The sequence below is a fragment of the Parabacteroides bouchesdurhonensis genome (genome assembly GCF_900186615.1).
Classification (GTDB): Bacteria; Bacteroidota; Bacteroidia; order Bacteroidales; family Tannerellaceae; genus Parabacteroides; species Parabacteroides bouchesdurhonensis.
Genome location: NZ_LT896588.1, coordinates 281361 through 396703 on the forward strand (window position 1 = coordinate 281361; position 115343 = coordinate 396703).

The window sequence follows — 115343 nt, forward strand, 5'->3', positions numbered from 1 at the left end:
TATCGCAAACTCCTAGTAATCATCGTTTACTGCGTGGACTACCAGGGTATCTAATCCTGTTTGATACCCACGCTTTCGTGCTTCAGTGTCAGTGATGGTTTAGTATGCTGCCTTCGCAATCGGAGTTCTGCGTGATATCTATGCATTTCACCGCTACACCACGCATTCCGCATACCTCAAACATACTCAAGATAAACAGTTTCAACGGCAATTTTATGGTTGAGCCACAAACTTTCACCGCTGACTTATCTATCCACCTACGCACCCTTTAAACCCAATAAATCCGGATAACGCTCGCATCCTCCGTATTACCGCGGCTGCTGGCACGGAGTTAGCCGATGCTTATTCGTAGGGTACATACAAAACAGGACACGTCCCGCACTTTATTCCCCTATAAAAGAAGTTTACAATCCATAGAACCTTCATCCTTCACGCGACTTGGCTGGTTCAGGCTTTCGCCCATTGACCAATATTCCTCACTGCTGCCTCCCGTAGGAGTTTGGTCCGTGTCTCAGTACCAATGTGGGGGACCTTCCTCTCAGAACCCCTATCCATCGTCGGTTTGGTGGGCCGTTACCCCGCCAACTGCCTAATGGAACGCATGCCTATCTATCAGCGATGAATCTTTAACAAATATCTCCATGCGGAGCCCCTGTTTTATGCAGTATTAATCCGACTTTCGCCGGGCTATCCTACTCTGATAGGTAAGTTGCATACGCGTTACTCACCCGTGCGCCGGTCGCCGACAGTGTATTGCTACACCTCGCTGCCCCTCGACTTGCATGTGTTAAGCCTGTCGCTAGCGTTCATCCTGAGCCAGGATCAAACTCTTCGTTGTTAAATTGTTTTTTTATCTCTGCCCAGAATCTCGTAATTTATTTCAAGTTTTTGACGGTATTAATCTTTAATACTTGTACTACTTGTTGATAATGTAATGTTTTCAAAGAACTCTTCTTTCTCGCACCCGCTTTTTTTAGCGAACGTGGCTGCAAAGGTAAGGACTTTTTTCTTTCACGCAAATTTTATGAACAAAATTTCATAGAAAGTTTTTATCCCTGTTTCCCACCGCACAAACCGACTTATTGCTTAGATGCTTCTAACCTCAGTGGCCCGACACCCGGAAAACTATTCCTTCCAATACGTAAATCAAATGCCCTCTCGCTTGAATGCGGGGACAAAAGTAGTGTTCTTAAACATATACTCCAAATATTTTGACTGTTATTTTTACGGTTTTTGAAACTTGAGAATAAGAGTAACTAGTTTTGTGAAGGTTAAAATATATTTCTAAAGTAATAAATAAAAAGAAGAAATTCTTAGCTATATACAAACAATGATATATATTTGTAATCATATCATAAACAACGTACGATTCATGAAGAATATATTACAAGAATTTAAGCAGTTCGCTATGCGCGGCAACGTCGTAGACATGGCAGTAGGTATCATTATCGGTAGTGCTTTCGGGAAAATCGTTTCTTCTGTTGTAGGAGATCTTATCATGCCTACCGTAGGATTATTGGTAGGTGGTGTAAACTTCACCGATTTGAAAATAGTGTTGAAACATGCGGTGATGGAAGGAGATAAAGTGATTACTCCTGCCGTGACAATCAACTACGGTAACTTCTTACAGGTGACACTGGACTTTATCATTATTGCATTTGCAATCTTCTTAATGGTCAAAGGGATGAATGCGCTGAACAAAAAGAAAGAAGAAGTTCCGGCTGCCCCGGCTGCACCTCCCTCAGATGTGCAGTTACTGACAGAGATACGCGATTTACTGAAAGAGAAAAAATAAATTATATTCTGATTGAAAATAGGAAACGCAGACTTCTGCGTTCCCTATTTTTACGTACCTACCGACTCTGCGGCATCAGGCTTTGAAAACAGCCGGGTGCTTAATGCCTGTAAAGCACGCGTCTTATCTTCAACCTTCATGACCAGAGAGACATTACTACTGCTTCCTCCGTAAGAGATCATACGCACAGGGATATCTTTCAAGGCATCCACAATCCTGGCTTCAAAACCTACGTTTTGCCATTCAAGATCTCCGACTACGCAGACAATCACCATATTCCTTTCTACATATATGGTTGCATATTTCTCCAGGCTGCTTACTATTTCCTGTAAATGTTCGGGATTGTCTATCGTAACGGATACCCCTATGTCGGAAGTCGTAACCATATCGACAGCCGTTTTGTAAACGGCGAACGTATCGAACACCAGGCTCAGGAATTTATGGGATGGCAATATATTCAGCGACTTCATTTTAACAAAGACAATATTATCTTTGGCTGCCACTGCCTTGATCCTCCCTTTTTCAGCCGTATTGGAAATTAGCGTTCCCGGCACCTCCGGTTGCAGGGAGTTCAGCAGACGAACCGGGATATTATTCTCTTTGGCCGGACGGATGCAATAAGGATGGAGTATTTTTGCCCCGAAGTAGGCCAGCTTGGCCGCTTCTTCAAAATTCAATTGCCGGACAGGAGCTGTGTGGTGGACGACGCGGGGATCATTATTATGCATTCCGTCGATATCAGTCCAGATCTGTATTTCTTCGGCATGAATGGCAGCGCCGATCAATGAAGCACTGTAATCGCTTCCGCCACGCTGCAGGTTATCGACCTCTCCGTAGGCATTCCGGCAAATAAATCCCTGGGTAACAAATATCTCTGTATCGGAATATCCAGCCAACTGACCGTTCAAATGCCTTTCAATATAAGTCATATCCGGTTCGCCTTCTGCATTAATCCGCATAAAATCAAGAGCGGGAAGCAAAGCGGAACGGATGCCCTGCTCCTGCAAATACAAATGCATCATTCCGGTAGAAATCAATTCGCCTTGTGCCAGGACAACTTTTTCGTCAAACGCAGTAAAAGGTTTATTGGCAAACGTCCAGATCATGTTAAAGCGTTCCATAACCAACTCCAATGCTTTTTCCCGATAAGCTTCAGAAGCATATAATTCTTCTATATGACAGGCATACGTTTGTTCCAGTCGACTGATGATTTTATTTGCTTCATCAATATTTTTCCGGTAGAAGCAACCGGCTATATCTACCAGGGAATTTGTTGTACCCGACATTGCTGACAATACGACGATTTTAGGCTCGCCGTTATGGATTATAGATACGACATTCTTCATCCGTTGGGCTGAGCCAACGGATGTACCGCCAAATTTTAAGACTTTCATGATTATTTTACAGTGTTTCTTTAATTGTTTTCAGACATTGAATTTTATAACAAACGTACTTCCTTTTCCGATCTCGCTCTCCACGTGAATCGTTCCGCCATGCGCCTCGATGAAGTCTTTGCTGATGGCCAGTCCCAGGCCGCTTCCCTGCACTTTCGTGCCGGGGACGCGGAAGTAGCGGTCGAAGATACTCTGGTGGTAACGGGGATCGATCCCTTTCCCGAAGTCCTTTACAAATATTTCCACTGTTTTATCCTCCTGGCGGGCACCGATGATGATGCGGCCGTTTTCCGGTGTGTAATGGATGGCGTTCGACAAGAGGTTTGTCAATACCCAGGCGATCTTTTCGCTGTCGACAAAGAGTTTGGATATTTTCTCCGGATATTCCACTTCGATATGGCAGCCGAAACGTTCTGCCTGCACGCGGTTCGCCTTGATCGCATAGTCGATCAGTTCGATCGGCTTGGTGATCTTCGGGTTCAACTGGAGTTTTCCGGTTTCGACCTGTGTCATCTTAAGGAGTTCGCCGGTTATTTCGAGCAGACGGTCGCTGCTTTCCTTGATGCTTTCGGCTAATGCTTTCTGTTCGTTGTTCATATCCCCCACCCGCTTGTCTTCAAGCAGTTTAAGACTCATCATGATGGCAGAGATAGGTGTTTTCAACTCATGTGAGATGGTGGAGATAAAAGTTGTTTTGGCAGAATCCAGTTCCTTGAACTCGGTGATGTTCTTCAAAAGGATTACATCGCCTACGTATTGGCTTTGATCCATTTGCTCGTCCGTTACATGGATCGGGATATACCTGACCTGGAAATAGCTTTCTTTATTGTCGGCATAAATCTTCAAAGGTTCCTTCTTTTCATCCGGCTGAACCAATTCCCGGACAAGGCGGCGCAATAGATCGTTCTTCAACGCCAGTTCGGCTGCCGACTTGCCGATTACATTTTCTCTTTTCACGTTCAGGATAGTCAGCGCCACGTCGTTGGCAAAAAGGATTTTACGGTTGCCGTCCAGACCGATGATCGGTTCGGTAATGCTGTTCACAATCGCTTCGATGTATTTCTTTCCCTGGATAATATCAGAAAGGGTACTTTTACGATATTCGGTCAGGCGCTCGGCCATCCGGTTGAACGAGTTTGCAACCGCGGCAAATTCATTATATTTCCCCAGGTCGAGACGTTTCTCATAATTGTGGTTGGCTATTTCCATGATACCGTCGGTCAGCTTCCTGATCGGGGTGTTGATGGAACGCGGGAAGCGAACCAGAAAAGCGAAAGCGATGATACAGCAAACGGCGCCAATGATACAAATCCACAATAACGCTTCATGTGCCGTATGTTCGGCCAGCTGGCTTTTCCGGTAAATGGAAGCCATATTCAGACTCATCACCTCGTTCAGCGCGATGCGGACACGCTGGATGGATGTGTCGTTCATCTCTTTCTTCATGGCTTCATATTGCGTAGCCAGGTGAGTGGTCGCCACGTTCTCGTCGATCTCGGTTATATTTACTTTTTGCAGGTCGAGGTTCTTTTCGAACTCAGTGCGGGCTACCGGATCGGTTTGGATCCGTTCAAGGGCATCCAACATACGGTTGGAATACAATAAGGTATTGTAGTTATCTGCCAGTATGTTTTGCGTATCTGCGGACATACGGTAGATGTTCTTTACCGACAAACCGCCCAGCAGGACGATCATTGCAAACAGCAGGCCTATACCATAGGTGAGCTTCGTTTTAATCTTTAAACTAATGGACTGTAACATATTATGCCAATATTATCAGGTCGATATTCATTTGTGACAAATTATTCAGCAATTTCCGGTATTGGAAACAGGCAAGGAGAACCGATGTGAATGTAAAGGCAGGCTTCCCGATGCAAACGGTCGTGATCTGCTTCTCATGGCAGACTTCGACAATGCTGTCGGGAATGCTTTTCGACTGCATCTGGATGATCTCACCTCCCAGTTCCGTTGCCAGTTTGAAGTGGTTCGACAGATAACGCTGGTTGGCCAGCGGGATGCGTTCGATACTTTCGCGGGGCGTCTGCACATACAGGACAAAGAACTTCGTGTTATAGCGGGTAGCCAGCCGGGCAGCCTTGCGGATCACTTTCCGGGGCGTCTTCTCGTGACTGCTGATGCAAGCCAGGAATTTCTCATGCCGGACACCGGTATTGACGGGAACGGCACTCTCCACCTTTTTCTCTACACGTAAAGCGACCTCTTTCAGAGCCAACTCACGTAATTGGAGAATGTTTTCGGACTTGAAAAAGTTGCTCAGTGCCGTCTGAATCTTTTCCGGCTTGTATATTTTGCCGGCTGTCAGGCGGTTCACCAGTTCATCGGCTGTCAGGTCGATATTCACGACCTCGTCCGCCTGTTCCAGGACACTGTCGGGGATGCGTTCCTTTATCTCGATGCCGGTGATATCCTGCACATCTTCGTTCAGCCCCTCCAGATGTTGGATGTTAACGGCAGTGATCACGCTGATGCCTGCCTCTAAAATATCCATCACGTCCTGCCAACGCTTTTCGTTCTTGCTCCCTTCTATATTCGTATGAGCCAGTTCGTCAACAATCACGACCTCCGGACGGATATTCAGAATAGCCTGCAAATCCATCTCCTCCACCTCTTTTCCTTTATAAAACGACTTGCGGCGCGGAATCAAAGGTAAACCTTCGACCAGCGCCTCCGTTTCAACCCTGCCGTGTGTTTCGATATATCCGATCTGCACGTCGATGCCGCTACGAAGCAATTCGTGCGCCTCCTGGAGCATGCGATACGATTTGCCTACACCGGCAATCATGCCGATGTAGATCTTGAAATTACCGCGACGGGATTTTTTCAGCAAATCTAAAAAGTGTTGTACGCTTTGTTCTCTATCCATGAGCTTGAATCATTCTGTTGCAGTCTTCCTGTTTTAGGGTCTCAATGTAAAGCCAAAGACCAGATGCGCATTCTCCAATCGGGGATTCCATATTGCCTGGGCAAATATAGGCAAAGAAAATGAATCGGTGACCTTTATCGCCGTCGTTCCTTTTAAAGCCACATTCGTTACGGCAAAACCGTTCGTACAATATTGCGGAGCTTCATAGGGAACGATGCCGCATGTCACGTTCAGATCGACCTTCTGCACGCTGAACGGATAGTTGAGTTCTATATAAGAAGAATAGTTCTGATCTCCTTTTTCATCTTTATCCTGTCCGGCAAACATCGTATACCAGGCGATCGAGAGCGGGAACTTTTCTACCGGAAGTATATACGCCAGTCCGGCTTCAAAATGATGTGCCGTTTCATGGCTCTTGAAATTGAAATACTTATTATTGTTCGTTCCGTTTTCTCCGGCCCACCACAAATCGGCAATGGAAAGCGTCAGACCGGAGTTTCCGAACGCATAGGCTGCCGTCAGGTCTATTTCTTTATTTGCTTTGCCTTCCGCAGAGCTATTCCCGTCGAAATCGGTAGATCCCCAGGCAGTCAAGGAGAACCCGCCGACGCTCAAGCCGAAAGTCGGCGGGAAACTGGCGCCGGTCTGGTACATGCCGCGCCAGATATAAGAGCTGACCAGGTCACCCTGCACGGCAAATTTTATTTTGTTTTCATCCTCCTGTGCCTGTGTGACCGGGAAAGATTCCGCATGCATTACCGGGAAGGAGAAGGAGCCTATTACCGCTCCCCATATTATTTTCTTTACGATAGATTTCATAGCTGATAATTTTTTTTTGTCCGTTATTTATATTCACTTTATTCCGTCCTCGTGATTTTTGGCAACTGCTTTTTCGAGGGCTACGTTTAATTTAAGTACATTTACCTTTTGCGGACCGAAAAGACCTAACAGCGGTCCTTCGATATGGGCGTTTACCAAGGCCATCACTTTATCGACTGCGATTCCCCGTGCTTCGGCGACCCGCTTAGCCTGTGCATAAGCTGCTTTCGGAGAAATATCGGGATCCAGGCCCGAACCGCTGGCTGTGACCATTTCGGCAGGCACCTCTTCGCGTTTCAGATAAGGGTGATGCCAAAGGAAAGTATCGATGCGGGCCTCTACGTCGGCGAGATATGCCTCGTTGGAAGGACCTTTGTTGCTACCGCCGGAAGAGGAAGCGTCGTAACCGTCGCCGGCATGTGACGGACGTCCCCAGAAATAGATATCCTGCGTGAAAGGCTGTCCGACATGGGTAGCTCCGACTACTTTGCCGTTCAATTCGATAACTGCGGCATTTCCTTTATTCGGGCCCGCTACCTGTGCAAAAAGCCACAAGATGAAGATATAGCACACACTGAGCAAGATGCAGAATGCAACTGTCAGTTTCAATGATTTGAAAAGAGTTGATATCATGATTTTATTTTCTTTATTCTATTACTAATGAATGATTACATAAACAGACTTACGATCAAGTCGATGATTTTAATACCGATGAACGGAGCGATTATACCACCGACACCGTAGATCAACAGGTTGCGGCGCAGTAAGGCGGACGCTCCGATCGGCTTGTAAGCGACTCCGCGCAATGCCAACGGAATCAGGATCGGGATGATCAGCGCATTGAAGACAACCGCACTCAGAATAGCGCTTTCCGGACTATGCAGATGCATGATATTCAGGGCAGCCAACTGCGGGATGGCGATCATGAACAAAGCCGGTACGATAGCAAAATATTTAGCGACATCGTTCGCGATACTGAACGTAGTCAATGTACCACGTGTCATCAGCAACTGTTTACCGATCTCGACGATCTCGATCAGCTTGGTCGGGTCGTTGTCGAGGTCTACCATGTTGCCGGCCTCCTTGGCGGCCTGTGTACCGCTGTTCATGGCCACGCCGACGTTTGCCTGGGCCAGAGCAGGCGCATCGTTCGTACCGTCGCCCATCATGGCGACCAGTTTGCCGGCTTCCTGTTCTTTCTTGATATAGTTCATTTTATCTTCCGGCTTAGCCTCGGCGATGTAATCGTCTACACCGGCTTTTTCGGCGATGTATTTTGCCGTCAGCGGGTTATCGCCCGTTACCATGACGGTTTTCACCCCCATTTTGCGCAGGCGTTCGAAACGTTCCTGGATCCCCGGCTTGATAATATCCTGTAACTCGATCACACCGATAATAAAGTCATCCTGCGAAACGACCAGCGGAGTGCCTCCGTTGCTTGTAATTTTCTCCACCAGGTCAGCCACTTCCTGCGGATATTTGTTTCCGGCAGCTTCGCTCATCCGGCGGATGGCGTCGAAAGCTCCTTTGCGGATACGCGTACCGTCTTTCAGGTCGACACCGGAACATTTGGTTTCCGCCGTAAATTTAATCATGCGGGAACCGGAAGTACTCAGGTCGCGGATACGGACTCCCTTTTCGCGTCCCAACTCTACGATAGATTTGCCCTCGGGCGTTTCGTCGGATAAAGAGGCCATCAGGCAGGCTTGTACAAATGCCGGTTCATCTATCCATTTTACCGGATAGAACTGGGTTGCCTTGCGGTTACCGATCGTGATCGTTCCCGTTTTATCGAGCAACAGCGTATCGATATCGCCCGCTGTCTCTACCGCTTTACCGGATTTGGTAATCACATTGGCACGCAAGGCACGATCCATACCGGCAATGCCGACGGCTGAAAGCAAGCCGCCAATCGTTGTCGGGATCAAACAAACGAACAGAGATATAAAGGCTGCAATCGTAATCGCCGTATTCGAATAATCGGCCAGCGGTTTCAATGTACCGCAAACAACCACGAATACCAATGTAAAACCTGCCAACAGGATCGTCAAAGCGATTTCATTCGGTGTCTTCTGACGGGAAGCGCCTTCTACAAGGGCAATCATTTTGTCTAGGAAACTTTCGCCCGGTTGGGTAGTTACCTGCACACGAATCTGGTCAGACAATACTTTCGTGCCACCCGTTACGGAACTTTTATCACCGCCTGCTTCGCGGATTACCGGAGCAGACTCACCCGTAATGGCACTCTCGTCGATAGAAGCCAAGCCCTCGATAATCTCCCCGTCGGACGGGATCGTATCGCCGGCCTCACAAATAAATACATCGCCCTTTTTCAATTGCGAACTGCTAACTGTCGTAATGCTACCGTTGGCAGCCACCATCTTGGCCGGTGTTTCCTCACGGGTTTTACGCAGGCTGTCCGCCTGGGCTTTGCCACGTGCCTCAGCGATCGCTTCGGCAAAATTGGCAAAGAGCAAGGTAAAAAACAACACAGTGAAAACCAACAAATTGTATCCGAACGAGCCCTGTGTCTGATCGCCTGCTACGGCCGCCCAGACAGTAACGATCAACATCACGAACGTTACGATCTCTACAATAAACATAATCGGATTCCGGAACATCGTTTGCGGATTCAGCTTCGCAAACGATTGTTTCAAACTTTCTATAACAAGCTCCTTAGGAAATAAGGAAGCAGCTTTCTTATCTTTCATAATTACTTATTCTTCTTTATAACTGTCAATTTTTTTCTATTGACTGTCACTTAATTAGTAGATGCTAAAATATTCCGCAATCGGCCCCAGAGTCAGTGCAGGGAAGAAAGACAATGCAGCGACGATAAAGATTACACTGAACGTCATTACGGCAAATGTGGCTGTATCTGTCTTTAATGTCCCTGCACTTTCCGGTATAAATTTCTTTTGCGCCAGCAATCCTGCAATGGCCACCTGCCCGACGATCGGAAGATAACGGCTGATGATCAGTGCCAGACCGGTCGTAAAATTCCAGAACCAGGTATTATCGCCCAGTCCTTCAAAACCGGAACCATTGTTGGCCGACGCCGATGTATATTCGTAAAGCATCTCACTCAACCCATGAAAACCGGGATTGTTCAGCCAACCGCCTTCCGCCTCCACAAAGGCCGGATTATAGACCCAATAATAGCAGGCAACCGCCGTACCGATCAGGATAACGAACGGGTGAGCCAACGCCACGATCGTTGCAATCTTCATCTCCCGAGCTTCCACTTTCTTTCCGAGGAACTCGGGCGTACGACCTACCATCAGACCACTGATAAAGACGGCGATAATCAGAAAAGCATAATAGTTCATAAATCCTACACCGACACCGCCGAACCAGGTATTAATCTGCATGTTCAGCATCTCCATCATACCCGAAAGAGGCATCGTACTGTCGTGCATACCGTTTACAGAACCGTTGGAAGTGACAGTCGTCGTGCAACTCCACAACGCTGTGGCAGCCGCCCCCAACCGGGTTTCTTTTCCTTCCATCGCGCCGGCATCCTGATCGATTCCCATTGCCGAGATCATCGGGTTACCGTTCATTTCATAGTAAGTATTGATCCCGATGCTGGCCAGATAGGCAAATAGCATGACACCGAAAATCGAAAAAGCCAGCTTCTTCCGTTTCAGATAGAATCCCAAAGCAAACACCATTGCCATCGGCAATACCAGGATCGCCCAGCATTCCACCATATTAGTCAGATAAGTAGGGTTTTCCAGCGGATGCGACGAGTTAACACCGAAGTACCCCCCACCGTTCGTTCCCAACTGTTTGATCGGAATGATTGCAGCAGCCGGCCCTTGCGAAACCATCTGTTCCTGTCCTTCCAATGTCGTCACTTTCATTTTCCCGTCGAATCCCATCGGAGTACCCTGCATAATAAGGATAAAACCGACTATCAGTGCCAACGGCAACAGGATGCGGGTCGTGCTTTTCATCAACAGGTTCCAGAAGTTACCGATCGTTTGGGTCGTCTTGGCTGCCATTGCTTTATAGATACCGGCTAGGGCCGCCATACCGGTTGCCGCCGTAATAAACTGGAACAGCATAATGACGAACAACTGAGTAAAATAAGTCAACCCGCTCTCGCCACTGTAATGCTGCAAGTTACAGTTCACCATAAAACTGATACAAGTATTAAACGACAGATGCGACGACTGCCCCGCATTGCCATCGGGATTCAACGGCAGATACTGCTGGAAATACAACAGAAACATACCCCAGAAAAACCAAAATAAATTAACGGTCAAAAGCGCTTTCAGGAAGCCCTTCCAACTCATTTCCACATTCGGATCGATTCCACACAGTTTGAAAATCCATCTTTCGACAGGGGCCAGAAAGTCCAGACAGGTCTTCTCCCCTTTATAAACCTTAGCTATGTATCTTCCCAGCGGATAAGCCAGAACGATCATCATTACTATTTGCGCGATGCTACCTACTAATTCCGTATTCATCTTTTCACCTTACATTATTTGTTTAAAACTTTTCGGGTTTGATCAACACATACATCAGATACCCGAAGATAACCAAGCAGAGTATAAACAGTGCAACAAACATACTCATCCTCCTTTCTTTAAATCTTTTCGAACCAATCTACACACTTGAAGAAAAACCAGTAGCAGAGGCCACCCACTGCACACAAAAAAACAAATGATACAATTTCATTCTCTAACATACTTCAATCTTTTATTTGATTATTAATACACCTCCTTATACTAAGTACGTGCCAAAAAAGGAAGGGAAGATTCTCTGTTCTGATTAGCAACCAGTTATAATTTCACAATAAATTCAAGGCACAAAAAAACCCTTCCAAAATGGAAGGGTTGGCTTATCAAAATGAAATAATCGGGTTATAATCCGTATTCTTCTATCTTACGATATAAAGTTGTCAGTCCGATTCCCAGCAAACGGGAAGTTTCTGTTTTATTACCGTTTGTATATTTCAGCACTTTCTGAATATGCATCTTTTCCATACCACTGAGGTCGAAACCCGAATATGATTCCTGGCTATTGGCATCCGGTTGTTGGAAATTCAAAGGGAGAGAATCCGAACCTAATGTGTTTCCATCGGCAATAATCAGGCTACGCTCTATTACATTACGCAATTCACGAACGTTTCCTTTCCAGGAATACTGTTTCAAAAGATTGACGTAATCGGGAGAGATTGTCTGAATCTCTTTTCCCATTTTAACAGATAAAGTGGAAACAAAAGCTTTTATATGTAAGGGAATATCTTCTATTCTTTCCCGCAAAGGCGGAAGATGAATCTGAAAGACAGAAAGCCGGTAAAATAAATCTTCACGAAAATGCCCTTCGGCTATTTCCTTGGAAAGATCACGATTTGTTGCAGCAATAATACGAACATTTACTTTAATAGGACGTGTATCTCCTATCTTCAAAAACTCACCGGTTTCGAGGATACGAAGCAACTTGGCTTGCAAGTCGAAGGCCATCTCTCCTATCTCATCCAAAAAGATCGTACCGTTATCAGCTTCTTCGAAAAGGCCTTTTGTTTCTTTCATAGCACCGGTGAAAGCACCCGCTTTGTGTCCAAACATCTCACTCTCCAGCAAATCGCGACTGAATGAGGAACAGTTGATTGCTACAAAAGCTTTTCCGCTACGTGAACTGCCCTGATGAATGGATTGGGCAAAAACCTCCTTACCCGTCCCCGTTTCGCCGGTCAGCAACACCGGTACATTGGTTTGGGCAACTTTTCGGGCTAGAGATATGGCTTCTTGTATAGCTGGAGATTTACCAATAATGGCCTCAAAAGAATATTGCTTGCCAACCGGAGAAGAAATGACTTCGTTTCGCCGATAGGCGGCAGATGCTTTATCCATCGCCTTAGCAATTAAAGGTAAAATCTTTTGATTATCGTCTCCTTTTGTGATATAATCGAAAGCTCCGTTTTTAATAGCCTGCACACCATCCGGGATGTTGCCGTGGGCCGTCAACAGAATTATTTCAGAGAGAGGACGTAGCTTTTTTAGTTCGCATACCAGTTCAACCCCGCTTCCATCAGGCAAACAGACATCACATAAAATAACTTCAGGATTATTTTGTTCCAGTTGTTTCAAACCAGTTTTACAGGTCGCTGCCTGGAAAACATCATATCCTTCCAATTCGATAATTCGCGACAATAAACTCAATATTTGCTTTTCGTCATCAATAATCAGAACTTTTGCCATACTCATTAACTCTTCTTACAGAGGGTAAATGTACAACGAAAGCACAAATGTAGTAAATTGCGCCATAAATTTTTCGTCATCATGAAAAAAACATTTTGTATCGTAGCTTCCATGCTACTTGTTTGCACATCATGTGTAACAAAAAAAAAGTATATACTGGCTGAAAACGGACGTTTGGAAGCTATAGGACGTGCCGAAGAATTAAAAGAACAACTTGGTAAATGTGGAGACGATAATAATCAATTGTCAGTCCGACTTGATGCGCTCTTGAGGGATACTGCTAATATGGGACGTAATATACGTAATTACCAAACAATGCTGAACACCAACATGAGCGAACAAGACAAGTTAAATTCTTTGCTTAACCAGAAAATGAATGAACTTGATGAACGTGAGCGTACTATTAATGAATTACAAGATTTGATCAATGCCCAAAATGAAAAAGTACAAAACCTTTTAAATAGTGTAAAAGACGCTCTGTTAGGATTCAGTAGTGATGAATTAAGTGTAACCGAAAAAAACGGTAAAGTTTATCTTTCTATGTCCGATAAACTTCTGTTTGAATCAGGCAGTGCACGAGTAGACAAACGCGGAAAAGAAGCTCTGGCTAAATTGGCAGAAGTATTAAATAAACAAACGGATATAGATGTATATATTGAAGGACATACAGATACCAAACCTATTAATACCGTCCAATTTAAAGATAACTGGGATTTGAGTGTAATTCGTGCAACGTCTGTTGTTCGTATTCTCACCAAAGATTATGGAGTAAACCCTCTACAAATACAACCTTGTGGAAGAGGAGAATTCATGCCTATTGCAGATAATGAAACAGCAGAAGGGCGCAGTAAAAACCGACGAACAGAAATTATTATGGCTCCAAAACTGGATAAACTATTAGACATATTAAAATAAAGGATGCCTTAATCGGAGCATCCTTTTACATATCCAACTTGTTCTTTTCAATCCAATTTCAACACGGCTAAAAATGCTTTCTGTGGAACCTCGACCGTTCCAATCTGCTTCATTCGTTTCTTCCCTTCTTTCTGCTTTTCAAGAAGTTTACGCTTACGGGAAATATCTCCACCGTAACATTTAGCCGTTACATCCTTACGAACAGCTTTTATTGTTTCGCGAGCTATAATCTTTGCACCAATAGCAGCCTGAATAGCAATATCAAATTGCTGTCGCGGGATAAGTTCTTTCAGCTTTTCACACATCCTACGACCAAAAGAGACACTATTATCAACATGCGTCAAAGTAGAAAGAGCATCTACCGGTTCTCCATTCAATAAAATATCTAGTTTCACCAATCGGCTTGGTCGGAAATCGTGAATGTGATAATCAAAAGAAGCATAACCTTTTGAAATACTTTTCAGTTTATCATAGAAATCAATTACTATTTCACCTAAAGGTAAATCATAATGAATCTCCACTCGGTCACCGGAAATATACTCCTGTTTGATAAGGATGCCACGTTTTCCCAGACAAAGTGTCATTATCGGACCTATATAAGTGGTGTTGGTTATAACAGAAGCACGGATGAAAGGTTCTTCTATATGATCTATCAATGTTGCATCAGGTAAGCCGCCCGGATTATGTACCTCTATACATTCACCTTTCTTAGTATACACATTATAAGAGACGTTCGGAACCGTAGTAATTACATCCATATTAAACTCACGATCCAAACGCTCCTGAACAATCTCCATATGTAATAAGCCTAAAAAACCGCATCGAAAGCCAAATCCTAATGCTGCAGAACTTTCCGGTTGGAAAGTAAGAGAAGCATCGTTCAATTGTAACTTTTCCAAAGATGCACGCAGGTTCTCAAAATCTTCACTATCGATGGGATAAACCCCGGCAAACACCATTGGCTTTACTTCCTCAAAACCAGCAATCGCTTCCTTCGCCGGATCATTCACATGAGTAATAGTATCACCAACCCGCACTTCTTTCGAGGTCTTAATGCCGGAGATAATGTAACCAACATCACCGGTACGAATCTCATCACGTGGAGACATCTCCAACTTCAAGACTCCCACTTCGTCTGCGTCATATTCTTTACCAGTAGCAATGAACTTCACATGGTCTCCTTTACGAAGTACTCCATTTACCACCTTAAAATAAGCGATAATACCACGAAATGAATTAAACACCGAATCAAAGATAAGACATTGCAGCGGAGCATCCGGATCACCTTTCGGAGCTGGAACTTTCTCTATAATCGCATCTAATATCTGATAAACCCCTTCACCTGTTTTACCACTTGCCCGCAAAATATCTTCACGTGGACAACCCAACAGTTCTACAATCTGATCTTCCACTTCTTCCGGCATAGCACTTGGAAGATCTATTTTATTCATTACGGGAATGATCTCCAAATCATTTTCTATTGCCATATACAAGTTAGAAATAGTCTGGGCCTGAATACCTTGTGCCGCATCTACTATAAGTAAAGCACCTTCACAAGCAGCTATCGAACGAGACACTTCATACGAAAAATCAACATGCCCCGGAGTATCAATAAGATTCAGAATATATTCTTCACCTTTATAATTATACTTCATTTGAATAGCATGACTTTTAATCGTAATACCACGTTCACGTTCCAAATCCATATCATCCAACACCTGAGCCTGTAGATCTTTACCTTCTACAGTCTTAGTATATTCAAGCAAACGGTCTGCCAAGGTACTTTTACCATGGTCAATATGAGCAATAATGCAGAAATTGCGGATATTCTTCATCAGCTAAACTTATTTGTGTGCAAAGATAGGAATTTTAGGGCAAAAAATATACCTTTGGCATACCATTTGTTGTTAATAGGATATGACGATACAAGAAATAAATAAAGCATATAACCGTATTATTGGTTCTTTAGATAACAGAGAGTTAAAAAATGCCTTCGATTTTCTGCAAGGACTTATTGCAGGAAGCCGAGAATACGCATCTCAAGAAAAATTGGATGAACTGCAAGAAACATATAAATATATGTTACGTTATCGAGGAGAAGGAGCTAAAGATCCTATGCAAGAAAAAATATACAACAATATGGTTGCATCTACCTACGAATTGGCAGACTTAGTAAAACACAAAGCCTTAGCTACAGATTCACCGATCAGCTATTATAGCTTCCGGCGTACATTACAAACCCAATCTCAAACAAATTATCAAGAGTTACACAATATACTGTCTGCTTCTATAGATTTGATAAAAGATGACATAAAAAAAGAAGCTGCACTTATCACACTTTTCAGTAAAATATGGGTATCAAATCTACTCTCAACTGAAGATGTTGTAGAAATTAAAAAGATTCTTAATGACACTACATTACCTTATATTGCAGGCTGCCAAGTCGTATCCGCATTAATGTTAGGATTACAGACTTCCTTCGATAAAGAAAAGCTTCTGCTGCTATTTGATGCAGCATCCGTTGAGAATGATGAAATCCGTATTCGTGCACTTATCAGTATCTTACTGACTTTATGTAAATACAGGAAACGTACATCTTTATATCCCCAAATTGAAAACAGATTAGCTGCATTAGCCGAAGAATATCCCAATTTCACAAAAGCTATCAGAACAATCATCTTACGATTTATTCTTGCTCGTGAGACTGAAAAGATTACCAGAAAGCTTCAAGACGAGATTATACCGGAGATGATGAAACTAAGCCCTAAAATCAGTAAGAAAATTAATTTATCAAATTTCACTCCTGAACATTTGGGAGAAGAAATGAATCCGGAATGGCAGGATATGTTATCACAAAGTTCTATCGGCAAAAAGATGGAAGAATTCAGCGAATTACAACAAGAAGGTGCAGACGTAATGCACTCAACATTCGTTCATCTCAAGAATTTTCCCTTTTTCCGTGAAATAAGCAACTGGTTTCTGCCTTTTACAACAGAACATTCTGCATTTGGTAATAACTTTAATAATGACAATGCAGAAAAAGCAATGCTAGACACCATGACTACAGCAGGATTTATGTGCAACTCCGACAAATATTCATTTTACTTCAGTATGCAACAACTGCCCGAAACGCATCGCAAAGCAATGATGGCCCAGTTTGACAGTCAAGCTAGTGAATTGATCCAACAAAACAAAGAAGAATTAATCAGTAAAAGAGGTAAACTTGAAATAATAACAGGACAATATATCCAGGATTTATATCGTTTTTTCAAGCTATACCCAAGTCATCTTGACTTTGATGACATATTTATGTCACCAATTGATTTTCACAATCTTCCTATATTGGAACCATATATTTCAGATGAAGAGAGCTTAACTACAATAGCCGAATATTATCTTCGCAAAAACTATTTTGCCGATGCTCTGGTAATCTATAACCGCCTGTCTCTAACAATACAGGACAGTGAGATATTATACCAGAAAATAGGTTATTGTAAGCAAATGATTGATGATCTGGAAGGAGCTCTTGAAGCTTATCTTCACGCGGATTTATTAAATGCTGAGAGTAAATGGGTCATCCGAAGAATTGCCGGCTGTTACCGTACATTAAAACAACCGGAAGAAGCGTTGAAATATTATCACCGTTATGAAAAACTAAGTCCGGATAACTTATCAGTCCAGATTTGCATAGGACATTGCCATTTGGAGTTAAAGAACTACAATGAAGCACTCAAGTGTTACTTCAAAGTAGATTATCTTGATAATAAAAGCCACAAAGCATGGCAACCTATCGCTTGGTGTTCTTTCTTAACAGGAAAGTATGACCAAGCCCGTAATTATTATAAGAAAATCATAGAAAACCAACCAAATGCACAAGACTATCTGAATGCAGGTCATACAGAATGGGCTTTACAAAATATTAAAGGCGCACTAGCCTATTACAAAAAGGCTGTAGAAAGCGAAGAAAATGATTTCAACAAATTTCAAGAACAGTTCAATCAAGATATACCGGACCTGGTAGTTGCAGGCATCGAAGAAAATGAGATTCCGCTCATGTTAGACCAGCTTCGATATACATTAGATGGAACTTTGTAACATAAAAACCAATAAGAATATGGAAGCCTCAAAAGTTTACTTCACTAATTTACGTACAACTCCATCAAGCAACCTGCTTGACAAAATGGAACGTCTGGTTAAACGTGCCGGAATTACAAACATTGATTTCAAAGACCAATTTGTAGCCATTAAAATCCACTTTGGAGAACCCGGCAATCTTGCTTACATTCGTCCTAATTATGCCGCACGGATGGCAAATATACTTCGTAGTCTGGGAGCAAGACCATTTCTTACAGATTGCAACACACTGTATTCCGGACGCCGTTCCAATGCTGTAGATCATTTGCAAAGCGCAATGGAAAATGGATTCAATCCCATCTCCGCCAATTGTAATGTAATCATTGCCGACGGGGTAAAAGGTACTGACTGCCGCGAAATAGAAATAAATGGAAAATATTGCAAAGCTCCAAAAATCGGTGCAGCCATTGTTGATGCAGATATTGTTCTTTCCATGAATCACTTTAAAGGACACGAGCAAAGTGGCTTTGGTGGCGCATTAAAAAACTTAGGAATGGGCTGTGCCAGCGTAGCCGGTAAGCTAGAACTACACGGGACTTCACAACCTAAAATAGAAACAGACAATTGTAAAGGATGTAATATTTGCGTAAAACATTGTGCTCATGATGCTATCCATCTGAATGACAATCATAAAGCAGTGATTGATTACGACAAATGTGTAGGTTGCGGACAATGCGTAGCTCTTTGCCAATATGAAGCAGCAGTATTGGCTTCATGGGACACATCCGAACGACTGAATTATAAAATTGCAGAATACACAAAAGCCGTATTACTCGATAAGCCCAATTTTCATATCAGTTTCATAATGAATGTTTCACCGGAATGTGACTGCTGGAATCATAACGATGCCGCAATTGTTCCCGATTTGGGTATTGCCGCATCTTTCGATCCTGTTGCATTAGATAAAGCTTGCGCAGATATGGTAACCAACGCCCCTGTATTAGGAGGCAATAAATTATCGGAAGCCCATCCTCATCAACATTTGGTAGGTGAAGACAAATTTCATATGATTCATCCGGACACAAATTGGCAGGCAGGCTTAGAACATGCAGAAAAGCTAGGAATAGGAACTCAAAACTATGAACTTATAACTGTATAATAATTTATGAATCAAGACACAATCTGTGCCGTATCAACAGCACCCGGAACCGGAGGTATTGCAGTAATCCGAATCTCCGGTCCTGAGGCTGTAGCTATCTGTGACTCTATTTTTATTCCGAAAAAAGAAGGAAAAAGTCTTTCAGTTCAAAAAGGCTATACACTCAGTTACGGAAGCATCCAACGGAATGGAGAGCCATTGGATGACGTAATGCTCTCATTATTCCGTAATCCACATTCGTTTACAGGTGAAGATACAGTAGAGATTACCTGTCATGGTTCTATTTATATACAACAGCAAATATTACAATTACTCATAGAAAAAGGTTGCCGTTCCGCTTTGCCGGGAGAATATACCCAAAGAGCATTTCTTAACGGGAAAATGGATCTCAGTCAAGCAGAAGCGGTAGCCGATCTCATAGCCTCCACATCTGCAGGACAGCATAAATTGGCTTTAAGTCAAATGCGTGGAGGGTTTAGCAATGAATTGAAAGGATTAAGGGCACAGCTCTTGCATATTACATCATTAATGGAGCTGGAATTAGATTTCAGTGACCATGAAGAACTGGAATTTGCAGACCGTAGCGAGCTTCGCTCTTTAGCAGACCACATAGAGCAAGTCATTAGTAATCTAGCCCAATCATTCAGCATTGGCAATGCTATTAAAAACGGTATTCCTGTTGCTATCATAGGAGAAACAAATGCCGGTAAATCCACCTTACTGAATGCCTTACTAAACGAAGAAAAAGCAATAGTAAGTGACATACATGGAACAACTCGCGATGTAATAGAAGATACTATAAACATTAACGGTCAGTTATTCCGTTTTATTGATACGGCAGGTATCCGGGAAACGAATGATACAATCGAAGTATTAGGAATTCAGCGTAGTTTTAAAGCATTAGACCAAGCACAAATCATAATTCTGATGTATGATCTGAGTCGTGATTGCAAAACATTCGAAGCATTTTACCAAGAAATAGCATCTCGATTGGTAAATAAAACGGTCATTTTAGCAATGAATAAATGTGATGTTTCCAATACATTTACCCCAACACATCCATTCCCTGATGAATGGCATAAAATAGCAATTTCAGCAAAAAAGAGACTTCATATTCCCGAACTGCAAAAGCTACTTATTGAAATATCCGCTATTTCTTCTATCCAAGAAAATGATATTATTGTAACAAATGTCCGCCATTATGAAGCTCTCACCCATGCGCTTGAAGCAATTCACCGGGTACAAGAAGGTCTAAACACAAACCTTTCCGGAGACTTCGTTTCTCAAGATTTGCGGGAATGTATTTTCCATTTATCAGATATCGCAGGAGAGGTTACAACAGATCAGGTTCTCCAAAATATTTTCCAACATTTTTGCATCGGCAAGTGATTAAGAGTATAGATGTAGCTTATTTAAAATAATATAGTATATGACCAAAGAAATTCTATTTGTATTGCTCAATGATTTTGCCGACTGGGAAGGAGCTTATATTGCTCCGAGCCTGAGTTGTGGTGTTGAGCCCGGAAGCGAACGTAAATATGTGGTTAAAACGGTGGCGGTAACAAAAGACCCCGTTATATCGTGCGGAGGCTTCAAGGTGTTGCCGGATTACTGCATCGACGATATTCCTGTAGATTATGCCGGAGTGATTTTAATTGGCGGAACAAGATGGTTTACACCGGAAGCCGAGCAAATCGTCCCGCTGGTGAAAGATGCTATACAGAATGAAAAGTTGGTTGCAGGAATATGCAATGCCTCTGTGTTTCTTGGAATGCACGGATTTCTTAATGAAGTAAAACATACCAGCAACGCATTGGAGTATCTAAAAGCGTTTGCAGGGATGAATTACAAGGGCGAATCGCTCTACATCGACAAACCTGCTGTTAGGGATGGCAACATGGTAACGGCCAACGGACTTTTCCCCCTGGAGTTTACCCGTGAAATACTCTATGCTTTGGAAGCAGACACTTCCAAAAAGATAGAGAAGAGTTATCGTATGTATAAAACAGGCGTTTGGGAAGCACCTGAAGCAGAATAGATTGAGAAAAACATCCATAATTGAAAAATCATGACAGACAAACTCGACTTATTATCCAAAGAAGAACTTAAGAACTTAATAAGAATATACGCCAAAAACATCTATGCTCTTGACGGAGTGTGGTTTCAATCTGTAGAAGAAGAAAGTGGCATGGATAAAGCAATGTTGCATGATAAAAATGCCTGGATAAAATTTACTCGCATAGAAGCCAAAAGGATTAAGACATTTCTGAACCTTCCGGACAATGCCGGGCTCGAAGGATTAGAGAAAGCTTTAGCTATAAGGTTCTCTGCATTGTCGAATCCATCAGTAAGTATTTTCAGGGAAGGAGATTCTCTTATATACCGTATAAATGAATGCAGGGTACAGTCTGCCCGAAAGGCAAAAGGTATGCCATTTCATCCTTGTGCGCCGGTTGGCTTTATCGAACATGATGGGTTTGCACAAGTTATAGATAAAAGAATCGTTACCGAAATGATAAGTTGTTATCCGCATGTTACCGATCAAGAATGTGCCTGTTGTTGGAGATTTACCATAAAATAGTCCTATACCTTACTGATTAAGCCCACATAAAATCCTTTATAATTGGAAAACAACAAAAGCATAAGACATAAGACCTATACTAATTATCATTCTCCGCTCAATAATAGACCATGCACACAATGATTACTCCTTGTGGAGTGAATTATGGACAATCTCATTTCTAACAACAAAAAATTACTATCTTTACATGTAATTATACAACCGATATAAACTGAATATAAATGAAACCAAATTTTGATTACAAATCAGTACCTTACAATTTTTCCTACTGTTTCAATGACAAATGCAAGCGCTCTGCCGAATGTCTGCGCCACGAGATAAGTATTCATATTCCTTCCGAATATGGAGTGATCAGCACAATCAGTCCCATGTACAAAACGCCCGAAGGGAAAGACTGCCCTTATTTCAAACCAGACAAGCAGGAACGTTTTGCGTTGGGCATCACGCACTTGTTGGATGAAATTCCTCATAGCGATGCCGTTGTCATCAGGCGTCAAATGATTGATCATTTCCAACGAAGCACCTATTACAGATGTCAGCGCAAAGAACGCCTTATCAGTCCCGATGAACAAGAATATATTCGCCAACTATTTGTCAGACATGGAATTAAAAACGAGCCCGTATACGATAAGTATGTGGAACAATATAATTGGTAACTTCTTTCTTTTCACCTATGATTTGTTTCATGCTGAAGAAACAAGGGTTTCATGCCGGTGGAACGAATGTTTCATGCTGATGGAACAAGTGTTTCACCCCGATGGAACAAAAGTTTCACCGGCATGAAACAAAATGGAACACTTGAGTGAAGAATAAGAAAAAAAGAAATACAGTATAAAGAAGATAGAGCATCATGGCAGACAACTACCTGGAAAAGAAAATGGAAGCTTATCAGTCCCGGAAACCATCCGGTATGAAAAAGGCAAACATGCCACCCAAAACCCGGAGAGTATTCGTGACCGGTGGCGCCGCAGGGATAGGCAAAGCCATTGTGAAAGCATTCCGTTCGGCCGGACATCGCGTAGCTTTTTGCGACAAGGATGAGACTGCAGGCAAAGAAACAGCTCTCCGGACGGGAACGGACTTCTATCATGTAGACGTAAGTGACAAAGAGGCTTTGGAAAATTGCATGCAGCAAATATTTGCCGATTGGGGAGATATTGATATCATCATAAACAATGCAGGTATCAGCCAATTCTCACCTATTACGGAAACCAGTGTAGAAGATTTCGACCGGATTCTGTCAGTTAATCTGCGTCCGGCATATATCACATCGAGGCAACTTGCTATCCACCGTCAATCACAGGAAACTCCTAACCGGTTCGGTAGGATTGTGAATATTTGTTCCACCCGTTATCTGATGAGCGAACCGGGCAGTGAAGGATATGCAGCCTCCAAAGGCGGCATTTATTCATTGACACATGCGCTCGCACTGTCGCTGACTAAATGGCAGATCACAGTCAACTCCATCGCTCCCGGCTGGATACAAACACATGACTACGACCGGCTTTTACCGGAAGATCATGCCATGCATCCGTCCGGACGGGTGGGAAAGCCGGAGGATATAGCCCGGACCTGCCTCTTCATCTGTCAGGAAGAAAACGATTTCATCAATGGTGAAAATATTACTGTAGATGGAGGCATGACGAAAAAAATGATTTATTAATCCTCTCATTTTCAAAGAAGAACTTTATGATAGAATTACCCGAAGCAATCACCATTGGCCGTCAGGTAGAACAAAAACTTGCAGGACGTACGGTAACAGATGTATATGGAGCAACGCATCTGCACAAGTTTACCTTCTTTAATGACACGCCCGAAGCATACAAGAAGCTACTTGTTGGCAGACGTGTAGAATCGGCAGAAGGGAAAGGGATATTCGTCGATATCAGATTCGACGACAATGTCTTTCTAAGTATTTTCGATGGTATAAAAATGCGTTATAACGAAAGTACAACTGCTATCCCAAAGAAATACCAGATGTTGATTACTTTCGATGATGATTCATTCATCAGCTTTAATACCACCATGTATGGCGGTATCTATGTTTTCAAGGGATCATTGGAGAATAAATATCGAACCCTCAGCATGGATAGTATCTCACCTTTAAGTAGCAAATTCAATGAATCTTATTTTGAAAAACTGATTTCTTCGGAAAAGAAGAATATAACGGCAAAGGCCTTATTAGCTACAGAACAGCGCATTCCGGGGGTAGGAAACGGAGTTTTACAAGATATCCTGTTCAATGCCTCCATACATCCTAAACGTAAGATTCTATCTTTTACAGAAGAAGAGAAGCAACGTTTGCTTCGTTCGCTCAAAACGACATTACAGCAAATGACTGACAATGGCGGACGCGATACGGAAACCGATTTCTTCGGAAACAAAGGAGGTTATAAGTCTATACTATCGAAAAACACATATGACTTACCTTGTCCGAAATGCGGTAGCACAATCGTGAAAGAGGCCTACATGGGAGGATCGGTTTACTATTGTCCGGAATGTCAGAAACTATAAAACCGACCGGGATGTTTCATTTGCTTCATACATCAAGCTCCTCCCCCGTCCTTCCCCTACGGTTCACATACCCATTCCACTATACACCTCATCCGTTATGTGTAACAGCCGCCCAGGAAGTACAGGAATATCTTGCCGGACAAACAGAATGGAAAGAAGAACTGGATCAGGGAAAAATGTTCGGTGTTTTGATTGTAAAGAATAATTTAGGAGAACTCGGTTTCCTGTCCGCCTTTTCGGGGACATTAGCAGGGAAGAACTTACATCCCTATTTTGTCCCTCCCATATACGATCTACTTGAACCGGACGGATTCTTCAAGCCCGAAGAAGACCGCATATCTGCTATCAATGTACAGATACGCACAATTACGGAAAGCAAAGAATATCAGACCTGCAAGCAACGTCTGGATCAAGAAACAGCCGATGCTGAATCTTCTTTGAAGGCAGCCAAAGCCCAACTGACCATATCGAAAGAGAAGCGCGATTTATACCGTCTTAGCAATCCGGGAGAAGAGGAACAAGCCATTATGATACGGGAAAGCCAACACGAGAAAGCAGAGTTTAAACGTTTAAAAGAGAAATGGAAAAACCGGATCAACATCCTGCAGGCCGATAAAGATAAGTTTGACCAAGAGATAAACAAACTAAAGACTGAGCGCAAAGCCCGTTCGGCCGCTTTACAACAAAAACTATTTGAGCAATTCAAGATACGCAATGCACGCGGTGAAGTCCGAAGCCTGTTATCTATCTTTAAAGAAGCAAAGCAGCAGCTACCTCCTGCCGGTGCCGGAGAATGTGCCGCTCCCCGACTGTTACAATATGCCTATCTGAATAATCTGAAACCTATAGCTATGGCAGAGTTTTGGTGGGGAAAGTCACCAAAGACAGAGTTACGCCGGCATGGTTATTACTATCCGGCTTGCAAAGGGAAATGCGAGCCTATTCTCAACCATATGCTCCAAGGGCTGGATGTAGACCCGAATCCGCTGGCTAATGCAGCGCATCAAGATACCAAACTTAGTATTCTTTGGGAAGACGAATGGTTGTTGGTATTGGATAAGCCGGCAGGAATGCCCTCCGTTCCGGGCAAATTGCCTGTTAAATCGGTTTACAGCGAAATGCGAACCCGCTATCCGGAAGCAACAGGCCCTTTAGTTGTTCACCGGCTAGATATGGGAACTTCCGGATTATTACTGGTAGCCAAAACGCTAAAAGTTTATCAGGAATTACAAACCCAATTTAGTAACCGGACAGTCAGTAAACGTTATATTGCTTTACTTGACGGCACAGTTACCCCGTCAAAAGGCATCATCGATTTGCCTCTTTGTCTGAATCCGATGGACCGACCCAGGCAAATGGTCAGCAATGAATACGGGAAAAGAGCTATCACGGAATATCAGGTCTTGAGCTACAACAAAGGAGTCACCCGTATTGAATTTCGCCCTCTTACCGGACGCACACACCAACTGCGCGTTCACGCAGCGCATATACTTGGGCTAAATGCTCCTATCATAGGCGATGAATTATACGGAAGAAAAGCGGAACGACTTTATCTAGACGCTATAGCTATTACGTTCCGCCATCCAATAACCGGAGAAACTATCAGTATCGAAAAAGAAGAAATGTTTTAGAAGAATCAATGTTTGAACTTTAGAAACGGCAAAACAAAGAAGACTGGAAGGCAACAAATCATCACCCAAATGAAGAAGTGTTGATAACCGATCTGCTCTTGTATCCAGCCGGAAATCATTCCGGGTAGCATCATTCCCAAGGCCATAAATCCGGTACTGATTGCATAATGGGATGTTTTATACTCGCCTTCGGCAAACAACATCAGATACATTGTATAGGCAGTAAAGCCAAAACCGTAACCAAACTGTTCGATAGCAACACAGCCGTTAATGATGAAGATATTTTCCGACATGGCATAGGCCATATACAAATAAACCAAGTTTGGCAACGATATGGCCAGCGCCATTGGCCAAAGCCAGTGCTTCAATCCATTGCGGGCAATTGCCATGCCTCCAAGAATACCGCCCAAAAGCAAAGCTATTACTCCTACTGTTCCGTAAGCAAAGCCAACCTGTCCGGTACTAAGCGCCAAACCTCCTACTTCGCGCCCATCCAATAAAAACGGAGAAGCCAGCTTCACCAACTGGGACTCACCCAACCGGAAGGTCAACATAAACAGAAGTGCAGGAATAACACCTTTCTTTTGAAAGAAACTGGCAAATGTCTTAAAAAACTCAACCAATATAACAGAAGGTGTAACGTTGAGGCGTGGCGCATCTTCTACAGGTCGGGGCAGAATGTATTTATGCCACATGGAAAGTCCTACAAACGTTCCTGCCAGTATGAAGAACACGATACTCCAGGCAAAAGGAATCTTTCCTGTCGACTTTTCCAAAAAGCCTGCCAACATAACAAGCAAGCCTTGTCCGGTAATCATTGCGATACGATAAAAGGTATTACGAATACCTATGAAAAAAGCCTGCTGGTCTTCTGTCAGTCCCAACATATAGAAACCATCGGCGGCAATATCGTGTGTGGCAGAGCTAAAAGCCATCAACCAGAAGAAAGCCAATGTTGCTTGCAGGAAAAAATCACCCGGAAGCACAAAGGCAATACCGGCCATTCCGCCGCCAATAAGCAACTGCATTACATAAATCCACCAACGTTTTGTTTTTATCAAATCGACAAAAGGGCTCCATAAAGGTTTGATAACCCAAGGAAAATACAACCAACTGGTTAATAAAGCAATGTCTGTATTTGACACTTCCAGCCGTTTATACATAATGACAGAGAGTGTCATAACGGCTATATAAGGCAAACCTTCCGCAAAATACAGGGAAGGAATCCAAGTCCAGGAAGAATGTGGTTTCATAATAATTGAAATGAATCTTCGTCTTTCCAAACAGGGAATTTAGTCCGCAAATCGTCCAATTCGTCTTTTTGAAGTGTGCATGTACGTGTAATCTCTTCCCGTTTGCCGGCATCTGCCAGTTTCTTTCCTTTGGGAGAGAACACCATCGAATCTCCATGATATACGAATCCTTTGCCGTCTATACCAACACGATTCACACCGCAGACATAGGCCATATTCTCAATTGCACGTGCTTGCAGAAGAGCTTTCCAGACTTTCTTACGAGGTTCCGGCCAATTGGCTACGTAAACCAACAGGTCATATTCATTCTTCACATTACGGCTCCACACCGGGAAACGGAGGTCGTAACATACTTGCAAGCAAATGTTCCAATTTTTATAATTCACAATAACACGCTTATCACCGGCAGAGAAATGTTTGTCTTCTCCTGCCATACGGAATAAATGACGCTTGTCGTAATAGTATTCTTCCCCTTCGGGTGTGATAAAGAAAGCACGGTTATAGTATGCACCATTCTCTTCGGCAATAAAGCTGCCAATGATCGCCATGTCATACGTCTTCGCCCAGTTTTTAATGGTAGGAATTGTTTCGCCATTCATTGTATCTGCCAGCTTTTCCACTTCCATAGAGAAACCGGTAGTAAATGTCTCCGGCAACACGGCTATATCGGTTTTTCCACTCACTCTACGAAGTAATTCACCATAATACCCCAGGTTTTCACTTCTGTCTTCCCATATAATATGGGATTGTATCATACTAATACGCAAACTATCGGCCATAATATTAGATTATTAAACAAATAAAGGAAAGAAGCCTGTGTGAAACTTCTTTCCTTATATAATTATACATCTATAAAGTTCTCAGGATGGCATGCCGTAACACCACGGTAATGTGTACGGATTTCATGTATATCTTTCTCCATCTCTCCTGTAGGATAGAATATACCTTTTGTCCCTGCTTCCTTTTTCCCATAATCAAAGTACGCCATAAGAATAGGCACATTTGCTTTCACGGCGATATAATAAAACCCTTTCTTCCATTCTTTAGCGGGTTTTCGTGTACCTTCGGGAGTAACAGCCAGCTGAAACCTTTCACGTGTTTTAAACACCTCTACCATCTGATCGGTCACAGAAGTCTTTTTACCACGGTTTACCGGTACACCGCCCATCCAGTTGAATAAAATGTTAAAAGGAAAAAAGAACCATTCCTTTTTAATAAGGAATCCGGCATTACAACCGATTGAGGTATAAAACAGTTTTCCTACAATAAAATCCCAATTACTGGTATGGGGAGCAACACAAACAACACATTTCGGCAAATCAACGCCATCAACCGGCCCAAGTTTCCATCCTGCTAAGCGGAGAATTGCCTTACTTATCCTTTTCTTCATTCCTTTATTTCTTTGCTGAGAGAACCTATTTCGGCTGCAATAGCATCGATCTCCTCCTGCAAATCTGATCTTAATTTACGATAATATTCTTTTACCAGTTTCTTATTATCCTTTCCGTCCGGACGACTAACGCGGCTTATAAAATTATCTTGCATATCCAGAATTCTGGACATAAGTATATCCGTTTTGTCTGCATCAACGCCGGGGATATACAGCTTGCAAACCAATACTTCTGTAAATAAATCGCCAGCTACATAACCGATGTCTTTCTTTAAAATTCTTCTTTTAGCCATATTTTTTGTGTTTTAAATATCCACAAAGTTAGAAATATTGTTATTAAATACCCGGTAATAGCAAAGAAAAAACATAAAATAGATTATCTTTGCAACCGTAAAATCTCTGATTATAAACAAAATCATATATGAGTAACATCACATCAACGCCAGAATATCTGTTTGAAAGCAGCTGGGAGGTTTGTAATAAAGTAGGAGGAATTTATACTGTTCTTTCTACAAAAGCGCATACATTACAACAACTTTTTAAAGATAAAATCATTTTTATTGGTCCTGATGTGTGGACAAATACTGAAGCTTCCGACTTTATCGAGGAGGCAACTTTATTTGCAGACTGGAAGAAACATGCGGAATCGGTAGACAAACTAAAACTAAAAATAGGACGATGGAATGTACCCGGAATGCCCCCGGTTATTTTAGTAGACTTTAAACCCTATTTTGAGGACCGCGACCAATTGTTTTACACAATGTGGGAAAGTTATAAAGTAAATTCATTAAATGCTTACGGTGATTATGATGAATCATGTATTTTTGCTTATGCCGTAGCAAAAGTAATTGAAAGCTTTTACCGCTTCTATAAACTTGAAACCAAAAAGGTAGCCGCCCTATTCAACGAATGGATGTTGGGTATGGGAGCTCTATATATACAAAAACAGATTCCGGCAATAGCTACATTATTTACAACGCATGCTACATCTATCGGACGTTCCATAGCAGGAAATAACAAAGCCCTTTATGCTTATATGGATGGCTATAACGGAGATCAGATGGCTACAGAATTGAATATGGAGGCTAAGCACTCTTTGGAGAAACAAACAGCCCATTATGTAGATTGCTTTACAACCGTTAGTGACATTACAGCCCGTGAATGTAAACAATTACTGGATAAAGAACCTGATATTGTTACCCCGAACGGTTTCGAAAGAAATTTTGTGCCCGACGGTAAAGAATATACGAAAAAACGCAATGCAGCCCGACAAACATTGATAAATGTTGCGGAAAAACTGCTAGGTTATCCTATCTCACCGGATGCTTTGCTAATTTCAACAAGTGGCCGGTATGAATACAGAAACAAAGGTATCGACGTTTTCATAGAAGCAATGAACCGCGTACGCACCTCCGGACGTCTACAACGGGAGGCTATTGCTTTTATCATAGTACCTGCCTGGGTACGTGATGCCCGTGCAGACCTGAAAGAAGTCATTGAAAAAGACATAAAAACTACGTCACCGTTACAAGTACCGTTTATCACCCACTGGTTACACCAGATGCGTGAAGACAAAGTACTAAACTATATTATGCATGCCGGCTTTACGAACACGGCTGCCGATAAACTAAAAATAATATTTGTTCCCTGTTATCAAGACGGACACGATGGTATTTTCAACAAAGTGTACTATGATTTATTGATAGGAATGGATGTTACCGTATATCCTTCTTATTATGAACCATGGGGTTATACGCCATTGGAAAGTATAGCTTTCGGCATCCCGACAATCACTACAAACCTGGCAGGTTTCGGATTATGGGCAGAGAAGACAGTGTCGGGGAATAATATTGACGAAGGTGTTGCTGTAATTAATCGCACAGACTTCAATTATTTTGAGGTAGCAGATGCTATCACAAACTTCATTTTATCATTAGCCCAAAAAGATAAAAAGGAGATAGAGACTATCCGGCAGCGTTGTTTCGATCTTGCAGGTAAAGCAGAATGGAGTAAGTTTATAGCCTATTATCAAACAGCTTTCAGTATAGCTTTAGAACATGCAAAGAAAAGAAAAAGCTAAAATATAACTCATAATTAAGAAGATAATCCTATCTTTGCCGCTGTTTTTACAGAAAAAAACGAGGAAAGATTATCCACGATTTCACAAAATGAAAACTTATTAAACTTCACGATAATGAAAATCAAAGCGAATAACGCAAACAATCCTATTTGGAAAGAGGTTTACTCACATTCAAAGCTTCCACAACAACTGGAACCGCTTCATGAGATGGCAACAAATCTCTGGTGGGTATGGAATCATGAAGGTGCTAAACTATTTGGTAAATTAGATCCGGAGCTATGGAAGTCTACAGAAGGTAACCCGGTTCTTCTACTTCAGAGTTTATCATACAAACGAGTAGAAGAGATTATGGCCAATAAAATGTTAATGGCTGAAATACAAAGAGTCTATACGGATTTTAAAAATTATATAAACGTTAAACCGGATAAAACAAAACCGTCTGTTGCTTATTTCAGTATGGAATATGGCTTGACTAACGTATTAAAAATTTATTCCGGAGGTCTGGGTGTATTAGCCGGAGACTATTTGAAAGAAGCCAGCGACAGTAATATTGATTTATGCGGTGTCGGTTTCTTGTACCGTTACGGATACTTCACTCAATCGTTATCTATGGATGGCCAACAGATTGCAAACTATGAGCCTCAGAATTTCAATTCTCTTCCGCTGACTCAGGTTATGCAATCAAACGGTGAACCGATGGTATTGGAAGTACCTTATACAGGAAGAACTGTTTATGCCAATATATGGAAAGTAAACGTTGGACGTATTCCTTTGTATCTGATGGATACAGATATCCCGCAAAACAGTGAATGGGACCGTTCTATCACTCACCAATTATATGGTGGTGACTGGGAAAACCGTATGAAACAAGAATACTTGTTGGGTATCGGTGGTATCATGATGTTGAACAAGCTGGGTATCAAAAAACAGATTTATCATTGCAACGAAGGTCATGCCGCTCTTATTAATGCACAACGTTTGGTTGATTATATCCAAAACGACGGATTGACATTCAACCAAGCATTAGAGGTTGTTCGCGCTTCTGCTCTTTATACGGTACACACTCCGGTTCCTGCAGGACACGATTACTTTGATGAAGGCTTGTTTGGCCGCTATATGGGTGAATTCCCTGGTAAATTAGGTATCAGCTGGCAAGAATTTATTGACATGGGACGTGAAAACCCCGGTTCAAACGAAAAGTTCTCTATGAGCGTATTCGCATTAAATACTTGTCAGGAAGCAAATGGCGTTAGCTGGTTGCATGGAAAAGTATCGCAGAAAATGTTTGCGCCGGTATGGAAAGGTTATTTTGCTGACGAATTGCATGTTAGCTACGTTACCAACGGTGTACACATGCCGACTTGGGCCGCTACGGAAATGAAGGAATTCTATGCCGACAAATTTGACGAAAACTTCTTCTTCGATCAATCAAATAAGAAGTATTGGGAAGCAATTCAAAATGTTCCCGATGATGAAATCTGGGCTCTTCGTAAGACGTTAAAAAAGAAATTAATTAATTACATAAAGGACGAATACCGTACAACATGGTTAAAGAATCAAGGAGATCCGTCAAAGGTTGTTTCTATCTTGGATAAAATCAACCCGGATGCCTTATTAATTGGTTTCGGCCGACGCTTTGCAACCTATAAACGAGCTCATTTGCTATTTACAGACCTGGATCGTTTGGCAAAGATCGTTAACAACGAAAAATTCCCAATCCAGTTTGTATTCACAGGAAAAGCTCATCCTGCCGACGGCGGTGGACAAGGTTTAATTAAGCACATTGTAGAAATTTCCCGTCGTCCAGAGTTCTTAGGTAAGATTATCTTCCTGGAAAATTATGATATGCGTCTGGCTCGCCGCTTGATTTCTGGTGTTGATGTATGGTTGAATACGCCAACGCGTCCGCTGGAAGCTTCCGGAACATCAGGAGAAAAAGCTGAAATGAACGGCGTTCTCAACTTCTCTGTCTTGGACGGATGGTGGTATGAAGGCTATCGTGAAGGAGCAGGTTGGGCATTGACAGACAAACGTACTTACGAAAACCAACAGTATCAGGATCAATTAGATGCTGCAACGATTTACCACATTTTGGAAACAGAAATTATACCTACTTACTATGCAAAGAATAGTAAGGACTATTCTCCGGAATGGATTCAGTATATCAAAAATTCTATTGCAAAGATTGCTCCAGATTATACAATGAAACGAATGCTGGACGATTATATCAGCCGTTTCTACAACAAGTTGGCAACCCGCTCAGCCCATCTGCACGAAAACAACTATGCTACAGCAAAAGAAATCGCAGCATGGAAAGAAGAGGTAGCAGAGCATTGGGACAGTTTCCAGGTAGAATCATTCACTTGCGATCAAGACTTGCAAGCTAATGGTCCTGTAGTGGGAAGCAACTATACATTCAATTTGGTTATTGACCGCCATGAATTAAAAGGAATGTTGGGCGTAGATATGGTCGTTACTAAAGAAGATCCTGAAAAACATACATTGGAATTACTTAATGTTTCTCAGTTTAAGCTAATGAAAGAAGAAGGATCAAAACTATTCTTTACGTTAACAGCAGCTCCAACAGAAGCAGGTAATCACAAGATGGGATTCCGTGTTTATCCCGTAAACAAAGAATTACCTCATCGTCAAGATTTCGCATATGTTCGTTGGATTCAACAATAACATAAGAAAATAACCATTTAAGAGGATGTTTCATTATAATATGAGACATCCTCTTTTATTTTTCCAGGAACTCTAACATACAAACTCTTTCCTACAAACAACAAATAACCCCTATTTATAAATAGTAGGAAATAAAAAACCTAAAGAGAAAATTCAGAGTATTAAATTTTCTCTTTAGGTCACTTAAAACAACTCTATCAAGTTATTTTAGAATGCGTATGCAACACCAATAGACGGCATCAATGCATAAATATTGTAATGTCCTCCGAATTTACGTTCAGCACCACTAACCAAAGCTTTATCTGTATAAGAACCATCACGTCCAAACCCTGTAACATAAGAGAAAGCAAAATCTACAGAAAGACGGTCTACCGGACGGAAGCTCAAACCTCCTGTAATACCAAACTTATTCATACTTGGTGTTTCAGGATTCAGGAAGTCATCTTTTACCGGAGATTCGTCATAATAAGCACCCATACGAACGTCCAGTCTATTGGTAGCAGCAAATTGAGCACCAACACGATAAATACGAGAATTCATATATTCCTTTTTAGCCACCATATCATACTGGCTCAATGAAGACGGAGAGAAATTGATCTCCAATTTTTTATAAGCACCCCATCCTACAAACTGAACTTCGCCGGAAAGAATCCAACGGTTGGTCGGTTTATAAGTAACGCCCACATTCCAGTTTGAAGGCAACGGCAGTTCAGCAGAGAAAGTACCCTGATCCAAAGCCGGTATCTGTAAATTTACAGGAACCGAAACGCCAAAACTTTCAGCCGTCTTAATAAGGGTTTCAACCTGTTTAAAGATATTTTCCTTTAAATCAGTTTCATTTGCGTAACTCAATGCGATATCACCTTCTTTTACACGAGCCTTTACTTTTGAACGATAAGAAACACCGACTGTTACCTTATCATTAATATCATACATAGCACCGACATTGAAGCCCAGACGAACACCGGCATCTCCTTTCAGGTTTACAGATGCAGCGGAAGCATCATCATATTTAGCCATATCAGCTATTAATTTATCAATCACAGGCTTGGCAATTGCGCCTAGCTCAGGATGAGCTTGGAGGAGCGGACCGAATTGTTCCATTAAGCCAGAAGCCATACCAGACATTTCGCCCGGACCAATCAAAGCACGGCTCAATTCTATATTACCGAACTCCATCATTAAACCGGCTCCAATACTTAAACGATCCATGATTTTCCATGAAACAGTTGGCTGGATATTAAATGCTTTCAAAGAGATATCCTGTATCAAATGTGCCCCTTTCCAGTCTTTACCCCAATTCATAGAACTTCCATACGGTGTAGTAAGGCTTATACCTGCGGCCAAGTTATCATAAATCTTGAAACCCGCATATACATATAATGGCGTACTAGGGGTATTATCCGGCTTTTGTACATACTCACCATCAGTAAATTTGCCTTTTGAAAAAACTCCGGAAACACCGGCAGACAAATGTATTCTATTTTCCATAAAAACCAATCCGGCCGGATTAAAGTGCATGCTCTCTGCCCCAAGTTTCATAGCAGTCCCTACATGGCCCATACCTGCCTGTTTTGTACTCTGTGCATTTACCTGATAACCTTCTGCCGCTGCATAAGATAGAGGAAGCATGGAAAGACATGCTAATGCGATAACTTTCTTCATAAATTATTTATTAATTAGTACCTATCTTCATATGCCATTCCTAGCATAAACGGCGGCAAAGATAAATACTTTTCCTTAATATTGCACATTTTACACAAAAATGTGCGGCACATATAAATATTTCATGTGCAATATCAAAATATACGGCATTCGGAAGAAAAAACAATTCCTTCCGAATGAAATTCTAATTTCTCTCGGAAGAAACCCAAATTAGAGATAGGGAAAAGTCATCTGGCTTTTCCACATTTTATAGAGAAATAGAATATATATGCAAACGCAACCAAAGGAACGATAAAACCGATAGCCATATTAGTCTCACCAATGTATCCCATCAGTATTGGGCTAAAAGCCCCACCTGCTACTCCCATAACGATATACGAAGAAGCCTTCTTTGTATAAATCCCCATACCTTCCAGCCCCAAGGCAAAAATAGTAGGAAACATAACCGACATGAAAAAGAACGAGAGATATAGAGCATAAAGAGAAACCGTCCCCAATGATGCCACAACTAAACTCATACAAACGATACTAGCTAAAGAAAATAAGGCCAACAAACGATTAGGATACATCCACTTCATTGTAAAACTACCAGCCAAACGGCCTATCATAAACAATGCCATTCCACCAAAAGCCAGTATCCGCGAAGCTTCTATATTGGAAATATGCGAATTCATTTCGGTTACGTAGTTTATAAAAAAACTGAATATACCAGTTTGTGCTGCGCAATAACAAAACTGAGCAACTACAGCACGTACAAACTGACGATGTTTCCAGATTGATTTCTGAGTAGCAACTTCATGCAAAGGCTTATCTACAGTTTCATCAGAAAAACCAGCAACCGTTTTTATCTCCGGTAATTTGGTGAGAATAAAAAGCAATGCTACAAATAATACGATGCCACCAACCAAAATATAAGGCTTTGCCAAAGCAAAAATATCGTCTTCTGAAGCTCCGAATATTAATAGACCGCCAACTAATGGTCCTAATATCCAACCTAATCCGTTGAATGATTGAGATAGGTTCAAACGTTGAGCTGCAGACTCTGCCGGTCCCAAAATTGTAGAGTACGGATTAGCTGCTGTTTCCAATATGCAGAGCCCGCAAGCAATCACAAACAAAGCGATCAGAAAAGGAACTGCCGAATGCAAAAATGCGGCCGGTATAAAAGCAAATGCGCCGCCGGCAAATAATAACAGTCCCAGGATAATTCCTTTTTTATAGCCATACCGCTTCATAAATGCTCCTGCCGGAAGAGCCATCAGAAAATAAGCAATATATGTTGAGAATTGCACCAATCCGCTCTCAGCTTTCGTCATGGTAAAAGCTCCTTGAAAGTGTTTATTCAACACATCCAGTAAACCATGGGCAAAGCCCCATAACAAAAACAAACTGGTGATAAGAATAAATGGTATAAGATAAGATTTACCGTTTGGAGCAGCAACTAAAGATTGTTTATTTGTGTTTTTCATAAAATTATAGTGATTCAGATAACTTAAAAATACATTCCATCATCTGCCATTTTTCTGAAGATGAACAACCGGGAACTGTTTTTTGAAAACGTGCAACAAAATCTTCCCATTCTGCCTGTTTATCCATTTTTGCCAAACGCGCAAAAGCTTCATCCCAATTAAAATTGTCTGAGGTTTCAACAATCATAAACAAACGGCTTCCCAGCCGGTAAATTTCCATATTCAAAATGCCCACAGCACGAATACCTTGAGGAATTTCCGGCCAAATATGCTCCGGAGAATGCCAATATGAATATTCTTGAATCAGCGTCTCATCATCCTTTAAATCTAAAGTTTGGCAATATCTTTTCATAATCCTATTTTATTTTCTAAAAGGTCGTAAACTTACAAAAAAACACTATCACCCGAAATTAATCTAGTCTAAATAAACTGTTTGTACAGAATTTTTATAGTAATCAAACATCTGAAATATCTGTTCGGGAAGCACACGTTCAAGAGATAACGGAGGAAGTTCATCCAACTTAAAAAAGCGTTTTCCCACAATATCAAAGACATTTGTAAATTCACCTCCTTTTATATCACAAAGAATAAAGAATTTATATACATAAAACGGAATTAATGGATACGGATGCTTGCTCATATCCATAACTGCCAGTAAACGGACAGCTTCGACATCCAAACCCGTTTCTTCTTTCACTTCCTTTACGGCAACTTCGCTCGGTGAATAACCAACATCAGACCAACCGCCCGGAAGCGACCAACAACCATCAGATTTTTCCTGAACAAGCAAAATTTCATCTTTCTCATTAAATATAACCGCCCGGATATCTACCTTAGGCGTAGTATATTCTTTCATCAGGTGATAACAATCATCTATCTGGATCGCATCCAGACCTGTAGCCAAAGCAGTTATCTGATTGCTTATTTGGATTAATTCTTCATAGCGTTCTGTATCATATTCACTGAGTGAGTAGGTAATACCATTCTGTGCCAATGCACGAATTCGTTGAGCTAACAAAACCAATTTTTTTTCTTTTTCCATCTCTGCTTATATCATCATTTTAAATAACATTTAGGAAGCATATAAACCCCTTGATAAACCGAATCCCGTTGAAAATAAATATAATCCAGAATCAATGCAGCCGAATCCATATCAATTCTCAACAAATCCGGATAAACCGATTCCGGTATTGAATCATAAGGGGTAAGACCTACTTTTCGTAACTGACTGTAAAATAAGGAATCCGTTTGCTCAGCAAAAAGGATACTTTCATCCGCATTATATAAAATAGTTGAATCTTTACCTCCGGAAAAATAGAATCCTTTATCTGTCGGATAGTTGAAAACCTTATGCATCATACGGAATCCTTCGATGTCTACAGGGATGTCGCTTTCAATATAACCATCTTCCTTCAAACCGGCATAGTTGGTTTTCGGAGGATAATTATCTCTCTTCATCTGTGAAATCCGTTCTATATCTTTTGCCGTTATACCCGGAATATAGGTAACTGCCGATAAAAGAGCGATTGCTAAAAGGGAAACATACAAATATCTCCCCGCCCGTTTGGAGAAAAATAAGAAAGCTGTTCCCGTTAATATCAATCCAATTATAACCAGATAAACACGGGCCTCTGTAAACCCATATTGATTAATACGGTAATACACCCCAACCCAATACATGACCAAAGCAGGCAACACACCCCAACTACTCCAACGGTAAAGCCAATCATAATAACGTTTCGACACAAAAGCCTGAAAACCTTTCAACAGAAAAGTAGCCGATGTAAAACTAATTACAATATAGGCAACCGCACCTTTAGGCAACGACCATATTACCGTCACTTTTATAAAATACAAATAAAGAATCACTGCATAAATCAACAGAGCAGGAGACAAAACAAAGTTAACTAATACATCAAATACCTTATTCTTCACTTTTCCATTATCTCTATTCTGGTTAAACATCAGAAAAAGCAACGACATTACTCCTGCAAAAGCGAATGAAGTAGCATACGCTATGAAACGCTCTTCATAATTACCCCATATTTCAAATATGTAATGAATAGAGAAATAAATCGAGATAGCCAATAACCAAGCAATCACAGTCAATAAACAAGCCGCCAACCAAGCTGCAATATATCGGATTCCCACTTGCATAAAAGCATCATTATCCAACTTCCAGCGACTTACCATATATATTAGTTGCATAATGATTAACGTAATCCAAAACGTTATATCAAAAGTGTTTTCAATCCAAATATAAACAGGGATAAAGAACAAAACGGATATATAATAAAAAACACGTCCTTTCTTACCTAATGTTAGATAGTTCAATATATATGTTGTAAGGAACAGTACCGGAGAATATGACAATACAGACTCCCAATCTTCATTTCTCGATTCGAAATAGTAACATCCCAATACACAGAAAAACACAGCTAGCAATACTTCCGCCGGATTTTTCTGAACGGCCAATAGCAGGCGTGTCCACAAGGCTTCTATTTTCTTGTTCATACTCTTTTAAATTGGTTTGATTATAACGTATAAAGATAAAAGATTATTATTATATATGTCAAAAAGGTCGGGATTATGCCATTTTTTACAAGAAAAGCACGATTTCTTCCTGTCATTTTTTCAGCGAATAAAATTTCTTATTTATCCACTTTCCAAAACTTCTTATTTGTCAGTTTCCGTAAGGTCAATAAAAATAAGACATGAAGAACACTTTAAATATCATTTATTTAATTTCATTCTGATTAACAGCCACATGCCCCATTTGGCACAAGATTTGAATTATATCATGTGAATTCGGAATCGAAAGAGAACGAATACGAAAGAAATTAATAATTTATGTATAACTTAAATTGGAGGACTGTATTATGACACCGATGAGAAGAAGTCAAAATTGGTTACCTTATGTATTCAATGATTTGTTTGACAATGACTGGATGATTAAAGCAAACTCTACAGCTCCAGCCATTAATGTAATTGAATCAGAGAAAGATTACCGTGTAGAAGTTGCTGCACCTGGCATGACCAAGGATGATTTTAACATTAAAATTGATGAAAACAACAATTTAGTTGTTTCCATGGAAAAAAAAGAAGAAACAAAGGAAGACAAAAAAGATGGACGTTATCTGAGACGGGAATTTTCTTACAGTAAATTCCAACAGACAATGGTACTTCCTGACAATGTGGAAAAAGACAAAATTGAAGCAAAAGTTGAAAACGGAGTGCTGAACATCATCATTCCTAAAATGACGGAAGAAGCAGCTAAAAAAGCGGAAAAGGTTATTGAGATTAAATAATCTCCACCTAGTATAAACTAAAAGCTCTAGTGGTTTGTTTTATTGGAAAATTAATCCATATAAAACAAACCATTATGATTTTAAGTAGAAAACTATCCGACGCTTTAAACGAGCAAATTAATGCAGAAATGTGGTCTGCAAATCTTTATATGTCCATGTATACCCACTTCGTCGTATTAGGACTTGACGGATGTGCCCACTGGATGCGCAAACAATCCGAAGAAGAGCTTGAGCATGCCTATAGCCTTATCAATTATTCAGTTAAAAGAGGTGGGCAAGTAGTTATAAATCCCATCAATTCTGTCCCTACTGCATGGGGAAGCCCTCTTGAGATATTCGAACATGTTTACAAACATGAAACTTATATTTCCGAACTAATAGATAAATTAGTCGATCTCGCATCTTCCGAAAAAGACAAGGCGACACAAGATTTCTTATGGAGTTTCGTACGTGAGCAAGTGGAAGAAGAAGCTACAGCAAAAAATATCGCTGAAAAGTTGAAATCATACGGCGAACATCATATTGCAATACTTGACCATCTATTAAGCAAGAGATGTTAAATTATTAAATAATAAGAGGTGTAAACTATTATTTAAAATTAAATAAATACGTATTTTTGCAATAGCGATTTTCTAATTATAGAACTAATATTGAAAGGGTACAGTATTATGATTTTAAGTAAAAAGTTATCAGAAGCATTCAATGCACAAGTGAATGCAGAAATGTGGTCTTCCAACCTCTACTTGTCAATGTCCGTGTATTTTCAGAAAGAAGGATTAAACGGTTTTGCTCACTGGATGCGTAAACAGGCAGATGAAGAAATGGAGCACGCCCATAAGATGATCGATTTTGCAATAGACCGGGGAGGAAACATCACAATTGGACAAATCAATGTAGTCCCTACTGCTTGGGGTAACCCTCTTGAGGTCTTTGAGCATGTTTATAAGCATGAGACATATGTTTCCGAATTGATTGACAAAATGGTAGACATCGCAGAAGCTGAAAAAGATCATGCAGTAAGAGACTTTTTGTTTGGTTTTGTTCGTGAACAAGTGGAAGAAGAATCAACAGCAAAAGCCATTGTTGACGAATTAAAACATTATGGAGAGTGTCATTTCGGCATCATGGATCACAAGCTTAGTAAAAGATAATATCAAAGCCTTTTATAGTTATAAAATGGGCACGTATATGTGCCCATTTTTATTTTCGGACAAAAAACAATATTCTTTCCTAATGAAGTATCACAAATAAAAATTATTTCTTAGCTTTGTAATCCTTGAAATTCAATAACATTCACAAAACAAACGCATAGAAACCCATGACTCCGGCACCTAACATTAAGCAAATCATTTCAGAAGTTATATCTCTGTTGTTCAATTCCGACGAAAATGATGCAATAGAGAAAGCTATAAAAATACTTTTGGATTTTTTTAATGTGGACTGGGTATATGTGGCGACCTTCGATGCAGAAAATAAAGTCGCAAACTTTTTATACGAAGCAATAAGTACTTGGGTTGATACGTCAAAGGAAGATTCTTCCATATTATCCCATGAAACAATTCCGTGGATGATTGATACAATTCTAGCAGGGAATGACATCATTGCCCATGATATAAAGAATCTGCCCAAAGAAGCATATGTCGATCGAAAGCTATTAGAAAGTCAAGGACTTCTTTCCATGCTAGTCTTACCACTTTCTTTCCATAATAGAATACGAGGTTTCATCGGATTCGATTCTATTCGAATACGTAGACATTGGACAGCATCTGAAGTCGAAAATCTACGTATTATATCAAACATCTTCTCTATTATTATAGAACGTCAAAGTGCGCAAACTGATATAAAAGAATCCCGCAAACGTCTATTACAAAGTAACACCCGTTTTCAAATGATATTTTCGAACTTACCTGTTGGAGTAGAACTATACGATACAGATGGTTTTTTAATAGATGCAAATGAAGCTGATGCCAGAATCTTTGGCGCCAGTATTGAAGACTTAAGAGGCTGTAACTTATTTAAAAATCCCAATTTAGACAAAAACATCGTCAAAAGTTTAAGGAATGATAAAGATTTCGATTTACCCACGGTTTATTATTTTAATAAAGTAGGAGACTATTTTCAGACTTCTTTCAAAGAAGAAATAAAATACCTGCAAATAAAAGGATTAATCTTACGGGATGAAGAACCTGGACAAATTGGATACCTATTTATAATTAGTGATAACACCGAGAACCATCTGAAAAAAGAGATGGAAGAAAAATTACGGAAAGCCGAAGAAGAAAAACTTAAAACGGAACTCGAAATGGAAAAGGTTCGTGAAGCAGATAAGTTAAAGTCGGCCTTTCTTGCCAACATGAGTCATGAAATCCGTACACCTCTAAATGCAATTGTTGGTTTCTCCGGAATTATGGCAGAAACGGATGATCTGGAAGAACGTCACCATTTTCAAGAAATCATCAACAAGAATAATGAATTATTACTTCAATTAATTTCTGACATTCTCGATTTTTCTAAAATAGAATCCGGTGTTCTAAAGTATCAACACAAGAACATAAATCTAAAAGATATTTGTCTTGAAATATACAATATGTATACCACCCCTAAGTTTTCTCATTTGGAATTTATATTTGACGAAACAAAACATCCGGACCTTATCCTTTATTCAGATGAACAACGTATAAAACAAGTTATAATAAATTTAGTTTCAAATGCCTATAAATTTACTCCCCAAGGCAAAATCATTTTATCATATAATATAAAAGGACAATCCGCTCGTGTAGCCGTATCCGATACTGGTATTGGAATAGCCGATGAAAACCTGGATAAAATATTTGAACGTTTTGTAAAAATAAACAATTTTACTCAAGGAGCAGGACTTGGTCTCACTATTTGTAAAACTATTGTAGAATTTTTAGGAGGAGAAATTGGAGTTGATTCCAAACCAGGAGAAGGTTCTACCTTCTGGTTTATTCTTCCAATATCAATAGTAGAAGAGTAAAAAAAATTACCTGATCTTCATTTCTATTTATAGACTTGCATTTCAGATAGTTTCTTTCAAATATCTAATTTGATTAAAACTTGGAAAAATAAAGGAACAATCCCTTGCCGGAGGTTGTTATATCGAAAAATAAATATCGATATGAGTGCATTTATAGGTAAAAAAGCGCCGGAATTTCATGCTCCGGCAGTCGTTAATGGTAATGAAATCATTCCAGACTTTTCACTGGAACAGTATATTGGTAAAAAATATGTAGTTCTATTCTTCTATCCAATGGACTTCACGTTTGTTTGCCCTACTGAACTACATGCTTTCCAAGATAAATTACCAGAGTTTGAAAAACGAAATGTAGCCGTAGTTGGCTGTTCTGTGGATTCTGAATATTCCCACTTTGCATGGTTGAACCAAGACCGTAATAAAGGAGGTATTCATGGTGTAAAGTATCCTATCGTCTCCGATTTTTCCAAAACAATCTCACAAAACTATGGAGTTCTTGCTGCCGATTATCTGACGAATGAAACAGGAGAAGTGGTAGCCGTAGGCGAACCTGTTGCTTATCGCGGGCTTTTTCTGATTGATAAGAATGGAATTATCCGTCATTACGTTATCAATGATTTACCATTGGGAAGAAACGTTGATGAAGCCATCCGTATGGTAGACGCATTACAGCATTTTGAGGAATATGGCGAAGTTTGCCCTGCCAACTGGTCTAAAGGTAAAGATGCAATGAAAGCGACTCAAGAAGGAGTATCAGGTTATTTGAGCCATCATTAATTCACATCTCATATATATTTACATCTCCGGAAACATGTTTCACACTCTTACATTTTCCGGAGATATTTTTATGTCTTATCTTTGGCATATAATCAAGCAGTCAATAACAAAACACATATATGAAGACACGGAACTACATTATTCTACTTGCTCTTTTTTGCAGTTTAACTTGTATCGCACAAAACGACTTTGACACCTATTTCTTAACAAAAAGTCTGCGTATAGACTTTGCCCTTAGTGGAAATTCAAAATACCAGGCAGCAGCTATTCAGCAACTTCGGGAAGAACCGGTATGGGGCGGTCCACAGAAAAACCGAATAGACAAATTCAAATATGGAGGTTATTACGTCAATGTCTATGATAAAACCAGTAATAAACTGATTTACTCTCGTGGATTTAATACCTTATTTGAAGAATGGCGTACCACCAAGCAGGCTCAAAACGAAACACAATCGTGGACGAACAGTATCTCTGTTCCTTTTCCTAAAAAAACTGTTTTGGTAGAGATTACTGCCCGAAATAAAGAGGATATGCAGTTTCAGACATTATTAAAAACAGAGATAGATCCTTCCAGCATCTTCATTGATAGAGGAAGATTAAAAGAGAACCACGTATCTAGAATACAATACAAAGGAAACCCAACAGAAAAAGTAGACCTTGTTTTCCTGGCAGAAGGATATACGAAAACCGAGCAAGACAAATTCATCGCTGATGCAAAACGTTTTACGGAGTCTTTATTTAACACAGCTCCGTACAACAATCATGAAGACGATTTTAATGTTTGGGCCGTAAGTTTAATTTCTGAAGAATCGGGCACAGATATCTCCGGTAAAGGCATATTTAAAAATACAGCTTTGAATTCAGGCTATTACACATTTGGAATAGACCGTTATCTGACTACCCCTGACATGAAATCCATTCGTGATGCTATTTGGAATACTCCCTGCGATGCTATTTTTATCCTCGTAAATACAGATACGTACGGTGGAGGAGGAATGTATAATTTCTATGCAATGGGGACAGCCGACAACGCACAGACACAAGTTATTTTTGTTCATGAATTCGGGCATAGTTTTGCCGGTCTTGCCGATGAATATTTCACATCGGAAGTTGCTTATGAAAATTTCTACAATTTAAAATACGAGCCATGGGAACCAAATATTACAACACTGGTAAACTTTGACAGTAAATGGAAAGACCTTCTAGCTAAAAATACTCCTGTTCCAACTCCATTGAATGGCAAATACAAAGATCATGTCGGCGTATTTGAAGGTGGAGGTTATGTAGCAAAAGGAATATACCGTCCTATGGATCATTGCATGATGAGAGATTATGCGCCTTTTTGTCCGGCATGTAGCCGTGCCATCGTACAAATGATAAATTTCCTTACAGATAAAGAATAAGTAAGATTTTATTGTATGTTTGCTAAATAATAACATGATAATACTATGCAATTACATCATATTATAGCCGGAATCTGTACGATTTCATCTCTTATAAATTTCTCTATTAAAGCACAAGAACTACGAGCTCCACTTGATTTGCCAATCCTTCTAAGCGGGAATTTCGGAGAATTAAGAAGTAACCATTTTCATTCCGGCATAGACTTTAAGACTCAGGGCGTAGAAGGCAAGCCTGTCCATGCAGTGCAGGAAGGATATGTCTCACGCATTTCTGTCAGTCCATGGGGTTATGGAAATGGATTATACCTTACACATCCAGACGGGACAACAACAGTGTACGGGCATCTCCAAAAGTTCTCGAAGAAAATTGCGAACTACGTAAAAGAGCAACAATATCTACAAGAAAGTTTTAATGTAAATTTAACTCTAACTCCGGATATATTCCCTATAGAGAAGGGGGAGATTGTGGCTTTCAGTGGAAATACAGGTAGTTCCGGAGGTCCTCATCTGCATTTTGAAGTTCGCAATACAAAAACAGAAGAGGTAGTAGACCCTCTTGAGTTTTTCAAAAACAAAATAACCGATACGCGCCCTCCGAAAATACAAGAAATAATGATATATCCAATGCCAGGAAAAGGTATAGTAAACAGCAGCAGTAAAAAACAGGAATTAAAATTAGTCACAGCAAAAAACGGCAAACAAGCAATAACCGGGAAACTGGAGGCTTGGGGAGAAATAGGCCTGGCTATAAAAGCTTATGACTATATGGATAATACCACGAACATTTATGGGGTGAAGGAAATCGTTTTACAGGCAGACAGCCAAACGATTTTTCATAGCTGCCTGGATATGTACGCATTTGATGAAAGCCGTTATCTGAATAGCTTCACCGACTACGAAACATGGAAAGACAAACGTTCATTTTATATGAAAAGTTTCATTGAACCAGGCAATCGCCTTCGTTTTATTGCAAGTGAAAACAGAGGTATACTTACTATTAATGAACCCAGAGAATATCATTTAATATATAAGTTGTCTGATATATTTGGAAATACAACCCAACTGTCTATCTGGATAAAAGGAAAAGAACAAATCATACCTCAGCCCAATATGGAAGGAGCGGAATTATTTCATTGGGGAAGTGATAATCGTTTCGGAGCCAAAGGAATCCGTCTTACTATTCCCAAAGGAAACTTATATGATGATTTATTATTCAGATATTCGGTAAAAGAAGATAGTACTGCCCTATCGGCAACCCACATATTACACAATCATCCGGTTCCTCTGCACAAAGCGGGACAATTATCTATACGTTTACAATCCGACACACTGAATAACAAGCAACAATATGGCATTATCCGATTACAAAACGGTCGAGCCTCCTGGATTGGCGGCACTTATAAGAACGGTTGGATAAATGCAGATATTAAAGAACTTGGTAATTATGCTATCAGGCAAGACTCTCAAGCTCCTACGATCACTCCCATTAACAAGGAAACCTGGATAAGCAAACAAATTATTTCATTCCGGTTGTCTGATAATTTAAGTGGGGTACAAAGCTACAAAGGAACTATTGATGGCGAATACGCCCTGTTTGAAATGAATAATAAATCCGTCATTTCTTATCACTTCGACAAAGAACGATTACAACCGGGAAAACATTTGCTGGAACTTACTGTAACAGATGCTTGTGATAATTTAACGTTTTATTCATACACATTTAACTGGAAATGAAACATTAACCTAACGACAATCATTTCAACACCGAAAATCTTACCGGAATAATTTGCTTAAAACAATTAATTCGTATATTTGTTTTTCATACAATGAGTAATATGCTCAACAATAAACACGATATACGAACATGGAAAACAACGAGTTATTGGAAATGGTAAGAAGCAAGGCACAAGGATGGCTTGCTAAAAGTTATGATGCCGAAACACGCGCACAAGTACAAGCTTTGCTAGACAATGAAGATCCAACGGAACTAATCGAATGTTTTTACAAAGATTTGGAGTTTGGAACAGGAGGTTTGCGTGGTATAATGGGAGTAGGTTCAAACCGCATGAATATTTATACGGTAGGAGCTGCTACACAGGGCTTATCCAACTACCTGAAAAAGGAATTTGAAGAGTTAGACCAGATTAAAGTGGTTATCGGACACGACTGTCGTAATAATAGCCGCAAGTTTGCTGAAATATCTGCTGATATTTTCTCGGCAAACGGCATCAAGGTTTATTTATTTGAAGATCTTCGCCCAACTCCTGAAATGTCTTACACAATCCGTAAATTAGGATGCCAAAGCGGTATTATCTTAACAGCATCTCACAATCCTAAAGAATATAATGGTTATAAAGCATATTGGGATGACGGCGCACAAATGATTGCTCCGCATGATCGCAACACAATTGCCGAAGTAAACAAGATTCGTAATGCCAGCGATATTAAGTTCAAAGGCAACAAAGCTCTTATTGAAATTATCGGCAAAGAAATAGATGACCAGTATATTAAAGATTTAACAACTATATCTCTTTCTCCTGAAGCTATTGCGCGTCACAAAGACATGAAGATTGTTTATACCCCAATTCATGGTACAGGGGTAAGACTGGTTCCTGCTGCTTTGAAAGCTTACGGATTTACAAATATCATTCATGTTCCGGAACAAGATGTTGTCAGTGGAGACTTTCCAACCGTCATTTCCCCAAATCCGGAAGAACCGGCTGCACTATCTATGGCTGTAGAGAAAGCGAAAGAAACGGATGCTGAATTGGTAATGGCCTCTGATCCGGATGCAGACCGAGTTGGCGCTGCCGTAAAGAACAACGAAGGAGAATGGGTGTTGCTTAATGGCAACCAGACAGCCCTCATGTTTGTATATTATCTGATTACCCGCTGGAAAGAATTAGGAAAAATACAAGGTAAAGAGTATGTTGTTAAAACAATTGTAACAACAGAAACGATCCGTACAATTGCCGAACGTAACGGTGTAGAATTATACGATGTTTACACAGGTTTTAAATGGATTGCCGATGTAATGAAAAAGAACGAAGGAAAAAAACAATATATCGGTGGCGGTGAAGAAAGCTACGGTTTCCTTTGTGAAGATTTCGTACGTGATAAAGATGCAGTTTCTGCTTGCGCAATTCTGGCGGAAATCGCAGCTTGGGCAAAAGATCAAGGTTTAACTCTGTTCCAGTTATTACAGAAAATTTATGTAGAATACGGATTCTCCAAAGAATTAGGTATTTCTGTTGTAAAAAAAGGGAAGAGCGGTGCAGAAGAAATAGAAGCCATGATGAAAAAGTTCCGCGAAAATCCATTACAGGAAATTGCCGGCTCTAAAGTAACCTATTTTTATGACTACGCATCCTTAAAAGGTTTCAGTTATAATGATAACGAAACTCTATCTTTGGATATGCCGACAACCTCTAATGTATTACAATATTTCACGGAAGATAATACAAAGGTTTCGATCCGTCCTTCCGGAACAGAACCCAAAATTAAATTCTATTGTGAAGTACATTCCAAGATAAACAGTATAGATGAAATACCTGCTGCAGAAAAGGCAGCCGAAGAAAAGATAAGTCAGATTAAAGCATCTTTAGGTATTTAGCAAGCATATTGACCTCTCAAAAGCGGGTTGATATACAACGCTTTAAAAAGACATATCTTTTAAACATAAAAGTCCCGTCTTAACATTTCAAAAGAGCAGACTTTTGAAATGTTAAGACGGGACTTTTGATTGCAAAGGTCAGCTCTTTTTAACGCGTTGATTTACTGGAATATAAAAGAAGCCTAAATGAGGTATTTATTAAAGCAAGAAAAGTATAAGATCATAATAAAGAATACAAAATGAGCCGCCTTCTAGTAATTAGAAAACGGCTCATTTATCACAATATGTCTTTATAACTAATTACTTGTTAGGAGACGCATAATTTCTATTCAAGAATTCGATCAATTCCCCCGTAATATCATAAGCATCACCGGCAAGCAATATATTATCACCAACGGTATTACTAAATATTACCTGAAAGTTTTTATCTCTGTTAAACTGTCTCAATTGAGAAACCAATGTATCCCGAAGCTGTTCGCTCACTCTTTGCTGTTCAGCCATCAATTCCTGGGCTAATTGATTATCCAGATTTTGAAGTTCCTGCTGTTTGTTTAACAAACGACGTTGCTCTTGCTCTGCACGTTCATTCGTAAGGAATGCATTATTTTCCACTTTACGCTGAAAGTCTTGCATTTCACTTTGTAAACTACGCGCCTTCTGCGTGATGCTGGCACGGGAGTTTTCTGATTTCTTCAGAATGATTTCGTTCAAATCTTTCGAATAATTGTAATTCTGCAAAAGAGAGTCCACATTCACGTATGCGATTGGAAGTATCCCTGTTGTATCCTCTCCTGAAGTAAATGTCCTTGTGACGCTAGATTCTTTTTTGTCAGAAAATTGCATAATAAACAAAATCACAACAGCCACAGCAAGCACACCGTTAATAACGTAGTTAATGTTCTTCATAAAGTGTAAATTAAATCTTTATTTTATTTTTCTGTTTCTTTCAATCTATCATATAGATTCTTCTGCTTAGCATCTTCACGATCTTGTGTTTTTGCACAATGTATACCTTTCTTTCCCAGTGCTCTATTGCCATCAATATGTGTATTCGGGAAACGACCTCCCTTTTTAAATAGAACTTTTACCGACAGCAACACAACACAAATAACAAGAATTATGATCGTAAACAGCAACGTTGTAAGCATTTTCTCTATATTTGTGGACGCAAATATAAGAGTTTAACTGATTATAAAGTAGCTTTTTGGTATTTTATTCTACTTTTTTTCGAAGATAGCCCATTGCGACATCATTTTATTAACTATAGAGTAACATCTATAATATATTGTAACATTATGAAGATTACAGATTTAAAGCCAGAAATTGTATGGAAGTTCTTCCATCAGATTACACAAGTTCCCCGTCCTTCAAAGAAAGAGGGCAAAATGATTCATTTCCTTGAATCTTTTGCCAAGGAATATAATATAGCAATCAAAAAAGATGCAGCAGGAAACATATTAATGTCTAAGCCGGCAACTCCGGGCATGGAGAACCGTCCTGTTGTAATCCTTCAATCTCATATGGATATGGTTTGTGAAAAGAATAACGGAACTGTTCACAATTTTGACAATGACCCTATCGAAACTATCGTTGACGGAAACTGGCTTCGTGCAAACGGAACCACATTAGGTGCAGACAATGGCATAGGTGTTGCCGCCGAGCTGACACTGCTAGCATCTAACGATATAGAACATGGTCCGATAGAATGTCTTTTCACCGTAGACGAAGAAACCGGACTTACCGGAGCAAAAGCAATTGAAAAAGGATTTATGACCGGAGAAATACTGCTGAACCTGGATAGTGAAGATGAAGGAGAAATCTTTATGGGATGCGCCGGAGGTAAAGATACACAAGCTGTATTCCATTATGAAGCGCAACCAACCACTCCCAACATGCAATATTTCCGTATTGACGTAAAAGGATTAAACGGAGGTCATTCCGGTGGTGAGATTCATAAAGGATTAGGAAATGCAAATAAAATTCTGGTTCGTTTCTTATTTCTATTAAGACAACAGCATCAATTCGTTTTATGCTCTATTGACGGAGGGAACTTACGTAATGCTATTGCCCGCGAAGCACATGCTGTCGTTGGTTTGAATCCGGAAGACAAGGAAAATGTACGTATCATGTTAAATCACTTTGCGGCAGATGTTGAAAACGAATTGAAGCATGTTGATCCGAATGTTCAGATTAGCATGGAATCTGCAGATCGTCCGGAAAACCACATTGATGATGCAACAGCAGAAAAATTAATTTACTCATTGCATGCTTGTCCTCATGGAGTTATAGGCATGAGCCATGACATTGAAGGACTTGTTGAAACTTCTACGAATCTGGCATCTGTAAAGATGAAAGAAGGTAATACAATCGTAGTAGGAACAAGCCAGCGCAGTTCTATTGAATCATGTAAAATAGCAGTAGCCAACCAGGTTGCATCCACTTTCCTTTTAGCTAATGCGGAAGTAACTCATGGCGACGGTTATCCGGGATGGGCACCGAATCCGGATTCAAAAATTTTGAAAATTGCTCAAGAAACATATAAGCGTTTGTTTAATAAAGAGGCAAAGATCATGGCCATACATGCCGGATTGGAATGCGGATTGTTCCTTGAAAAGTATCCAAACTTGGATATGATATCTTTCGGTCCGACTTTACGCGATGTCCATTCTCCTAACGAACGTATTCAAATTGATACTGTTGGTTTGTGGTGGAGTCATTTACTTGAATTATTAAAGAGCATTCCCGCAAAATAAAACGATAAATTATTCGTTATAAAAAGAGGAAAAACACAATCAAAGTGTTAATCCTCTTTTTTTATGCCTTTTGAAGAAAACATATTTATGTAAAATTTGTTTTCAGATAAAAACAAGAACACAAAGGCATATTATTTAACATTTACAGTAATGAAAAGAGTAACCATCTTATTATTCCTTCTTTCCGCTATCATGCTAAATCTATTATCGGCATGTGACGGATTGGATGAGCACTATTCCACAAATCCCAACCACAGACTGAGTTTTTCAATAGATACACTATCATTCGACACAGTATTCAGTACAATCGGTTCCACAACAAAGGAACTGATGATTTATAATAATAATTCGGAAGCTCTTAACATAGAATCCATATTGCTAGCCGGAGGTGGTACAACAGGTTTTCGTATTAATGTAGACGGACGAAAAGGAGATTCTTTCAATAATGTTAGTATTCTGGCAGAAGACAGCATGTATGTATTCGTAGAAGTAACTGTAAATCCGAATGACGCAGACCAACCTTTATTAATAGAAGACTCAATTGTATTCGTCACAAACGGGATACAACAATCAGTATTGTTAGAAGCATACGGACAAGACGTATACCTCCACAAAGGAGGCCTCACAGTCACAAAAGACACCGTTCTTTCAGCCAAACGACCTTATCTGATTTATGATAATCTGGTAGTTGAAGAAGGTGCAAAAATGACGATAGAAAAAGGTGCTATTTTCTATATGCATGATAACGCGAACATCGTTGTACATGGTTCTATGAATGCGAATGGAACTCAAGATGAGCCGATAATATTCAGAGGAGACAGGCTGGATTTCATTCTAGATAATGTATTGCCTTATGACCGGACACCCGGACAATGGGGAGGAATATACTTAAAAAACACCAGCTTCGACAATACCATGGACTATGTTATTGTTCGGAACGGAACTACCGGGATTACCTGTGAATTATCGGAACCGGAACACAGCAAACTGGTAATAAATAACTCACAAATCACAAATATGAGCAAACAATTGTTCTTTGCGATCAATTGCAATGTTACGGCAGCTAACAGTGAATTCAGTAATGCCAGAAACAGTGTTGTCACATTAGTTGGCGGCAAGTATTATTTTGCCCACTGTACATTGGCTAATTATATGACGTTATTATCCAGAGACCCATCCAGCCAAACTCTCCGATTGGCAAATAATGCCACTGTAGATAAGAACGGTCCATATCCTATCACACAGGCTCATTTCGACAATTGTATTATCGACGGAAGCTGGTCTGCCGGAGAAAAAGATTATGAAGGGGAAATACAAATTACATCCGGAGGTGAATGGAAAGTAGAAAATACTGATTTCGACTACCTTTTCAATCATTGTATGATAAAAACAAAAGGAGTTGCCAATACAAACTTTAAAGATGTAATCTTTTTAAGTAAAAGTCCCTCATATTTAATGATGGGAGAAAAAGAAAATAAATATTCATTCGATTTCCGTTTGGCAAGTGAAGAGGAAGAAGGCATTGGCAAAGCCGATTTATCAATTGCTCAGAAATATCCTAAAGACCGTTACGGAATAAACCGGCTAACGAGTACAGGACCAACGATTGGAGCATACGAATATGATCCTTCACAAAAAGAATAAGGAATAAGATAAGTCAAAACCTTTACTATGAAAATTCTTATATGTTTATTGATACTTGTAACTCATTCTATCATTGCGCAAACAAGCTTTCGGATTATGAGTTATAATGCTGAAAACCTTTTTGATACTTTAGACAATCCTTTAAAGGAAGACAATGAATTTTTGCCATCTGGTAATCGACATTGGACACACAAACGTTATAATCACAAATTACAGCAAATAGCTAAAGTTATATGTGCTGCAGGAGAATGGGACACCCCTGCCCTCGTTGGCTTATGCGAAATAGAAAATGACTCTGTTTTAATCCACCTGCTACATCAAACACCTTTGAAGCACCAACACTACCGGTATTGTATTACCCAAAGCTCAGACAGGCGTGGTATAAATGTAGCCCTTTTATATCAGAGAGACAAATTCGGCTATCTCGGTCACGAAGCCAAAAGCATATCATACACCCGAAAGGTACATAAACAATCCAGAGATTTACTGCATATTTGGGGGAAAATAACACCCCAAGACACCTTAGACATTTTTATTTGTCATTTCCCTTCCCGTTACGGAGGCGAAAAAGAAAGCGAGAAGGATCGTTTGGATGCTTCCGGAACACTCATAAAAGCGTGTGATTCGTTATGCAAAATCCGTACAAAAGCAAACATTATCGTTATGGGAGATTTTAATGACACGCCAGAAAACAGAAGTTTGAAGGAAATAGAGTCATCCCACATTCTTATAAACCTGTTCGCAGACAGAAAACAGTTCAAATTAAAAGGAAGTCATAAATATCAGGGAGAATGGAGTCAACTGGATCATATCTTAGTAAGTACTAACTTATTGCAGGTTCATAATCCTATACAATATATTTCTAAAAGTGCACAAATATATTCGCCTCCTTTTTTACTTATAAATGATAAAACCTGGAAAGGCATGAGACCTTTCAGGACATACTATGGATTTAAATATGAAGGAGGTTATAGCGATCATTTACCATTAATTGCAGATTTTACAATCAAGTGGACAAACTGAAAGTTTAAACTACATGATTATTCAAAACGGATACTTCTGGCAGGTTCTATCTTCGTTATTAAATAGGAAGGTCCCAGCATCATTAGCATTGCTACACATAAAGTTCCTATATTAAGTAAAATAAGAGAGAAGATACTTAAATCTATTGGAACAGCATCCAGGTAGTAAATAGAAGGATCTAAAGTTATTATATGAAAATACGACTGTATCAGGCATAAAGAAATACCGATAATGTTTCCCCAGAGCATGCCTTTACCTATCAAGAAAAAAGAAACATATAAAAAAATCCGACGTATGCTTGTATTATTTTGACCCAACGCTTTTAATATACCAATCATATTTGTTCTTTCCAGAATTATTATCAACAAGCCCGAAATCATAGTAAAACCAGCAACAGCAAGCATTAATACCAATATAACCACAACATTAATATCTAATATATCCAGCCAATTGAATATCATAGGATTCAATTCTTTTATAGAACGGGTATAAAAGGTATTGCCATTCCTGTCATGTTTATCCGCCATATCAAAGTATAAATCTTCTGCAATCTGGTCTAATTTATCATAATCATTAATTTGTAATTCAAGTCCACTCACTTGATCTTTATCCCATCCATTTAAGCGGCGTATTTGTTTTATATCGGCAATAACAAATATCTTATCATAATCTAAAAAGCCGGTCTCATAAATTCCTGTGATATGAAATTTACGGGCCCGTACATCCTCCTGAACAAAATAAGTAAGAAAAGAATCATCAACTTTCAGGTTCAATAAGTTTGCCAGATAACGGGAAACAATTACATCTGTAGAATTTTTATCCGGATGAATAGTAAAAAGCTCTCCTTCCTTCAAGTTATTACGAAAAAAAGTCCAATCATAATCTGAGTCTATTCCTTTCAACACAATACCTTGAAAATCATTTTCGGTTTTTAATATTCCCGGTTTTGTTGCAAAAGCTTCCACATGAGAAATACCCGGAAAAGAACGAAGTTCATTCAACAAAGTATCGCTAACAGCTATGGGAGTAGATTCATAAGAAGCATTGCTGTCAAAGTTTGTAATCTGAATATGTGAACCAAAACCAATAACTTTATTACGAACTTCTTTTTTGAATCCTATTACAATCGCAACAGAGAGAATCATTACAGCCAAACCAAAGGCGATGCCAATAATGGCAATACGAACAGCAGGAGGAGTAACCTTCCGGTCCTCCTCCTTATTAAAATGTATCCTTTGCGCTATAAATAATTCTAAATTCAAAGTAATAAATATTCATTTATAAAACTCTGCCCGGATAAGCCTCCAAAGCTTTCCGAAGAACAACAAGAGCCTTTGCCAAATCCTCTTTTTTCAAAACATAAGCTATACGGACTTCATTTTTACCTAAACCGGGAGTTGTATAGAAACCTGAAGCCGGAGCCATCATAACCGTTTGCCCGTCATAACTGAATTCACTCAGGCACCAAGCACAAAACTTGTCGGCATCGTCTACCGGAAGTTTTGCCACAGTATAAAAAGCCCCCATCGGTATGGGCGAGTAACAACCCGGAATCCTGTTCAGTCCGTCAATCAAAAACTTACGGCGTTCCACATATTCATTATATACATCCAACATATAATCTTCCGGCGTATCTAATGATGCTTCTGCTATAATCTGTCCGATTAGTGGAGGACTCAAACGGGCCTGACACCACTTCATAACATTTTCCTTCACCATCTGGTTCTTCGTAATCAATGCACCAATGCGAATACCACATTCGCTATAACGCTTGGATACAGAATCTACCAAAACCACATTATTCTCTATACCTTTCAAATGGAAGGCTGATATATAAGGGGCGCCTGTATAACAAAATTCGCGATAAACTTCATCTGAAAACAAGAACAAATCGTATTTCTTTACAATATCACGAATCTGGTCCATTTCTTTCTGCGTATACAAATAACCGGTCGGATTATTCGGATTACAAATGAGGATAGCCTTTGTCCGGGGAGTAATCAATTCCTCAAACTTTTCCACAGAAGGAAGGGCAAATCCCTCATCTATAGAAGAAGGTATTGTTTTAATAACCGCACCACTGGAAATAGCAAATGCCATATAATTAGCATAAGCAGGTTCCGGCACTATAATTTCATCACCCGGATCAAGACAAGCCATGAAAGAAAAAAATACGGCCTCCGATCCTCCGGTAGTAATTATTATATCATCAACGTCTACATTTATATTAAATCTAGCATAATAATCAACCAGCTTCTCACGGAAACTACGGATACCTTCACTAGGTGAATACTCCAACACTTTACGATCTATACGACGCATCGCCTCCATCGCGACTTCCGGAGTAGGTAAATCGGGTTGTCCGATATTAAGATGATACACCTTGATTCCTTTCGCTTTCGCCTTATTTGCCAGCGGAACAAGTTTTCTGATAGGAGAAGCCGGCATATTGACTCCTCGTTGTGAGATGTTGGGCATTTCTATCTTTATTTTTCTTTTGAGTCGCAAAGATAATAATAATTGACAACAGACTACGGAGAGTTGATAATTATTTGTTCACAATAAAGCCTTTATCCATCAATTACACACTCAACATGAAATAAACAAAAGATTAAATCCCGGGACGTGGAGAGTCTTTACTGGCATGCATCGTTGAAACGAAAGCATTTGGATCAATATCCGTCACTTCATTTTTTAAACGGGGAAGATCTTTACGTTCTGCTATTGTAAATATAATTTCAGTTTCATGCCCTTCATACATTCCGCGCCCATGTATAAACGTTCCACGCATACCCAGCTTATTGACAATCAAATCTTTCATTTCCTGCGTTTTCTTGGAAACAATAAATACGGCACGATTGGGATTTTCTACCTGAAACATCTCCACAATCTTTCCATATACAAAAATGGTAAACCACGAATATAAAGGAACGGCCCAATCCTGAAATACGATCAATCCCAATAATACAACAACCGAGTCCAGTACAATAATCATATTACTTACTTTCAGGTTAGAATCATTAGCAATGACACGTGCCAGCACATCTGTTCCCGCACTCGTGCTTTGAGCGCGAAATATACATGTTACTCCCATTCCCAATATAGCCCCTCCATAAAATGCGGCAATAAAAGCATCATTCTCAACTAAGGGATTTACAAGAAAATAAGACAATGTATCTGTAAATATGGAAATCAAAAGAAAAGTTACAATCGTCTTTGGTCCGGAAGATAATCCGATCTTCTTCATAGCCAAAAACATCAATGGAATATTAAAACACAAAGCTGTAGCACCCATCGGCAATCCTTCGGGAAGAAAAGAAAACATTCCTTTCGTGACATAATGAATAACAATGGAAATACCATAAACTCCTCCAGGAACAATTTTATATGGAGCCAAAAAGAGGACATAACTAAGTGCCTGTAAAAACGAGCCTACAACAATTAATGCATAATCTATTGCGTTGCTTTTTAATATAGCATTAGAAGGTACCGTAATTTTTTGTTTCATGTTTTGAATTAAGCGTTATTTAGAAAAATGCCACAAATATAAATAAAAAAACAAACAAGCATTGATATATAACATTAATCCATTTTCTTATTTTTCTCATAGGAAAATCTTACCCAATGCAAATAGACCCATAAAGACAAAACACAACATCCTGCACCAACAAGATAAGCTGTCGCAAGATCAAACTTTGAAGCTATAAATCCGGCAGAAAGCATTCCGGCTCCCATACCCAAATCAAAAGATGTCAAATAAGTAGATGTTGCCGTTCCTCTTTGGCTATGAGATGCAACATTCACAAAAAGACATTGAAAGGCAGGGACGCTTACACCAAAACCTATACCAATTGCTAAGGCGGAAATAAAAAACACAGATTCTGTTCTGAATAAAGCAAACACAGCAAACGATAAAGTTAAACTAATTAATGAACAAACTGAAACTGTATGGATTTTCCCATGGTCAACCAATCGTCCTGAAATAAGACGAGCCGTACCCACTCCTACAGCCATACAAATAAAAAAATATCCCGGATTAGACACATTTATTTCTTTACCATACAATACGGCAAACGAGATAATCATACCGTATGGAATTGCAACCAGCATATAAGATAAAGCAGAAGGCAACGCCTGTATCAATATAAAACGGTCAAGAGAAAAAGAAGGTTTAGGCAACTTTTCCCGTTTAGGATAACGAATCAGGCAAACGGAAAGAACTCCGACAAGAGCAATAATAAGTCCTGCCCAAATTATTGAAGTAAAACCATTGCGAGCATATAATGCGACGGCGACTAAAGGAGCCAAAGACATTGCCAGATTTATGGTAAGTCCATAAAAGCCCATTCCCTCTCCCCTCCGTTTTGAGGGAATTACATCTATGGCAATCGTATTCCCCGAAACGGAAGTCAACCCCATAAAACCTCCTTGCAAAAAACGGACAAGCATAATAGTTAGGACTGTTACTGCAAAAAAGTAACCTGTAAACATAAAAGCAAATAAAGTAAAAGCAAACAAATACAGAGGTTTGCGTGAAACACAATCTACCAAATAACCGGAAAATGGGCGAACGCACAACAAACCAATGGTATAGCTGGATAATACCAAACCCACTTTGGACGTATCGATACCAAGTTCCTCCACCAAATAAACAGGTATAGTTGGCATCAACATATAAAAAGCAAAATTCATCAGGAAGTAGGAAATACAACACTGTATGAAGTTCCGGTTCCAAAGTGCCCGATTTATATCTTTCATTTTCTCTATTTACGACACAATAGCCCGTGTTCTTTATGCAAGTTCACTCAACTCCAGCCAACGCATTGTCTTTTCATCTATTTCTTCCATCACTTTCGCGATACGATCAGCTTTTGCCATTAACTCATCATTTGCCAATACTCCGCTACTCATTGCACTCTCCAATTCGGCTTTCTCTGCTTCAAGAGCCGGAATTTCCAGTTCTAAAGCCTCAAATTCTTTTTTCTCTTTAAATGATAGCTTCTTTTTCGGCTCACTCTGCGAACGGTTAGATTTTTCCGGAACAGGATTTGTTTTTGACTGGCGGATAGCTTCCTCTTCCTTCTCTTGCTGTTCTATGGCCTCTTTCCAGTCTCTATATTGCGTATAATTTCCCGGAAAATCTTTTATATCTGCATTTCCTCTAAAAACCAACAAATGATCTACGACTTTATCCATAAAATAACGGTCGTGAGAAACAACAATCACACAGCCCTTAAAACTTTTCAAATACTCTTCCAGAACATTTAAAGTTACAATATCCAAATCATTTGTAGGTTCATCCAATACCAGAAAATTCGGACTACGCATTAAAACGGTACATAAGTACAAACGTCGCTTTTCTCCTCCACTCAACTTATAAATATAGCTATATTGTTTTTCCGGAGTAAACAGAAAATAATTGAGAAATTGCGAAACTCCCATTTTACGATCGTCTCCCAAATCAACATATTCAGCAATATCCTGCACAACATCTATAACCTTCATTTGTTCGTCAAATTGCAGGCCATCCTGGCTATAATAACCGAACCGCACAGTTTCTCCAATATCAAAAACACCGCTATCAGGTTCAACTTCTCCCATCAACATTTTAATAAATGTAGACTTCCCTGTTCCGTTATTTCCAACAATACCCATTTTCTCATAGCGGGCAAAGATGTAATTGAAATCTTCAACAATTTTCAAATCACCATAACTTTTACTGATATGTTGGGCTTCAAATATTTTAGAACCAATATAAGACGCCTTTACATCCAAATTAACATGGCCTGCATCTCGCTGTTGCTTTGCTTTTTTTTCTAATTCATAAAACGCATCAATACGATATTTGGCTTTTGTTCCTCGCGCCTGCGGTTGACGGCGCATCCAATCCAATTCCTTCCGAAGTAAATTATTTGCCCGTTCCACATCAGCATTCAATGCATCTACTCGCTCCTGACGTTTCTCAAGATAATAACTGTAATTCCCTTTGTATTGATAAATCTGCTTTCGATCTATTTCAATAACTTCACTACAGACACGGTCCAGAAAATAACGATCGTGTGTCACCATCAACAGACTGATATTGGCACGACTTAAATAACCTTCCAACCATTCCGTCATCTCCAAATCCAAATGATTCGTCGGTTCATCTAAAATAATAAGTTCCGGGTCTGTTATCAGAACATTGGCAAGAGCAACACGTTTCAATTGACCTCCGGATAATTCCGATATTTTCTGGTCAAAATTATGAATTTTCAATTGCCCTAATATTTGCTTTGCCTTTTGCTCATAATCCCAAGCTTTCAGATTATCCATTCGAAGAAGGATATCTTCCAAATTCGGGTGATCTTCCTCTTTCATAGCCTGTTCGTATTCAGCAATAAGACGCACGGTTTCATTCGAGGAATAAAAACAAGCCTGTAAAACGGTCAATTCCGGCGGATATACAGGAGATTGTTCCAAATAGCCCACTCTTAAATCATTACTAAAAACCACTGATCCGCTATCATAATCTTCTTTACCGGCAATAATGTTGAGCAATGTTGTTTTACCGGAACCATTTTTAGCGATCAAGCCAATTTTCTGACCTTGCGAAATTCCAAATGTAATATCTTCAAACAACACTAAATCGCCGAAACTCTTCGTCAAGCCATTTATATTTAATTGTGACATTAAACTCTCCTTTTATTTTTAGTGGCAAATGTAATAAAAACAAAACCATTTTATAAGCTGCCTGTTAATTCATTTAGAAAATACCTACTTTTGTATCCTAAAAAACAAACACAAATATTTAATAGATAGAAATATGTTAACAAGCATGATAATTATCTTTTTAGTTGGATACCTTTTAATAGCATTAGAACATCCGCTAAAAATCAATAAAGCAGGAACAGCTCTTCTTGTCGGCACTATATTATGGACTTTATATACATATGGAGCACCTACTTTTATCCCCGAAGCATCGGCAGAAGAGTTTAAACTCTTTTTAGAACATAACCCATCTCTTTCTACCGCAACGTTTAAAGAACAATGTATTCATTTCGTTATAGAACATCAAGTTTTAGATTGTATCGGTGAAATTGCAGAAACGCTTATATTTCTGATTGGCGCTATGCTTACCGTTGAATTGATTGACGTACATGGAGGTTTTATGTTCATCACAAACCGCATCACCACAAAGAAGAAACGGAATCTATTATTCATGGTTGCCACTATCACATTCTTTATGTCCGCAGTATTAGATAACTTGACGACTTCTATCGTTATGATTATGTTAATACGAAAACTAATTGGCGATTATAAAGAAAGGTGGATATTCGGAAGTATCATTATCATTGCAGCAAACAGTGGTGGTGCCTGGTCTCCAATCGGTGATGTCACAACCATAATGCTATGGGTAAGAGGTAACATTTCAACTTCGGCAACCATACCGCACTTACTTTTGCCCAGTATTGTTTCCGCTTTAATACCTGTTTTGATCACAATGCGTTCTCTTCATGGAAACATTACTCCTCCTAATGCTTTTGAAACCGACCCTAACGACGAATTACTTAGAATATTAAAGAAGAAAGAAAAATTATCTATACTCATTTTAGGTATTTCCTGTTTGCTATTCGTGCCTGTTTTTAAAACAATAACTCATTTACCTCCTTTCATGGGAATATTAATGGGAGTTGGTATTTTATGGTTTTATACAGAAATAATATATAGAGGAAATAACATCAACGAGGATTTAAAGCTTCGCCTCTCTAAAGTAGTCCACCGTATAGACGGTTCTACCCTTTTATTCTTTTTGGGCATTTTATTGGCAGTGGATGCTTTACGATGCAGTGGCGCTCTTGCCGATTTCTCTCTTTGGTTAGATAAAAATGTAGGAAACGTATATGCTGTCAATCTAATTATAGGAACATTTTCAGCCATAGTAGATAATGTTCCTTTGGTTGCCGGAGCAATGGGTATGTATCCTATAGCAAATGAAACAATGGTTGCTGCTGCCGCCGATCCGGTTTATATGTCACATTTTGTGCAGGATGGCGTATTTTGGCAATTCCTGGCCTATTGCGCAGGCGTAGGAGGAAGCATGCTTATTGTTGGTTCTGCCGCCGGTGTCGTTGTGATGGGATTAGAGCGTATCAATTTCATATGGTATTTAAAACATATATCTTTACTGGCGCTTATAGGTTACCTGGCTGGAGCCAGTGTATATATTATTCAAAGAGTTATATTTAACTTTTAAAACAAACGGTTATGATATTGATTGCAGATAGTGGTTCCACTAAAACGGAATGGTGTATAGTTAATGAAAAAACAGGCACTCCCGTTCAGTCTATTTTTACAGCAGGAACGAATCCTTATTTTCAGACATCTGAAAGTATTGCCGAAGAAATAGAAGGAGCACTCTGCCCGGCTATTGCTCAATATAATTCTAAAATAGAAGCCATCTATTTTTATGGAGCAGGATGTGCTTTTCCTGAAAAAAACAAAATTATAGCAGACGTATTGCAACACTATATACCTGCACCGGTAGAGGTTTACAGTGATTTGATGGCTGCCGCCCGTTCTCTGTGTAAAACAAATGCAGGAATAGCATGTATACTTGGAACAGGTTCTAACTCCTGTTTATTTGACGGAGTAGAAATAATAGAACACGTTTCTCCTCTCGGTTTTATTTTAGGAGACGAAGGAAGCGGAGCCGTATTAGGAAAATTACTCGTTGGAGATTGCCTGAAACATCAATTACCGGAAGCTTTGGTTAAGAAGTTCATGAAACAATACGAACTTACTCCGGAATTAATTTTGGAAAGAGTATATAAACAGCCTTTTCCAAATCGGTTTTTAGCAACACTTTCACACTTTCTATTAGAGAATATTACGGAACAGCCCATTTACAATATCGTATATTCCAGTTTTCGCAATTTCTTTGTTCGTAATGTAATGCAATATGACGAATACAACAAACTTCCTATACATTTTACAGGTTCAATTGCATTCTATTATAAAGAAATACTTAAAGAAGTTGCATTATCACTAAATTTGCATTTGGGAAATATAGAAAAGGCACCAATGTCCGGTCTTATTTCTTTTCACACACATAGATAAACAAATATGACATTCCAGAAAATTACCGAGTCCGACTCATTATACCATGACCTGGAAAAAATGTCTGTTCATGAAATATTGGAAGACATTAACAGGGAAGATCAGAAAGTGGCAATTGCCGTAAGCAAAGTAATTCCACAAATAGAAAAGCTGGTAACTGCTATTGTTGAACGGATGAAGCAAGGTGGCAGAATCTTCTATTTAGGAGCTGGAACCAGTGGGCGGTTAGGCGTACTTGATGCATCGGAAATACCACCAACATATGGCATGCCTAATACTTTCGTTATCGGACTGATAGCCGGAGGAGACATTGCGCTGAGAAATCCGGTAGAAGCCGCCGAAGATGACCTGAAAAAAGGCTGGGAAGAATTACAAGCCCATAATATAAATAAAATGGACACGGTCATCGGTATAGCGGCTTCCGGAACTACTCCCTACGTGATTGGAGCACTTCACAATGCTAGAGAACAAGGTATTCTCACAGCATCTATTTCCTGTAATCCGGATTCGCCAATGGCAAAAGAAGCGGACATTGCTATCGAACCAATCGTCGGACCTGAATTTGTAACGGGTAGCACAAGGATGAAAAGCGGCACGGCTCAAAAAATGGTATTGAATATGATTACTACCTCTACTATGATTAAGTTAGATCGCGTGAAAGGCAACCGGATGGTGAATATGCAACTTACCAACCAAAAATTGATAGACCGTGGAACACGAATGATAATGGAAGAACTCAGGTTAGATTATGACCAGGCCAAACATCTTCTTCTCCTGCATGGTTCCGTGCAGGAAGCAATAGATTCATTTCACAGGGAATGGCGATTAAACCAATAATAAAAAGGAGGTAATATTATGATATGGGATTTTATCTTGCGATTATTCGTTGCCGGAATATTAGGGGCAATCATTGGCCTCGACAGAGAATACAGAGCTAAAGAAGCAGGTTACCGAACTCACTTTCTTGTATCTTTAGGAAGTGCGTTGATTATGATTGTTTCCCAATACGGATTCCAAAATATCATTTTAGAAGATAGCGTATCTCTGGACCCTAGCCGCGTTGCAGCCCAGGTTGTAAGTGGAATAGGCTTTATTGGTGCCGGAACAATCATTATACAAAAACAATTTGTACGTGGCTTAACAACAGCCGCAGGAATATGGGCTACCGCAGGTATTGGCCTTGCCATTGGCTCAGGAATGTACGCAATAGGAGTTGCGGCAACTATCCTCACATTAATGGGATTAGAGCTTTTAAGTTATATATTCAAAAGCATTGGCCTAAAAAGTTCATTAATCGTCTTTTCTACTTCCGAAAAAGACATTATCAAAAAAATAGCCCGTCTTCTCAGTAACCGGGGACATATTATTTCTTCTTACGACATGAAGAAACTGAGCCATAATGATGCTAACACATACATTGTGACTATGGTTATACGAACCCGAAAGAACACGGATGAAAGCCATTTACTCACTTTTATGGAAGAATTTCCGGAAGTTACTGTAGAGAGAATTGAATAGTTTATCAATTAAAAGGGCAAGTTTTATTACATTTGTCCCCCGATAAATTATTATAACAAACACACATGAATATCATCTCCAAATTATTTAAGAAGAATAGTGACGTTGCGGAAAATAGTACAAAAGGTTCTGTTGAAGAATTTGTATCTCTTATACGCGTATATTATCAGGCAGTTATGGCCGTTAACTTAGGTGTTACCAATTTGAATATACTTGCCGACATGGCTCTATTCAAACGAATGCTGAAAATACCTACACAAAATAATAAGTTGGGCATTGCCGAGAAATCACGTGTACGCAAAGTTCTGATGCAAGACTACGGATTAGACGAATCATTCTTTAAAGAAATAGATGCGTCTGTAAAAAAGAACTGCAAAAATCAGAATGATATAAAAACCTACTTCTTCATGTTCCAGGGCTTTTGTAACGACTTGTTTTCTTTAATGGGAAACCTAATGCAATGGAAATTCCGGTTCTCTATGTTGGTAAAAAAATTGCTGCACAACATGACGCAAAAAACAATACACGATATTTTAACCAAATCCGAATGGAAAGAAATCAGTGTACAAAAAGCAGCATGGAGTATTCGTAAATATGCAGAAACATTGGGCTACTCGGAACAATGGATTACCGAATTTGTATATAACGTTGTTTTATTAGCAAAAGAAGACAACAAACGCGAACTTAAAAAGAATAAAGAATAGCGCCCAATGGATATTTATAAGGCAAATTCAGAAGATTATCCTGCTATTATAGATGTTTGGGAGATTTCTGTGCGAGCTACTCATCATTTTCTTAAAGAAGAAGACATTTTATTTTATAAATCCAGAATTGCTACTTTATATTTACCAGCAGTTAATCTGTTTTACCTCCGAAACACCCAAGGAGATATTATCGCCTTTATCGGTATTGTTCATCGTTCTATCGAAATGCTTTTCATTCGTCCGGAAGAAAGAGGTAAAGGCTTAGGAAAAGAACTAATCACTTTTGCCATTAACCAACATCAATCTGTTAAAGTAGATGTGAATGAACAGAATGAGCAGGCTATCGGTTTTTACAATAAAATGGGATTTAAAGTTATCAGCCGGGATAATATCGATAGTGAAGGCAAACCTTATCCTATTCTACACATGCAATTAACAGAACAACATCCGCTTGGATTCTTCCTGCCGGAAAATACACAGTTATTAATGTTAGGAAGTTTTCCTCCGCCTAAAGTCAGGTGGTCAATGAATTTCTATTATCCGAACATACAAAATGATATGTGGCGTATTCTCGGATTACTTTTCTATAATAGCAAAGATCATTTTTTAGAAACGAAGAAGACGTTTAGTGAAGAAAAAGCTAAAGCATTTTGCAATAGTAACGGAGTTGGAATAGGCGATACGGCAATGGAAATTGTCCGCCAGAAAGATAATGCTTCCGATAAATTTCTGGAAGTAGTGAAACCTATCAATCCCAAAGAAATATTGAGCCAGATTCCCGGATGCAAAGCCATTGTCGTAACCGGGCAAAAAGCAATGGAAACCTTATTATCCGTATTGCCAGAAATGGAAGAGCCTAAAGTCGGTTCTTTTACCGAATTCACATTATTACAACGTAACTTTCGCTTATATCGTATGCCTTCCTCTTCACGGGCTTATCCAAAACCTTTGGAAGAAAAAGCGGAGGTTTACAAAAAAATGTTTGTTGAATTAGGCATGCTATAATACGAAGCCGATTTTACTTCCTTCCGGGAGAAATTTTAGTTCCATTCGGAAGAAAAAAGAATTTCTTCCGAATGGAACTTTTTTCAGCATTGATTATCCACAATGAAAATAAGCTTTAACAAGCTCTTTCATGCCTTCCGCATCTTTCTGCAAATCGGCACGTAAAGATGCATCGTTATATGATTTCAATTTCTTTATAATGCCATCAATCATATTCGGGCTAAATACATTATATTTTTCATAAAGCGCCCTTTGCTGCTGCAGGCATTCGGCAGAAGCGGCACAGCTATCCGGCAGTTGTTCCAACGACTTCAACCGGTCCGCATTCTCCGCCTGATGGATATTTACGTTTACATACGTTTTATCCGCAATATCCAACGCATTTTCCAATTCAAAACCATGACGACAGGCTACAGCCAATCCGGCAAGTAACTGATAAAGATCGGCCGATCCGTCCGGTGAACGCATTTCTACCGTTTGCTTCTGTGTCGTATCATAATGAGTTGACGACTCCAACGGATTAGCAATAGTGCACATATCCTTTTTTGCAGACCATCCTAACGGTACACGAACAAGAACAGAACGATTCCGGTCTCCCCAACAAATATTTGTAGGAGCTTCCTGATGGGGAACCAAACGGAAATAAGAGGTAGGATTTGTATTTCCAAATGCTGTTATAGACGGGGCCAATACCATCATCCCGGCAATTGCCTTACGGGCGGTTTCCGAAAGTAGACCATTATCCAGCATCTGATTTTTTCCATCCTTCATAATACGCATGTGAATATGTAAACCAGAACCTGCTTTCCCAACCGTTATTTTTGGTGTAAAAGTAATATTATATCCGTATTCACTTGCCAGATTACGGATTACCCATTTGGCAATCATCAATTGATCGGCAGCATCACTGGCATGTGTAGGAAGGAATTCTATTTCATTTTGCTCATATACCATACCATCCTGCGTAAAATTACCTACCTCAGAATGTCCATACTTAATCTGTCCTCCGGTTTGCGCAATATATTTCATACATTCGGTACGGAACTGGTTAAACTTGGCATACGGAGCAGATTCATGATAACCTCGCTGGTCCGTAGCAGGGAAAAGCCCTTCATCGGGTGCTATTACATAATATTCTAACTCGCCCATTGCCTGAAATTCCATGCCGGTTACATCTGTAAAAGCCTTACATGCTTTATGTAATGTATATTCCGGCGCACTTTCCAAAGGTTCTCCATCTTTATTAAAGAAAGAGCAAAGCATCGTCAGCGTAGGTAAATCAGAAAAAGGATCTACAAATGCCGTGCGGAAACGAGGCACAACATATAAATCACTGCTACCAGCCTCAATAAATGAGAATAAACTGGAACCATCAACCCTTTCTCCACAAGTAAGAATTGCATCCAGATAAGCAAGGTTGTTAATTACAAAATTCAGTGTCTTTAGACGTCCGTCTCCTGCCGGATACATAAAATTCACCATATGTATATCCTTTTCCAGGATATACTGAATAATATCCGCTTTGGTAAATTCGGCTGCAGGTTTCTGCAAAGACTCCACTAATGAATTGGAGTTCATTACTAATTCGTTGTTCATGTTTTGTTGATTGTTTTTACAGTATTAAGATATAAGATAATGTCTTTTTATTCGAACTCCTGTAATCCGAAAAACTTTTCTTTACTGCTGTTTTCAGGTATAAAAGAAGAGATTGCTCCGGCTACTTCTATAGGACGATCCGATTCAATAACATCTACGCCTTGTCGCATTATCTGACGATAAGCTTCTGCGCGATCATCTTCCGTCGGTAGCTTATCATCCGTTGGCGCAGTTGAAACCATACACATTACGCCTCGTTCGTGAAGCATATCTATCACTTCCCTGTTTTCTGGAGTAATCGTTGGCCCTACATATGCCATAATATGATTCCAAGGAATACCATTTTCTTCATAATCCAATAAAGCGTCTTTCGTTTTAACAAAAGCTTCGAACACAAAATTTGGATTTTTTTCATAGAAAAAACGGGCATCTGCTCCATTATGAACGGTTATCATAACGTACGATTCGGCATTCATATCGGTTATTAATTGGGCAGTACGCTCCATAGGAACATCTTTCTTATCCAGAATCAACACCGTTTTTCCTTTTGCCCAACGGATTGCATCTTCCAATTTAGGAATCCGGCAGTCCGTTAAATTACCGTCAGGATCTTTCAGGCGCAACTTTTGTAATTCCTCCCAAGTATAGTCGGCAACTCTTCCGGTACCATTGCTCGTTCGTTCTAATGTATCATCATGAAATAATACGATAACGCTATCTTTCGTCAAACGCGGATCAATTTCAAAAGTGGCAGGCGTATAACTTAGTGTATTAGCAAACGTTTCAAGGCTATTTTCAGGAAAACCTTTCACCCTGCCGCCACGATGTCCACTAATCAATGGTATACGATCTTCCGCATATTGATAAAATGATATTAAATCATTCACACTGGCTATTTCTATTGTATTCAAGCCATTATATTCCACATCGTTTTTCGGAGCATTCAACACACAGGAAGAACACACTAATACAAAAACACATATTACGACAGTAATCTCCGATCTCATGATTTGCATACTTTTATCTAATTTTACCTGATAAAAAATCAAAGATATGATTTTTATTCACATTTAGTTCCTCCTGAGAAATCAGGTTTTACAGCTTGTATAGCAGCCTGTTTTTCGGATATTTTTAAATCAATATTATTTAAAACCGGAAGCAATGATACTGTTTTCCGAATAGCAAATGATAAAATTATGCCGGCACTTGTTTTGAATCTCAGAAATTCAGACAAAGAGGTGGCTCGTTCACTTGATATTACGGATTTCAGTAGTTTGAAAGGGAAATTAGGTGATGATAAAGACATATTTATTTCAGACATATTTGAAACCTCTTCTCAATATTATTTCCGTTTTCGATTTAATCTCAGTCACTATGTGGCATCAGTTAATAAAAAAACAGGAAAAACACTCGTAGAGAAGTGCGAACAACCCGGTACTCTAAAAGAATTAGCAGATGCAAACCTCATGCACGGCATGCTCGGTACAAAATGTCATGATAATTTCCCTATTTGGGGACGTACATTTGGAAATAATCTGGTACAAATTGTTACTCCATACGAATTATCTCTTTATAAAGACAAGAGTTCAATTTCCATTCCAAACGATTTGATTACGAAGGAAGAAGAAGGTAATCCTTTCTTCATATTTTATAAACTAAAAAATTAGATTTCATAATAAAGCAATAAAAAGACGAATAATTCGTAATAAACTGATTAACTTCATAAAAAAGGCAGAACAGAATATTGTTTCTATCATAATAAGTATTACTTTTATGCACTTGAGAGGTAGACGAATACAATAAAAGTGGAACAAATAATACCAACTATTATGAAAAGAACAACTACAATTTTAGCCGGAATCCTGTTCATAATGGCAGGATGCGAAGGGAACAAGCAAGCAACTGACGATCTCATCACAGTAGATGTTACCGCGAACTATCCGAAAAAGGAACTCATTCTTCAAGACTTTATGGATGTAGAATATGTCCCACTGGAAACGAATGACGAATTTATTTGCCAAGGTTTTGTACAAGATATTGGTAAAAACGTAGTGATTGCAAAAAATTATAACAATGATGGAAATATATTTCTTTTTGACCGCAATGGAAAAGCTTTACGGAAAATAAACCATCAGGGGCAAAGCGGTAAAGAATATTCACATATTCTAGGGATTACACTCGATGAAGACAATGGTGAAATATTTGTCAACGACATTTATACAAAAAAAATATTGGTATACGACCTGTTTGGGAATTTCAGAAGAAGTTTTAAACATAAGGAAGGTGACGGATCTCTATTTTACACCGACATATTCAACTATGACAAAGATCACTTAATTTGTTATGATCCATATAATAAAGAAATAGCATTTGTTCTTATATCCAAGCAGGACGGGAGTATTGCCAAAGAAATTAAAATTCCATTTAAAGAAAAAAAAGCAGCAGTAGCAATTCAGAAAGATGAGACAAGTGGTATGACTTATTCTGTAAGTCCCGGCCCTTATCGTACAATAATTCCTTTTAAAGGAAATTGGATGCTTTTAGAACTTTCATCCGATACAGTGTACTCTTTTTTGCCGGATTACAGTTTACGTCCATTTCTCGCAAGAGCCCCATCTATAGAATCCATGCAACCAGAAGTTTTTCTAATTTTAAGATTGTTTTCCGATCGCTATTATTTCATGGAAACAATAAAAAATGAATATAACTTTAATACGAATAGAGGATTCGAGAGAACTTACTTTATGTATGACAGACAGGAAAAGGCCTTTTCCGGATATACTATATATAATGGCGCTTATTCAACCAAAGAAGAAATATATATGAGCAGTTTAAGACCTGTCAATCACGAAATCGAATCATGGCAAAGTTTAGAAGCCTATCAGCTGGTTGAAGCTTACGAGAAAGGAAAACTGAAAGGCAAATTAAAAGAAATTGCCTCAAAATTAGATGAAGAGTCCAATCCGGTAATCATGCTGGTAAAACATAAGAAATAAAGAAGTTAAAATACTATCCAATTATGAAAAAAAATGACTCAGATTTATATGAGTATAGATTGGAATAGAAAACAAAAGCCAATCAAGTGAAAATAAATACACTGTATAATAAGCAATTACGCCGTATCTATATCTTCTTTTGTTTTACTTGATTATTGTTGCTTGGCTCTTTTTCGGTACATTTTTGTTTCTTGTTTGTTCCTTAATTCGGATTATTCTTTCTACCTTTGTGGCAGAAATAACGAGTAAAGCAAGGAGGGAGTATGCCACGAGTAAAGAAGCCCGCGAAAGTAAAAGAGCCGATTCGTCTTCGGATGAAAGAGTTGGCCAATGGAAACAAAAGTCTGTATTTGGATATCTATCGGGACGGTAAACGGACGTATGAGTATCTGAAGATGTATCTTATCCCCGAAACGGATAACAATGCCCGTGTGCGGAACCAAACGACTATGGCCGCAGCCAATGCCATCAAATCGAAACGGATCATTCAACTTACCAACGGTGAAGCGGGTATCGAAACCCGTGAAAAGGTTTTTCTTCTGGACTGGATGGAGACCTACAAAGAGAATCAGGCGAAGCGAGGAAAGAAAGATGGAAACCAAATCCAAGTTACGATCCGCATCCTGAAAGATTATGCCGGAGAACGGGTAACGATGGATCAAATCGACAAGACATTCTGTCAAGAGTATATCGACTATCTATTGACTGAATATCGGCCAAAGGGTAAGCAAGTATCAAATTTTACGCTACACACCTATTACCGCATTCTGAACGGAGCTTTGAATGCAGCCGTGCGAGCGGAAATTATAAAAGTCAATCCTTTTACGAAAATCAACAATTCGGATAAAATCCGTTTGCCGGAGAGTAAGCGGTCGTATATGACCATAGAAGAGGTTCGGGCATTGATTGCTACTCCGATGAAAAACGAGGCCGTAAAACAGGCTTATTTGTTCTCCTGCTTCTGCGGACTGCGGATAAGCGATATTATCAGCTTGAAGTGGAAAGACGTGTTTGTCGATAGAGGACAATACCGTTTGGCTGTATCCATGCAAAAGACCAAAGAACCTATTTATCTGCCGCTTTCCCCCGAAGCCTTGAAATGGATGCCGGAACGTGGAAAGAAGACATCGGAAGACCATGTATTCGATTTACCGAGCCCAACAATGATAAACACGCTTCTCAAACCTTGGGCGAAAGCGGCTGGAATAGATAAGCGGTTCTCATTTCATACCGCCCGCCACACGTTCGCCACGACTATTACATTATCATTTATTTTGCTGTAATACAGATTGTTATAAAAGTTGTTTTTGAAAAGGGTAACGGATAAGCAACGTGCAATCTACCTTAAACAGCTTGTAATTGCAACATTTCAAAATACTCATTACAAATATAGTTATTTTCTTCTAATATCTATAAGACTCTACCTTCTTTCTTAATTATCTTTTGTAGTTTTGTAATAATATCCAAAAGTTGTATAGCAAAAATCTATTATTAAAGAATGGAGAATTTAACAAAAACGACAATCGAAGCATTACAAAATGGAAACCATAAGGCTTTTGAAGAAGTGTTTTTGACTTACTTTGATAAGGTTAAATATCTCTTGACTGGACTTTTGAGGTCAGAAAGAGATGCAGAAGAATTGACACAAGATATTTTTGTTAAGTTGTGGATAAATCGTCAATCTATAGACCCTAACAAGGTATTTAGTATCTATCTATATACTATTGCACGTAATACAGCTATAAATTATTTAAAGCATAAGCTGGTTGAAGAAAATTTCAAAAATAGTTTTAATGACTTTGATGTAGAGGAAGCAGACAGTTCAGACGAAATCCTATTTGCAAAAGAAATCAGCCTTTTGGTGGAAATGACTGTGTGCAGAATGCCTGTACAAAGAAGAAAAATTTATCAGATGAGCCGTGAAAAAGGAATATCTAATAATGAGATAGCGGAAGAATTGAGAATATCCAAGAAAACCGTTGAAAATCAGATTAGTTTGGCTTTACAGGAAATCAAGCGTGTCATATCAGCTTTCTTGATTTTTTTCGTTTAGGAGAAAAATATTCGATTTAGGTCGGGAGTAACAAGCTACATGGTTGTATATATAGTATAAGCACTCTAAAAGAAAGGAAAACAATCATGAATAAGCGAGTTACTATATTATTATTACTGTTTTTGACATCTGTTCCTGCCCTTTTCGCTCAATCCATTGAGGATAAGAAACGGATAGATGTACAAAGTAAATCTTCTGTAAATGCAGGGGAACAGCTATTAAACACTGAACATATTAACCCGGAATTATCGGACGAGGTCAATAAAAAGGAAGTAATTAAAAAGGAACTATCTTCTTCATCGGAAATAGCACCTGTCAATTCTTCACAGGGGGTATCTCCTTTTTTCTATGCTTATCCAATGATTATGAAAAATATTCCTATTCTTACTGATTTCTACCGATTTCAGCAAAATCGTATATACAAACAATTTTCGTTTGTCGGTAGTGGTCAGAAAGTATCTTATATAGGACTGGGAGAGTATATTTCGATTAATGGTGCTATACGTTGGATGCCATCTAAAAGATTATCTATTGACGCCGGGGGAATGTTCAGTCGCCAGTTTTACTTTGCCTCACCTCTTTTTCGTCAGGATATTATGGGAGTAAATACAAGAATGCAATATGCCCTTACAAATAGTATCAGCTTGAATATATGGGGACAATATATTTTTCCGGGAGAACAATCTCCGTTTTCTGCTTATAATCCATTATTCCCCCATACAGGTGTAGGTGCATCTGTTTCTGTCGATTTAAAGAAAGATACAGAAATGAGTGTTGGAGCAGAATATCAGTATGATAATAAATCGCAGAAATGGAAATTAGAATCGTCCGGACGTGTTTCTATTGGTTTCTAGCAATATAAAAATGCAACTATGAAAGAGAATTATATATATCAGATACTCAAACAGTTCTTTCTAAATTCATATCCTCCTGAAATCGAAAGCAAGGTACAAAAGTGGATAATCAAAGATAAATGGACTGCTGAAAAGAATAATGCCATGTCTGCCATTTGGGATGAAATAGAAATTCCTCCAAATGATAATACATACAGAGCGTTGGATAGAGTGAAGAATACCATCAGGCAAATAGAAAGTAAAAAGAAGCATTTAAAAATGCGACGTGTTTTGCTGGGAAGTGCTGCTGTGATTATTCCTATACTCTTGTTGCTGGGCGGTTATTTCTATATAAATCAAGACGTAAAAATGATAGAGGTGATAACTTCAAGCAATCAACAAAAGCAATGCACCTTGTCTGACGGAACAACCATTTTATTAAATTCTTGTACAAAAGTAACTTATCCGTCTGAATTTAAGGATTCCGTCCGAGTGGTAACATTGGTAGGAGAAGCCTATTTCTCGGTAGCAAGTGATGCCGCTAAACCATTTATTGTAAAGACGAAAGACTTATCTGTAAGAGTTCTTGGAACGCAATTCAACATATCGGCTTATCCATCGGACGACCGTACAATTGCTACGCTGAATCGTGGCAAAATACAGGTTGATATTCAATCCGAAAAAGCAGATAACAGGTATATTCTTAAACCTAATCAGGAGATTGTATTTAATAAGATTGATAAATCCGTATTGATAAATTCTGTTACAGGTGAAAATATCGGTTGGAAAGAGGGTTCGCTTGTCTTTCAGGATGCTACATTCAATGATATTATAAATACGATTGAACGCCGATTTGGGGTAACTGTTGAGTATGACAAACAAGGATTCTCCAATATACCTTATACCCTGAAATTCATGAATAATGAAAGTCTTGAAGACGTCTTGGATATATTGCAGGATGTTGTAGGTGGTTTTGAATACAAAAAAGAAGATAGTAAAATAACGTTGATGCAGAAAGGGGGTGGTAAATAGAAAAAAGAACCGGAAATTGTTTAGAAGCCACTTCCCGGTTCATAAAAGTCAAACTTGTTCCATGTAAAAATAGTATTTAACTTTTTAATTATATTAAAATATGTCTTTATCGAAGTTCAAATGTAGGCAAAATAGTTCGGGCTATAAAATAATCAGCCTGATTATTTTCCTTTCTATCTCTATTCATTCAAATGCCCAAAATGAGAAATTCACTATTTCGGGGCGTGGCATTACTATTAAACAAGTCTTTGAGCAAATTGAAGCACAAAGCAAATACACGGTGGCTTATAGTAAAGCTCAAATAGATGTCGGACGGAAGATTACAATAAGCGTCAAAAAGGCAGAACTCAAAGAAGTTCTTGAAAAGGCGTTAAAAGACACCGGATTCACTTATAAAATCAATGGTCTGCATATTATTATCATTCCTGTGCCATCCAATTCTTCCCAAAGCGTTACTCCCCGACAAACCATAAAGGGAATTGTCAAAGATGCTGCATCCGGTTCTTCCATTCCATACGCCAATGTGGTTCTTTCAAATACTCATCCGCAAATAGGAACGACAAGCGACAGCTTGGGGTATTTCAGGTTCAATAATATTCCTATTGGCAGATATGATATTCAGGCATCTTATCTTGGTTATGAGCCTGCCGTAATGAAAGAAATCCTGCTTACTTCTACCAAAGAAGCAAATTGTGATATTGCGTTGGTTGAAAACTCCCAAAAGTTGGATGAAGTTGTGGTACGTGCAAGAATTAATAAAGAACGTCCGCTTAATGCAATGGCTTTGACGGGTGGGCGTATGATAAGTGTCGAGGAAGCCAACCGATTTGCTGGCGGATTGGACGACCCGGCTCGTCTTGCTACATCTTTTGCCGGTGTAGCCGGAACTCCGGGAACAAATGCTATTGCTGTACGAGGTAACTCACCTCAATTTTTACAGTGGAAAATGGAAGGCATAGAAATTCCTAATCCTACTCACTTTGCCGATGTAGCAGGCGTGGGCGGTGGCTTGTTTTCAGGATTGAGCAGTCAAGTAATGGGTAATTCGGACTTTTTCAATGGGGCTTTTCCGGCGGAGTATAATAATGCCTTGTCCGGAGTATTTGACATGTCTATCAGAAATGGAAATAATGAAAAGTATGAGCATGCCATTCAAATAGGGCTTTTGGGATTGGATTTTGCTTCTGAAGGCCCTATTAGCAGAAAAAACGGAAGTTCTTATATTTTCAATTATCGTTATTCCGCAACCGGATTGATGGGGGCTTTTACCGATAACACAGGTATAAGCTATCAAGACCTTACTTTCAAGCTGAATTTCCCGACACGTAAGGCTGGAACATTTTCTGTTTGGGGCATCGGCTTATTGGATATGAACAAAGATGATGCGTTGGAGAATCATTCGGAATGGGAAACTTTTGCTGACAGACAGAAGTCTAAAACAACGATGGCTAAAGGCGCGGGCGGAATTACGCATAGGTACAATTTAGATAAAGATGCTTATTTCAAAACGTCATTGGCGGCAACCTATTCCGATAATCGTCCTAAAGTGGAACAACTACTTGGGCAAAATTCATCCTACTATTTGCCTGTTGTAGATATGAAAAGTACAAATTTAGACATTGTTCTAAATTCCTACTTTAATAAAAAGTATAGTGCCCGTCACACTAACCGTTCAGGCATTACTGTTACGGGACTATTATATGATTTGGATTTTAACTTATCCCCTAATTTCGGGCAAAATCTACCGATGCAAAAGATTGCCAAAGGTAATGGGGAAGCTATGGTTCTATCGGCATACAGTAACTCTATTTTCAAATTGACAGACGAATTGACAGCCAGCGTAGGAGTGAATGCTCAATTCTTCACCCTTAATTCAAACTGGACGGTAGAGCCACGTTTAGCTTTAAAGTGGAACTTTAGTCCCAAGCAATCCATTTCTTTAGCTTACGGATTACATAGCCGCCGGGAGAAATTGGATTATTACTATGTGAAAACTTCTCAAACAGGAAATAAAGAAGTGAATAAAGATTTGGATTTTGCTAAAGCACATCATTTTGTGTTAGCTTATGATTTAAGCATTTCAGAAAACACCCATTTGAAGATAGAGCCTTATTATCAGGCATTGTTTAATGTACCTGTCGAACCCGGAACGTCTTTCTCTATTATCAATCACGATACTTACTACTTAGACCGTCAATTAGTGAATAAAGGTAAGGAACGGAATTATGGTATAGATATAACGCTGGAACGTTATCTGAATAAAGGATATTATTATATGTTGACTGGTTCTGTCTTTAAATCCGAATATCGTGGCGGTGATAACATTTGGCGCAATACACGGCTTGACCGGGGATATTTGTTCAATGCTTTAGGTGGTAAGGAATGGATATGGGGAAAGCAACGCCAACACATGTTTAACACGAACATTCGTTTGTCCTATCAGGGTGGCGACCGTTATACACCTATTGACGAAGCAAGTTCTTTAACAGAAAAGGATATTATCTATGATGAAACGCAAGCATTTAGCAAACAGTTCTCACCTGCATTTACTGTCGATTTAGGTGTGAGTTATAAGCTAAACAAGAAACGTGTCTCCCACGAGTTCGGGCTTCAACTCCTGAACCTGACCGGATATACCGGGCAACATGGGTATCAGTATAACGAACAAACGAAAATTATAGAAAAAGTAGATATAAGCAATATATTACCTAATCTTAGTTATAAGATTCAGTTTTAAATATAACTTCAAATAAAATCAGGTTTGATATTACATTAAATATCTTTCCTGATTTTTTAATAATATAATATGAGAAGGTTATTAGAACAGAGATTTTTTCGGCTATTGTCGGAATACTCGCAGCTTAAAGTTTCTGCATCTGAATTTGCGGAAGCTATCGAAGAATTGGCAATACATTTGGCTGATTTCAGTATTAATGAACAGGATTATAGCGTGTTACTACGTTATTTTTCCTTTGGACTAAACAGGCTCAAATCGCATCGTGTGCAATTTGAGCAGGGGGAAAAATGCCCTGTTGTTGCTTATAGATGAAGCAATAGAACTAATCAAAACAGAAATACGCATAGTGAATTTGCGCATCAAATACCCCGAACAATTCCAGCAACACGCAAATAAACTATTTCTTTCTCCTCTCCATTTAGCAGACAAGACAAGCCTTATTAACGTCATGGAAATTGTCAGCGGCTTGTTTCTTTCCAAACGTGTAACATATCAGAATGGAAAACCCGTTCATCTGACGGACTTAGGCAAAGCCTTTGAATGGCTCTTTAACATTAAATTAGGTGATTATCACCAAAAGTACATGGATGTCATCAAACGAAAGCCTGCCAAGTTAAGCGAGTTCCTTGATGAACTGGCAAACCTTATCCGAAAAGAACACGAAAATAAAGGGTATAGATAATCAGGTGTTTAGCATCAATTTATACGGGGTAGCGTATGCTACCCTGTAATTTGTTTGCTTCCCTTTTCCGAACTTTGCTTCATCAATCGATTGGTAATCATTTATGTATAACCTGAAAAACGAAGCAATATGTATGTAGATAATTACGAGTTCAAGGACTGGATGCAAAAGCTACTTGATAAACTGGAAGAAGTAGGCAAAGACGTAAAGAGTTTGCAGACCAACCCCGAAGTAATGCCGAATGACAAACTTTTGGATAATCAGGATTTATGCCTGCTATTCAAAGTCAGTACCCGGACATTACAGAGATTGAGAAGCAAGAAACTGCTGCCCTTTATGATGATTAGCGGAAAAGCCTATTACCGGGCTTCCGATGTGCGTGAGTTCATAAAGGAACGGTTTGATGTGGGTACGCTCCGAAAGTTCGAGAAAGAACACGGAGCAAATAAGTAAGAGTGAAATTCATCCCGAAGTTGTACACGTGGCAGCTTCGGGATGTTTTTCTTATGGCAAGTCTGTATTTACTTCTCTGCCGATATTATCCCCTCTTCCTTATAAGATGCTTCAAACTGTTTGGTAAGCGCAATAATCTGCTGGTTCGTCTTTACCAGTTCAACAGTGTATTGTTCCAGTTTGTAAAGCAAGGCAAGTGCTTTCTTCTCCGCAAAATTGGAATGAAGTTCTTTCACTACCTGATTATAGTTATTGCCGATACTCCTGAACTGACTGAATAACTGGGAGAGTTGAATGTAATAATCAACCTTGCTTTTATCAATTTTAAGCACCTTAAACGATTTCCCAAAAATACAGTTCTTAATGAAATGCGCTTTTATCTTGTAGCCTGACTGGTCGTAAAAGGCTAAGAACTTGGCGTTCTCCACATCGTCCAAATTAAGAGAATAGCGGTGTGTTCGTGGGTCAAGTTTAGGCTTGCGCCCACCTTTGTTAAATGGCTTCTTTTTCTGTTCCATAATGATAATTATTTACTGGTTTTACGACTTCGGAGTAAAACCAACCACCTGAAAAGGTGGCAAGGTTTTGAGGCACAAAAAATGAAGTGCGGGCCTCAAAACACAACTTGCTATGTTCTAATGAACATAAAAATCTTCCCTATGGTCAGATTGCCAAAGCAAGCGGTTCGGCTTCCTCCTATGTCTGTTTATTGGTTACAAAATTACAGACAGCGGTTTACCCCTGAAATATGCCCCGTTACGCCAAATTGGAACACAGACGGACAAAGTACCCCCATTTTTAAAAGCATCTGTTTTTCCTCTTTTCTTTGCTAAAAATTGATTGAATGGTGGCAATATATAAGGTATTCAAACAAGGTTTGAATATGACTTTAAACCTTGTTTAAAAACCGTTTAGAAATATAGCAATACTGCTATAAAATTGGCTTGTTCCCTTTCAATCAGTATCAGAAATCAATCAACTTATTTATAAACCATTAGAATTTGAAAGCATGGAAAAAGAAAAACAATCATTACAGGAAACAGGAAGTAAGGAACAGGAAAGCTATAAATCGGTGTTCCTCAAAAAACGGTCGGTTTGTAACCGTCAAAGCGTGTACATAAGTGGAGAGATACAGAAACGTATTACGCAGATTGTAGGAGTGATTACGGGCAAACAGGTAAGTATCGGAAATTTTATTGATAACGTACTGGAAGAACATTTAAGTACACACAATGATGTCCTTTCGGCTCTCTACCGGAAAGAAATGCAGAAAGGAATATTCAACGAGCCAAAAGAGAAAGACGTATGAATATCATAACTATTGAGGAACAGACCTTTAAACAGATGTGCGGGCGGTTCTCCGGTTTCGTCAGTCAGGTGGAACGGATTTGCAAAGAGAATACCCACCAGCCGGAGAAATGGTTGTCAGGTCGTGAAGTGTGCGCCCTGCTCGGTATCAGCATCCGAAGTTTGCAGAACTACCGGGACAGCGGTAAACTGGGCTACTCCCAAATCGGGAATAAGCTGTACTATAAATCTGCCGATATTGAAAGACTGGTTGCAGAATGTACAGTAAATCATGTTTCAGGAAAGAAAAACAACTATATACCAACCAACAAATAAGTATCGCCTCATGAAAAGAAAACAAGATGTCAATTCAGAAGCAAAGCAATCTTTCACCCTACCGGCTATTGTCGGTACATGGGAAAGTTTAAATCTTCATCCTACGGTGATGATATACCAAAGCAAGAAAAAGTATCTCCTTTCGATGCTCCATGTATCGGATAACGGACAGGCGCAACCTGCCACTTACGAGATACAAAAGGAAGATAGCCGTTACTTCATCGTTTCAACCTTTAAACGGCTTTATATCGGCTATGACAAGGTAAAAGACTGCCTTTCCATTTCTTATTATGGCGAGTATTTGCGTAACTGACAGGTGATATATGTCAATCATTCAAATCAATTATGAATCAATAAAACGATATGACAATATGGAACTGATAAACGGCAATAGTGAGATAATTAAGGATTTCTTTCAGTCTATGGAAAGAATGTTAGATGGTATCGGTAAACTGGCAAAGGAAAACAGACCGCATTTGAACGGTGAAAAGTTTCTAAGTAACAGGGATGCAGCCAAATGGCTGAAAGTAAGCATCCGCACGCTGCAAGAATGGAGAGATACGGGCGTTATCCCATACATTCAGATAAAAGGCAAAATAATCTACCGTCAAAGTGATATAGAACGGCTTTTGCAGACCTACTATAATAAAAAGCGGCAGGAATAGCCTACCATTCTTAAAAACACATTTTTTTCCGAAACTGACTAAGAACATTAACTTTATCAGTGTAGTATTTCGTCTGTGCAAGTCTTTAACTAAAAATACAACCCGAAGCGCAGCGCAGGTGTGGAGATTTTTAGTTAAACCCGTAGGGCTTGGACTTGAACGGACGGAATACGGAGCTTACCTTTGTTAATGTTTTATTCAGATTTGGAAAAAGTACGAAAGCCGGATAGTAATTGCTTGCATTTTCCTATCTTCGTAGAAATTTAACTTTTAAAATGATACCAATATGGAAGATTTAAGCGAAAATGAAAATACGGTTGCCGTACTGACTATTTATTACAAGGAAAAACAACTGACAAACCTTGTTTTTAAAAGGCGTGAAATGGCTGATAAATTTGTTGATACTCTGCAACAACTATTGAATGAAGAATGGAAAAAGGATTTTTCTTTCAGTGGCTCGATTACTACGGTTTATGACAGTCAGACACTTAGTGAGGAATTGGGCGGTTTCCTGAACGGTACAATCAAGCCTAAAGGCACATTGTCGGAGATAATGCAACTAATCAAGGTTGCAGGGATGAATTAAAAAGAAGATAGGTTCTGCCTATCTTCTTTAACCTGTATCTTATTTCTTTTCGGGAAATATCTGCTTTACTTTCAGCCATTGAGAAAATTTCTTATGTGCTATGTCCGAAGTAATATCACTTTCAAGGACTTGGTATTTACCGTTTACTTTGGTAAAGAGTTTTTTCATGTCCTCGTTTACTTTCTGATTGGTGATTTTGGCATATAACTGTGTCGTTTGAATAGAACAGTGTCCCATGAGCTTGGAGAGCGTTTCTATCGGAACTCCCTGAGAGATACACGTTTGGGTGGCATAAGTATGACGTGCCATGTGATAGGTTAAATTCCGGTCTATACCGCATAATCGGGCTACCTCTTTCAGATTGGTGCATATACAAGAAAGATTTATCATATTGAAAACTTTATCCGTTTTCCTTTCATCCTTGTACTTTTCTATAATCATGAGGGGGATGCTTAACAATTTGATACTGCATACCGTCCCCGTCTTTTGGCGTGGTATCTTTATCCATGTGCTGCCGTCCTGTTCCGTTGTCAGGTTCTCCACCGACAAGGCGCACATATCCACATAGGACAGACCCGTAAAAGACGAAAAGACAAACCAGTCCCTTGTACGGTAATATCTTTTGTTCGCTATCGGAGTGGTGAGCAGCTTTTGAAATTCCTCTTCCGTCAGATGCCTGTATTTTTTCAAAGGCTGTTCCGCCACATAGTTCATAAACGGATTGCGTTTTAGTGTCCCCTGATTGATGGCACGTGTAATTATCTTCTTTAGTAAAATCATGCGGCTTAAAACGGTGCTTGCCTGCATCCGCTTTTCCACCCTCAAATAGAAATCAAAATCATTTATAAACTTATGTGTCAGGCTGATTAACGGCACGTCTTCCGAATTGTATTTCATGCGGATAAAGGTTGAAAGATGCTTGTATGTCAGCAAATAGGAATAATAAGTATCATAAACCCGGTTCACGCCCACACGCTTTTCAAATTCGGTGTTATGTTCCCGGAATAGCTGTAACAGGCTGGATGCCTTTTCACCTACACCGTTCAGGGCGTTCTTTACCCTTTCGGCTGTTACATACCCCTCTGTTTCCACTATCCGGGAATAGTGGGCTTTAACCTGCTTTTCCAAACGGTCAAGTGTCCGGTTTATCCCGGAAAGTTCCTTTCTTTCTTTTTTCGCCCGTCCTTTCTTTGCGTCCCAATCAGGGGAAGAAAGATTAATTTTCGTGCTGAACTGTACGGAATTTGCATCTACCGTTATACGTCCAACTATCGGGCAAGTACCGTCTTTTCTACGTTTGGACGTATTGAGATAAAACAAGATTGCAAAGGTGCTTCTTTTGGCTTTTGTATTCTTTTCCATATTGATAGTAATTTAAAATGATTTATTTATTGCTCTACACCAACTAACCGGAATTTATCCTTTATCCGTTCTTCCAGTTTGTCGGTGTCCTCTGATATTTTATTATTGCTGATTTTTGCGTATATCTGCGTGGAACGCAAGTCCCTGTGTCCTAACATACGGCTTACGGTTTCTATCGGTACACCTTGCGACAGGCAAATTTCCGATGCGTAAGTATGTCTTCCGGCATGGAAGATGAGTTTTCGTTTCAGTCCGCATAACTTGGCGATAACTTTCAGGTTCTTGTTCAACCTGCCGCAACTTTGCATTGGCAACAGTTTTCCGTCAGGGGCTAAACCCTTGTATTTATCAAGTATTTGCAGGGGGATTTCCATCAGGGGGATTTCACAAGGCGTTCCGGTTTTCTGCCGGGTGGTTTCTATCCATAACACGCCATCGGAAGCCCTGACAATATTCTTTTCTGTAAGGTTGCAAATATCCCTGTACGCCAGTCCGGTAAAAACAGAAAACAGGAACATATCACGGGTTAAGTACCTGCATGGATGGTCTAAAGGCGTGGTTATTATCTTATGCAATTCGTCACGGGTCAGATATTTCTGTTCAGCTTTCGGTCTTTCGGGTGAATAGCCCTCGAACGGGTCACGGGTTATAATACCCTCGCCAATGGCAAGTTTTATCATTTTACGCAAATGGCGCATGATGCCCAATATCGTGTTGGGTTTTAATTTCAATTCCACACGCAGATAAAAATCGTATTTCTCGATGAAAGAGAAATCAAGCTGTGTAAATGGAATATCCGATAACTTGTATTTTAACGACATAAACCGTTTAAGATGGTTCAGGGAATTTTCATACTGTACCTGTGTGGATAACTCACGGTTCACGCCTACACGTTTCTTAAAATCTTCATTGTGGCGTGCAAAGTAGCTGATTAGTGTTTCCTGCCCGGATGCGATGCCTTGAAATGCGTTCTTTACCTCGCTTGCGGTGATAGTATTTTTTATTTCTTGTAATTTGCGGTAACTGGTGTTTACCGCTACATTGATTTTATCCAGTATGGCGTTTATTTCGGTGGCGTGTTTGCTCTTGCCTGTTACCCTGCCCGAAACAATATCCCAAAGGGATGCTTTGGCGGTAACTTTTGCGCTGAACTGCGCAACATCTTTTCCGATGGTGATTTTCCCTATAACGGGGCACTCACCGTTTTTCTTTTCACTGGTCTTTCTTAAATAGAAATGTACTTTCAAACCTGTTTTCATATCTCTGTTTTTTAAGTTGATAAAATTACTTCCAACAGAGTTATTTGAAATGATGCGAGCCACTGACAAATAGACCGCTCAAAGGTCTAATAAGGACAGCGAAAAGAGAAAAACGAGCCGATTTACAGAAGTCCCTCCTAATTCCTTGTTTTTCTGCCTGTTGCCGACCTCTAAAAAGGGTAACGGATAAGCAACGGAACTACTACCTGAATACGCTCTTTTTTTCTTTTTCAAGGGTGGACAGCTAACGACTACAAACGACAAACATACATGATTATCTGCGCTTTACGTCTTATTGCTAATAATTACCTTTCTGTATATACTTTTGAAACGATGATGCTGACGCTCGGTGCAGATCTCTATACTACCTCAAAGCTGCTCGGGCATGCCGATGTGAAGATGACGCAGGTGTACGCCAAAATCATCAATCAGAAAAAGGACGATGCCGTCAATTTGGTAAACGGATTGTTCGATTAATCAAATTAGAGATATAGAAGAGAATGTGTTCACATCCACACATATTCAGGTCACAATCAGAATTAGGTTTACTTTAATCCGGGTACGTATAGGAAAAAAACAAAGTAAAGTGATTATAATGGCAATAAACCATATTGACCACCAAACGCTATAAAAACAGTTTGGGGTGGTCAATATTTTTGTAGGCAGCCAAATCATTATTGAATAACTACAGTCTGCTTCCTCATTTAATTTCTGTACTCTTTACCTCCATCCCATGAACATACGGGCGGTTTCGGCGTCGTGATGGTCGAAGAAGAGGCTACGGCCCGTGTCGAGCGTGGCGATGGCGGCCATATCCTCATCGGAGAGTGCGAAATCGAATATGTCTATATTCTGCTGCATCCGCTCTATGTGGGTCGATTTGGGGATAATGATGACGCCGCGCTGAATGAGCCAACGCAGGGCGACCTGCGCCACGCTTTTGCCGTATTTGTGACCGATTCCGGCAAGAACCGGATTCGTAAAGAAGCCGTTGCGTCCCTCTGCCAGCGGTCCCCAGGACATGATGCGTGTGCCGAACTCCTCCATGATTTTCTGCGGTTCGATTTGCTGGTCGAAGACGTGCGTTTCCACTTGATTGACTGCCGGAGCAATTTCCATGTTGCTGGCGATGTCGATGAAATGGTCGGGATAGAAGTTCGAGACACCGATGGCACGGAGTTTCCCTTCTTTATACGCCTCTTCCAGTGCGCGGTACGCGCCGTAGCGGTCACAGAAAGGCTGATGCAGCAGCATCAGGTCGATGTAGTCGGTCTGCAACTTGCGCAGACTCTCGTTGATGGAAGCTTTTGCCTTTTCGTAACCGTAGTTTGAAATCAAGACTTTCGACACGAGGAAAATCTCTTTGCGGTTGATGCCGCTACGGCGCACGGCATTACCCACACCCTCCTCATTGTGGTATGCCTGCGCTGTGTCAATCATGCGATAGCCCACGCTCAGCGCATCTACGACGCAACGCTCGCACTCGGCGGGCGATACCTGATAGACGCCGTAGCCTATCTGGGGCATTTCGACGCCGTTGTTCAATTTTACTGTATTCATATTTTTATTACGATTGATTATTCCGGATGCAAAGTTATGCGCTTTGCCACAAGATATTGTTATACAAACTACGGTTCGGGTTGTCCTTTTTACAGATAGATGCGATTCGGAATCTTTGTTCCGATACAGAAACCGGAATAATTATAATTCAAGCCGTATTTCTTGTAAATCCGTTATGGATAAGTCCCACTAATTTTGCATTGTGAAACCATAAAGAAACGTATAAGTAATATGAAGAAGAAGTTTATAGCAATGTTTGTGTGTACAGCCTTGATGGCTTGCGCCTCTGTTTCCGCACAGGATATTTATAAGACGGCAGCCAATGTTCCGATGGTGCAACTCAACAACGGTGTTCTGATGCCCCAGTTCGGATTGGGAACTTTCCTGCAACCTTCCGATGCAGTATGTGAGCAGTCGTGCCTTACGGCGTTGAAGGCCGGATACAGGCACTTTGATACCGCTCATGCTTATAACGATGAAGCCGGCGTCGGTCGTGCCGTGAAAGCAAGCGGTGTTCCACGAGAGGAAATCTGGATTACGTCGAAACTTTGGCCGACCGAATACGGTGAAGGCAAAACAATGGAGGCTATCGATAAGATGTTAGAGCGTATGCAGTTGGATTATATCGACCTGTTGTACGTCCATCAGCCGGTTGGTGATTTCGTGGGTGCGTGGCGCGACATGGAAAAGGCCGTCGCTATGGGCAAGGTACGTGCGCTTGGTATCAGTAATTTCGATGCAAGTGATGAAGTTTTCCGCACGATTATGGACTCTTCGCGTGTGAAACCTGCCGTACTTCAAATCGAATGTCATCCGTATGCCCAAAGACCGGATGTCCGTGAAAAGGTAAAACCTTATGGCATCCATATTACCAGTTGGTTTCCTTTGGGCGGGGCGATGAGCAACGGGGCTTTACTGCAAGATCCCACCATACGGGAAATAGCTGACGCACATGGGAAAACTGCGGCACAAGTTATCTTGCGCGGGCATATACAGGAAGGATTTTCTGTTATTCCCGGTGCATCTAATCCCGACTATATCAAGGAGAACATCCAGATATTCGACTTTGAGCTGAACGAGGATGAGATGCGGACTATGCGTTCTCTGAACAAAAACAAACGGTTTTTCAATGTATCGCTGGAGGAAAAGGAGCGTACTTATTTGAAAATTCAGATGAAAGATTAAAAATAGTGTCTAAAACAGTCGGGATAATGAAAAATATCCTATTATTGCAGAGCATTTTTAACCGGGAGTGTTTTACAAGTTTATAATATGATTGACATCTGATATAGAATATGGGAGGTAGATATTTCGATAGCAGAAATGTACTGGTTGCTTGTCTCTCACAGGAAGATGCCATACGGCACATGGCAGAGGAAATCGGGTACATTACAAAGGGAGACTTGCTTTACCACATTTCAGACAGGACTGAAGACCTGAATGATTATGAGGTCGTATTCATCGGCTGCTCTGCGGAAGATGAGGCGGGCTGCACGAATATATCGGCCTTTGTCAAGCGTTTTGCCCTCACGGGTAAAACGCTTGTCCCGTTCTGTACTTATGTATCCTCCCGCCGTGACGAGGCATTGCAGAATATCGTAGATTTGACTCCCGAAGCCAAACACTTGACGGGATTGGGCATTAGGGATGTTGCAAGTTCGGAAGTTGAGTTGCAGACATGGATCAATCTTATCAACGAGCAATGGAATGAATTGAACGCAGATGATTCCGGCAGATATGCAGATAATGGTTCCGCTGCCGATCCGTCGGTCGATGGCCCTGCACCGATGCGGGGTACAGTTAATTTGTGGTATAGAGGGAATGTCCCGACGATTACACAAAATGCCGTCAATTCCGATGGTCCGGACTTTATACCGAACATGCGAGTTTTTACCGTTCCCGACAACGTGATACCCAAGGGTGCTGTCATCATCTGTCCGGGCGGAGCGTTTCTGTTCCGTGGCGTGCGCGTGGAGGGATATAGCGTGGCTGAAATGCTGGTCTCGATGGGCTATCAATGTTTTGTGGTGAATTATCGTATCTCACCTTATACCATGCAGGAGAGTACGGCGGATTTGGGGAGGGCTATCCGTTACGTGCGTGCCCATGCGTCAGCATATTGTATCGATGCGAAATGTGTCGCTCTTGCCGGTTTTTCGGCAGGCGGTCTGCTTTGCGGAGAGGTGTTGCTCCATTGGCAAGGATTGAAAAACGGTACGACTCTGGACAGGACATACCGGCCCGACGCTCTTGACGAGACCCCGGTTTCGGCCTGTGCCATCAGCATGATTTATTCTTTCTACGGGCAGATGAGTCTTCCTATGAACGATGTGGAAACGCTGCGTGCCGCCAGCCTTCCTCCGGCATTTTACTGTTGGGGAAGCCGTGACAGTCTCGACGGACTTTGTCGCCGGAATGCCGAAGCCTTATGCGAAGCAGGACACGGGGTGGAAATATATGTTCTCGAAGACTATCCTCACGGCTACGGCACCGGTGGAAGTGCCGATGTGTGGATTGAACGATTCGATGTCTTCCTGACCCGTATCATGTCCGGAAACTGACGCGGCAGTTTTATCCAGTTCACATATATGTTACCCGATTCGGTTTTCGAGTCGGGTTTACTTTTATATCAGCATTCTATCCGATAGTGCTTTAGAGTCATTTCACGGAGAGCGTCATTATCCGTAAAAGTTATATTTCAAGCCGTATTTTAGATAACAACGTACTGTCTGATGCTTCGTAATTTTGCGATGTAATCTCAAAATGAATACAAGTGTAATATTCAGAACGATATGGACAGTTTTGTTTATCAATATCCGGTCAAACAATATTTTGGCAAAGGATGCGCTGAAGAAGCGATTAAGAAAGAATTGAAGACGATAGGCCGCAATGTACTGCTGGCTTACGGCGGCGGCTCGCTGAAACGCACGGGGCTTTATGAAAAACTGCGAACGTGGTTGGAAGAGGCAGGCAAGCAGGTAACGGATTTCGGCGGAATCATGCCCAATCCGACCTATAATAAAGTACAGGAAGGTGCCGCTCTTGTCAGAAAGCACAAGATTGACTTTATCCTTGCGGCGGGAGGCGGCTCGGTACTGGACTGCTGCAAGATTGTTTCCGCCCAAGCTAAACTTGAAGAGGATATTTGGGATATGCAATATGCCAAACACCTGTACGCAAAAGAGTTTGTACCGATGGGGGCGGTGGTGACAGCCTCCGGTACGGGTGCGGAGCAGAATAACGGAGCAGTGATTACCCACGAAGAAAAGAAACTGAAGCAGGCTCTTTTCGGAGCGTATTATTCGTTTGCCGTGTTAGACAGCGATTTGACAAAGACGCTTCCTATGAAACAGGTCATCAGCGGTGCATTCGATACGTTAAGCCATTGTATGGAAACCTATATGGGAAGGCCGCAAGAAACCAACCTGTCGGACGAAATCAACGAGGCGATTATGCGAAACGTGATAAAGAATCTGCGCAGTCTCATTAAGAATCCCGATGATGATTTCGCACGCGGCGAACTGATGTGGGCTTCGGCGATTGCAGAGAACGGCATGCTCAAACTCGGCAAGCAGACGGATTTCCAATGTCACATGATAGAACATGCCGTAGGTGCTTACACCGACTGTAATCACGGACAAGGACTGGCCGTGATTCATCCGGCTCTCTACCGTCATCTGTTGGACAGCGGAAAAGAAAAACTGGCACGTATGGCTGAAACCGTATGGAGAGTGAAGGGAACGACGCCCGAAGAGACTGCCATGCGGGGTATCGAGACCCTTGAGGCATTTATCCGTGAAATCGGGCTTCCCACGCACTGGAGCGAGATGGGTAGCACAGACGAGACTGTGCTCCGTGCCGCAGCCAGCACCAGTATCATCATGCCCGGTTGCTGCCGTCAGTTTTCCCGAGATGAGATTTTCGAAATTCTGAAAGAACGAGTGTAAATCATATAATTAGTAATCATAAAATTGAAAGAATATGAAAAAGTTGTTTATCATCCCACTTTTATTTTTCTCATTGACAACGATGGCTGCCTGCTCGGAGCAGGATGACCCGACACCGGATACCGAAGAACCGGCAAATCCCGAAGAACCGGGGAATGAGGATGGAGAAGAACCGGAAACGCCCGACAGACCGTCAGGCAACAGTAAAATCCTTGTCGCCTATTTTTCCGCAACCGGAACTACTCAGCGTGTTGCCGAACGCATCGTTGAGCTTACCGGCGCCGATGTTTATCGCATCGAGGCTGCTGAACCATACGCGGAAAATCCATACGATGACAGCGACCGTATTCAGGACGAATCATACAATGATCGGCGTCCTGCTGTGGCAACCTTACCGGACAATGTGGAGGACTACGACGTGATTTTCATCGGTTCACCTATTTGGTGGCACAATCCGGCTATGGTCGTATGTACATTTCTTGAAAGTTACAATCTGAATGGTAAAATCATCGTTCCGTTCTTTACATACGGTGCTACGACCTATCTCCAACAGTCCATTGACAAGATTTACGAAGTCACTCCGCAATCTCTGCATCTAAGAACTTATCCCGGTAATGGAGGCGTGGAAAATTGGTTACGAAACATTCATATTATCGAATAATTTTTCAAGAAACACAGTGTTAAGATTTATATCAATCTCTCCATAAATCCGGAGAGATGATTTTTTTGTAACGATTCGATTTACCATAAAAATTACATTATAGTCTGTATTTTTTGTACGTATGCTTTGGTGCACCTCCTTTACCTTTGCAGCAGTAATATTCAAAATCAGGACAATATGAGGATACATTTGATTTTCATGCTAATATCAGTTGCTATACTGAACAGCCAAACGGCTTGTAGTTCGAATACGGAAGAAATTCAGGACCAAGTGGAAACGGAGGATACCGATATTCGCTATAATATCCGTACACAGGAATTGTCTTGCAACAATGACGGCAAATTCATTTACGGCGTTGTGTATCTTCCCGAAGAAAAGACCGGGAAACAGCCAACGGTTATCTATTCGCACGGCTTTGGCGGAACGAACGCAACGGGAACTTCTTATGCACGCGCTTTGGCAGAACGTGGATATGTATGCTATTGTTTCGACTTTTGCGGTGGTTCCTCCGCAAGTCGTAGCGATGGCCAAACGACCGAAATGTCCATCTTCACGGAACAGAGTGACCTGGAAGCAGTGATAGCTGCCATCAGACAACTTGATTATGTGGATACGAATAACTTGTTCTTGCTCGGTGCCAGCCAAGGGGGTATGGTCTCGGCCATGACAGCGGCGGCCCATGCGGATGATATAAAAGGCCTGATGCTGCTTTACCCGGCTTTTTGTATTGCCGATGATGCCCGCAGGCGGTTTGATTCCTTGGATGATGTGCCGGAAACGGTCAATCTGATGGGAATGACTATAGGACGAGCCTATTATGAACGGCTGTTCGATTTCGACACTTATCCAGTCATTACGCCTTATACCAAAGATGTCTTGATTATTCACGGCGACAGGGATGGCATTGTTCCCATATCCTATTCGGAACGCGCCGTCCAAGCCTATCCGTCTGCCACATTGGAAACTATGCCCGGCTCCGGACATGGATTTAGCGGAAACAATAGGCAAAGGGCTACAGACTACATTCTCAGTTTCCTTTCGTTTCATGTGAATTAGATGACATAACTATAAAAACAATTAAAAATCAGCATTATGGAAATAAAGAAAATTTTTGTCGCATTGTTTTCATGCGTAGGCCTGCTTGCCGGCACTACTGTTACGGCCCAGAATATCCAATCGGTGGCCGGTGTCCCTCTTATACGGTTAAACAATGGCACGCAGATGCCGCAATTCGGACTCGGAACATTTGGCATTCCTTCCAATGCCGAATGTAAACAGGCTGTTCTGACTGCATTGAAGAGCGGTTATCGTCATATCGATACGGCACATGCCTACTTCGACGAGCAAGGTGTAGGGGAAGCCGTTAAGGAGAGCGGCATACCGCGCGAGGAAATATGGATTACAAGCAAGTTGTGGCCAACCGAATACGGTGAAGGTGTGACAATGAAAGCTATCGACAAGATGCTGGAACGAATGCAGCTTGACTATATAGACCTGCTTTATGTGCACCATCCCGTAGGTGACTTTGTGGGTGCATGGAAGGACATGGAAAAAGCCGTAAGAGATGGAAAAGTACGCACGCTCGGCATCAGTAATTTCGATGTCAATGACGAGGTGTGGGATACAATCATGAAGAACTCTACCATCAAGCCCGCTGTTTTGCAAATCGAATGTCATCCATACGCCCAACGTCTGGATATACGGGAAAAGGCAAAAGAACAAGGGATTGCCGTAGAGTGCTGGTATCCGTTAGGAGGCGCGGCAAGCAACGGGCTTCTTTTCCGTGATCCGGTCATCAAGGAGATAGCGGATGCACATGGCAAGACTCCGGCACAAATCATCCTTCGCTGGCATATTCAGGAGGGGCTTTCCGCTATACCGGGAGCTACGAATCCTGACTATATAAAGGAAAACATCTCTGTTTTCGACTTTGAACTGAGCGATGAAGAAATGGTGAGAATGCGTTCCATCAATAAGGAAGAGCGTTTTATCAGAATGTCCATCCCTCAGATGGAAAAATTGCTTGATATTTATAAAGTAACAGACTGACTATGATCGATGACAAGAAAATGACACAGAGAGGTGCCCTGAAATACATGGGTGCTTCCGTAGCAGGAATGGCACTCGCATCTATGGGAGGGCTATCCTGTCTGACATCCTGTACTGAAAATGGGAAAAAACGAATTGTCTTCTATTTTACCGCTACCGGGAACAGCCTGTATGCTGCCAGACAATTCAGTGAAACACCGCTGAGTATTCCACAAGTGATGAAAGAAAACGAACTTGTGTTTGAAGCGGATGAAATCGGACTTGTATTTCCCGATTACCGTGCAATGGCACCGGAGATAGTGAAACGTTTCCTGCAAAAAGCCACATTGAAAGCTCCATATCTGTTTTCCATCATTACATACGGACATTGGGACTGCAACATAGTGGAAAGCTGGAATAAGTTTGCCTTGCAACACGGCGTACATTTCAATTACATCACCACGATACTGATGGTGGACAACTGGCTTCCTGTCTTTGACATGAACGAGGAAATGAAAATCGATAAGCAGGAAAATGAACAATTTCGTCAGGCGGTAACTGATGTGCTTAAAGAAAAGAACCATATCCCGGAATTGAGCGAGGAGGAACGGAAACGTTGTGAGGAAGTATTGAACCGCATACCCGTGCTTTTCCCTGTGAACAGTGAGGATATATTTGAAGTCAAGGACAACTGCATCGGTTGCGGTGTTTGCACCCGTGTATGTCCAAGGAAGAATTATATCCTTTCCGGAAACGGCGTAAAACATTCCGGCGACTGCGAGTATTGCCTTGCATGCATACAGAACTGTCCACAAAAGGCTATCGTGCTGAAAAACGGTGAGGCAAATCCTAATGCCAGGTACCAGCATCCGCACATCTCTTTGAATGATATTGTCCGGTCCAATATACAATAGACTATTCTGACAGCGGATGGAAATAATAGATAATAAGAAATATGCCGGGCATTTGGCGGCATTAGCCGCCAATGTCATTTTCGGACTGAGTATGCCCATTACGAAAATACTCCTGTCCGGCTGGATGACACCGCTTGGATTTACTTTGACACGGGTGCTGTTTGCAGCAGCCGTGTTTTGGCTAACCGGTTTCTTTATCCCCAAGGAAAAGATTGCCACCAAAGACCTGTTCATAATAGCGGCAGGCGGTTTTTTCGGTTTCATAGTATCACAATATCTGTTTGCGACAAGTTTGCAGCATATAACACCTGTCTATTATTCCCTGATAACCGCAATGAGTCCCGTAATCGTCATGTTGCTTGCCGCCCTGTTTCTCAAGGAGCCGGTAAGCGGTATGAAGATAGCGGGAGTGGCATTGGGAATAAGCGGTACAGCCTTACTTATATTGCAAATGGATATGGGACGTGGAAATGTCACAGGTATAATCATGTCGGTGGCAGCCAATACGGCATACGCCATTTATCTGATTATCACGAGGTCGGTATCGCAACGATATTCGCCAATGGTGCTGATGAAATGGCTATTCTTGTTCACGTCGCTGATGGTATTACCTTTTGGTATTACGGATTTGTTTTCCCAGCCGGTTTTCCAATCGGGAGTGTCTTATGAAGCTCTCGGTATGCTGGGATATGTATTGATTGGTTCGACTGCTATAGCTTATTTTCTGATTCCCTTTGCCCTTAAACGCTTGCGTGCAACGACAGTCAGCATTTACATGAACCTGCAACCGATTGTAGCCGCCATAACTTCCGTATGTATCGGGCAGGATACGTTCAGTTGGGAAAAGCCTATCGCATTTTTGTTGGTCATAGCCGGAGCCATTATCGTGACCCATAGTCCGTCAAAAAAAGAACTTAAAATAAAGTCATAAGGCAACATTCCTTCATGCCGCAATATCCGTAAAAATTATAGGATAAGCGGAAATTTCTGTAAGGCCGCTCTTGGAGGCATCATCTATCTTTGCAACAGACAATAAATTACAATAATTATCGAATATGAAAGATATGAGTACGGACAATAAAATCAGCCGTCGGGATGCTTTGAAGCGCATGAGTGCAGCTGTAATCAGCGGTGCTGTCGCTTCTTCGGGTCTGCTCTCGCTGACATCGTGCGAGGAGAAAAGGAATAAGCGCATTATCCTTTATTTTACAGGAACAGGCAACTGTCTATATGTGGCCCGTCAGTTGGGCGGAGAGAATGGGGAGCTGCTTAGCATTCCACAGATGGTAAAGCGAGGAAAGTATGACTTCGAAGCGGACGAGATCGGCATTGTGTATCCTATTTACGGTCATATGCCTCCCAATATGGTCCGGGAATTTATCAAAAAAGCACGTCTGAAAGCGGGATATAAGTTTGCCGTCCTGACTTATGGTGCAAGGAAATGTGACGCAGTGGAAATCTGGGACCGCATATCTCAAAATGCAGGCAACAAGTTCGATTACATCAATACGCTTATCATGGTGGATAACTGGCTGCCTAATTTCGACATGAACGAGCAAATCAAGATGGACAAGCACATTCCGGAGAATTTGCAGAAGATAACGACGGATATTAACGGACAGCGGCGTTGGCACGAACCGGTGACAGAAGAAGAACGTCAACAACATCAGGGTTTCATGCAGCGAAGCGGTCTCGACCCTGAAGTGGTTTTTTTGATGAAAAGCGATAAATGCTTTACTGTGACGGATGCCTGCATCGATTGCGGTATATGTACATACGTGTGTCCCCGCAGTAACTATGAACTGACATCGAGAGGGGTCAAGATGTCCGGTGATTGTGAGTTCTGTTTCGCCTGCATACAGAACTGTCCGCAGAAAGCGATACAGTTCCGCAAGTCGGAAGACGGTTCATTCCCTGATGGAACGGAAAAAAATCCCAATGCGAGATACCGCAACGAACATGTTTCGCTGATGGATCTCAAGCTGGCGAACAATCAGAAACTGTAATAACCGATAAAGCGAAGACGATATGTTGAGAAAAATAAGACTGATACTTGCCGTACTGTTTTTCATAGCGGTTACGGCTTTATTCCTTGATTTTACGGGAACAATCCATGCGTGGCTGGGCTGGACGGCAAAAGTGCAATTCCTGCCTGCCCTGCTTGCCATGAATGCGGGTGTGGTCGTCGCATTGGTTCTGCTGACGCTGCTTGTGGGCCGTGTCTATTGCTCGGTCATCTGTCCGCTGGGTGTGTTTCAGGACATTGTGTCGTGGATAAGCGGGCGGCGGAAGAAGAAACGGTATCGCTTCGACTATTCTCCGGAAAAGAAGTGGCTGCGCTACGGTGTATTGGGGCTGTTCATTATTGCTCTGGTTGCCGGAATCGATTCGTTTGTGGCATTGCTGGCTCCTTACAGTTCTTACGGGCGTATCGCTTCCAATCTTTTCGCTCCGGTATATCGTTTGGGAAACAACCTGCTCGCCTATTTTGCCGAGCGGGCGGACAGCTACGCCTTTTATGAAACGGAAGTGTGGATGAAGAGCCTGCCTACGTTCATTATCGCTGCCATTACGTTTGTCGTACTGGTTATACTGGCATGGAGGAACGGACGGACTTATTGCAATACGATTTGCCCGGTGGGAACGGTATTGGGATTTTTCTCCCGTTTTTCTTTGTTCCGTCCGGTACTGGATGCAGAGAAATGCAAGAATTGCAGTCTGTGCTCACGCCGTTGCAAGGCTGCCTGCATCGACTATAAGAATCATCGAATAGATTACAGCCGTTGCGTAGCATGTATGGATTGTATCGATACCTGCAAGCACGGAGCTATAGGGTTCCGAATGAGAAAAAAGACTTTGGATGAACAAGCTGAAAAAAGTGCCATACACAAAGACGATAAAAACCAGATAGATAATGCACGTCGCAGTTTTCTGACGGCAACAGCCGTAGTGGCCACCACAGCAGCACTAAAAGCACAGGAGAAAAAAGTGGACGGTGGTCTGGCGATCATCGAGGACAAAAAGATACTGGTACGTGCCACGCCGATTGTACCGCCGGGTGCATGGAGCGCACGCCATTTTGCACAGCATTGTACGGCCTGCCAGCTTTGCGTGTCGGCCTGTCCCAATAATGTGCTCCGTCCTTCGACTGACTTGCAGAAACTGATGCAGCCCGAAATGTCTTATGAACGGGGATATTGCCGTCCGGAGTGTACACGTTGCTCCGACGTATGTCCCGCAGGAGCTATTCGGCCGATAGCAATCGAAGAGAAATCATCTACCCGTATCGGCCATGCCGTATGGATTAAGAAGAATTGTATTCCGCTGACCGACGGTGTGGAGTGTGGCAACTGTGCCCGTCATTGTCCTTCCGGAGCGATACTGATGGTTCCCTCTGACAATGACGATATGAACTCCGTCCGGATTCCGGTTGTCAATGCCGAGCGGTGTATCGGGTGCGGCGCATGCGAAAACCTGTGTCCGGCACGACCTTTCAGTGCCATATATGTGGAAGGACACCCTGTACATAGCGTGATGTAAAACTTATAAGCAATAGAAATATGAGTAATCAAGATAAAAAGAAGAAAGTCCTGTCCCGTCGGGATTTTCTGAAAACGATAGGAGTCGCCGGAGTAGCCACAACCGGACTGTCGGCGTGTGTAGGTGGCGGGAAAGACGGGACATTGACGGTATCTGCCGGAGAAATCCCTACGGACCGGATGACTTACCGGACGAATCCGACATCGGGCGACAAGGTGTCGTTGTTGGGGTTCGGTATGATGCGTCTGCCCTCTGTCGGCGGCCGTAGTGCCCGCGAAGGGAATGAGGAGATAGACCAGGAGATGGTAAACGAGCTGGTGGACTATGCCATCGCCCACGGAGTGAACTATTTCGATACATCGCCCGCCTATTGCCGGGGCAAGTCGGAACGCGCCACCGGTATTGCTCTGAGCCGTCATCCGCGTGACAAATATTTCATCGCTACCAAACTTTCCAATTTCTCACCGGCCACGTGGAGCCGCGAAGCCTCCATCGCAATGTACCGCAATTCGCTCAAGGAGTTGCAGGTGGATTATCTGGACTATCTGCTGTTGCATGGCGTGGGTATGGGTGGCGGCATGGAAGAGTTCGAGAACCGGTATATGAAGAACGGCATTCTCGACTTTCTGCTGGAGGAGCGCGAAGCGGGACGTATCCGCAATCTCGGATTTTCCTATCACGGTGATGTCCGGGTGTTCGACTATTTGCTTTCCCGACATGATGAATACAAGTGGGACTTCGTGCAGATCCAGTTGAATTATTTGGACTGGAAGTATGCCAAGCAGATCAATCCGATGAATACCGATGCCGAGTACTTGTATGGCGAACTGGAAAAACGCGGGATTCCGGCTGTCATCATGGAACCTCTGCTTGGCGGTCGGCTCTCCAATGTGCCGAGCACCATCGTAGCCCGCCTCAAGCAGAGAGAGCCTGAGATGAGCGTGGCTTCGTGGGCGTTCCGTTTTGCCGGCAGCCTGCCCGGCGTGCATACCGTGTTGAGTGGCATGACCCGTATGGAGCATTTACAGAACAATCTGCGCACTTATGCTCTCTTGAAGCCGCTGACGGAGGACGATTTCAAGTTCCTGCAAGATACGGCCACGCAGATGATGCAGTTCAACACCATTCCCTGCAATGACTGCAAATACTGCATGCCCTGTCCGTATGGTTTAGACATACCCGCTATCCTGCTCCATTACAACAAGTGTCTGAACGAAGGCAATATCCCGGACAGTACACAGGATGAGAACTATCGGAAAGCCCGGCAAGCCTTTCTCGTGGGATATGACCGCAGCGTCCCCAAGTTGCGGCAGGCGAGCCGGTGCATCGGTTGCAACCAGTGCAGCGTCCACTGTCCACAGCGTATCAATATCCCGAAGGAACTGCACCGGATAGACGCATATGTGGAACGTTTGAAACAGGAAATCGGATGATGGACGACTTGGTTCAGATACTGAGAAACGGCAACCATTCATTAGTAGTAGCCGGTGATGGAATCCGCACATTCGACGGTCGAGGCATATCCGACTTGTATGGTCTTCTGACGGAACATCCCGATTTGCTTCGGGGTGCGTCCGTTGCGGACAAGGTGGTCGGCAAAGGTGCCGCTGCGTTGCTGGTGTTGGGTGGTGTCCGGGAGGTACATGCGGATGTCATCAGTACGTCTGCTCTTGTATTGTTTGAAGATACTGGCATATCAGTCCGTTTTACACAAGAGGTTCCTTACATCGTCAACCGGCAGGGAGACGGAATCTGTCCGGTCGAGACCTTGTGCAAAAAGTGTGTGACTGCCGTTCAATGTCTGTCGTTTATAAAAGAGTTCGTTTCAAAAATGAGGAATAAATTCTAAATCATCAAGAATATGCAAACAACAACTGTAAAACTTTACACATTGGGCTATACAGAGTTGAAGGCCTATCTGGCAGCCTCGTTATTCATTTTGGGCAATATCGTCCTGCCTCAAATTTTTCATCTCATGCCCCAAGGGGGAATAACCTGGCTGCCTATTTACTTTTTTACGCTTATCGGGGCTTACAAGTACGGATGGAAAGTCGGATTGCTGACTGCCGTATTTTCTCCTGTCGTTAATTCGTTCCTGTTCGGTATGCCTTTGCCTGTCTCCCTTCCGGCCATCCTGCTGAAATCCGTACTGCTGGCTGTTTCTGCCGGGTATGTGGCACATCGGTACGACAAGGTATCCATATCGCTTTTGCTGGGTACGGTATTGTTCTATCAACTTGTCGGTACGCTGGGAGAATGGGGCATGAAAAGGGATTTTTATCTGGCCGTACAGGATTTCCGCATCGGTATTCCCGGCATGTTGCTTCAGGTATTCGGCGGATATGTATTCATCAAATATCTGATTCGCAGGTGAAGAAACGAATATCTACAAGCCTAAAAAAACGGGAGACATCGCACAGAATGCCTCCCGTTTTTTGATGTAGTGATTTTCGGCTATTGGAACTTTTTCCCCGAATGCCATGCCTGCCCTATGCTGTCGCCGACTGTGCGGTAAACCAATGCGGACGAGTCGAAAATGATGGGTTTGAGTTTGGCAAGATCCACTTTGCCTTCAGCATTGAGGATGCTTTCGTCGGCACTCCAGTTCACGACTTCGCCGACTACCCGTGCACCGCCTTCTCCGTTTTCCTCCATTTCGATTACACGACACTCCAGCGTGAGTTTGTACTCGTTGATGATAGGTGCATCAACATTGGGGCTGGGTGTGGCGATGAAACCGGCTCGTTTCACTTTATCGGGTATTTTGTTACCGCTTACCAGCCCGAAATAGTCAGACTCCGCCATGTTTTCCTCTGTGGCGAAGCTGACCGTGAAGGCTTTTTTAAGACGGATATTGTCGGTCGTCTTGTGCGCCCCCAAGTCGAATGTGATTTTGTCGTAGTCGCACTGGCCACCCCATGCCGCCATCATCACGTCCGGAACCTGGTTTTCGTCATAGGTCGCAATCATGATACACGGCTGTGGGGTCATGACCGGATGTTGTGCGCCAAAGTTCCTGCGTCCGGCGACTTCCTTTGCTTTCTCTTTCTGGTTCATATTTATATTATTGTTATCGGTTGTCTTACTGTTTTGATTGCATGCCGCCAATGCCAGAAGCAGCACGGCCATAGTGATTGTTTTTCTCATTCTATTTTCGGGTTAAAGTGTTCATGATTTCAAATATCTCATCTTTGGACAGTTCCGTTTGGCATGTCATCGACCTGCTTGCGGCTGATTTCCCTCTCGTAGCGCATCTCCACTCCAAAATCAGAAAACAGTCCGATTAGTTTCCGAGTGGATTCCTCTATGGACGAATCGAAGCCGAATGCGTCGGCGTAATATTTTCTGATATCTTCGGCATGATGCTTTCCCATAACCTTGAGAAATAAGGGGAATACGGAGGTCAGGCTTCTCCGATACGAACCTCCGAAGAGTTTTTCGGGCAGGAATTCCAGTTCATAAATGTCGTATGCGAAATTTTCTTCTTTGCCGATACCGATTCTGGATGAAGTAGAAAGGGAAGTTCCCAGCATGATTATTCCTCTCGCATTGAGGTCATCGGGATTGTTCTGCAACGTTTTTGTCGCTTCGAGGACATTTCTGATATACGAGATTCCGGCATCGTATGACATTCTGTTCTTGTCACCAAGCACACACGCCGAAAGTTGCACTAGTGTGACAAGACCTGTATAGGTTGTCATTTCTTTGTCCAGCGTCAAGGAGTAGCGTGGACAAAGTATCGCATAATCGGCCGGAATACCGTATGCCGTGCCGAAATCTCCGTTACTGGAATCGACGGTCACCGCTCCGAGACCGTTCTCGGAACCGCTTGAAGGATAAGTGGGAATGAGCGCAAGCGGGAGCCGTTTCAAACCATAGGATGGTTTCCCTTTCACGTAGTCCCAGAGGTCGGACTCATGATAGAAACCGAAAGCCATCAGTTTGGCACTGTCCATTACGCTTGCCCCGCCTGCGCCGATAATCATCGTCACTTCATTTGTTTTGGCAAACCGGATACCTTGCTCTATTTTCTCAAACTCCCTTGATGAGCCTCCGTACTCTATGAAAGGAATGCCGGAATCAACCAAAGTCCGGGTAATGTCCTCGTGGCAGCCGTTTTGTTTTATGGAACCGCTGCCATAAACCAGCATGACCTTATGGTCTTTGGTGATTTCCGAAACAGTCTCCCGGATGTCATTACGGAAGAAGAGTTTCGTGTCGTTTCTGAAATTAAAATCTCTCATATTTTTATATTAAGTTGATATTCGGGGCAATGTCTTTGCCGATTGCCGGACTGAGACTCCCAAAAGCGAACCGCGTCCGACAGCCATCCTTGGGCGACCGTTCCCGTCCCCAAACCGAAGCCGTGCGGAAGGCCGTCATAGGCATGAAACTTTGTCGGAATACCGAGAGCAGAGAGGTTTTGCAAGCGGCTTTGCATGGTGCGCCATGAGGCGATGCCGTCGTTCGTGCCTGCGCAGGCATAGGTGGCTCCGTCTTGCTGACTGACTGCGGTATAGCCCGTATATTGCATGATGACGGCTGATGCCTGCGGGATGTCCGAACGTCCGGTCAGTTGGCGGAGGTAGCCGGCATTTCCGAGTGTGGCCGCCATACGGGCTCCGGCAGAACCGCCCCACAGAGAATAGCCGTCAGAGGGTACTCCCAATTCTTCGGCATGGTCGTGGATAAAAGCGATGGCACGTGCCAGGTCTTCGTATGCGTTGTCAGGCCGGTAAATGAGTGCGAAAGCATTGTAACCCAGTTTTGACAGTTCAAGGGCATGAGGAAAACTGTCGTGCATGGCACCGACGTATGCAAATCCGCCACCCGCATTGCAGATGGCGAAAGGAGCAGCGGATTTTCCACGGAAGAAGAACAGTCCCGTATTGCGTTTTTGCGGGTCGGCCTGTTTGTCGGCTTCAGTGTAGATGTCAAGGAAAACCGTTCCTGCGTGCGATTTCATGTAGTTGCAGATTTCGACGGTCATGTCCGGGTCGATATTGTTATACCAGGTCAGGCGTAACTGTTCTAGTGTCTCACCGCTCCAATAGCTTTCATTTACCGGAAAGATAAGTCTTCCGCAACCGTTGAATGCCGGGTCATCCATTACATCAACAATACGGCTTGTCCGGCTGAAAGCCTGCTGTCCTCCACCTTCCTTCGGGAAGAAGAACGGCAGGGCATTATATACAAATTCCATAGTGGCATTGAAATCGTGATAGCCTTCCTCTTTCTGGTGATAGGAGAAATTGTGGGGCGTGAAGACATCGGTGAGCTGCATGCAGGCCATCGCCAGATTGTGGGTTTGGTAGAAACGCGAATCCTGTGTTCCCACGGCGTGCCAGACATGGAAACCGTTGTCGCTTCCGAAAGGGGACGCGCTGACTACGGAGGCCAGGAATTGTGCGGTCTGTTCAGGCGCATTCTGCCCTCCGAAAGTAGATACGTGCCAACTGTCGCCGCTCATCGGTAGGAAGTAGCGTTGCAGATCGAAGCAATGTTCAAAGATATACCATGTTGTGACGCTTCCCAGCGAGAAACCGCCGAAAGCCCGATGGTCACGCGATGCAACGATGCCGGCTCTGTCCGTTGTCTCGGCGTATGTGGAAAAACGGCTTTCCACGGCCGGAATCAAATCATTCTCATATTCATTGTGGAACACGGCGATTTCCTCACACGATTCACCCCAATCTTTCGCCCGGTTATCTTTGTCCCATGTCGGAGATACGACAATAACCGGTTTACAATCGCCCTGCTGAATCATCCAGTCGATTATGTTTTTCTGCCTGCCTCCGGCGGCTTCGAATGTGTTTTCTGCCGTGCCGGTCCATCCGTGCATCAGATAAATGATATCATATTGTTGTGTTTCGTCGTACCCGTAAGGCAAGTACACATACGCTGGTTTTGTTGTCACCAGACGGTCGGAACGGGTGTAATCTTTCGATTCGTACTCGATTCTTACCACTTGGCCACGTTCTGTTGCCGCCGAAAAATAGGTATTGGGAACGGCTGTTGTCATCCGGATCTGGAACTCGTCATTAACGGTAGTTCCGTTTTCATCGTTCTTTTCCGGAAACTCCGGCTTATCCGTGCAGGCGGACAACCCTAAAGTAGCCGCCATCATAATAGCCAAATAAGTCATTATTCTCATGGTTCCAATAATATTATTTTGTAGTCAGGTTTTCCAAAACAGTGCGTAACGGTTTGGCAGACTTGTTTCCGAGATTGTTTTCCACAATGTCGAGCAAGGCGGATAGTTGTTCTTTTGTTACGCCAAGGTGGATGCAGATACCCATGTGTCCGTATGCCATCGGCTCAACGTTGCCCACTCCGGCGAGAAATGAGACAGTGGCGAGTTCTCGTTCCTGATAACTGAGCAAGTCACGTTCGAAGATGTCGGCAAACAGATGTTCTTTCAGGAACCGGTCTATGGTCGGGGCGAAAGCACCGTACCCGGTCTTTGGATGTGCTGAATTTACACCGGAGAGCGTTTCGAGAATGATAGTGCCACGGTCATATTTGTCTCCGGCATTTTTGACAGGCGATGCTTCGCGCCCCACGTTGTCCGTAATGCCTTGCATCTTGCGTTCGTCGAGCACTTTCATAAAGGTCTGGATGGCACGAAGGCTGCGGGGAAAACCACAATAGGCGTATGCCTGAACAAGGATTTCCTTGATTTCATTTACGGTCATCCCGGCTTCCAAACCCTGTACGAGAGCTTGCGGCAGATGTTCAAGGTCGCCATGTCCCGTATAGGAACCGATAGCGACGATGGCCTGCTGACGTTCATCGAGCGACACGATTGGTTTTATGCTTTGGCTGACTGCTTCACGGTAGTCGTCTTCGCCCACCGGTTCCAGCCATACCGACCGGTTGTCGCCGCTATTGGGCCTGACAGCAATGTGAGCGAACCATGAATCTGGTGCGGCCCCATGCCAGTGAACGACGTTCGGGGCTATTTCTACGATGTCGCCGGGAAACAGCCGCCGGGCAGGTTTACCTTTCTCTTGATAATAACCGATACCGGCCGATGCCACCAGCACTTGTCCGCCCGTATGGTAGTGCCACGAGTTGATGCAGGACGGTACGAATGTGACGTTGCTGGCGGGCAGGTTCAAACTGTCGTTTGTACTGACGGGAGCCAGCCATACATCTCCCGTGAAGTTCGGGGTGGACGGTAATTTTTGTCCCAGCGGATAGGGCTGTCTGAAATTTTCTATATTCTGTGCCATTGCCATCGTGGTAATCAACACGGCGAATGCCGCAATTATCATTTTTTTCATATTCGTTCCTGTTAAAGTTTGCTGTTGAAAAATTCTACGAGGCGTGCCTGTTCCTGTTCCACGTATTCGGGCACGTAGTACGTCTGTATGTGGGTGGTTCCGGGAACGATGAACAGGCTCTTGTCGATTGTTCCCGTTGCTTTTTGCATTGCCTCGTCCGTCATGTACCGAGAGTCGGCTTTTTCTCCGACAATCATGAATAGCGGTTGGTCGATAAGTGCCATACGGTCTGTGGCATCCCATGCCATCAAGTCGAGCATATTGCTCAAAGGGGCGGAAGAGCCGTTGTTCGGATGGGCATATTTCGATGTGGTGTAATAGAAGACACCTTCACGGTAAAGGTCGAACGGCATGGCTTTCAGCTCATCTTCGGTCGGCTGCTTCTGTTGGGGCGGATAGACGGTCACACCGGTTTCCGCTTCCTGTTGGCGGGCGGCCGATGCTTGACGCAACCGTTCCGGAATGGTACTGACCTGTGAATCGCAATATCCGTTGCGGCGTACCCGTCCCGTGTTGAACATGCTCAACACCGCTACTGCTTTAATGCGTTTGTCACTTTGTGCTGCCGCTACCGTATAACCGCCACCTCCGCAAATGCCGAAAGCTCCGATACGTTCTTTGTCCACACCGGGAAATTGTAATATGTAGTCTATCATGCCGTGTATGTCGCCGATGCGGTTGACAGGTTTGTCCGTCCCACGGGGGCGACCGCCGCTCTGTCCTTGATAGCGGGCATCGCAGGCGATGGCGATGTAACCGGCCTCGGATAGTTTCTGAGCGAACATTCCGCTTACCTGTTCTTTCACGCCGCCGTTGGGATGTGATACCACCACAGCGGCATATCGTTTCGCCGTGTCGTATCCGGCAGGCAGATAAACATTGGCTGATACCGTTATGCCGTCCACATCGTATGTGACGGGAAGCAACTGCACGGCATCGGTTGCGTTCTCCATGATGGCGTTGTCATATACCATTCCCCAGGGGTTCACTCTTTCTTGTGCCATTCCTGTTGTCATGGTCAGCAGTGCGACGGCTGTCATTAGAATCTTCTTCATAAGGATTATTTCTTTATTATGATTCAACTTATGTTTCCGATTGCAAAGTTCGCAATAATGCTGTTTGGGGATATTACAATAATTACCGCAAGAAATTCCTTTTTTGCGGTTTGTTCAATTTCGGACTGAGAAGTCACAAAAAATATCGTTTACGATTTGTAAACGATATGATTACAGAATCCAGAAGTGGAAACAGTCCGGATTTATAGTGTGTCGAATGTGATTTATCCTCTGTATTCCGTCGGGTTTACCCCCAGATGTTGCTGGACGTAACGACTGAAATAGGCTGGCGAAGAGAAGCCGAACATATCGGATATGCGGACAAAAGTAAGAGACTTGTCGCGCAATAGGCGGGAAATATCGAGTGTGGTGTAACGGTTTATCCAATAATTGGCCGCATAGCCGCTGACTTTCTTGGAAACTTCCGAGAGGTATTTGGAGGTGACACAGAGGCAATCGGCGTAATAGGTTACTTCACGGTGTTCGCGGTAGGTTCCGTTTTCCAGCATATTGAGGAAACGAGACATGATGGAAGCGTTCTGGACGGAAACATTGTCTTCGCCATAAAGGTGAGAGTGGAAATCGAAGAAGTCGAGTATCATCATTTGCGTCGATGCGATAAGCATATCGCGATGGAAATGATGATCCGCATGGCATAACCGGTATTCCACCATTTCAAAATCCTGCCGACACAACTCCTGCTGTTCGGTCGTCAGGCGCATAATGGGATTGAGAAACAGGGAGAGCTGTCCTTTCATGCCGTAGTTGTTTTGCGGCGTACTCAGTACAATGAATCCGGACGTGATATAAATCACTTTTACCTGAAAGTCTTCCGAGGGGCGAATCCATTCCACCAGTTTTCCTTTACGCACAATCATCAGGTCGCCTGCGTGCAGTTCGCGTTCCTGTCCGTTGTATCCCAGCCGACACGTTCCGGACAGGCAAAGGGCATGTGCCAGATAATCGCTGTAGGTATCCGTACCCAGCCCTTCGAGCGTGTCTTTTATTATGATATTTTCTGTTTCCGCCATATTCTTTCTTTTTATACTTGCCTGCAAAGATACGAATTATCAATCAAGTAGTGAATTTTTCCGGCAAGAATCATATTGCCTTTTTTACGGATATTTTCGAAGTATGAACTGCATAAGTGTAAAAACCGAAATAAATGTATTTTCATCCGTAATTCTTGTAAAGCCGGTTCGGGAGTGGCATCGTACTTTTGCATTGTCGCAAATCGAGATAATTGTAATAACGCTTTAATATCATAAATATGTATTACAGAAATTTAGGACTCAGCGGATTAAGGGTGTCCGCTGTCGGACTTGGATGTATGGGCATGAGTCATGCCTACGGAGCACCTGCGGATAAGCATGAGATGACCGGGTTGTTGGCCGATGCCGTGGAGATGGGCTATACTTTTTTCGATACCGCAGAATCGTATGGTACGGCGCAAAACCCGCATGACAACGAGGTTTTGCTGGGAAAAGCCTTGAAACCTTTCCGCGACCGAATCGTGATTGCCACCAAATTCGGCATCTCTTTCGAGAATCCGGAAGCACCGGGAACTCATACGGTCCTGACGGATTCCCGTCCGGAGGTAATACGCCGTTCTGTGGAAGGTTCGCTTCGCCGCTTACAGACCGACCATATCGACCTTTACTATCAGCATAGAATGGATTCTCGGGTAGAGCCGGAAGTGGTGGCTTCTGTTATGGCTGAATTGATAAAAGAAGGTAAAATCCTGCATTGGGGTATCTCGGAACCGAGTGAGGAGTATCTGCGCCGGGCACATAGAGTATGTCCGGTAGCGGCCATACAGAACCGTTTGTCGATGATGGCACGCTGGCACGAGTCGTTGTTTCCGACGCTTGATGAATTGGGCATCGGTTTCGTTGCGTTCTCTCCGCTTGCCAACGGTCTGCTCACGGAATGTTATTCGGCAGGTAGCCATTTCGATGCTGCAACCGATTACCGCGCTTCCATGCCCCAGTTCAGGCAAGAGAGCTTTGAACGGAATCGGGCTTTGTTTGCCCTGCTCGACCGTCTGGCTGAAGAAAACCACGCCACTCCGTCACAGGTGGCCTTGGCGTGGATGATGGGCAAGCGTCCGTGGATAGTTCCCATTCCGGGAACCCGAAAGCTATCCCGCCTGAAAGAAAATATCGGGGCGACCGATATTCAGTTGTCGATAGAGGAGATCCGAAAAATAGATGAGCTTCTCGACAATATGGATATGAGCGATGTATTCGGCGGTTCACCGGTCAAGTCATCCGGGAATTAACGATATTTCAACAAAACCAAATTAACAATGAACATTATGATGACACCATTATTTATCAGCGGTCTGGGTATGCAGGAAGTGCTGCTGATCGCATTGGTCGTGCTGCTGTTCTTCGGTGGCAAGAAGATTCCCAAACTGATGAAAGGTCTCGGCAAGGGAGTACGTTCGTTCAAGGAGGGGATGAACAATATGGAAAAAGAAATAGAGGAAGAACCGGTGAAAAAAGAATAAGCGGATGGCGGCTGATACGGACAAACAATCTTTCTGGGAGCACCTCGACGTGCTGCGTGCAGCCATCGTGAAGAGCCTGCTCGTAGCCGTAGTATTCGGCGTGGCGGCATTCTGTTTCAAGGAGGAACTGTTTGCCGTTATCCTCGCACCCAAAGATGCCAATTTTATTACTTACCGGCTGCTCTATTCACTCAGTAGCCTGGTGACGGAGGCCGGCGCACCGGATTTTCTCGTGAAGCTCATCAACACGGGACTGGCCGAGCAGTTCATCATTCACATGAAAACCGCATTATGTGCCGGTATCCTGTGTGCATCGCCATACATCCTCTACCAGTTGTTCCGGTTTGTGTCACCTGCCTTGTACGTCAATGAGCGGAAGTATGTGGTACGGGTGGTCGAAGGCGGCTATGCTATGTTCGCCTTGAGTGTGGCCGTCAGCTACTTTCTGATTTTCCCGCTGACGTTTCGTTTCTTGGGAACCTATCAGGTCAGCGGTGAAGTGGAAAACATGATTGCCTTGCAATCCTATATTTCCACGCTGATGACCATGTCGCTGGCAATGGGACTTGTTTTCGAGATACCGATTCTCTCATGACTGTTTGCTAAATTGGGACTGCTATCGGCCGGTTTCATGCGCAAATACCGCAAACACGCTATCGTGGCTATTCTTATGGTAGCCGCCATTATCACACCGACCTCTGATGTCTTCACGCTGTCGCTGGTTGCATTGCCGATGTGGTTGCTGTATGAGGTAAGTATTCTTATCGTAAATAAAACAACACACAAAGACATTCGGACAGAGAAATGATATTCTCCAAAACCTCTCTTAAATGACTACTAAAATGAATTTAACAATTAAATAAACTCATAAACAAGTAATTCAACATGAAAGAACAAATCAAAAAGTCTTCTCTTTTTTTGAAGGGAAGCAACACCAGCCCCACTTTGCTACTGAACAGGATGTAGCAGAAGAACTATTTGAGTTACTCTCCGAGGCGAGAGAACTCTATCTCCAAAATGTGATTGCGGATGGCAAGCGGTACAACCGCTATGTGGATGACTTCATAAACAGTCACCGGTACATAAACTGCGATAATGCAGTTTGCCGGAACTGCCACGAAATGAACATCCACATCGTCAAAGGGCTGCTGACAGAATGCACCCACTTTATCCATCCTCTTTTTACAGCATCAGATTTCTCCTTCGAGGAGTGCATGGTGTTGCGAAGGCAGTATGACAGGTCGGAGCCGTTGCCGACACCAATCGTGCATCGTACCGCTAAGGTGGCAGATGCCCCACCGCTTTCTTTCGGCTGTAATTTCACTCAAGAACAGATGACAGGTATTGTGTCTTGTGCCAATACTTATCATCTGTTTTGCGTTTCTATGCTCCGCATCGAGGATATGGGAGCTCTCTTTTCCTGCAAGGAGGGCTTTCATATCCGGGTGAACAACCTCCGCCATGTGGTTGTCCTTTTCGATGCACTTCTCGAAAACTCGTTCATCCAATCCCGCTGGCAGTCCGTTCTCGACAAAGGACGGTTCTTGCAATCCAAGAACGGCAGACGGTTTATTACCGCTTCCAATCTCTCGTCCGCGCTTTCCACTGTCAGAAAAAATATGACATCGGTCGCCTACGAAATAAAAAGAGTCATCAAGGAACTGAAACTATAAAGCAGGAATCTCTCGCAAAAGGGGAAAGCACTATGTTTGGTCAATCCGTACATAGTGTTTTGTATGTCTTCTGAAACCCGGAATTTCACTTTCGAATAGTGTCTTGCCATACTTGGATGTATCTACTCTCCAGATTGTTCACGCAAATAAATGCTACCTGATATGATTCTAAAAAAGGGAAAAAGTTGTATAATTGAGATTATTATATTCCTATTTCGATATAAGAACTTTGCCATTCATGGAAAACAAATTGGCGTGTCTGTTGTCCACGAAATTCCTTTCGGGGGAGCCCAATACCCCGACAGACAAATGTCTGTCGGCAGATATACAATGTTAGCAAGCATATTTATAGTATTATTTGTACAATATTGAATGACTAAAATCAGCGATTCTCAATAAACTCTAATCATGATAATAATACCTATTGGTTTTTATCTTTTTATTGCATAAGATTTTATATCTTTGCGTCGGAAATATTGAAAACATTAAAGATGGACAAGCCCAAAAATCGAATAAAAGAAGTGTTGGAAGAGAAAGGCATCAAGCAAACTTGGTTGGCGGAAAAACTCGGAAAAAGTTTTTGCATCGTCAATTCTTATGTCTGTAACAGACGTCAGCCGAGTTTAGATGTATTGTTCGAAATAGCAAACATCTTACAAGTTAATCCGAAAGATTTAATCAGCAGTAAATAAGCCCAAACATATGAAATGATACGAAATTCTCAAAAGCTCCGAATATAGTCTTGATCTGTTCAATCGTCTTAATGATTATCGGTTTTTGGTTGGCTTTAAAAGTCGGTAAAGATAAAAACGAAGAACACAACCAATAAAATATTCCATTAGTTCACCCAAATAATATTCCTGATGAATATATTATTAGACACAAATATCATTATCCCATTGGAAGATACGAGTAGGATTCTTGACACTTCCTTTGCCGAACTGCGTAAATTATCTGCAGAACAGCAACATTGTCTATATATTCATCCGATACAGTTTGAAGATATCAACCGAGACAAGAATCAAGAAAGACAGAAAATCGTATTATCTCGATTAAGACAATATTCGCAAATAGAGAATCCTCCCATTCTTTCCGTTCAGGAGTGCTACGAGCTTGGTTTGTCACAATCTAATGACAACGACAAGGTAGACAATAATGTATTGTTCGCCTTATATCGTGGAGCCGTACATCTTCTTGTTACAAATGATGAAGGCATACACAAAAAAGCTTTACGGATTGGCTTGCAGGATAAGGTATATCGGTTAGAACAATTCTTGTTATTACTCCGGCGATATACGACTGTCCCGTTTTCTTTCGATTACACTGGTGTAAAAGAACGTTTTTTATATGAAATAAACAAGAATCAACCTTTTTTCGAATCCTTGCGTCAATCATACGCTGGATTCGATCAATGGTTTCAGAAATGTGCTACAGATAAGCGAAAATGCTGGTGTATCGAAAACAGAGACGGTAATGTTGCCGCAATCTGTATTTACAAACACGAACAGGACACTCGACTAACCGATAACGGGGAGATTATTCCCGGACGGATCTTGAAACTTTGTACTTTCAAGGTTGACACAATGGCTCGTGGGAAAAAATTAGGCGAGCGACTTTTGTATATCGCATTCGATTATTGTGTAAAAAACAAGTTGGATTGGGTATATCTACATACGTTCGGAGAAGAACAGAAAACACTTGTAGGACTTTGTTTAGATTATGGCTTTTATTGCCTCGGTAAATATAAACAAGATGATGTTTATATCAAGCCAATGAAATTAATGGATGATAATTGCGGTAGTTTGGATTCTTTGATAAGGTATTATCCCTACTTCAGGGATAATGAATCCGTTCAAAAATTTATTATTCCTATTCAGCCGCAATATCATGAAGATTTGTTCCCGGACTTCAGTAGCATGAAAGGCTCTTTATTCGAGAAGGATCAATCGTTATATTCTTGTCAAGGAAATACGATCAAAAAAGCGTATTTGTGTCATTCCAAAATAAAAACGATTCGTAAAGGGGATATCATCCTGTTTTACCGAAGCAAAGACCGGAAATCCATACAATGTATGGGAATCGTCGAAGATGTTCTATTTTCAGAAAATATCAACGAAGTATTTCCTACCATTGCCAAAAGAACCGTCTACAGTTATTCAGATTTACTTAAAATTCTGGAGAAAAAGACGTTAGTAATACTTTTCCGGTATATCGCTCTTGATAAAGAAATATCCTATCAACAGATTGCTAAGGCCAAAGTTGAAGGATATATCCAAAGTATTAGAAAAATTGATAATCAACAATATTCAGCATTGATACATGAGAACTGAAACGATCATATTATCCATTCATCCAAGTCATATTGAAAAAATACTATCTGGGGAGAAGCTATACGAATATCGCAAGCGCATTCCTACGGATATACGACATATTGTTGTATATGCAACTGCGCCTATCAAAATGATTGTCGCCTTGATTGAGATAGATTCAATTTTAAAGGGAACGCCAGAATGCGTATGGGAAAAAACCAAAAGGCACGCCGGTGTCTCGAAGGATTTTTTCATGCTTTATTTTGCCGACCATCAAGATTCTTATGCTATCAAATTTAAGACGGTTTTCAAATTAGAGACGCCGAAATCTTTAATGTGCTTGGGTAATAATATTGCTGCTCCACAATCTTATACATACCTCACAGAGACAACAGAGGAATTGTGTAATAAATTAGGACTAAAGTGATTGAGCTATGATAAACTTCGACGAATACATCCGCCAAGACGAACCGCAAAAACGGGAGAAAGGCTATGCGTGGCAGACTGCAATCGGCTTGCAGGCCGTCGATGGACTTAAGCCATCCCACTATCTGATTGAAATCGCCCGAAAAGATATTGAGGGCGAAATTACGATTGACGAAGCAGAACAGCTCATAAAAAGCTACTACCAGTCGAAAGAAGCACGCATTCCCGAAAATGCGGAAATGCATGAGGCAGATACGGCATCGACCAACATTCGTAGGCTTCTTACCGAAAAAACATTTGCGTTTACGCTTGTCGGACTGACATCGATTCATCGTCGGATATTCGATGGTGTATTCAAGTTTGCCGGTCAAATACGCGATTACAACATCACGAAAAAGGAATGGGTACTTCGTGGAGATACAGTGCTCTATGTTTCTGCGCCCGATCTTCGCAAAGCGATTGAATACGACTTGGAACAAGAACGCCAGTTCGACTATTCCAAAGTGGACAGGAATGGATTAGTGAACCACATAGCCAAGTTTGTGTCGGGACTATGGCAAATCCATCCGTTCGGCGAGGGAAATACCCGAACAACTGCCGTGTTCACGATTCTCTATCTACGTTCTATGGGCTTTGATGTGACAAACGACCTATTCGCCAAACACTCGTGGTATTTCCGTAATGCACTGGTACGCGCCAACTACCAAAACGTGCAAAAAGGCATTATGCGCAATTCCGAATACTTGGAACGATTTTTCCGCAATCTGTTATTGGGCGAAAATAACGAGCTGCGGAATCGGTATATGGTCGTAAATGCGCCGAAAGAATTGATTACAGAGCAAGCACAATATGATAACCGTACAAGTACCGAACAACCTACCGTACAAGTAACCGAACAAGTTCTCGCTTTGTTGTCCGCCTTGTCAAACGAACAATTATCGCTGAAAGGATTAATGGAGAAAGTCGGTTTGAAGCATCGCCCGACTTTTATAGAAAACTACATAAATCCTGCTATCGAGACTGGTATTCTCAAGATTCTATATCCCGATAAACCCAATCATCCAAGGCAAAAATATTTGCTGACAGCAAAAGGGCTGGCTTTATATAATGATCTAAAGATAAAACATTCTATCTAATAGTTAGTCAATCGCAATTATATTACATTTACTAAAAGACATGAACTTATTTGATAAAGAGATATATACCTTTGCCGACATTCAATATTTAATCGATAATGGGGTTGAAGAATCTATACACCTCGATTTCAAGGCTGCAGGTGCTCTTGCAAAAGATGATAAAAAGAAAAACGAGATAGCCAAAGATGTGTCGGCATTTGCCAATTCCGACGGGGGAGTAATTGTTTACGGAATAAGCGAGATTGAGCATAAGGCAGATTCATATTCGTTTGTGGATGGTGATGTTTTTACCAAAGAATGGTTGGAGCAAATCATAAATTCCAACATTTTCCAGGGTTCTTGAGGATATTCCTGACCATTACGTTTTAGCAGCACAGAAACACGCGCAAGCAGTTCGCGAAAATCGAACGGTTTTACCATATAATCGTCTGCTCCGGCATCAAACTCTTCCAGCTTGTCATCTGTACTTCCTAATGCAGTAAGCATCAGAATAGGAATCTTGGCATTTACTTGCCGGATTTCTTTACAAAGTTCAAATCCACCCATTCTAGGCAAGATTATATCTGAAATCACTAAATCAAAAGAATGTTGAAAAAAGAGTCGCAAGCCAACTGCCCCATCACTGCAACAATAACCTTATAACCACTTTCTTCTAAACCAGTCTGCAACAATTCTGCCACGCGCTGTTCATCCTCAATTACCAGTATTTGATTCATCTATAATTTTTTTTAAAGCCGATGTGAAATTAAGAAATAGTTTCACTATTAACATCATAGCTGATACTATTTTAAAGAATTTTCCCATAAAAAGCACAAGAAACAATTCATCTTCTGTGCTTTAATATTACTCTTTTCTATTTTCACAAATATACTTTAAAATGAATTTCAACTAATAGATACTAAAATTCTGAGGTTTGATAACAATGCCTACGCGTAACATACTGTGGAATTTATTATAATCCAACAACCCTTCACCATATCCATTATAATATTGCAGGAATAAATATTGGTTTTCATTATTATTGAATTTATAGCTCAGCTCTACTTGCGTATTAAAACTAAGCCATGTTTTGCGTTTCATCAACACGATACCACAATTAAAACGTTTGTTGTCCGTACGATAATTGGCTGCCACCTGAAAAATACCTTTATACTTCAATAAGTCCTTATTATTTTTCCCATCCACAATAGGAATCCAAGTACTGAACTGTGCCTCCCAATTTTTATTTAGAACAATAGCGGCCGCAAACGTTACTTTATTCCAACTACGTGAAGCCGTACTATCCTTTCCATTCGATTCGTGTTCCAGCATCAAATATCCTTTCCCTATATACTTATTTTTATGGATTATAAGATGACCAAGCCCAATCCCGGGATTAAAATTCAAATCCTTCATAGGCAAAGATTCCTGAAAAACATTCCAAAAAGCCTTTTGAGTGTATTGCAAAAACAAATATGTATCAAATGGCAATTTACTCTTTGTCAGCCGTTGCGAAATGCTTAACTGGAATTTTACATCCGAATTGGCAGCCGTAGGTTTATGTCCTATTGTTGTTCCTCCAATAAAATAGTTATCTTTAAACAACGTAAAATAAGGCATCTTATCCAGTTCAGTTCGCACACTGTCTGCATTATAGACCTCTCCTACAGCAACTTTACTCAAGATTTGTGCCGAAGTGATCTGACAAATCATAAAAAGGAGCAATGCTCCTGCTACTTTCTTCATGTCTTTGTTTTTCCAATATTTTTAAAAACATGCACAAATATAGATGAATCTAACAGAAGACATATGGCATAAATAGCACGAATAATCGTCTTTTCATCATCATTCTATTTATAGAAACCAAAATAATTATAGTTAGTTCACTATCTTTGCATACATGGAAGAAATATACAACTATTATAAAGAAAATATAGAAGCCTATACCAAACAGGTCAGCGGGCTACGAAAAAAAATACATCTTATCGGCAGCATCCGTTTAGCATTAGCACTTGGCGCCATTGTAACACTTTGGCTTCTATGGGAACATAGCTGGCTATTCATTTTAAGCATACTAT

At 41.3% G+C, this 115343-nt stretch carries 106 protein-coding genes, 4 pseudogenes and 1 other annotated feature (1 of these 111 only partly in view); of the genes and pseudogenes, 70 read left to right on the forward strand and 40 right to left on the reverse strand.

Annotated features, from left to right (window positions below; genetic code table 11):
- Nucleotides 1-3 precede the first annotated feature (3 nt).
- Nucleotides 4-830, reverse strand: a sequence feature (16S ribosomal RNA rRNA prediction is too short).
- Nucleotides 831-1372: 542 nt separating this feature from the next.
- Nucleotides 1373-1795, forward strand: coding sequence for a large-conductance mechanosensitive channel protein MscL (mscL, locus tag C1721_RS01265; RefSeq protein WP_102406431.1), 423 nt, complete (start codon nucleotides 1373-1375; stop codon nucleotides 1793-1795).
- Between the two features lie 50 nt (nucleotides 1796-1845).
- Here the strand turns inward: mscL and C1721_RS01270 are convergent, their stop codons facing one another.
- The 9 genes from C1721_RS01270 to C1721_RS01310 form a co-directional block, all read right to left on the reverse strand.
- Nucleotides 1846-3189, reverse strand: a complete 1344-nt coding sequence (locus C1721_RS01270; protein ID WP_102406433.1) for an aspartate kinase — start codon at nucleotides 3187-3189, stop codon at nucleotides 1846-1848.
- 30 nt (nucleotides 3190-3219) lie between these two features.
- Nucleotides 3220-4938 carry a HAMP domain-containing sensor histidine kinase gene (locus C1721_RS01275; RefSeq protein ID WP_199830420.1) on the reverse strand — a complete coding sequence of 573 codons (1719 nt, stop codon included), beginning with the start codon at nucleotides 4936-4938 and terminating at the stop codon, nucleotides 3220-3222.
- A 13-nt stretch (nucleotides 4939-4951) separates the two neighbouring features.
- Nucleotides 4952-6073 carry a sensor protein KdpD gene (locus tag C1721_RS01280; RefSeq protein WP_102406437.1) on the reverse strand — a complete coding sequence of 374 codons (1122 nt, stop codon included), beginning with the start codon at nucleotides 6071-6073 and terminating at the stop codon, nucleotides 4952-4954.
- A 33-nt stretch (nucleotides 6074-6106) separates the two neighbouring features.
- Nucleotides 6107-6892 (reverse strand): hypothetical protein, encoded by a 786-nt coding sequence (locus C1721_RS01285; RefSeq protein ID WP_420872714.1) that lies wholly within the window; start codon nucleotides 6890-6892, stop codon nucleotides 6107-6109.
- 33 nt (nucleotides 6893-6925) lie between these two features.
- Nucleotides 6926-7525 (reverse strand): K(+)-transporting ATPase subunit C, encoded by a 600-nt coding sequence (locus tag C1721_RS01290; protein WP_102406439.1) that lies wholly within the window; start codon nucleotides 7523-7525, stop codon nucleotides 6926-6928.
- 35 nt (nucleotides 7526-7560) lie between these two features.
- A complete protein-coding gene (gene kdpB / locus C1721_RS01295) occupies nucleotides 7561-9603 on the reverse strand; it encodes a potassium-transporting ATPase subunit KdpB (protein WP_102406441.1) in 2043 nt (680 codons plus the stop codon).
- A gap of 54 nt (nucleotides 9604-9657) precedes the next feature.
- Nucleotides 9658-11367, reverse strand: coding sequence for a potassium-transporting ATPase subunit KdpA (kdpA, locus tag C1721_RS01300; RefSeq protein ID WP_102406443.1), 1710 nt, complete (start codon nucleotides 11365-11367; stop codon nucleotides 9658-9660).
- Nucleotides 11368-11389: 22 nt separating this feature from the next.
- Entirely contained in the window at nucleotides 11390-11476 is an 87-nt protein-coding gene (locus tag C1721_RS16495) for a potassium-transporting ATPase subunit F (protein ID WP_199830421.1), read from the reverse strand.
- 287 nt (nucleotides 11477-11763) lie between these two features.
- Nucleotides 11764-13104 (reverse strand): sigma-54-dependent transcriptional regulator, encoded by a 1341-nt coding sequence (locus tag C1721_RS01310; RefSeq protein WP_102406445.1) that lies wholly within the window; start codon nucleotides 13102-13104, stop codon nucleotides 11764-11766.
- An 81-nt stretch (nucleotides 13105-13185) separates the two neighbouring features.
- Here C1721_RS01310 and C1721_RS01315 point away from each other — a divergent pair, with 81 nt between their 5' ends.
- The gene (locus C1721_RS01315) at nucleotides 13186-14019 is read left to right on the forward strand and encodes an OmpA/MotB family protein (RefSeq protein WP_102406447.1); all 834 of its coding nucleotides are present in this window, start codon (nucleotides 13186-13188) and stop codon (nucleotides 14017-14019) included.
- 47 nt (nucleotides 14020-14066) lie between these two features.
- Here the strand turns inward: C1721_RS01315 and lepA are convergent, their stop codons facing one another.
- A complete protein-coding gene (gene lepA, locus C1721_RS01320) occupies nucleotides 14067-15854 on the reverse strand; it encodes a translation elongation factor 4 (protein WP_102406449.1) in 1788 nt (595 codons plus the stop codon).
- Nucleotides 15855-15936: 82 nt separating this feature from the next.
- Here lepA and C1721_RS01325 point away from each other — a divergent pair, with 82 nt between their 5' ends.
- From C1721_RS01325 to C1721_RS01365, 9 genes are all read left to right on the forward strand, one after another.
- Nucleotides 15937-18114 carry a tetratricopeptide repeat protein gene (locus C1721_RS01325; RefSeq protein ID WP_102406451.1) on the forward strand — a complete coding sequence of 726 codons (2178 nt, stop codon included), beginning with the start codon at nucleotides 15937-15939 and terminating at the stop codon, nucleotides 18112-18114.
- Nucleotides 18115-18133: 19 nt separating this feature from the next.
- Nucleotides 18134-19252, forward strand: coding sequence for a DUF362 domain-containing protein (locus tag C1721_RS01330; RefSeq protein ID WP_102406453.1), 1119 nt, complete (start codon nucleotides 18134-18136; stop codon nucleotides 19250-19252).
- A 6-nt stretch (nucleotides 19253-19258) separates the two neighbouring features.
- A complete protein-coding gene (gene mnmE / locus C1721_RS01335) occupies nucleotides 19259-20641 on the forward strand; it encodes a tRNA uridine-5-carboxymethylaminomethyl(34) synthesis GTPase MnmE (RefSeq protein ID WP_102406455.1) in 1383 nt (460 codons plus the stop codon).
- 40 nt (nucleotides 20642-20681) lie between these two features.
- Nucleotides 20682-21290 (forward strand): type 1 glutamine amidotransferase family protein, encoded by a 609-nt coding sequence (locus C1721_RS01340; RefSeq protein WP_102406457.1) that lies wholly within the window; start codon nucleotides 20682-20684, stop codon nucleotides 21288-21290.
- A gap of 30 nt (nucleotides 21291-21320) precedes the next feature.
- Nucleotides 21321-21833, forward strand: coding sequence for a DUF6125 family protein (locus C1721_RS01345; protein ID WP_102406459.1), 513 nt, complete (start codon nucleotides 21321-21323; stop codon nucleotides 21831-21833).
- 221 nt (nucleotides 21834-22054) lie between these two features.
- Entirely contained in the window at nucleotides 22055-22489 is a 435-nt protein-coding gene (locus C1721_RS01350; protein ID WP_102406461.1) for a DUF6078 family protein, read from the forward strand.
- A 194-nt stretch (nucleotides 22490-22683) separates the two neighbouring features.
- Nucleotides 22684-23496: an SDR family NAD(P)-dependent oxidoreductase gene (locus C1721_RS01355; protein WP_102406463.1), complete on the forward strand. Its 813-nt coding sequence runs from the start codon at nucleotides 22684-22686 to the stop codon at nucleotides 23494-23496.
- A gap of 26 nt (nucleotides 23497-23522) precedes the next feature.
- Nucleotides 23523-24347, forward strand: coding sequence for a DNA-formamidopyrimidine glycosylase family protein (locus tag C1721_RS01360; RefSeq protein ID WP_102406465.1), 825 nt, complete (start codon nucleotides 23523-23525; stop codon nucleotides 24345-24347).
- An 11-nt stretch (nucleotides 24348-24358) separates the two neighbouring features.
- Nucleotides 24359-25978 (forward strand): RluA family pseudouridine synthase, encoded by a 1620-nt coding sequence (locus C1721_RS01365; RefSeq protein WP_102409182.1) that lies wholly within the window; start codon nucleotides 24359-24361, stop codon nucleotides 25976-25978.
- 5 nt (nucleotides 25979-25983) lie between these two features.
- Here C1721_RS01365 and C1721_RS01370 read toward each other — a convergent pair whose 3' ends face one another.
- The 4 genes from C1721_RS01370 to C1721_RS01385 form a co-directional block, all read right to left on the reverse strand.
- Nucleotides 25984-27231 carry an MFS transporter gene (locus C1721_RS01370; RefSeq protein ID WP_102406467.1) on the reverse strand — a complete coding sequence of 416 codons (1248 nt, stop codon included), beginning with the start codon at nucleotides 27229-27231 and terminating at the stop codon, nucleotides 25984-25986.
- Complete coding sequence (locus C1721_RS01375; RefSeq protein ID WP_102406469.1) at nucleotides 27228-28010, reverse strand: amidohydrolase; 783 nt, start codon at nucleotides 28008-28010, stop codon at nucleotides 27228-27230. The genes C1721_RS01370 and C1721_RS01375 overlap by 4 nt, the downstream gene beginning before the upstream one ends.
- A 62-nt stretch (nucleotides 28011-28072) precedes the next feature.
- Entirely contained in the window at nucleotides 28073-28621 is a 549-nt protein-coding gene (locus C1721_RS01380; RefSeq protein WP_102406471.1) for a 1-acyl-sn-glycerol-3-phosphate acyltransferase, read from the reverse strand.
- Nucleotides 28618-28914 (reverse strand): hypothetical protein, encoded by a 297-nt coding sequence (locus C1721_RS01385; RefSeq protein ID WP_102406473.1) that lies wholly within the window; start codon nucleotides 28912-28914, stop codon nucleotides 28618-28620. Before C1721_RS01385 ends, C1721_RS01380 begins: the two co-directional genes overlap by 4 nt.
- A gap of 128 nt (nucleotides 28915-29042) precedes the next feature.
- Between C1721_RS01385 and C1721_RS01390 the strand changes: the two genes are divergently transcribed.
- Together C1721_RS01390 and glgP are read left to right on the forward strand one after the other, a co-directional pair.
- Nucleotides 29043-30701: a glycosyltransferase gene (locus tag C1721_RS01390; protein ID WP_102406475.1), complete on the forward strand. Its 1659-nt coding sequence runs from the start codon at nucleotides 29043-29045 to the stop codon at nucleotides 30699-30701.
- Nucleotides 30702-30815: 114 nt separating this feature from the next.
- A complete protein-coding gene (gene glgP, locus C1721_RS01395; RefSeq protein ID WP_102406477.1) occupies nucleotides 30816-33386 on the forward strand; it encodes an alpha-glucan family phosphorylase in 2571 nt (856 codons plus the stop codon).
- A gap of 207 nt (nucleotides 33387-33593) precedes the next feature.
- Here the strand turns inward: glgP and C1721_RS01400 are convergent, their stop codons facing one another.
- From C1721_RS01400 to C1721_RS01420, 5 genes are all read right to left on the reverse strand, one after another.
- A complete protein-coding gene (locus C1721_RS01400; RefSeq protein ID WP_102406479.1) occupies nucleotides 33594-35051 on the reverse strand; it encodes an OmpP1/FadL family transporter in 1458 nt (485 codons plus the stop codon).
- A 227-nt stretch (nucleotides 35052-35278) separates the two neighbouring features.
- Nucleotides 35279-36520 (reverse strand): sugar MFS transporter, encoded by a 1242-nt coding sequence (locus C1721_RS01405; RefSeq protein ID WP_102406481.1) that lies wholly within the window; start codon nucleotides 36518-36520, stop codon nucleotides 35279-35281.
- Nucleotides 36521-36524: 4 nt separating this feature from the next.
- Nucleotides 36525-36872 (reverse strand): L-rhamnose mutarotase, encoded by a 348-nt coding sequence (locus C1721_RS01410; RefSeq protein ID WP_102406483.1) that lies wholly within the window; start codon nucleotides 36870-36872, stop codon nucleotides 36525-36527.
- Nucleotides 36873-36935: 63 nt separating this feature from the next.
- Nucleotides 36936-37562 carry an NUDIX hydrolase gene (locus C1721_RS01415; protein WP_102406485.1) on the reverse strand — a complete coding sequence of 209 codons (627 nt, stop codon included), beginning with the start codon at nucleotides 37560-37562 and terminating at the stop codon, nucleotides 36936-36938.
- 14 nt (nucleotides 37563-37576) lie between these two features.
- Nucleotides 37577-39034: a DUF4153 domain-containing protein gene (locus C1721_RS01420; protein WP_102406487.1), complete on the reverse strand. Its 1458-nt coding sequence runs from the start codon at nucleotides 39032-39034 to the stop codon at nucleotides 37577-37579.
- A gap of 365 nt (nucleotides 39035-39399) precedes the next feature.
- Between C1721_RS01420 and C1721_RS01425 the strand changes: the two genes are divergently transcribed.
- From C1721_RS01425 to C1721_RS01460, 8 genes are all read left to right on the forward strand, one after another.
- On the forward strand, nucleotides 39400-39828 hold the full coding sequence (locus C1721_RS01425; protein WP_102406489.1) for an Hsp20/alpha crystallin family protein: 429 nt from the start codon (nucleotides 39400-39402) through the stop codon (nucleotides 39826-39828).
- Nucleotides 39829-39902: 74 nt separating this feature from the next.
- The gene (locus C1721_RS01430; protein WP_102406491.1) at nucleotides 39903-40388 is read left to right on the forward strand and encodes a ferritin; all 486 of its coding nucleotides are present in this window, start codon (nucleotides 39903-39905) and stop codon (nucleotides 40386-40388) included.
- A gap of 108 nt (nucleotides 40389-40496) precedes the next feature.
- Complete coding sequence (locus C1721_RS01435) at nucleotides 40497-40979, forward strand: ferritin (RefSeq protein ID WP_102409183.1); 483 nt, start codon at nucleotides 40497-40499, stop codon at nucleotides 40977-40979.
- A gap of 167 nt (nucleotides 40980-41146) precedes the next feature.
- Complete coding sequence (locus tag C1721_RS01440) at nucleotides 41147-42826, forward strand: GAF domain-containing sensor histidine kinase (RefSeq protein WP_102406493.1); 1680 nt, start codon at nucleotides 41147-41149, stop codon at nucleotides 42824-42826.
- Between the two features lie 141 nt (nucleotides 42827-42967).
- Nucleotides 42968-43600, forward strand: a complete 633-nt coding sequence (locus C1721_RS01445; RefSeq protein ID WP_102406495.1) for a peroxiredoxin — start codon at nucleotides 42968-42970, stop codon at nucleotides 43598-43600.
- A 119-nt stretch (nucleotides 43601-43719) separates the two neighbouring features.
- The gene (locus tag C1721_RS01450) at nucleotides 43720-45003 is read left to right on the forward strand and encodes a M64 family metallopeptidase (protein ID WP_102406497.1); all 1284 of its coding nucleotides are present in this window, start codon (nucleotides 43720-43722) and stop codon (nucleotides 45001-45003) included.
- Between the two features lie 45 nt (nucleotides 45004-45048).
- The gene (locus C1721_RS01455) at nucleotides 45049-46737 is read left to right on the forward strand and encodes a M23 family metallopeptidase (RefSeq protein ID WP_102406499.1); all 1689 of its coding nucleotides are present in this window, start codon (nucleotides 45049-45051) and stop codon (nucleotides 46735-46737) included.
- A gap of 130 nt (nucleotides 46738-46867) precedes the next feature.
- Nucleotides 46868-48616 (forward strand): phospho-sugar mutase, encoded by a 1749-nt coding sequence (locus tag C1721_RS01460; protein WP_102406501.1) that lies wholly within the window; start codon nucleotides 46868-46870, stop codon nucleotides 48614-48616.
- A 300-nt stretch (nucleotides 48617-48916) separates the two neighbouring features.
- Here C1721_RS01460 and C1721_RS01465 read toward each other — a convergent pair whose 3' ends face one another.
- Both C1721_RS01465 and C1721_RS01470 read right to left on the reverse strand, forming a co-directional pair.
- Nucleotides 48917-49522, reverse strand: a complete 606-nt coding sequence (locus C1721_RS01465; RefSeq protein WP_102406503.1) for an OmpH/Skp family outer membrane protein — start codon at nucleotides 49520-49522, stop codon at nucleotides 48917-48919.
- A gap of 23 nt (nucleotides 49523-49545) precedes the next feature.
- Nucleotides 49546-49764 (reverse strand): hypothetical protein, encoded by a 219-nt coding sequence (locus tag C1721_RS01470; protein ID WP_102406505.1) that lies wholly within the window; start codon nucleotides 49762-49764, stop codon nucleotides 49546-49548.
- 147 nt (nucleotides 49765-49911) lie between these two features.
- Between C1721_RS01470 and C1721_RS01475 the strand changes: the two genes are divergently transcribed.
- The 3 genes from C1721_RS01475 to C1721_RS01485 all read left to right on the forward strand — a co-directional run bounded on the left by C1721_RS01475 (nucleotide 49912) and on the right by C1721_RS01485 (nucleotide 54036).
- On the forward strand, nucleotides 49912-51369 hold the full coding sequence (locus C1721_RS01475; protein ID WP_102406507.1) for an aminoacyl-histidine dipeptidase: 1458 nt from the start codon (nucleotides 49912-49914) through the stop codon (nucleotides 51367-51369).
- Between the two features lie 150 nt (nucleotides 51370-51519).
- Complete coding sequence (locus C1721_RS01480) at nucleotides 51520-53013, forward strand: hypothetical protein (RefSeq protein ID WP_102409184.1); 1494 nt, start codon at nucleotides 51520-51522, stop codon at nucleotides 53011-53013.
- 27 nt (nucleotides 53014-53040) lie between these two features.
- On the forward strand, nucleotides 53041-54036 hold the full coding sequence (locus C1721_RS01485; protein ID WP_102406509.1) for an endonuclease/exonuclease/phosphatase family protein: 996 nt from the start codon (nucleotides 53041-53043) through the stop codon (nucleotides 54034-54036).
- Between the two features lie 17 nt (nucleotides 54037-54053).
- Here C1721_RS01485 and C1721_RS01490 read toward each other — a convergent pair whose 3' ends face one another.
- The 5 genes from C1721_RS01490 to C1721_RS01510 form a co-directional block, all read right to left on the reverse strand.
- Nucleotides 54054-55298, reverse strand: a complete 1245-nt coding sequence (locus tag C1721_RS01490; protein WP_102406510.1) for an ABC transporter permease — start codon at nucleotides 55296-55298, stop codon at nucleotides 54054-54056.
- 16 nt (nucleotides 55299-55314) lie between these two features.
- Nucleotides 55315-56514 carry a pyridoxal phosphate-dependent aminotransferase gene (locus C1721_RS01495; protein WP_102406512.1) on the reverse strand — a complete coding sequence of 400 codons (1200 nt, stop codon included), beginning with the start codon at nucleotides 56512-56514 and terminating at the stop codon, nucleotides 55315-55317.
- A gap of 133 nt (nucleotides 56515-56647) precedes the next feature.
- Complete coding sequence (locus C1721_RS01500; RefSeq protein ID WP_102406514.1) at nucleotides 56648-57544, reverse strand: YitT family protein; 897 nt, start codon at nucleotides 57542-57544, stop codon at nucleotides 56648-56650.
- 74 nt (nucleotides 57545-57618) lie between these two features.
- The gene (locus C1721_RS01505) at nucleotides 57619-58794 is read right to left on the reverse strand and encodes an MFS transporter (protein WP_102406516.1); all 1176 of its coding nucleotides are present in this window, start codon (nucleotides 58792-58794) and stop codon (nucleotides 57619-57621) included.
- A 33-nt stretch (nucleotides 58795-58827) separates the two neighbouring features.
- Nucleotides 58828-60708: an ABC-F family ATP-binding cassette domain-containing protein gene (locus C1721_RS01510; RefSeq protein WP_102406518.1), complete on the reverse strand. Its 1881-nt coding sequence runs from the start codon at nucleotides 60706-60708 to the stop codon at nucleotides 58828-58830.
- A 133-nt stretch (nucleotides 60709-60841) separates the two neighbouring features.
- On the opposite strand from C1721_RS01510, the gene nhaD reads away from it, so the two are divergent.
- The 7 genes and pseudogenes from nhaD to C1721_RS16245 all read left to right on the forward strand — a co-directional run bounded on the left by nhaD (nucleotide 60842) and on the right by C1721_RS16245 (nucleotide 66362).
- The gene (gene nhaD / locus C1721_RS01515; protein WP_102406520.1) at nucleotides 60842-62272 is read left to right on the forward strand and encodes a sodium:proton antiporter NhaD; all 1431 of its coding nucleotides are present in this window, start codon (nucleotides 60842-60844) and stop codon (nucleotides 62270-62272) included.
- Nucleotides 62273-62283: 11 nt separating this feature from the next.
- Nucleotides 62284-63135, forward strand: a complete 852-nt coding sequence (locus C1721_RS01520) for an ATPase (protein WP_102406522.1) — start codon at nucleotides 62284-62286, stop codon at nucleotides 63133-63135.
- A gap of 6 nt (nucleotides 63136-63141) precedes the next feature.
- Nucleotides 63142-63972 (forward strand): N-acetylmuramic acid 6-phosphate etherase, encoded by an 831-nt coding sequence (gene murQ / locus C1721_RS01525; RefSeq protein WP_102406524.1) that lies wholly within the window; start codon nucleotides 63142-63144, stop codon nucleotides 63970-63972.
- An 18-nt stretch (nucleotides 63973-63990) separates the two neighbouring features.
- A complete protein-coding gene (locus tag C1721_RS01530) occupies nucleotides 63991-64653 on the forward strand; it encodes an MgtC/SapB family protein (protein ID WP_102406526.1) in 663 nt (220 codons plus the stop codon).
- Nucleotides 64654-64718: 65 nt separating this feature from the next.
- Nucleotides 64719-65357, forward strand: a complete 639-nt coding sequence (locus C1721_RS01535; RefSeq protein ID WP_102406528.1) for a hypothetical protein — start codon at nucleotides 64719-64721, stop codon at nucleotides 65355-65357.
- Nucleotides 65358-65363: 6 nt separating this feature from the next.
- Nucleotides 65364-65732, forward strand: a pseudogene (locus C1721_RS16240) (GNAT family N-acetyltransferase); the annotation flags it as partial.
- A 51-nt stretch (nucleotides 65733-65783) separates the two neighbouring features.
- On the forward strand, nucleotides 65784-66362 hold the full coding sequence (locus tag C1721_RS16245) for a uracil-DNA glycosylase family protein (protein WP_234347561.1): 579 nt from the start codon (nucleotides 65784-65786) through the stop codon (nucleotides 66360-66362).
- Nucleotides 66363-66455: 93 nt separating this feature from the next.
- Here the strand turns inward: C1721_RS16245 and C1721_RS01545 are convergent, their stop codons facing one another.
- Both C1721_RS01545 and C1721_RS01550 read right to left on the reverse strand, forming a co-directional pair.
- Nucleotides 66456-67958 carry a glutamine synthetase family protein gene (locus C1721_RS01545; protein ID WP_102406532.1) on the reverse strand — a complete coding sequence of 501 codons (1503 nt, stop codon included), beginning with the start codon at nucleotides 67956-67958 and terminating at the stop codon, nucleotides 66456-66458.
- A 47-nt stretch (nucleotides 67959-68005) separates the two neighbouring features.
- Nucleotides 68006-68965 carry a glycerophosphodiester phosphodiesterase family protein gene (locus C1721_RS01550; RefSeq protein WP_102409185.1) on the reverse strand — a complete coding sequence of 320 codons (960 nt, stop codon included), beginning with the start codon at nucleotides 68963-68965 and terminating at the stop codon, nucleotides 68006-68008.
- A gap of 189 nt (nucleotides 68966-69154) precedes the next feature.
- On the opposite strand from C1721_RS01550, the gene C1721_RS01555 reads away from it, so the two are divergent.
- The 10 genes from C1721_RS01555 to C1721_RS01600 all read left to right on the forward strand — a co-directional run bounded on the left by C1721_RS01555 (nucleotide 69155) and on the right by C1721_RS01600 (nucleotide 78744).
- Nucleotides 69155-69625 (forward strand): hypothetical protein, encoded by a 471-nt coding sequence (locus tag C1721_RS01555; protein WP_102406534.1) that lies wholly within the window; start codon nucleotides 69155-69157, stop codon nucleotides 69623-69625.
- Between the two features lie 162 nt (nucleotides 69626-69787).
- A complete protein-coding gene (locus C1721_RS01560) occupies nucleotides 69788-70954 on the forward strand; it encodes a 6-bladed beta-propeller (RefSeq protein ID WP_102409186.1) in 1167 nt (388 codons plus the stop codon).
- Nucleotides 70955-71217: 263 nt separating this feature from the next.
- Complete coding sequence (locus C1721_RS01565; protein ID WP_102406536.1) at nucleotides 71218-72237, forward strand: tyrosine-type recombinase/integrase; 1020 nt, start codon at nucleotides 71218-71220, stop codon at nucleotides 72235-72237.
- A 215-nt stretch (nucleotides 72238-72452) separates the two neighbouring features.
- Complete coding sequence (locus tag C1721_RS01570) at nucleotides 72453-73007, forward strand: RNA polymerase sigma-70 factor (protein ID WP_102406538.1); 555 nt, start codon at nucleotides 72453-72455, stop codon at nucleotides 73005-73007.
- 86 nt (nucleotides 73008-73093) lie between these two features.
- Entirely contained in the window at nucleotides 73094-73861 is a 768-nt protein-coding gene (locus C1721_RS01575; protein ID WP_102406540.1) for a hypothetical protein, read from the forward strand.
- Nucleotides 73862-73879: 18 nt separating this feature from the next.
- Nucleotides 73880-74872 (forward strand): FecR family protein, encoded by a 993-nt coding sequence (locus tag C1721_RS01580; RefSeq protein WP_102406542.1) that lies wholly within the window; start codon nucleotides 73880-73882, stop codon nucleotides 74870-74872.
- A 100-nt stretch (nucleotides 74873-74972) separates the two neighbouring features.
- On the forward strand, nucleotides 74973-77609 hold the full coding sequence (locus tag C1721_RS01585; protein WP_102406544.1) for a carboxypeptidase regulatory-like domain-containing protein: 2637 nt from the start codon (nucleotides 74973-74975) through the stop codon (nucleotides 77607-77609).
- Between the two features lie 69 nt (nucleotides 77610-77678).
- Nucleotides 77679-77921: a hypothetical protein gene (locus tag C1721_RS01590; protein WP_102406546.1), complete on the forward strand. Its 243-nt coding sequence runs from the start codon at nucleotides 77679-77681 to the stop codon at nucleotides 77919-77921.
- Nucleotides 77905-78291, forward strand: a complete 387-nt coding sequence (locus C1721_RS01595) for an RteC domain-containing protein (protein ID WP_102406548.1) — start codon at nucleotides 77905-77907, stop codon at nucleotides 78289-78291. Before C1721_RS01590 ends, C1721_RS01595 begins: the two co-directional genes overlap by 17 nt.
- Before the next feature lie 129 nt (nucleotides 78292-78420).
- Nucleotides 78421-78744: a helix-turn-helix domain-containing protein gene (locus tag C1721_RS01600; RefSeq protein WP_032578136.1), complete on the forward strand. Its 324-nt coding sequence runs from the start codon at nucleotides 78421-78423 to the stop codon at nucleotides 78742-78744.
- A gap of 68 nt (nucleotides 78745-78812) precedes the next feature.
- Here C1721_RS01600 and mobA read toward each other — a convergent pair whose 3' ends face one another.
- A complete protein-coding gene (gene mobA / locus C1721_RS01605; protein WP_102406550.1) occupies nucleotides 78813-79262 on the reverse strand; it encodes a conjugal transfer protein MobA in 450 nt (149 codons plus the stop codon).
- 491 nt (nucleotides 79263-79753) lie between these two features.
- Between mobA and C1721_RS01610 the strand changes: the two genes are divergently transcribed.
- The 5 genes from C1721_RS01610 (at nucleotide 79754) to C1721_RS01630 (ending at nucleotide 81618) form a co-directional block, all read left to right on the forward strand.
- Nucleotides 79754-80053, forward strand: coding sequence for a DUF3408 domain-containing protein (locus C1721_RS01610; RefSeq protein WP_102406552.1), 300 nt, complete (start codon nucleotides 79754-79756; stop codon nucleotides 80051-80053).
- Nucleotides 80050-80367: a helix-turn-helix domain-containing protein gene (locus tag C1721_RS01615; protein ID WP_102406555.1), complete on the forward strand. Its 318-nt coding sequence runs from the start codon at nucleotides 80050-80052 to the stop codon at nucleotides 80365-80367. The genes C1721_RS01610 and C1721_RS01615 overlap by 4 nt, the downstream gene beginning before the upstream one ends.
- Nucleotides 80368-80377: 10 nt before the next feature.
- Entirely contained in the window at nucleotides 80378-80680 is a 303-nt protein-coding gene (locus tag C1721_RS01620; RefSeq protein ID WP_102406558.1) for a DUF3876 domain-containing protein, read from the forward strand.
- 58 nt (nucleotides 80681-80738) lie between these two features.
- On the forward strand, nucleotides 80739-81032 hold the full coding sequence (locus tag C1721_RS01625; RefSeq protein ID WP_102409187.1) for a helix-turn-helix domain-containing protein: 294 nt from the start codon (nucleotides 80739-80741) through the stop codon (nucleotides 81030-81032).
- Nucleotides 81033-81318: 286 nt separating this feature from the next.
- Complete coding sequence (locus C1721_RS01630) at nucleotides 81319-81618, forward strand: hypothetical protein (RefSeq protein WP_102406560.1); 300 nt, start codon at nucleotides 81319-81321, stop codon at nucleotides 81616-81618.
- A gap of 39 nt (nucleotides 81619-81657) precedes the next feature.
- On the opposite strand, the gene C1721_RS01635 is transcribed toward C1721_RS01630, so the two are convergent.
- Nucleotides 81658-82980, reverse strand: coding sequence for a site-specific integrase (locus C1721_RS01635; RefSeq protein WP_102406562.1), 1323 nt, complete (start codon nucleotides 82978-82980; stop codon nucleotides 81658-81660).
- A gap of 26 nt (nucleotides 82981-83006) precedes the next feature.
- A complete protein-coding gene (locus tag C1721_RS01640) occupies nucleotides 83007-84239 on the reverse strand; it encodes a site-specific integrase (protein WP_102406564.1) in 1233 nt (410 codons plus the stop codon).
- A gap of 318 nt (nucleotides 84240-84557) precedes the next feature.
- Between C1721_RS01640 and C1721_RS01645 the strand changes: the two are divergent.
- Nucleotides 84558-84716, forward strand: a pseudogene (locus C1721_RS01645) (site-specific integrase); the annotation flags it as partial.
- Between the two features lie 243 nt (nucleotides 84717-84959).
- On the opposite strand, the gene C1721_RS01650 reads toward C1721_RS01645, so the two are convergent.
- Nucleotides 84960-85799, reverse strand: coding sequence for an aldo/keto reductase (locus C1721_RS01650; protein WP_102406566.1), 840 nt, complete (start codon nucleotides 85797-85799; stop codon nucleotides 84960-84962).
- A 231-nt stretch (nucleotides 85800-86030) separates the two neighbouring features.
- Here C1721_RS01650 and C1721_RS01655 point away from each other — a divergent pair, with 231 nt between their 5' ends.
- The 13 genes from C1721_RS01655 (at nucleotide 86031) to C1721_RS01720 (ending at nucleotide 99263) form a co-directional block, all read left to right on the forward strand.
- Nucleotides 86031-86984 (forward strand): aldo/keto reductase, encoded by a 954-nt coding sequence (locus C1721_RS01655; protein ID WP_102406568.1) that lies wholly within the window; start codon nucleotides 86031-86033, stop codon nucleotides 86982-86984.
- 110 nt (nucleotides 86985-87094) lie between these two features.
- On the forward strand, nucleotides 87095-88360 hold the full coding sequence (locus tag C1721_RS01660; protein WP_102406570.1) for a flavodoxin: 1266 nt from the start codon (nucleotides 87095-87097) through the stop codon (nucleotides 88358-88360).
- Between the two features lie 231 nt (nucleotides 88361-88591).
- The gene (locus C1721_RS01665) at nucleotides 88592-89746 is read left to right on the forward strand and encodes an iron-containing alcohol dehydrogenase (protein ID WP_102406572.1); all 1155 of its coding nucleotides are present in this window, start codon (nucleotides 88592-88594) and stop codon (nucleotides 89744-89746) included.
- Between the two features lie 34 nt (nucleotides 89747-89780).
- Nucleotides 89781-90407 carry a flavodoxin gene (locus C1721_RS01670; protein WP_102406574.1) on the forward strand — a complete coding sequence of 209 codons (627 nt, stop codon included), beginning with the start codon at nucleotides 89781-89783 and terminating at the stop codon, nucleotides 90405-90407.
- A gap of 177 nt (nucleotides 90408-90584) precedes the next feature.
- The gene (locus C1721_RS01680; RefSeq protein WP_102406578.1) at nucleotides 90585-91463 is read left to right on the forward strand and encodes an alpha/beta hydrolase family protein; all 879 of its coding nucleotides are present in this window, start codon (nucleotides 90585-90587) and stop codon (nucleotides 91461-91463) included.
- A gap of 36 nt (nucleotides 91464-91499) precedes the next feature.
- A complete protein-coding gene (locus C1721_RS01685; RefSeq protein WP_102406580.1) occupies nucleotides 91500-92456 on the forward strand; it encodes an aldo/keto reductase in 957 nt (318 codons plus the stop codon).
- A 2-nt stretch (nucleotides 92457-92458) separates the two neighbouring features.
- A complete protein-coding gene (locus tag C1721_RS01690; RefSeq protein ID WP_102406582.1) occupies nucleotides 92459-93349 on the forward strand; it encodes an EFR1 family ferrodoxin in 891 nt (296 codons plus the stop codon).
- 16 nt (nucleotides 93350-93365) lie between these two features.
- Entirely contained in the window at nucleotides 93366-94280 is a 915-nt protein-coding gene (locus C1721_RS01695; protein WP_102406584.1) for a DMT family transporter, read from the forward strand.
- A gap of 133 nt (nucleotides 94281-94413) precedes the next feature.
- Nucleotides 94414-95355: an EFR1 family ferrodoxin gene (locus tag C1721_RS01700; protein ID WP_102409188.1), complete on the forward strand. Its 942-nt coding sequence runs from the start codon at nucleotides 94414-94416 to the stop codon at nucleotides 95353-95355.
- Between the two features lie 22 nt (nucleotides 95356-95377).
- On the forward strand, nucleotides 95378-96889 hold the full coding sequence (locus tag C1721_RS01705; RefSeq protein WP_102406586.1) for a 4Fe-4S binding protein: 1512 nt from the start codon (nucleotides 95378-95380) through the stop codon (nucleotides 96887-96889).
- A gap of 20 nt (nucleotides 96890-96909) precedes the next feature.
- Complete coding sequence (locus C1721_RS01710) at nucleotides 96910-98322, forward strand: aldo/keto reductase (RefSeq protein ID WP_102406588.1); 1413 nt, start codon at nucleotides 96910-96912, stop codon at nucleotides 98320-98322.
- A complete protein-coding gene (locus C1721_RS01715) occupies nucleotides 98322-98738 on the forward strand; it encodes a DUF1893 domain-containing protein (RefSeq protein ID WP_102409189.1) in 417 nt (138 codons plus the stop codon). The genes C1721_RS01710 and C1721_RS01715 overlap by 1 nt, the downstream gene beginning before the upstream one ends.
- Before the next feature lie 12 nt (nucleotides 98739-98750).
- Nucleotides 98751-99263, forward strand: coding sequence for an ECF transporter S component (locus C1721_RS01720; RefSeq protein WP_102406590.1), 513 nt, complete (start codon nucleotides 98751-98753; stop codon nucleotides 99261-99263).
- Between the two features lie 80 nt (nucleotides 99264-99343).
- Here C1721_RS01720 and C1721_RS01725 read toward each other — a convergent pair whose 3' ends face one another.
- The 6 genes from C1721_RS01725 to C1721_RS01750 form a co-directional block, all read right to left on the reverse strand.
- Nucleotides 99344-100036, reverse strand: coding sequence for a flavin reductase family protein (locus C1721_RS01725; RefSeq protein WP_234347247.1), 693 nt, complete (start codon nucleotides 100034-100036; stop codon nucleotides 99344-99346).
- Nucleotides 100037-100074: 38 nt separating this feature from the next.
- Complete coding sequence (locus C1721_RS01730) at nucleotides 100075-101133, reverse strand: iron-containing alcohol dehydrogenase (RefSeq protein WP_234347250.1); 1059 nt, start codon at nucleotides 101131-101133, stop codon at nucleotides 100075-100077.
- Nucleotides 101130-103043, reverse strand: coding sequence for an alpha/beta hydrolase-fold protein (locus tag C1721_RS01735; RefSeq protein ID WP_102406592.1), 1914 nt, complete (start codon nucleotides 103041-103043; stop codon nucleotides 101130-101132). The genes C1721_RS01730 and C1721_RS01735 overlap by 4 nt, the downstream gene beginning before the upstream one ends.
- Before the next feature lie 13 nt (nucleotides 103044-103056).
- Nucleotides 103057-104175, reverse strand: coding sequence for a cupin domain-containing carboxymuconolactone decarboxylase family protein (locus C1721_RS01740; RefSeq protein WP_102406594.1), 1119 nt, complete (start codon nucleotides 104173-104175; stop codon nucleotides 103057-103059).
- An 11-nt stretch (nucleotides 104176-104186) separates the two neighbouring features.
- A complete protein-coding gene (locus C1721_RS01745) occupies nucleotides 104187-105230 on the reverse strand; it encodes an alpha/beta hydrolase (protein WP_102409191.1) in 1044 nt (347 codons plus the stop codon).
- 224 nt (nucleotides 105231-105454) lie between these two features.
- Nucleotides 105455-106261 (reverse strand): AraC family transcriptional regulator, encoded by an 807-nt coding sequence (locus tag C1721_RS01750; RefSeq protein ID WP_102406596.1) that lies wholly within the window; start codon nucleotides 106259-106261, stop codon nucleotides 105455-105457.
- Between the two features lie 239 nt (nucleotides 106262-106500).
- Here C1721_RS01750 and C1721_RS01760 point away from each other — a divergent pair, with 239 nt between their 5' ends.
- The 9 genes and pseudogenes from C1721_RS01760 to C1721_RS01805 all read left to right on the forward strand — a co-directional run bounded on the left by C1721_RS01760 (nucleotide 106501) and on the right by C1721_RS01805 (nucleotide 113629).
- A complete protein-coding gene (locus tag C1721_RS01760) occupies nucleotides 106501-107511 on the forward strand; it encodes an aldo/keto reductase (protein ID WP_102406600.1) in 1011 nt (336 codons plus the stop codon).
- A 36-nt stretch (nucleotides 107512-107547) separates the two neighbouring features.
- A complete protein-coding gene (locus tag C1721_RS01765) occupies nucleotides 107548-107742 on the forward strand; it encodes a Sec-independent protein translocase subunit TatA/TatB (protein ID WP_199830390.1) in 195 nt (64 codons plus the stop codon).
- Between the two features lie 4 nt (nucleotides 107743-107746).
- Nucleotides 107747-108550: pseudogene (gene tatC, locus C1721_RS01770) on the forward strand (twin-arginine translocase subunit TatC).
- A gap of 70 nt (nucleotides 108551-108620) precedes the next feature.
- Nucleotides 108621-109415, forward strand: coding sequence for a hypothetical protein (locus tag C1721_RS01775; RefSeq protein ID WP_199830423.1), 795 nt, complete (start codon nucleotides 108621-108623; stop codon nucleotides 109413-109415).
- Between the two features lie 491 nt (nucleotides 109416-109906).
- Nucleotides 109907-110107 (forward strand): helix-turn-helix domain-containing protein, encoded by a 201-nt coding sequence (locus C1721_RS01785; protein ID WP_102406608.1) that lies wholly within the window; start codon nucleotides 109907-109909, stop codon nucleotides 110105-110107.
- 171 nt (nucleotides 110108-110278) lie between these two features.
- Nucleotides 110279-111745 carry a GNAT family N-acetyltransferase gene (locus tag C1721_RS01790; RefSeq protein ID WP_102406610.1) on the forward strand — a complete coding sequence of 489 codons (1467 nt, stop codon included), beginning with the start codon at nucleotides 110279-110281 and terminating at the stop codon, nucleotides 111743-111745.
- Complete coding sequence (locus C1721_RS01795) at nucleotides 111735-112151, forward strand: ASCH domain-containing protein (RefSeq protein WP_102406612.1); 417 nt, start codon at nucleotides 111735-111737, stop codon at nucleotides 112149-112151. The genes C1721_RS01790 and C1721_RS01795 overlap by 11 nt, the downstream gene beginning before the upstream one ends.
- Before the next feature lie 7 nt (nucleotides 112152-112158).
- Nucleotides 112159-113286: a Fic family protein gene (locus C1721_RS01800; protein WP_102406614.1), complete on the forward strand. Its 1128-nt coding sequence runs from the start codon at nucleotides 112159-112161 to the stop codon at nucleotides 113284-113286.
- Nucleotides 113287-113326: 40 nt separating this feature from the next.
- The gene (locus C1721_RS01805; protein ID WP_102406616.1) at nucleotides 113327-113629 is read left to right on the forward strand and encodes an AlbA family DNA-binding domain-containing protein; all 303 of its coding nucleotides are present in this window, start codon (nucleotides 113327-113329) and stop codon (nucleotides 113627-113629) included.
- 5 nt (nucleotides 113630-113634) lie between these two features.
- Here C1721_RS01805 and C1721_RS01810 read toward each other — a convergent pair.
- Together C1721_RS01810 and C1721_RS01815 are read right to left on the reverse strand one after the other, a co-directional pair.
- Nucleotides 113635-114002: pseudogene (locus C1721_RS01810) on the reverse strand (response regulator transcription factor); the annotation flags it as partial.
- A gap of 172 nt (nucleotides 114003-114174) precedes the next feature.
- The gene (locus C1721_RS01815) at nucleotides 114175-114978 is read right to left on the reverse strand and encodes a phospholipase A (protein WP_420872727.1); all 804 of its coding nucleotides are present in this window, start codon (nucleotides 114976-114978) and stop codon (nucleotides 114175-114177) included.
- A 187-nt stretch (nucleotides 114979-115165) separates the two neighbouring features.
- On the opposite strand from C1721_RS01815, the gene C1721_RS01820 reads away from it, so the two are divergent.
- On the forward strand, nucleotides 115166-115343 hold the 5' end (the start) of the coding sequence (locus C1721_RS01820) for a MutS family DNA mismatch repair protein (protein ID WP_102406621.1). 1616 nt of this gene lie beyond the right edge of the window; 178 of the gene's 1794 nt are visible here — the first part of the coding sequence; its start codon is at nucleotides 115166-115168; its stop codon lies off the right edge, out of view.

Bases quoted from the DNA above. Each gene is read 5' to 3' on its own strand.
- C1721_RS01570 (WP_102406538.1), top strand. From the start codon at position 72,453: ATGGAGAATTTAACAAAAACGACAATCGAAGCATTACAAAATGGAAAC.
- C1721_RS01430 (WP_102406491.1), top strand. From the start codon at position 39,903: ATGATTTTAAGTAGAAAACTATCCGACGCTTTAAACGAGCAAATTAAT.
- C1721_RS01585 (WP_102406544.1), top strand. From the start codon at position 74,973: ATGTCTTTATCGAAGTTCAAATGTAGGCAAAATAGTTCGGGCTATAAA.
- C1721_RS01660 (WP_102406570.1), top strand. From the start codon at position 87,095: ATGGGAGGTAGATATTTCGATAGCAGAAATGTACTGGTTGCTTGTCTC.
- C1721_RS01425 (WP_102406489.1), top strand. From the start codon at position 39,400: ATGACACCGATGAGAAGAAGTCAAAATTGGTTACCTTATGTATTCAAT.
- C1721_RS01480 (WP_102409184.1), top strand. From the start codon at position 51,520: ATGAAAAGAGTAACCATCTTATTATTCCTTCTTTCCGCTATCATGCTA.
- C1721_RS01465 (WP_102406503.1), bottom strand. From the start codon at position 49,522: ATGAAGAACATTAACTACGTTATTAACGGTGTGCTTGCTGTGGCTGTT.
- C1721_RS01650 (WP_102406566.1), bottom strand. From the start codon at position 85,799: ATGAATACAGTAAAATTGAACAACGGCGTCGAAATGCCCCAGATAGGC.
- C1721_RS01690 (WP_102406582.1), top strand. From the start codon at position 92,459: ATGATCGATGACAAGAAAATGACACAGAGAGGTGCCCTGAAATACATG.
- C1721_RS01460 (WP_102406501.1), top strand. From the start codon at position 46,868: ATGGAAAACAACGAGTTATTGGAAATGGTAAGAAGCAAGGCACAAGGA.
- C1721_RS16245 (WP_234347561.1), top strand. From the start codon at position 65,784: ATGCAATTAACAGAACAACATCCGCTTGGATTCTTCCTGCCGGAAAAT.
- C1721_RS01710 (WP_102406588.1), top strand. From the start codon at position 96,910: ATGAGTAATCAAGATAAAAAGAAGAAAGTCCTGTCCCGTCGGGATTTT.
- C1721_RS01795 (WP_102406612.1), top strand. From the start codon at position 111,735: ATGAGAACTGAAACGATCATATTATCCATTCATCCAAGTCATATTGAA.
- C1721_RS01435 (WP_102409183.1), top strand. From the start codon at position 40,497: ATGATTTTAAGTAAAAAGTTATCAGAAGCATTCAATGCACAAGTGAAT.
- C1721_RS01560 (WP_102409186.1), top strand. From the start codon at position 69,788: ATGAAAAGAACAACTACAATTTTAGCCGGAATCCTGTTCATAATGGCA.
- C1721_RS01375 (WP_102406469.1), bottom strand. From the start codon at position 28,010: ATGGCCGATAGTTTGCGTATTAGTATGATACAATCCCATATTATATGG.
- C1721_RS01575 (WP_102406540.1), top strand. From the start codon at position 73,094: ATGAATAAGCGAGTTACTATATTATTATTACTGTTTTTGACATCTGTT.
- C1721_RS01385 (WP_102406473.1), bottom strand. From the start codon at position 28,914: ATGGCTAAAAGAAGAATTTTAAAGAAAGACATCGGTTATGTAGCTGGC.
- mobA (WP_102406550.1), bottom strand. From the start codon at position 79,262: ATGGAACAGAAAAAGAAGCCATTTAACAAAGGTGGGCGCAAGCCTAAA.
- C1721_RS01535 (WP_102406528.1), top strand. From the start codon at position 64,719: ATGAATATCATCTCCAAATTATTTAAGAAGAATAGTGACGTTGCGGAA.
- C1721_RS01555 (WP_102406534.1), top strand. From the start codon at position 69,155: ATGCCGGCACTTGTTTTGAATCTCAGAAATTCAGACAAAGAGGTGGCT.
- C1721_RS01290 (WP_102406439.1), bottom strand. From the start codon at position 7,525: ATGATATCAACTCTTTTCAAATCATTGAAACTGACAGTTGCATTCTGC.
- C1721_RS01630 (WP_102406560.1), top strand. From the start codon at position 81,319: ATGGAAGATTTAAGCGAAAATGAAAATACGGTTGCCGTACTGACTATT.
- C1721_RS01640 (WP_102406564.1), bottom strand. From the start codon at position 84,239: ATGAAAACAGGTTTGAAAGTACATTTCTATTTAAGAAAGACCAGTGAA.
- C1721_RS01310 (WP_102406445.1), bottom strand. From the start codon at position 13,104: ATGGCAAAAGTTCTGATTATTGATGACGAAAAGCAAATATTGAGTTTA.
- C1721_RS01790 (WP_102406610.1), top strand. From the start codon at position 110,279: ATGAATATATTATTAGACACAAATATCATTATCCCATTGGAAGATACG.
- C1721_RS01330 (WP_102406453.1), top strand. From the start codon at position 18,134: ATGGAAGCCTCAAAAGTTTACTTCACTAATTTACGTACAACTCCATCA.
- kdpA (WP_102406443.1), bottom strand. From the start codon at position 11,367: ATGAATACGGAATTAGTAGGTAGCATCGCGCAAATAGTAATGATGATC.
- C1721_RS01380 (WP_102406471.1), bottom strand. From the start codon at position 28,621: ATGAAGAAAAGGATAAGTAAGGCAATTCTCCGCTTAGCAGGATGGAAA.
- C1721_RS16495 (WP_199830421.1), bottom strand. From the start codon at position 11,476: ATGAGTATGTTTGTTGCACTGTTTATACTCTGCTTGGTTATCTTCGGG.
- C1721_RS01355 (WP_102406463.1), top strand. From the start codon at position 22,684: ATGGCAGACAACTACCTGGAAAAGAAAATGGAAGCTTATCAGTCCCGG.
- C1721_RS01800 (WP_102406614.1), top strand. From the start codon at position 112,159: ATGATAAACTTCGACGAATACATCCGCCAAGACGAACCGCAAAAACGG.
- C1721_RS01715 (WP_102409189.1), top strand. From the start codon at position 98,322: ATGGACGACTTGGTTCAGATACTGAGAAACGGCAACCATTCATTAGTA.
- C1721_RS01785 (WP_102406608.1), top strand. From the start codon at position 109,907: ATGGACAAGCCCAAAAATCGAATAAAAGAAGTGTTGGAAGAGAAAGGC.
- C1721_RS01325 (WP_102406451.1), top strand. From the start codon at position 15,937: ATGACGATACAAGAAATAAATAAAGCATATAACCGTATTATTGGTTCT.
- C1721_RS01285 (WP_420872714.1), bottom strand. From the start codon at position 6,892: ATGAAATCTATCGTAAAGAAAATAATATGGGGAGCGGTAATAGGCTCC.
- C1721_RS01620 (WP_102406558.1), top strand. From the start codon at position 80,378: ATGAAAAGAAAACAAGATGTCAATTCAGAAGCAAAGCAATCTTTCACC.
- C1721_RS01700 (WP_102409188.1), top strand. From the start codon at position 94,414: ATGAGTACGGACAATAAAATCAGCCGTCGGGATGCTTTGAAGCGCATG.
- C1721_RS01610 (WP_102406552.1), top strand. From the start codon at position 79,754: ATGGAAAAAGAAAAACAATCATTACAGGAAACAGGAAGTAAGGAACAG.
- C1721_RS01510 (WP_102406518.1), bottom strand. From the start codon at position 60,708: ATGTCACAATTAAATATAAATGGCTTGACGAAGAGTTTCGGCGATTTA.
- C1721_RS01415 (WP_102406485.1), bottom strand. From the start codon at position 37,562: ATGGAAAAAGAAAAAAAATTGGTTTTGTTAGCTCAACGAATTCGTGCA.
- C1721_RS01590 (WP_102406546.1), top strand. From the start codon at position 77,679: ATGAGAAGGTTATTAGAACAGAGATTTTTTCGGCTATTGTCGGAATAC.
- C1721_RS01805 (WP_102406616.1), top strand. From the start codon at position 113,327: ATGAACTTATTTGATAAAGAGATATATACCTTTGCCGACATTCAATAT.
- C1721_RS01455 (WP_102406499.1), top strand. From the start codon at position 45,049: ATGCAATTACATCATATTATAGCCGGAATCTGTACGATTTCATCTCTT.
- C1721_RS01350 (WP_102406461.1), top strand. From the start codon at position 22,055: ATGAAACCAAATTTTGATTACAAATCAGTACCTTACAATTTTTCCTAC.
- C1721_RS01530 (WP_102406526.1), top strand. From the start codon at position 63,991: ATGATATGGGATTTTATCTTGCGATTATTCGTTGCCGGAATATTAGGG.
- kdpB (WP_102406441.1), bottom strand. From the start codon at position 9,603: ATGAAAGATAAGAAAGCTGCTTCCTTATTTCCTAAGGAGCTTGTTATA.
- C1721_RS01470 (WP_102406505.1), bottom strand. From the start codon at position 49,764: ATGCTTACAACGTTGCTGTTTACGATCATAATTCTTGTTATTTGTGTT.
- C1721_RS01280 (WP_102406437.1), bottom strand. From the start codon at position 6,073: ATGGATAGAGAACAAAGCGTACAACACTTTTTAGATTTGCTGAAAAAA.
- C1721_RS01450 (WP_102406497.1), top strand. From the start codon at position 43,720: ATGAAGACACGGAACTACATTATTCTACTTGCTCTTTTTTGCAGTTTA.
- C1721_RS01475 (WP_102406507.1), top strand. From the start codon at position 49,912: ATGAAGATTACAGATTTAAAGCCAGAAATTGTATGGAAGTTCTTCCAT.
- mscL (WP_102406431.1), top strand. From the start codon at position 1,373: ATGAAGAATATATTACAAGAATTTAAGCAGTTCGCTATGCGCGGCAAC.
- C1721_RS01625 (WP_102409187.1), top strand. From the start codon at position 80,739: ATGGAACTGATAAACGGCAATAGTGAGATAATTAAGGATTTCTTTCAG.
- C1721_RS01315 (WP_102406447.1), top strand. From the start codon at position 13,186: ATGAAAAAAACATTTTGTATCGTAGCTTCCATGCTACTTGTTTGCACA.
- C1721_RS01635 (WP_102406562.1), bottom strand. From the start codon at position 82,980: ATGGAAAAGAATACAAAAGCCAAAAGAAGCACCTTTGCAATCTTGTTT.
- C1721_RS01730 (WP_234347250.1), bottom strand. From the start codon at position 101,133: ATGAGAGATTTTAATTTCAGAAACGACACGAAACTCTTCTTCCGTAAT.
- C1721_RS01725 (WP_234347247.1), bottom strand. From the start codon at position 100,036: ATGAGAAAAACAATCACTATGGCCGTGCTGCTTCTGGCATTGGCGGCA.
- nhaD (WP_102406520.1), top strand. From the start codon at position 60,842: ATGTTAACAAGCATGATAATTATCTTTTTAGTTGGATACCTTTTAATA.
- C1721_RS01760 (WP_102406600.1), top strand. From the start codon at position 106,501: ATGTATTACAGAAATTTAGGACTCAGCGGATTAAGGGTGTCCGCTGTC.
- C1721_RS01615 (WP_102406555.1), top strand. From the start codon at position 80,050: ATGAATATCATAACTATTGAGGAACAGACCTTTAAACAGATGTGCGGG.
- C1721_RS01815 (WP_420872727.1), bottom strand. From the start codon at position 114,978: ATGATTTGTCAGATCACTTCGGCACAAATCTTGAGTAAAGTTGCTGTA.
- C1721_RS01485 (WP_102406509.1), top strand. From the start codon at position 53,041: ATGAAAATTCTTATATGTTTATTGATACTTGTAACTCATTCTATCATT.
- C1721_RS01665 (WP_102406572.1), top strand. From the start codon at position 88,592: ATGGACAGTTTTGTTTATCAATATCCGGTCAAACAATATTTTGGCAAA.
- C1721_RS01740 (WP_102406594.1), bottom strand. From the start codon at position 104,175: ATGAAAAAAATGATAATTGCGGCATTCGCCGTGTTGATTACCACGATG.
- C1721_RS01720 (WP_102406590.1), top strand. From the start codon at position 98,751: ATGCAAACAACAACTGTAAAACTTTACACATTGGGCTATACAGAGTTG.
- C1721_RS01360 (WP_102406465.1), top strand. From the start codon at position 23,523: ATGATAGAATTACCCGAAGCAATCACCATTGGCCGTCAGGTAGAACAA.
- C1721_RS01550 (WP_102409185.1), bottom strand. From the start codon at position 68,965: ATGAGATCGGAGATTACTGTCGTAATATGTGTTTTTGTATTAGTGTGT.
- C1721_RS01655 (WP_102406568.1), top strand. From the start codon at position 86,031: ATGAAGAAGAAGTTTATAGCAATGTTTGTGTGTACAGCCTTGATGGCT.
- glgP (WP_102406477.1), top strand. From the start codon at position 30,816: ATGAAAATCAAAGCGAATAACGCAAACAATCCTATTTGGAAAGAGGTT.
- C1721_RS01365 (WP_102409182.1), top strand. From the start codon at position 24,359: ATGTTTCATTTGCTTCATACATCAAGCTCCTCCCCCGTCCTTCCCCTA.
- C1721_RS01420 (WP_102406487.1), bottom strand. From the start codon at position 39,034: ATGAACAAGAAAATAGAAGCCTTGTGGACACGCCTGCTATTGGCCGTT.
- C1721_RS01500 (WP_102406514.1), bottom strand. From the start codon at position 57,544: ATGAAACAAAAAATTACGGTACCTTCTAATGCTATATTAAAAAGCAAC.
- C1721_RS01565 (WP_102406536.1), top strand. From the start codon at position 71,218: ATGCCACGAGTAAAGAAGCCCGCGAAAGTAAAAGAGCCGATTCGTCTT.
- C1721_RS01370 (WP_102406467.1), bottom strand. From the start codon at position 27,231: ATGAAACCACATTCTTCCTGGACTTGGATTCCTTCCCTGTATTTTGCG.
- C1721_RS01445 (WP_102406495.1), top strand. From the start codon at position 42,968: ATGAGTGCATTTATAGGTAAAAAAGCGCCGGAATTTCATGCTCCGGCA.
- C1721_RS01765 (WP_199830390.1), top strand. From the start codon at position 107,548: ATGATGACACCATTATTTATCAGCGGTCTGGGTATGCAGGAAGTGCTG.
- C1721_RS01695 (WP_102406584.1), top strand. From the start codon at position 93,366: ATGGAAATAATAGATAATAAGAAATATGCCGGGCATTTGGCGGCATTA.
- C1721_RS01340 (WP_102406457.1), top strand. From the start codon at position 20,682: ATGACCAAAGAAATTCTATTTGTATTGCTCAATGATTTTGCCGACTGG.
- C1721_RS01495 (WP_102406512.1), bottom strand. From the start codon at position 56,514: ATGCCCAACATCTCACAACGAGGAGTCAATATGCCGGCTTCTCCTATC.
- C1721_RS01405 (WP_102406481.1), bottom strand. From the start codon at position 36,520: ATGAAAAACACAAATAAACAATCTTTAGTTGCTGCTCCAAACGGTAAA.
- C1721_RS01580 (WP_102406542.1), top strand. From the start codon at position 73,880: ATGAAAGAGAATTATATATATCAGATACTCAAACAGTTCTTTCTAAAT.
- C1721_RS01520 (WP_102406522.1), top strand. From the start codon at position 62,284: ATGATATTGATTGCAGATAGTGGTTCCACTAAAACGGAATGGTGTATA.
- C1721_RS01440 (WP_102406493.1), top strand. From the start codon at position 41,147: ATGACTCCGGCACCTAACATTAAGCAAATCATTTCAGAAGTTATATCT.
- lepA (WP_102406449.1), bottom strand. From the start codon at position 15,854: ATGAAGAATATCCGCAATTTCTGCATTATTGCTCATATTGACCATGGT.
- C1721_RS01680 (WP_102406578.1), top strand. From the start codon at position 90,585: ATGAGGATACATTTGATTTTCATGCTAATATCAGTTGCTATACTGAAC.
- murQ (WP_102406524.1), top strand. From the start codon at position 63,142: ATGACATTCCAGAAAATTACCGAGTCCGACTCATTATACCATGACCTG.
- mnmE (WP_102406455.1), top strand. From the start codon at position 19,259: ATGAATCAAGACACAATCTGTGCCGTATCAACAGCACCCGGAACCGGA.
- C1721_RS01600 (WP_032578136.1), top strand. From the start codon at position 78,421: ATGTATGTAGATAATTACGAGTTCAAGGACTGGATGCAAAAGCTACTT.
- C1721_RS01670 (WP_102406574.1), top strand. From the start codon at position 89,781: ATGAAAAAGTTGTTTATCATCCCACTTTTATTTTTCTCATTGACAACG.
- C1721_RS01390 (WP_102406475.1), top strand. From the start codon at position 29,043: ATGAGTAACATCACATCAACGCCAGAATATCTGTTTGAAAGCAGCTGG.
- C1721_RS01705 (WP_102406586.1), top strand. From the start codon at position 95,378: ATGTTGAGAAAAATAAGACTGATACTTGCCGTACTGTTTTTCATAGCG.
- C1721_RS01735 (WP_102406592.1), bottom strand. From the start codon at position 103,043: ATGAGAATAATGACTTATTTGGCTATTATGATGGCGGCTACTTTAGGG.
- C1721_RS01685 (WP_102406580.1), top strand. From the start codon at position 91,500: ATGGAAATAAAGAAAATTTTTGTCGCATTGTTTTCATGCGTAGGCCTG.
- C1721_RS01745 (WP_102409191.1), bottom strand. From the start codon at position 105,230: ATGAAGAAGATTCTAATGACAGCCGTCGCACTGCTGACCATGACAACA.
- C1721_RS01750 (WP_102406596.1), bottom strand. From the start codon at position 106,261: ATGGCGGAAACAGAAAATATCATAATAAAAGACACGCTCGAAGGGCTG.
- C1721_RS01410 (WP_102406483.1), bottom strand. From the start codon at position 36,872: ATGAAAAGATATTGCCAAACTTTAGATTTAAAGGATGATGAGACGCTG.
- C1721_RS01400 (WP_102406479.1), bottom strand. From the start codon at position 35,051: ATGAAGAAAGTTATCGCATTAGCATGTCTTTCCATGCTTCCTCTATCT.
- C1721_RS01545 (WP_102406532.1), bottom strand. From the start codon at position 67,958: ATGAACAACGAATTAGTAATGAACTCCAATTCATTAGTGGAGTCTTTG.
- C1721_RS01505 (WP_102406516.1), bottom strand. From the start codon at position 58,794: ATGAAAGATATAAATCGGGCACTTTGGAACCGGAACTTCATACAGTGT.
- C1721_RS01270 (WP_102406433.1), bottom strand. From the start codon at position 3,189: ATGAAAGTCTTAAAATTTGGCGGTACATCCGTTGGCTCAGCCCAACGG.
- C1721_RS01345 (WP_102406459.1), top strand. From the start codon at position 21,321: ATGACAGACAAACTCGACTTATTATCCAAAGAAGAACTTAAGAACTTA.